Here is a 115,343-nt window from a genome sequence, read left to right as displayed (position 1 = left end):
GGCAAGATGGGCTCCCTCGCGCTCAAGCGCATGCCGGACTTCCAATGTCTGCATTGTGTCGGAGCGCATGATTCGTTTATGTAGCACAGCTCCCAGCACGCTCGAAGAGCAGACATACGTCCCGTCCCCTTGCTTCGTCTTCAAGAGTCCTGCGTGGACCAACGCCCGAATGGCTTCCCTCAATGTATTACGACTAACATTCAACTCGACCATCAATTCTGGTTCAGCAGGAATACGAGTCCCGACAGCCCACTTGCCAGATTCGATCTGTCTTTCCATTTGCAATGCGACTTGCTCGACCAGCGTCAGCCGATTTGTTTTCTGAAGCATACGTAAGCCCTCATTTCATCTATTTTTCAAACGTAGGATGTTTGGTTAATAGGTACTTTAACACATTTATATCCTCTAGACAACTACTTATCTAAAAACTGTCTATGGATAATCCGTGCGAGGATGTAGTTCCATAAAACAAAAAGAACCGCTAAAATAGCGGCTTCTTAATGGTTATCGTATAAGATCTATGCACTTGCCCTACGTTTTTGACAAGATAGATCGAGCTCTCTCTCAGCTTGTCTCTTCTCGCAAATCATGCTCCATGAATAGAATATCTCGTTTCATTTCCTTCACGCCTTGTCTTGAAATCCTTCCTGTCTCGAACATGGACTGGATGTTGTCTCTCTCCAGCTGAATTCCGACTCGGGCCAGCTCCTGCATCGATATACCAAACTCTTTTCGGGTGCCGGTGTCCTTTTCATTTCTGGTCAGACCCAACAGCATTCGTTCATACTGCAGAATTAGCGAGCTGACCATCTCCATATCCTGCTCGCCTTCTGCGAGTAGAACATTTAGCTGCTTAATGACATAAGCAATATTTTGAATTCTGAGACTATTCAATTCAGCCCGTCTTTCTCGGAAGCTTAACCGGACTTGCTGCAGCATCCCGAACACTTCGTCCCAATGCTTAACGGGGAAAAACTCTTTTTTATAACGGGCATCTCTTGTGTGCATAAACAACAGTTTGTTAATTCGGTTAAGATAACGGTACGCTGTGTATGGATTCACTTCTTTCTTTTCAAGCGCATGCAGCGTATTCTCTCTTTCCCATTTCAATACGGACAAACCCAAGGATCGCTGTGCCTTATCCTTCTTCTCATCTTTCTTGAGTGTTCGTATTCTGGAAGTATACGTATTGATGATTTGGGCGGTCGCAAGACGATTCTGGTCCGTGGTCAGTTCATTTAATCCGGTAACCACATTCCTCAGAATCTCAATTTTTGCCTGAATTTCGTCCTCTTCCTGTTCCGTTTGTGTTTCTTTACCCAATAAAAGCGGCAACAGATAGTTGGATGCCAGAAGAGTCCACAAGATAACTCCAGCCGCGAGGAAAATGATCAGATCTCTGGCTGGAAATGCAGTGCCATCATTAAGTAAAAACGGCAGTGACAAGGTACTCGCAAGTGTAATCGTTCCCCGAACTCCCGAAAGACTGAGGATAAGCGCCTTCTTCAACCTCAGCGCCCAAGGATCACGCGGTTTGGTCCCTTCGGAAATATCCATCAGCATGGCCCAGATGAGACGCAGTCCGAGTACAGCCAAAGTCAATAATAGTGTGTACATAATGATTTTAAAATTACCTATTTCGGGGTTACTCCAAATTGTCTGGATAATCTCAGGAAGCTGTGTTCCAAGCAAGAGGAAAACGAGTCCGTTTAATACAAAGATAATAACTGACCAGGTGCTTTTGGATACAACACTTAACTTGGCTACCTCAGGGTTCATTTTCTTGTAACCGAAAGAATGGGCAATTCCTGCGGCGACAACGGCCAGGATACCATTGACCCCTAATTCTTCTGCAGCCATGAAAATCAAAAATGGAGTCAGAATCTCAATCAGCATATGAAGCGTGACATTCTCCATTCCCAGTTTGCGCAACCACTTCACCACACCATATTTTACCAAGGTGAGCAGCAGGCCCAACACCACACCGCCAAGTGAAATCGCAATAAAGCTGATACTGGCCGTTTTGAAAGAGAATACACCTGTGACCATTGCGGCTACGGCAAACTGAAAGGAGACCAGCCCTGATGCGTCGTTTATCAAAGACTCTCCCTCAAGAATTTGCATTGTCTGATGGGGGATCTTCACTTTCTGCTCCAGTGCGCCTACGGCCACAGCATCGGTAGGCGCCAGTGCTGCTGCCAATGCGAAGGCTGCCGCCAGCGGAATGACCGGAAGTAACCAATTCAGGAAATATCCCATCACACCTACCGTTACAAAGACCAATCCTAGCGCTAGCAAAAGGATCGGTTTCTTTAGCTTCCACAGCGCTTCTTTATCCGCATGCCTACCATCATTGAACAGCAACGGGGCAATGAATAGAAGTAAAAACAGCTCCGGATTTAATTTCAGTTCATAGTGCAAGGGCAGCAAAGTAATCAACATCCCCAGCACGATTTGAATAATAGGCACGGAGATCGAAGGTATAAACCGGTTTACTAAATTGGATAAAGAGACCGCCACCAGCATCAATAAAATAAATTCAAACAATTCCAAACGAATCTTACCTCCATATTTATCTGTAATAAGCAGCTTTTCGTAAAACAGGTTTCGGTTACTAACAACAATTTATCTTATTGTAAATTGCATTTATGAACTGTATATGAATCGCTTGCCCCTAGGCTGCCCAGAGCACTCTTCCATAATCCCCCCAGCTATTTTTATCGGAATTGCCGATAATTTCATTAACATCCTCTACTCGAAATTTCTTTTCAGGAGGTACCTCGTGCTCTTGAAAAAACAAAAGCAGCCGCTGAGCGGCTGCTTCTGCATAACTAATTACTCGTATATTTAACCCAATCGTATTCAACGTACAATGGATTGGCACCGTTATAAACACCTAACCAACTATCAACCCCGGTCCCATTCCATATGTTCATCATAATTTTACCGGGAGTTATGGGGATATTGCTGGTTGCCAGTCGAAAGCATAGGTATGGAATCCCTGTGATGCATCAAAGCCAAGGTTAATAACCTTCTCATGACCACCGACCCCATTCGTAAAATAATTAAACTGCACTTTGGTCGTGTCTTTTCCTAAGAATTCAATATCAATCTCATCCCATTGCGTGCCATGAGCAGGTCCTGTGTAGGTGAAAAAGGAGGATACGATGCCTGTATTTTTGGCAGGCTTCATGCTGACTTCATACAACCCATATCCATAATTATTAGTGGAGCGATACTCCCCACAATCAAACTTGGCTTTTCTTGAGGAAAATATCAACGCCTGGCTCTGCACGAGCCATTCATATTCAGTTCACAAAGCTATTTTATTCTATACAACATCATTAGAAATATTATGGATCATAGGAGGAACGAATATGAAAAAAAATATTCTAGTTAGCGGGGCGAGTTTCGCCGGAATTTCAACAGCCTACTGGATGAAGCAGTTTGGCTACAACGTGACCGTTGTTGAGATCGCCGAAGGTCTTAAAAAAGGCGGAACACCTGTAAATATCCGCGAAAATACCGCCGACATCGCGAAACGTATGGGGCTTCTAGACCAAATCCAGTCGAATAAAATAGACATGGAATTAATGGAATTCAAAAATTCCGATGATGTCACTGAAAGAGTCGAAATCCGTGAGCAGCTTGCAGAAGATGAATATGAAATTGAGCGAAATGTATTGCTGGATATCATGTTCGAGGCTGTCCAAGATGACGTTGAGTTTATTTTCGGGGATAGCATTACGTCTTTAAAGGAAGAAGCTAATGGCGTTGAGGTAGCTTTCAAAGGAGGACAAAAACGCTCTTATGACCTGGTGTTCGGCTGTGATGGTATTCATTCGGTCGTCAGAAAATTATGGTTCGGCGAGGAAGCGGAATTTTCGCATTTTCTTCAAACGTATTTCTCTATCACGATCGTGGATAAGTTGTTGATCCGGGAGAATACGACACAGATGTACAACGAGCCGGGCAAGGCGGTCATGCTAAACTCTTATAACAATAAAACCGATATCGTGCTCTGCTTTTCTTCGGAGAAGGAGCTCCCCTACGACTACCGAAACGAGGAACAGCAGCGGGATATCATTTTGAATCAATTTTCCGGACTAGGCTGGCGAACGCCAGAATTGCTGGAAGAAGTGAAGAACTCAATAACTTTTTACTTTGACAAACTGTGCCAAATGAAAATGCCCTCGTGGACAAAAGGCAGGGTAGCGCTGGTCGGTGATGCTGGATACTGCGCCTCTCCGGCTGCTGGCATGGGTGGATCACTCGCAATCGATGGGGCGGCAGCCTTGGCCGATGCTTTCCATAAAAACCATGGGAACTATGAACTTGCGTTCCAAGAATATAATCAGAGTTTCCGTCCTCTCATCGAGGAAGTGCAAGCAAACGCGGAATTGATGGTAGATTTTCTTGTCCCAAGAACTGAAGAAGACATTCGCGAAATGATTTCGCAAACAGCATCCATCAAGGACATCTAGGGACCGCTCTGTAGGATATTGAGAGGATATCATTTGATGGTATTTTTTCAGTGTGTATTGGTTGAGTTTAATGATTAGGTCAAGTTCTTGTCCTCAGTTTGGAGCAAGAACTTGGTCCTTTAATTAAAAAAGCCGCTATTATAGCGACTTGGGTTGGAGCTATGTTCTTGTTTGATCCTTCGTACATTTTAAACACGCCTTTGAAGCTTGATATCACATTCTGACATTGTCCCCGTGACGTATTCGATATAATTCACAGAACCGTTAAAGTTCAAATAAGCTTCATAACGCATGCGGATGGCGGGTAATGTGATCCAATCCAGAACATTTTCCTTGGGAACCCACCTACATTCGCTCGTTTCATCAGAAGTCGCTAACTCTCCACCTACAGCCTTGCACACAAAATCAAACATCACTTTCGTAGGAACATCAGTTACACCGTCATACCACTTATGTACCGCTGTATTCGAAACAACATTAATTAAATGGTTAACCTCGGCATCTATTCCACTTTCCTCTTTAATTTCACGAATCACGCCATCAATCAGATTTTCTCCAACTTCAGTTATACCACCAGGATACACCCAACCATCGTCATGGGCTTTTACTAATAGGATATTTCCTTTTCCATCTTCTACAATTCCACCTGATGAGACAATATGTGTCGGAAACGCCATTTCACAACCTCCAAATTCGGTAAAGTTGTATACTTATTCCACATGATTCCTGAATTATCCTGCTTTTGTGATTATGCTCGAAAGTCGTATAAATTCCCTGGTCATCACATCCCCCCCCCCTTGTCAACATATACTTTCTTAAATTAAATATGAACCCCGTTCTGACTGCTCGTGACTGGTGTGGACTGCATCCAATTCGTCGTCCCGAATTTGAGTAAACACACGAAAAAAAAGTCGCTAAAATTAGCGACTTTAATGTGAAAATTTTTGTATCCCTCGACATGAACCGTCCTTTTGGAACAGCCCTATTTCGAGTCAAATTGTATTCAAAAGAAAATGATTCAACTAAAATATAATTCCGATAATTATGGCGGATAAAACGCTTACAAGTGTTGCGCCATATAAAAGTTTCAATCCAAAGCGAGCAACAATATTCCCTTGTTTTTCATTCAATCCTTTTACTGCACCCACGATAGTACCAATGGACCCAAAGTTAGCAAATGAGATTAGAAAAACGGAAACAATGGCTGTAGTACGCCCACTTAAACCGTCTTGAATCTTAACAAAGTCAAGCATGGCAACAAATTCATTCGCAACCAGCTTCGTGGCCATGATACTCCCCGCATGAACAGCCTCATGCCATGGCACTCCGATCATAAAGGCAATTGGTGCAAAGACATACCCTAGAATTCCTTGAAACGAGATACCAAATATGCCGCTGAAGACCCCGTTAATTAAAGCAATGATTCCAACAAAACCAACTAACATTACCCCAACTACAATGGCTACCTTAAAGCCATCCATAATATATTCGCCCAGCATTTCAAAAAACGTTTGTTTGCCCTCTTCCTGAACTTCAACAATATCTTCTTCGGCTGTAACTTCATACGGATTAATGATGGATGTAATGATAAAGCCGCCAAATAGGTTTAATATTAATGCAGCTACTACATATCTAGGTTCCAGCATCGTCATATATGAACCAACAATGGACATGGATACCGTTGACATTGCAGATGCACATAATGTATACAAGCGATGTTTTGGTAATAATCCAAGCTGATTTTTCACAGAAATAAATACTTCATTTTGTCCTACAATTGCGGCTGCAACCGCATTATAAGATTCCAATTTTCCCATGCCATTTACTTTACTTAGCACCAGACCAATATACTTGATAATGAACGGCAGTATTTTGTAATGTTGCAGGATTCCTATTAATGCTGACATGAAAACAATTGGCATCAACACAAACAGGAAAAAGGTATGAGCTCCTTCATTGGCAATCCCACCAAAAACAAAGTTCGTTCCTTCGTTGGCATATCCAAGTAATTTCGAAAAACTATCGGCAAACCCTTTAATTAAGAATTCGCCTATACTCGTTTTTAGTATAATTAATCCCAAACCTAACTGAATAACAATCATTATGATGATTGGACGATATTTGATTTTCCGCTTATTATTACTCGCAAGCCAGGCCAATAATAGAACAATAACCAGACCAACAACAGAAATTAGATAGTGCATAATTAACCCTCCAAATTATCGATACTTTTTTTGGAATCCTCATATCGATTTGCATCTTTCCACATTAACGCTTGTTCCAAAATAATCGCCAATAGACTGCCGCAAATTAACCCATTATTCAAAATGGCTATTACAATCGGAGATAAATGGCTCGTAGCGGATGTAGGAATAAACATTAAACCCACACCTACTAAAAGAGAAACTCCGCTAACAACAAATATTCGTTCTTCATGCAGAACCTTCTTCAATTCCTTCAGCGATAATCCAACCATCTTCACAAAGATGACGAATGTAACGGCATAACCTATAGGCGCTGGGATAGCGGAAATTACGTTCATTATTGGCGGAAACAAGGATACAGAGATGACTAAGATGCATCCAATTAAAAACGATTTCCGTTCCCTCATCCCTGTTTGTTCAACATATCCCGCCGCTCCCGAAATAGGCACTGAGCCAATCGCTCCGAAACTGCCACCAATAAAATGGGTAAAGCCAGAAGCAAATCCGGCTCGCAAATAACGGTTATGATCCAATATCTTTTGTTTCATAACGGTCTCCATCAACCGAATAGACGCAAGCGCATTGGTTATTAATAATAGTGTTAATAGAAAGGCAGTTGTGATTGTCCCGCTATCAAATCTTGGACTGCCAAAAGGAAATATTTTGGGCAATTTAAATAGCGTATCCGCCGGTGAAATCACCGGCATCTTGTCGCATATGATAAACAATAAGCAGCCTATCGATATACTGATTATTACTGAAAATTGGCGCAGCAAAACAAAGCGACTGTTCCCTAACCCAAAGGTAATGCAAATCACAATCACACTCAGCACGAACACTTTAACATCTAACAAGGTGTGGCTTGACGTGATCCCCATCATACCTTTCATAAAAGAACCGCTTAATTGAAAGATCAATAAGAGCAAATATATAAAAGTGACCGTTGGCGTAAATAGACGAGCGATTTTATCCATTAACTTAAATGCTGAGATTAGGATAAATAAAACTCCACTACAGATCATTCCCCCACTTAAAGCTTGCAGGGCAGCAATATTCGAAGAATACAATACTCCCACTAAACTTGCGTAAATGGTGAAAATGCTCCACCATAACCCTGCTGGACCTTCATGAATAGGGAATTTATGGCCAATGACGCCTTGTAAAAATCCAGCTATTCCTAAAGTTATTAGTGTGCTCTGGATGAGTCCAGAAGCCTCCATAGGAGTTAGGTTATATAAATCTGCGATAGCAATTGGCGCAGCAATTGCACCTGCGATCATAAACATCATCCACTGCAATCCAGATAGTATTCCCTTCATAAGATTAGCTCTCAATGGCTGTGTTAAGAGCGATTTCGACCATTTCATAAAATGATTGTTCACTTTCTTGATGAGTTAAGTGCTCCTGTGTTAACAGTTGACTGCCTACTGTCAAAATGGATAAAGCTTTCACACCGTATTTAGCGGCTAACGTATATAAGGCTGTGCTTTCCATTTCAACCCCTAATACACCAAAATCCATAAACTTGTGAAGTCGATCTATGCTCTCACGGTAGAACTCATCGGAGTTATAGATGTTGCCGACAAAGACACTAACTTGTTTAGCTTTTGCTTGTTGATACGCTTTCATTAACAATGAGAAATCTGCTGTAGGTGCATAATTACAGCCATGGAAGATCTTATCCGTCATATTACTATCTGAAGACACGGATTGGGCTATTACAATATCGCGGATATTAATGTCTTTCTGCATCGCGCCACATGTACCAATACGAATCAATTTCTTCACTTCATAATCGACGATCAATTCCGTTGCATAGATGCTCATCGATGGATTCCCCATCCCTGTCCCTTGAACCGATACACGTATCCCCTTGTATAATCCGGTGTACCCGTACATGCCTCTTACTTCGTTATAACAATTGGCCTCATCTAAAAAGTGTTCTGCTACAAATTTTGCACGCAAAGGATCTCCCGGAAGCAAAACGATGTCCGCTATGTCTCCTTTTTTTGCGCCTAAATGCCTGCTCATATTTCTGCCTCCTACTCACAATGTTGAACCCAGGCTTTCCGAAATCTCTTCCACTTGCCTTCAGAAAATCAGTTCGGAAAGTACATTGAGCATAAGATTTTTAAGCATAACAAACTAGACCAAAATCTTACGGAGGGTAAGGGAAATAATTGATCAAATTATAAAAGCAGTTCTTTACGAATATTGTCCAGATCTCTTTTAGACGGGATCGTAGAGATAATAACAACAGGCACGGTCTGCAATGTTACCGGGATATTACTAATGACAAAATCAATCTGATGTTGCTGCATCATTTCGTCGGAGAGCCCTTTCATTATGGAAGTATTGATGATCAACTGATCCCCAATTTCCTTCTTGATCAAATCCGCTATGTAATGACGAATTGAAAATTCTTCTCCAATCACCAAGAAGGCCCTTTTCCTTTTATAACGTAAACTGGAACGAACAATTAAGGTTAGCTTGGTTAAATGAAAATGATTATACAAAACGGAGGGGTAAGCTTTACTCCACGTTTGCATGCAGGTTTGCAATTCTTGATAAAGCTGCTGGCATTCCTTTTGAACGTACGCCGTTAAATTACTTTGTGAAATCATCATCCATTCAGGAATTGCATTATCGATTAATAACTTGTCAAAGAACGCGTATATCTCCAATAGAAATCGTTCTTCCGTCTCCAAGTTGGGGTATACGTTGGCCAGTAGTTTTAGAAGCAGATTACCCATTTGATATTCTTCTTTGTCCTTATGCAATTCAACTTCTTTCATCGGTGTTATTTCTGATCCTTCATAATAATGATATTGGCTGAGACTAACCTGGGATTGAATAAAGCAGATTTCACTATTGGGAAAATTGATGGAAAACTTCTCTTCAAGACTCTTTACAAGGGTCTTCACGGGCATATAAAACATCCCCTTTCCCCAGGGGTAACCACTTTCGTCGATTTTTACGAATTTCCCTTGGGCGACTCTTCCCACAACAATGGCCAACAAAAAGGATAATCTCCTTTTGGAATTGATAAAATACACAATATTTTTCTCATTCTCTGTATTTGTGATTAACTGATTAATATATGCAAAATCGACATTCGCAAAGGGCCATCCTGTGAACTCATACGCATCACAATATAACTTCCAATAGAAATATCGAATATTCATTTCATTCCCTTTGATCATCGGGGTTGAATATGTAATGCGTAACTTATACGCTTTTAGATCATTATTATTTAATTGCACGATCAGTTTCTTCAATGACGAGGTACTCATAAACATGACTCCGGCAAGCTCCTCCACGGACAGTCGATCCACATTCATGAACAATACATTCATCAGTCGATAAAAGATGGTTTGTCTGAACATTGAAGAAATCACTTCACTCATTGTCTCACTTCGTCCATCACGCCGAAGAACGATTCCCTTTCCTCTAGAAACTTCTATGGTTACCGTAGGGGGTAATTGCTTACTGATTTCCTCAACCATCTTACGTATGGTTTTATCGGAGATACCTAAACTTTTTTCAACTTCAGCTAAGGTAAACCATCTATGTTCCGTATCAAGCAGCGTTAATAGTTGACTAGCTAATGTAAATCCCTTATCCATTTCCCCACCCTATTTCAATATAAATTAAATGTCATCGTGTTTTTGGCTAAAGAAAAATCGATTCCCTCATAAGGAAAGAATCGGCTTTTTAATGTGTTTAAATACGGTCTATGATAAACCAATGTGAATAAGCTTAAACTATCCCACGCGTTAGTTCAATCTATATACATGCTGACCCTTTTGGTCACACCATGGATAAGATCTTCCTTTTTTAACCATGAAAAAACCCCTCCGCTCGGCAAGATTAAGTCCATCTTAACAGATGTCTTTTTTCTCTTGTCTACGAAAAGGGGATAAAAGCAATTTATTCTATAGTTCTTATACTTTATTATTCAATTTGTGTTATCTTCATAAAGATTCAGATTTTTTTCAAATTGTTCTTCTAGATGCTCTGCGTAACTGACAACTCGCGGGGATTCCAACAACCTACCTACTACACAATATAATCCAATCAAAATACATACTGATAAAATGATTTCAACTATGAGTGGCATCATTCTTCCATATTCTCTCCTTGCCGGGTAACGTCTAGTCTGCCCAAGTTAGATTTGATTATTTGCTTGGTTATCCATTACCATTCGACTTGGTCGAAACGCATGTTTTTGTAGTAATACTCTCTGTCATGATCAGTGATTTCACGAAGAACCCTGCAGGGGTTACCCACAGCGATAACATTGCTAGGAATATCCTTGGTTACCACGCTTCCTGCACCGATCACACTACCCGCACCGATGGTAACACCTGGTACAATCACAGCGCAGCTACCGATCCAAGCACCATCCTCGATGACTACCGGTAGGGCGAACATTCCACCTTCTTTGCGCTTTTCTGGGTGTACTGGATGATTGGTTACAGCAATCGTGACATTCGGACCAAACATAACATCGTTTCCAATGGTTACTTTATAGTCATCAACAACAGTTAAATTAAAGTTGATATAGACATTGTTGCCTACTGTAGTGTTTGATCCATAAGACATCCGAATAGGAGGTTCCATCCAAACATTTTCACCAATACTACCGAAAAGTTGTTCCATTAGAGCCTTGCGCATTTCAATATCATCGGGATGTAAGCGATTGATCTCATAACATAGTGCCTTTCCTCGTTGACGCGCCCGAGCCAGATCAGAAGCTTCCTGTGGATAATTCGCATCGTGATCAGTAAACAGTTGTTGGCTTGCCATTCGTTCTGTAATATTCATGCCTTAGTCTCCTCTGCATATAATCTAATCTATTTATTTTAGTTGACCTTACATTCTTTGACCGTCTATTTCTTAACCTACTGGTGAAAAAGTCCTGGTAATATTATTTAGCCATTTGTATTGGCGGTAACGAATAAATGCCAATGGCAACTTAATGATCTCATCCAAACTAATGACGATATATAATACAAGGGGTGATACGTGCCAGACAAAAGCACAGAGATAACCAAGCGGCAAAATAATACCCCACATTACAATCGAATCACACCAAAAGCCAAATTTAGAGTCACCTCCTGCAGTGAATATTCCTGAGATATTAGTTGCATTAATGGATTTAGCAATACAATAAAATGCACTGATATATAACATTCCATCCAAGTAGTTTTGAGATATGGCATTTAGATTTACTACAGAGAAAACAAGCGGTTTTATCAGAATAATGGTGCACCCTGCTATTAATCCAAATAGTAAAGCATAAAGATTCATCCTGCTTCCCACCTGTTTTGCTTTGTCGATCTCGCCTCTACCTAGATATTTCCCAACCAATATAGATCCTCCACTAGCAATACCTCCACACAGGACAATGGTTAAATTCTTAACCACGGATGCAACAGAATTCGCTGCAACCATATCAGCACTTACATGTCCAATAATTGCGGCAGTCGCAGTTAGTGCCCCTCCCCAAACAATATAATTGCCTTGTACAGGCATGGTGTATTTCAGAAAATCCTTTAGGAGATTGCGCTGAATACCATCCCATATGGGAAAACGAAAACGAATCGATCCTCTCGTCACAGAATAAATAACACAGCAGCCCAACTCAATAAACCGAGCCAGAACTGTAGCGAGAGCTACCGCCATGATTGCCATTTCAGGTCTGTCTGGGAAAAGGACAAAGATGCATAACGCATTAAACAAAATGTTTAAACTTAAACATAACGAACTAATCCAGGCGCTTAGTTTTGCATTTTCCATACTTCTAATCACGCTGAGATACATTTGAGAAATACCCATTGCAAGATAAGAAAACGAATTCATCTTTAGAAATGTTGAACCATAACGAATTAATTCACTATCATTTGTAAAAAAACGCATTAACGTTTCAGGATATAAAAAAGATACTAAAAAAAACAAAATAGAGATACTAAATGAGAACAAGCAGGCAGTGCTGAGAATACGTTGTATGGTTTGTACATCTTTCTTCCCCCAATATTGTGCAGTCAAAATCCCTGCTCCCGTAGCCATGCCCATGTAAAACAATGTTAATGCAAAGGTGATTTGTCCCGCTAACGATACGGCCGACATTGTAGATTGGCTAATCATTCCCAACATAACTACATCAGCTGATATAACTGTTGCTGAGATTAGATTTTGTAATGCAATGGGAATGACAAGCGTGATTAATTCCTTATTAAAATCTCGCGTCATAGGAGTAGTTAACTGTATGCGCTTTTTCTTTTTAACGTATATCCACTCCTCTCTGTTGCTTTCCATATTATCAAGATAGGATAAATTCATTGTCCTTTCCATAAATATTGGCTATACTTTTGTCAAAATCGTATATTTATTGGAGGCACTTTGTTGGATGGAAAATTTAGAGGTATTTTCTGATTTATCGGAACGATTGAATTATAATCTACCTGACCTACCCTTGTATGTCCGGAGAGGAAGCTTGAATCAATTTGATAATTTTGCAGCTGCCGCCCATTGGCATTCGGATATAGAGTTTATATACATTCTGGAAGGCTCCATGGAGTACTCTGTTAACGGACAGACCGTTAGTATAGAACAAGGAAATGGGATTTTTGTGAATAGCCATCGTTTGCATTTTGGTTATTCTCACACTCATTGTAATTGTTCATTTATTGTTGTAGTGATCCATTCCTCACTCATTGGGGAAGGTTCGTTGATACGAGCATACTGGGAAGAGAAGTTTGGCCCAAACATGGATGATCTTGTATTACTAGCTGAACAGATATCCTGGCAGCAAGAGATATTGTTATCCATTCAAGCGATCTATGCTGAAATGCACAATAACTTTGCTCCAAATCCGTTCCGCTTAACATCACAGGCTTTATCTCTATGTGCTGGTATTGGAGATCACTTGCAGCCTAAGGTGGGGGATACCCTTGATGTGCAATTATGGACGAATATTCAGAAAATGACTCGATTCATTCATCAAAACTACGAACAAAAAATAACTCTTGAAGACATTGCGTCCTCAGGAGCCGTTTGTCGAAGCCGCTGCTGTACTTTATTTAATAAATACGTGGGTCAAACTCCCAACAATTACTTAACTCGATACCGCCTTCATAAAAGTTGTGAGATGTTGAGGGAAACCCAAAGATCAGTGAGTGAAATTGCACTTGCCTGCGGCTTTCAAAGTGTGAGCTACTTCTCATCCCTTTTTCGCAAACACATAGGATTAGTTCCGCTAGCATATCGGAAAAGCGGCATAAATAGTTTAATTAAAACACAGAATTAAACCGATTTATGCCCCATTCTCATTCTCTAGTTTTTCCTTCATAATTGGATGCCGAATCGTAATTCGGGTGCCTATGCCCTCCTTGGATTCGATTTGTAATTTATACTCTAAACCGAAATAAATCTTTAACCGCTCATTGACATTGCGCAGGCCGACACCAGATCGCCCATTCATCTTCTGATCGTCATTTTCCTCCTCCAATGCCTGTATAACTGAATCGGGTATTCCCTTCCCGTTGTCTGTAATGTCAATGACCAGATCCTGTTCTTCTATTCGTCCGGAGAGTATAACTTTGCCATGCTCGAAATTCCCACGTATGCTGTGTTGTATCGCATTCTCAACCAGAGGCTGTAGTAAAAGGCGCATGAACGTTATATTCAGCATATCCTCATCAAAAAAGTACACCACTCGCAGTGGCATCCCGATTCTGGCCTGTTCGATTTGCACGTAAGCCTTCACCTGTTCGATTTCACGACCAACTGTCGTAATATCCTTGCCCTGATTGAGACTGAGTCGTAATAAATTGCCCAATGCGGACACCATTTCACCAATATCATTTCGTCCATGATTCTCCGCTTTCCAGCGGATCGATTCCAGCGTGTTATATAGAAAATGCGGATTGATTTGATGACTGAGCACTTGAAATTCAAGTTCTTTCTTGCTCCGTTCGGCTCGGGTGGATTGTGCAATCAAATCCTCGATTTTACGTACGATGCTGCCGAATCCACGAAACAGCCACCCGATCTCATCCTTGCGTTCTTGATGCGGGATGTACATTCCAAAATCGCCTTCTTCAAGCTTTTTCATCAGACGCACCAATCGAAGGACAGGCTGCGTGAAATTTCGGGTAAGATAAATAACGACGCCAATGGATACAAGTAAATAAACAATAATAATGACAAGGAGCAGCCGATTCATCTCCATAACGGGCTCCACTAGAGCATCCATCGGAGTCAGACTGATAATCGTCCAGGGGAGGCTGTCCATCCGGACGAAAGTGATCAAATGCTCTTGATCATAAATCGACAATTTCTCCACGCCTTCGTTATACAGATTGCGCTTGGCCAGCAGTTGTGGAGAAGGTAAAACATCACCTGTCCATTCGTTCCCGGCCGAATCAAAAAGAATGGCCCCTTTTTCATCAATGATCAGAAATTTTTGCCTTTGCAGTCGTTTGGTAGGTGAAAAGAATCGGCTTAGGTGATTGTCAGCCAGATCCGTTATCACAATGCCGCGGGGCGTCCTGCTATGCAGACTTGTGAACGTCTTGATATAAGACAACAGCGGACCTCGATTCGGACCATCACTTACTGACAATTGCCAATATGGCACGTTACTGTCCGCTGCTTGCCGAAACCATTCTTCTTCACCAACCGAGGCAATTTCCTCCAAAGCTCTCATATAGGTTGGATAATCTGCTGGAATTAGTGGATATAATCGAATCTGCAGCGCATCCATCTGTTTTTTCTTTTCATATACGATACTCAGCATATCAACGGAGTTCGTCTCTTCTTCCTTTTGACTTAACGGCGGCCTCTCCAATAAATACTGCAATGTTTTGTCACCGATCAAGCTATTGATACCTTCGTTTAACTGAGCTAAATAAGTTTCCACGTTTATCTTGGCTTGCTCCAGATAACTCATCGAGAATGTAATATTGGCTTGCTGAATGCCTTCTATTGATTTGGTATGGGCATATGCAGAGAATAGGATGAAGGGGATGATCGTTATCGAGAGAAAGATCAAAATCATACGGTTACGAAAGGAAGATGCCAGGCGCAGAAAAGCATTAATCATCCGAAATCCCCCGTAATCTACGGAATTCTTTCGGTGTCACCCCGACATGCTTTTTGAACAATTTTGAAAAGTGAACCGGATCCTTATAGCCAACTTCATATGAAACATGATAAATCTTATATTTTATATCCCCCAGCAATTCTTTGGCTCGTATCATCCGGATACTTGTTAAATCCTCCAGAAAGGTATGACCCCGTTCTTTTTTGTAAAGCTTGCTGAGCCATATCGGAGTAACATGAACCATCGATGCGACGTATTGCAACGATAGATTCTCGTTGTAACGGGTTCGGATCAATTTTGCAGCTTCCTGCACAATTCTGCTGGATGAGTTATCCATTTTATGAAAATCAATTGCTAACAGATGCAAGTTTTTTTCTACATGCTTCTTTAGGGATTCCAGAGTGTCATATTGTTCCAAGCGTTCCCACAACCCAATAGGATCGCGTTCCCATGAACGGTCTGGCCAACCAGCGGATGCGGCGATTCGATAGATGCCCATTAACCACTGGAATATTTGCTGTTGAATGTCTTTCAGACTTAAGAGCTCCCAAGATTTAACCATGTCTTCGAAGCCTTTCATGGATTCAGTAATATCCTTTTCTGTACCATACCTGACCAGATCCAGCACTGCCGCCGGTTCGCTAATGGACATCTTCTCATTCTCAGTATCCATCCCATCAACGGATTCAGTGAACAACCGATTGCCCCCATAAATGACTTTCTGCCCTAACGATTCGACGCATTCAACGTACAAGGCATTAAGATGCTTTAGCTCCTTCGGGAAGGCACTTACTGCAATACTGGCCTTCACTTTTACGAATTGATTGATCCGTTGCAAGCAGATCTCAGCCACTGATTTGCATAACTCCAGTATTTTGGGATCAGGACAACTAATCACAGCCACCCAACGGTCCGTGGTATCCTTGAATAATGCTGCGGGTACATTCAATTCTTCAGCCAGTGTCTGGCTGACCACATTGCCAATCCCGAAGAGTACAAGATCCTTCTCAGCCGTCAGCATTTGCATATTGACCAGCGCCTTCAGATCATCTCCTTCAACGACCATCAGCAGCAAGGGAGATTCTTTCATCCAGTCCAAATGCAAGGACTTCAGCCGATGAGTGATGCGGGTTTCTCGATACGGATTGTATTCGTTTTCCACCACTTCGCGCAGAAGTTCTTCTTGCAATATGGGAACAGCAAATTGAACCTGGTACGCAATATTCGTTTTATTTTGCTCCTCTAGCCTCTCCCGCCTGATGTGATCCGTTGCCTTGCGCACAATCCGTTCCATTTCATCCATGTTGATGGGTTTCAATATGTAGTCGATAGCACCCAGATGAATCGCCTGCTTTACCAGGGAAAAATCATCATAACCGCTAATCAAAATTGCTTTCCAATCCTTAGGTTCCCTCATCTGCAATTCACTGAGCAGTTCAAGTCCCGACATCCGGTTCATCTTGATATCCGTAATGATCAAATCGGGTTTGTACTCCTGTGCAATCTGTAGTGCTTCGTCGCCATCGGAGGCAGAACGGACTGTTCCAACCCCATATTCATGCCAAGGAAAGCGCTTACGAAGACCTTCACGAATTTCATACTCGTCATCAACAATTAACACATTAATCATGAAGTAAGCCTCCCGGAAGTTAGTCAGGGTGATTCGACGCCAGATTCAGATCGACTTGCCGCTGCACCTCGCCAATGATTTTATCAAGACCGATGTTCTGTTGTTTTATTCGGTAATCCGATACTGCCTCCTTAACATCAGATACCAATCCGAATTCAATGGACCGACCCATATCTTCATACAACTGAACCCGCTCTTCAACTTCCTTGCTGATCGCATATTCACTAAGCAGCAAGCCTTCTAACGGCGAATCCAAATTGACTGGTATTTTGGCAAACCGTGCTTCCTCTCCCCAGAAATCCCCTGGGTATGTCTCCGTGGACCTGATGAATCGCGAATTCCAAAGCGCCCATTGTCCGCCCCAGCCCATATAGTTGCTTGTCGAATCACTTAAGTTGTGCGGATAAACCACCTGTTCCCCGTCCATCTGATACGTCTTGCCTTCAATGCCGTAGATCACTAAGTCATACAGTTTTCGATCGATCTCCATCATATCGAGAAATTGCAGCACCAACTCTGCGTGCTCCGAATTACGGTTAATGGCAACAACGTTCGAAATTGGACTGCGGTTGACTTGCTTCTTATCCGGGTACAGAAGAGACATTTGCTGACGATAGTTTGAATCAACAAAACCCTGATCAGCAGCATGTGCCCATTCATGCGAGGTAAGTGTAAATAACACTTTACCATTGCGCCATTGATCGGAACTGTCTGCTCGGTCAATCAGTGATTCTGGACTCAAAATCTTGTCCTCATACCATTTCTTGCTCATCGCTGCGGCTTCCACATAGAAGGGTTGCTGCTCAATGGCCTGCACTTTATGATCAGGGTCATTCAGATTAATACCTAGTCCATGAAACCCCAAATCCAGCCACTCCTCTCGCACGAGATAGAATGGAAGTGCTGTAATACGAGTCACTTTACTATTCGGATAAGCATGCTTTAGTTCATGTAAGAGTACGTCTACATCTTGAACCGTCTGTACCGAATCCGGTTCCCGGTAAATTCCCGCTTTCTCTGCGAGATCTACACGCCATCCGGCATATGGACGCTGATTCATTTTGATAGACCATGGCAGTCCGACAATATCTCCGTTCATCATAGTAGATCGCAGGTTACCATCCATCTGATATTTTTTATAGAGGTTTGGCGCATACTCGGGTAAAAGCTTATCCAAGGCCATATAAGAACCCCGCGAAGCCATCTCTCTGAAGGAAGAATCCGAATCAAAATTAAGGTCCCACCGATCACCGGCGGCAGCCATAACCAGAAGTTTCTCCGGATATTCAGGCCAGGAAATGAAATGAATAGAAAACTTCACATTCAGTCCTTTGTCTTTTACGTATTCACTGACTGCCGTCCATACTTCATCGGTCGCTGCTTTTTTCTCCCCGCCAAAATAAAACTTGAGTGTCACTTCCGGCTCACTGGGATGATTAGATGATGTAAAAAAATCATTGATATCTGCCCCCGGGCTGCCCATGCATCCAGACAATGCCAAAGCCATACATAGTAGATAGGGTGCCAACCACCTCTGGAATCTGAAAATGGAACTCTTCATTTAATCCCCTTCCATTTCTGAAATACGGATATCGCCATCCATTCAAGATTTCTATATCAAAAAAAAAAGCATTCACCCGTGTTCACTGTTTAAATATACCCAGTTCTTTTTAGTAAAACAATGGAAAGTATATATCTCATCCAGTTTAAACGATGTACTTCTTCAGCCAAATAAAAGGAGGGGTTATTCTCCCCTCCATCTGCATTTACGAACGATCAGATTTATTTCTCCATCTATTTCATGTACCAAAACTTCCTGTTGTATCAAATAGTACCGATTCCCCTATCTTTCGTTTGGATGTCGAGATCCGCTTCTTCAACTCGGATAAATACAAATCCTCGTCAATTGGAAATTCAACGGTTTCGCCAGTCCAACTGGACAAATGCATGGCGTTCGACAACATTAAGCTATGGATGCCTTCCTCACCGTCCGCAATGAGCGGTGTTCCGTCCAGGATCGCGTTCGCAAATGAAGCGACGATCCCCATATGCTGGCTATTATCCCCCTCCGCTGGAATGACGGATACTTCAACGGACGGTGTTGTGAAGCCTTCCTTCGATTCGAAACAATATTCACGTTCGTTCTGGCTGAGCTTATGCAGCGTCAGTTTACCGTGTTCACAGACAAGCTTACCCATCTCCAGCGTAATCTCAAGACGGTTCGTTCCTGGTAGATCCGCGGTTGTGGTTACAAATACGCCAGTGGAACCATTCGGAAATTCCAAATACGCCGTCACATCATCTTCAACCTCAATATCGTGCCACTTGCCTTCATGGCAAAAAGCACGTACTTTCGAAGGCATGCCGCAGATCCATTGGAGCAAGTCGATGTTATGAGGGCATTGGTTGATGAGCACACCACCGCCTTCGCCAGCCCAAGTTGCGCGCCAGCTCCCGGAATCATAATAAGCCTGAGTTCTGTACCAGTCAGTAATGATCCAGTTCACCCGTTTGATGGCCCCAAGCTCGCCGCCTTGCACCAACTCGCGCATTTTCCGGTACATTGGATTTGTTCGCTGATTAAACATCATACAGAAAACGACGCCACTTTCCTGCGCCTTCTCGTTCATCTCTCTTACCTGCTTTGTGTAGACCCCGGCCGGCTTCTCGCACAAGACATGTAATCCTTTGCTGAAAGCTTGTATCGCAAGTCTTGGATGATCGTAATGCGGTGTAGCGATAATAACAGCATCACAAAGACCACTGTCTATCAGTTCTTCCGGGCTATTAAAATAACCTAATGTATCCGGCAAATACATCTTGGAAGCCTTAATCCGCTTTTCATCCATGTCTGATACGGCGGTAAGCTCCACCTCCATTACGGTGCCATTAATCAATTTTTTCGCATGGTCCGACCCCATATTTCCCATTCCGATAATACCGACACGTAATTTATTCATGATCGATCTCCTTTTCCTCTAGCGGTAACCTAGAGTAGCCAAATTATTGTAGCTCGTCTGCAAACAATCGAATGGACTCGTCTGACATACGTCCTGCTCTACGAGCAAATATTTCGTATTCGCATTTTCAAGCGCTTTCAAAATTCCTGTGAAATTCATGTTACCTTCCATCACCGGTTCCATTTGCTTATCCGAACCCATGTCCTTCAAATGCACGCAATGAAGGCGGTCCTTTAATTTGTCGATCCATTCGCATACGTCAGCTCCGGCAGCATGTACCCAATACGTATCCAGTGTAATTCCCAGTTCTTCGGGTGAAAAATCTTCGATAAGACGTTCGATCATACGCTTGCCATCCATTTTCTCAAACTCGAAGTGATGGTTGTGATACATGAATAGCTTTCCGGATCTGGCGATCCGCTCAGCCGCTTCCCGGAAGTCACTCGCGAAATATCCGTACCAATCCAGTGACCGATATTTATCCGGCATAGCTCCAATACCGATATAATCGCAGCCAAGAATGTTATGCTCCTCAATCACTTGATCGGTTTCATACAATATCCGCTCAGGACTCGTATGCGTCAGAACAATTTGGAGCGATAACTCGTCACACATGGCTCTAAGTGTTTCCGGCTTGATTTTACCGATTGCAGAAACCTGGATCGATGTATAACCCATCTCTGCAATTTTTTGCAATGTACGTTTGATGTCTTTTTCAGTTTGAAGAAAAGAACGTACTGTGTACAACTGTGCACCTAAAATCACGTGAAACAGCTCCCTCTCTACGTTTGGAATGTGTCTACATTAATTAATTATAGTTCTGACATGTAGATATTCCATTGTAAATCGGAGTAATTACATTGCAAATATAGCGTCGATCTATTAGACTAACTTTACACCGATTGGAAGAGGTGACTGGATGAATACTGTCAATATCCATACCGACTCGTTAATTCTTCACCATGCTGTAGACCATAAGAAGACTGAACAATATGCACTTCACTGTCACAATTACTACGAGGTGTTCTATTTCGTTGCGGGTGATGTGAGTTATCTTGTAGAAGGCAAACATTATGTTCCCAATCCCCACAGCCTCCTGCTAATTGCTCCCCACGTTTTTCATGGGGTCAAAATCGAAAGCGACATTCCCTATGAGAGAATATCGCTCCATTTTGTACCTGGCTTTCTACCTCTTGAAAACCAGTCGGTCTTATTATCTCCGTTCCATCCTGATGACAGTTCAGCTGACATCTATTACATGGATAATGGGAATCAAGTTATGTTTCCTTTTTTTAAACAATTGATCGACGCCAGACATGCTGACGAAGCTATTCGTGAATTGTCGCTTCGCGTGCGTCTTGAAGCTCTTCTATCACAAATATTGATAAGCAGCTATTCACTCAAAGGGACATCTGAATCTTCATCATCCACTAGATCCGTATCAAAAATCATTGCTTATCTAAACGATCATATTACCGAATCTATTAAGCTGGACGATTTGTCTGCTGCATTCTACATCAGCAAACATCACCTGAACAAAATGTTCCGGAGAGCAACAGGCACAACGGTTGGCAATTACGTCATTCATAAACGGATCATTATGGCGCAAAACTTGATATCGCAGGGTCAAACAGCCAATTCCGCAGCATCAGCCGTAGGTTTTCACGATTATTCATCTTTCTTCCGCGCTTATAAAAAGGTTCTCGGCTATGCACCTTCTGTCAAACAAAATACAATGCTTCTCAAGTGATGGATTTATCGTTCTGTAATTCTATTTAACATTCAACCATTACTGTTTTATTTTAATAACTCACCTTAATGGTCTTGATTTCAAACGGTTTGAAAACAAGGTTCATTAGGCAAATTACAGTCACTTTCGATCCATACCCCACCATTGGGTTCATACCTGCCGTTTATAACCTGTTCTTTGATCCCTTCAAATACTTCAGGGTAATGCCGCTGAACCATTGCCGTATGGTATGCGGAACTTTGTACAAATTTATATTCATCGTACTGTTTCATAAGATCTGGCATCATATGAGTACCCTCCATAACATGATTTGGTAGGCTAGCATTCATTCTTACATAAGCTGAGAAATTCCTGTCCATTCAACGATCTCGTTCTCTCTTTTATCTTATATAACATCAAGTAGAATAACCGCTGATCATAGGACCAACGGTTATTATATCCACTTCGGGTTACTTCAGACTTTCGCGTAACTCTAGCGTTTTTTTGTTCCAGGCTTCGGTTTCCGGAATGATATCGTTAATATCTCGATCTCCGAAAATAATATCGTTCAAGAGGTTATTGTAGTTGTATTCTCTCCATCCGACGACAGTCAATCCTGACTGGATTCTAGCATTTTGTTGTGCAATTTTTACCGCTTCAATGTTCTTACCCTCCCATATTGGAGCTTCATCGTAATAAGCGGTGATTTCCGGATCGTTAACCGACGCATTTGCCCCTTGGTCAATCTTCCATTTCTGCGCTTCTGGCGTGAATTGGAAGCTTAGCCACAGGAACGCCGCCTCCTTTTGTTTGGAGCCTGCAAGCATGGCGAGTGGTCCATAAATGGAATAACCCGGCTGGCTCACTTTCCCTTTGGGGAACGGAAGCACATCCCATTGAAATGGCGCCTTCTCCTTCAATGTCGGAAGTACCCAGTCGCCACCAATTGCAAAACCTGTTTTACCGTTTATGAAATCCTTAGTCACATTTCCGTCTGCTTCTGCGGCTGCGTTGCTTTGCATGGAACCATCCTTGGTAACCAGCTCCTGAAACCACTTCACTTCGTTCATGATCTCCGGTGTACTCAGCAAACTTTGTGTCATATCTTCGTTCATGTATTGGTGGTTCGCAGCATAACCATCCGCGATCGCTTTACTGGAGAGCATGCGCATTTGAATTTCTGGTTGGCTAGTCACTCCATACTCGCCTGCATTCGAATCGGTAATCTGCTTAGCAATATTCCGGAAATCATCGTAGGTCCAATCATTAGAAGGCATATCGACGCCATGCTTGGCAAGTAAATCTTTGTTCACCAAGATCCACATTGGTACATCAACCATCGGTATCGCCAGCCTTTTGCTGTTGAACGTCATAGTGTCCAAGAAACCCTCAGGAAATTTCGCATTCTGGAATATTTCGCTTTCCTCAATGTAAGGTGTTAAATCTTCAATGAGACCCCCCTGCTCAAAAGCCACCAAATCGGTATCGATCTCGGTCACATCGGCAGGCGTGCCGGCGGCTTCAAGTGATGCAATAATTTCCATGATCGGTTGCTTATTGACCGGAATTTGCTCAATGGTTATCCAAGGATATTTCTGATGGAAGAGTTCATATAACTCGTCATACGTGCCCTCTTTCCAGGAAATGAACTTCAGCGTAACCGGCTCCCTATCCCCATCCTGACCCGGTTCCGTTACAACAGTGTCATTCCCCGCTGGAGGTGAACTCTCCTTATTCCCGCTAGTCCCTGAATTTCCACTGCATCCCGCCAACATAAAAGTCAGAGACAAGACTGCAGACAATATTGATGTTCCTAACCGCTTCTTTTTCAAGCTTTTTCCTCCCCATTGTGATCTTATTTGCGTTCTTTTCTTCAGAGATACAGACCGTCCACAGCCACTAGCGGCCAGCATTCCCCCTTTCCAGTGTAGTCAAAGTTATAATCACTTTATCTACCCAATAATTATCTACTCTACAATTCCAGTTCGTTCAATTCCGGTGATGAACCAGCGCTGGAGGAACATGAAAATCAACATCGGCGGGAAAATAATGAGGAATGCCGCTGCCATTTTGGTTCCTTCCGTAACCGGGTTATTAACCGACTCCTGGCTGCTGAGCAGAGAGGGATTCAACACTTCTTCCAGATTGTCCAGACGTATCGACAACGGTGTGAATCCCTTGGCCAAAAACATGGATGGTTCATAATACATGTTCCAATACCAGATGAAGGAGAACAGAAAGACGACCAGACAGGCGGACTGAGCCAGTGGCAGCATAATTCGGAAGTAAAGTCGGGCTGCAGATGCACCGTCAAGCTTTGCCGCTTCTTCAAGGCTAGGGGGCTGGGATTTGAAGAATTGGCGGAATATGAGAATAAACAGCGCTCCCTTTAAACCCTGGCCGAAGATCGCTGGTACCAGGAATACAAACAACGAATTTAGCAGTCCTAACTTGCTGAAAATAACATACAGCGGAATAATGATGACCTGTGGAGGTATAAGAAAGGTCAACAATACTAGTGCTGTAATTAATCCTTTGAAGGGAATAGCCAGCCGTGCAAGTGCATATCCGGTCATAGAACAGATCAGCACCTGTACAAGTGAACAAGTAAGAGCAATCACCGCCGTATTCCGCAGAGCTTCCGGGTATTGCAAGCCCTCGTAAGCCTTTGTCAAGTTCTCCCATGTAACGACGCGGGGAATCCATTTCACAGACGGGTCCAACAGGTCACTAACCGTCTTTAACATCGTGGTGATCATGTAGAGAAGTGGCTGTAGATACAAATACGCCACAATAGACAGCAGCACATAAATGATCAGTTTAGCTAGCAATCCGTCTGACAAATTCCTGCCCATAAGCAGAGCTTTAAGCTTTTGCGACTCTCTCCGCCACAGCAGGTCTCTTACATTATTTTTGGCCCGATCAAACCATAGCTCTTCTTTCATGATCTTCTCCCCCTCTGGCGCATGCTACGGCTGAACATTCCGAGTACTATCGCGATCAGGACAAAGATGAATCCGAAATAGATCCAAGCCAACGCACTTGCATATCCGTATCCGGTATCCACTTTGAACATATTGTCGCGAATATGCTTCAGCACCGGATTGAGAGGGAAGGTGAAGAGATCTATGATGGTATAGAGTACATTAAGGCTTATAAACGGAATGCTGGCAGGTAGCGTTATTTTCCAGAAGCTGTCCCAAGGCGATGCCCCGTCAATCCGTACTGCTTCATAAATGGATGGCGATATCGTCTGAAATCCCGCGATAAAGATCAAGATCTGTACCCCCGAATACCAGAGAATTAGGACAACGCGACCCAGCACTTCCATGATCATCTTCGCCATTTCGCCTCCGACATATTGCTTCACTAACGGTTCCAGATTGTATTGATCCAGAAAGGGGATATCGCCTGCCCCCTGCGTAAACAGCTCCGACAACACCTGACCAGTGGCGAAGATGACAGGTAAAAAGAATAAAGCACGATAGATGAACCTTCCGGGAAACTTCTGATTCAGCAGCAGCGAAATAAGCAGAGCGAAGATGACGATAATCGGAACCATCAACAACATTTGCTGAAAATAGGTGATCATCTCGATCGGGAACACATTGTCCTTTAGGAAAGCATCCCGGTAATTTTGAATGCCGATCCAATCATATTTAAATCCGCCTGGCACCACCGCCACCTTGTGTAATGACATGAACATTGACCAACCGATGGGTATAGCTACGAACACACTGAATCCGATCATCCAGGGCAGCATGAAAAGCAAACCAACGCCATAGCGCTTGAATTGGTATTGAAGCGCCTTCTTCTTGTGTTCTTGCAACTGGATCATCGGGCAGCCCCTTTCTCCACCTTGAAGCTCTTGGCTGCATAATCCACAATGACGCGAGTTCCATTCTCATACGTGGTCATATAACGTTCATCACTTATTTGCTCGTGATCAACAATCCTAAGCGAATAAAGATCGCTTAAGCTATCAAATCGTCCGTATTCCTCCACAATGCGGCTTTCCCACTTGTCAAACCTGCTACTGTATAGCCCATATACAGGTGTGTTTTTCAACTTACGGGAATCATCATGAGTGACGAAAAAGGATGGCAGCGCTCCATATTCTATCGCCTTCAAAAATTCGGTATCCTCATCATCGCGCAGATTTCCTGCTTCAAATGTGTAAGGTACGTTGCCGTGCAGTGCGATTGGGTAAAATGGAACGGTCTCATCGATCATGAAATCGTAACTAGAGGAGGATGCCATTCCGTCAATGAAATTAGTGCTGCCAAGCACATAAGCATTGCCGCGTTCAATGCTAGCCGATCCCAACTCCTTACGGGTGTAATCAAGTAAACCATTGTATACGGTCTTCGTATATTCTCTTGTACGGATGCCGGACAACTCATAGTCATGCACAAGAATCTCGCCCAATCCGCTGTAATGGATCCCGTTTACTCCAATATCTTTTAACTTGTCAATGGTTTTTGCTGCACTTACTGCCGTATATACTGGTTTAGCAAGATACCACCCATCAATGTTATAAGCCGTACCATCAATACCGCGAATGGCATCTGTTTTGCCAGAGAATGATGACTCGCTGTCCACCCATAGAAAGTCCTCTTGGAAAGTAACATCAATATCTGATTTCTTCATCGAGGCGACAAAGGATTTAGCACCAGTCTCACCTCCGAGCGAACTCTCAATTGGGAAACGCTTCTCCATGTTGTAATCGCCCTCGTTCTGCCAGCCATAAAATATGGTCTTAAGCGAAGCGACACCCTGCTGTTGCAGCCGCTCTACAATTTCAGTCGCTTGATCAAACGTAGTGGTAGCAACATACTGCACTCTTCCAAAAGCCTTTTCATAATTTCCGCCCATCAATTTCAGGTAGAGGGGAACATGCTCTACCGGTTGCAAAGTTTCTCCTAACTGGCCGGATTCTTGTAAATAATCTCGGTATGCACTCGCCATTCCGATATAAGAAGCTTGCTCCCCATTCAGAAAGCGGTACTCTACCTCACGGTCCAGGTCCAATTTTTGCTTCTGAATAGCCTTGCTTGGAGTAGCCAACCTACTCATTCTGTATAAATACTCTTCTCGGTAGATTTGACTCGAGTACACATTGTAGAAGGATGAGCGTTGTCCAGGTGCCATTGCGACTACATTAGCAGAATCCTCGCCTTTCCTCATGACAGCGACATAAGCATGATCTCCACGTTTCAACCCAAATACCGGATAAGCGATATTCTCTCTGTTCTGAACCATTAAATTGATATTCCCTGCATTGGTCAGTTCCTGGCCATACACCTGATGGATGTACCCTTTGGACAGGCTTGCCTTTGCCGTATCATAGCGGATCAGTCCGCCTGGACCATCAGGCACAAATAAATATCCATCTTCATTAGCCATAGCAGCGCCGAAATGAGGCAGGACATCCATTGAAAACAACACGTGATCTCCTTCTTCGCGGATACCTGCTGCCGGTACTTTGACCTTTAATCCGGATTCCGTTAATTCGTATTGAATAGCAAAACCGATGCGTTTGTCAGGAAACCAGTATTGAATTTGAAGTCCTTTCATATCACGGATCATCGTCGTCTCTAAACCGGGCGCTTTATTGTTCAATGTTTCCCTAACCGTTTGGTCAGCCCCTTGGGTACGTACATGGGTTAATACAAACGGGGACTGCAAATTATCCAACAGTTGCCCCTTGACGCTCTCATCCGCGAGCTCAACTTCAGTCGGATTGCTGGTCCAACGGTATCCACTTCTTTTGTCCAGAACGTAGATTTGCGTATTGAGCGGATTCACATACAGGGCGTACTGATCGTTATCTACCGCAATTGCATAACCATCTGCTTGTGCAGTAGGCTTCCATCTTTTACCTTGATAGAGGGAATCTTTCTCTGGTATCAGCACTTGTATTCCAGTAGCGGCAAAAATCTCCGTTGTACTCTGCTGCCATGGTTTTATCACCAACACGATCAGCATCAGACCAAGCACCAGCACAATAACGACGGTCCACCCTGCCCTATTCCATTTTCGTTTGAGTGTGTTATAGATTGATGTTCACCTCTTTGTAAAGCTCATAGAAAAAGTCATACAGATTAAAGGACAGTCCGAATATAATGAAGCCAAACATCCAGATCGTCAGAATCGCAAACACAGTAACGGCCGAGTTTTTGATCGTTTCCACAAATTCAAAATTGTGAATTACTTGCGTCATCACAAAGAACATGGAGAGAAGCCACAGTACCATCACCATATTCATGGCATGAATGATGATCGCTTCATCTAGTGAGACGATGTTGGATAATAACAGAAGTGGAATTGAGAAGAATACGTATGGTGAGAGCGCATACACACTTCCTTGAATTACTTCCCGGAATTTACCCTCACCGTCTTTGACACTGCAAACTAAGTAATTGGCAACAATCCAGGTGATCCAAGGTAAGATGAAGAACCCCATCTCTTTTAGTAAATTAACTTCTGAGAGTTCTACTGGATGAAAGAGAAACCCAGTCCAGTAGATTGTGCATAATTTGATGGCCAGGACGAGAAACAGCAGTGCTATCGTAATCCATGGTGCAATTCTCGCTTCCTTGATCCGGTAGAATCCTTCATATGGATGAAACATCACATAACTGAAATTTTTCAAATCAGCGAAAGGCTGCTGTAAGCGCGCAGAAAGCGGCCGCTTCCGCAGGTATAAACGTATTCCGCGTATACCAAAATGGAGGAAGAGTCCACCCCCTACTAGGCTATATACCAGGATCATAAAGTGGTTCTGCAACCAGTCTAACCTCAGCTTCCAAAAAGCTTTGGAGTAGCCTTCTGTATCAAAGGCTGCCTTCATAAACATCAACGCATCCTCGTTGCGTCCTTCATGTAGAAGCACTTTTCCTAAACCTTGAAAGGTGCCGTTATACATATCGTTACGGGCATAGACAGCTTCCCAGTAAGGCTTGCTTTGCTCGTATTTCCCTTCTGCATACAAAGCTAGCGCCTTCAGAACATCTCTTCCCAAATCAGTACGCACATATTTGTGGACGGTATTCGTACCGCTGTCCGAGATCCAGATCGCATGGTTGCTGTCCACCCCGATGCCTGTCGGATAACCCAATATGCCATACTGCTGCGTATCTTTACTGACAAGACCAAATTCAAACATCGCCTCCCCATCACGGTCGTACATATTGATGTGCATAGAGTCAAGGTCAATATTGTAGAGAAATGCATCAGCATCAATTGCAGCATCAACAATACCGTGACCGTTCTCTAACGTCTTATTCTTGAATATATCCACGCCGCCTGCATTCAGTTTACGGATGGCTCCCTTCCCCTCACCGCCAGCAGTCGAAGTATAGATAAAGCCGTCTTTGTCTAGCGAGACATTTGTAATCGGTTTAGGAAGCGCAGCCTTTTCCTTTGCCAATTGATCTTTATTGAGAACCAGTTTCTTCAACCAGTTGAGCATGGATTGATCAGCTTTGTTAGCACCGAAGTAACCCATGAATTCACCTTGGGGATTTAACCGAACAAGCCCTTGATAAGATGAATTCAGTTGTATGTACATGACACCACGACGATCAACGATCAACTTGACGGGCACAAAGTGCTCGGATCCCATTAATGGTGTATTCGGTTTTTTGAAATCACGCTGAAACACCCCGTTTTGATCAAATACCGCGATCCTCTGATTACCTGAATCCGCAACATACACTGCATGCTCCGGTGTGACAAACACACCTTCCGGTGAAGACAACTGTCCTGATCCTTCTTCTTCACCGATTGTACGCAGCAGACTACCATCCGGATCTAGTACTACGATTCGGTTCTGCTTCTTATCTGCAATGTAGACCTTGTCGTCTGAGGCTACGTCAAGGTCTACCGGTTCCCCAAAGTCGGCAGAATAGGCACCTGCTGGTCTGTAAATCGGCTGAATTTGGAACCAGTTAGACTGGTTACTGTCATAATAAGCCGTCCAGTACGGAAGACTTGCCGAAGCTGCCTTCGGCAGAACGGTCAACGCAATCAAGCCTATGAGTGCCATTGATAACCATTTTTTCATCGCGACTCTACTTCCTTTACTGATGACTTTACTTAATACCGGAATGGACCATCGTCTCCAATACCTTGCGTTGGAAGAGCAGGAAGATGATCAAATTCGGGATAAAGATGAGCAGTCCGGCTGCTGCTGCCATATTCTGTCCTGCGACATTGTTCTGCAGCCCGCTAAGCAGGCTATTCACATAGAACGGTAAAGTACGCATCGCCTCTTTTTGCATGAACAAAGTTGAGGTCTCGACATCACCCCATACATTTTGAAAAGTAAGAATGGATATCGTTGCAATGGCTGGAACGGATAAAGGCAGAATAATTCGTCTGAATATGCCGAAATGACTGGCTCCGTCAATCTTTGCAGCCTCCATTAGATCATTTGGAATCTGAGAAATAAATCCGACCAGCATGAACACCGCTACCGGTGATGCAAGCGAAGGTAAGATGTGTCCGAAATACGTATTGTTCAGTCCAAGAGCGCTGATGACCAGATAACGTGGAATGGAAACAGTTTCGGGTGCGAACATAAGGGAAAGTGTGATCATCCCCATAATGAGTTTCTTGAAATGGAACTGATATTTTGCCAATACATAACCTGCCATTGTACTGACCATGATTACACTGATCAGTGTAAATGACACAACAACCATACTGTTAAACAGGTAACGGGTGAACGGTACCAAGGCATTGGTAGCGTGAAGAAACAACGTTTCAAAGTTATTTAGTGTTGGCTGTTGTACAAAGAATTGAGGTGGAAACAAAAACAATTCATTTTGTGGTTTAAAGGCATGATTGAAAATAAATACAATGGGCAGAGACATAAATACTGCCAGGCAAGTAAACAACAAAATCAGAATAACATCGAAGGATGATACTGAACGGAGCTTTCGTAATTTGGCTATCATACTTATAGCTCCTCCTTCGAGTTGAACAGCCGATATGCAAACCTCATCACAAAATAGCTGAACAACAGCAGCATGACCGACACTGCAGAAGCATAACCAAGTTCGAACCGGATGAATGCATAATCATCGACATGATTAATGATCAGATGACCGGCATACTGAGGAGTCACCGCCATTCCCGTAAGCTGGGTCGAAATACTGCCTGCCTTCAATGTAGACACGATGGTCATGACGGCACTGAACAACATCTGTGGCTTCATCGATGGGATGGTGATATAGAATACTTCCTGAAGCCGATTGGATAGGCCATCGATGCGGCCGGCTTCATACAGCTCGCGATTGACCGTTTGTAATCCGGCAAGCATCGCCAGAAAACCTACGCTGAAACTCATCCATAAGGAGACCATAATCATAATAGGAAGCAAATACTTGGGATCTTGCAGCCAAGTGATTTGAGAGTCAATCCAGCCCATTCGCAGTAAAAAATTATTAAGATACCCGACCCTGTCTCCGCTGAACGCTGCGATCCAAACGACCGACAATGCTACCCCACCGGCCATAGAGGGTGCATAGAACACTAATGTATAGTAATCTCTGACCCGCAGAGGCAGCTGATGTATCAGCCAGGCGAAGAAGAACGATAGAATATAGCCACCCGGCCCAACAATTAATGCAAACAGAAATGTATTCGGAAGTGCTTTGGTCAAGAAAATAATATCTTGCGTAAATAATGCGATAAAATTGTCAAAACCGATAAAATTCAGACTTCCAAACCCATCATAAGATGTAAAACTAAGCGTGGCAGCCATCACGACAGGAATGACGATAAATACGAGAAAGCAGATCAGAAACGGTGCCAGAAAAAGATAACAGAAAGCATCTCTTCTAAGCTCTCTTAGAAAACGCATCCACTTTGATACCAAAGGTGAAGGTGGCTTAGTCGGGTGTAACACGGGAACAATCTCTGTTTTCACGATTCTGTGTCCTCCCATACGTAGGGCTCTGTAATCATTGGAATATTTAAACTTCTGCCCATGATGCCGAAGTTCCGCTGTCTGCGGTCCATCTCCCGTTGCAGGGACGAATGCGCTTCTTCCAATGATTCATCCGCTGGTATGCCGTCAAATACGGTTCGATTCCATGCAAAATCCATCTCCCTGCCCAAGAAATAGTATCCCGGTACATTCGGCATGTTCAATGCCCAACTGGCTTGTTCCCGAATAGCTTTCAAATCATCAGCAGGCCAGTTTAGCGATTCCATCGCATTTACATTTGCTGTATTCCAGCGATATTCAATACCATAAAATGATTCCATATCCGCAGCATACCGAGATTGTACTTCTCCTGAAGTCCACCACTTCAGAAATTCCCAGGCTTTATCTTTCTGCTCGCTTTTTTTCATAATCATGGCGCCAGTTAGGCCTTGAGGAGACCAGCGCACAACCTCATCATTTTCCTGCTTAATTCCGGGTAACGGAGCGACCTTCCAATGTCCTGTAATTTCCGGCGCAGCTACTTGTAACTGGACATAGGTGTTAAAATCAGATATCCCAATCGGAATATCCCCATCCCGAAAGTGTTGAAAGAAAGCCGGGATGTCAATGGGCAAATTGTATTTGGTAAACATCTCGGTCCATAATTTAAATGCTTGTTGTCCAGTGTCGCTGAATATATTAGAATTCAGACCGTCTTGTGTATAAGGGTCGGTACCATGTTCCAGAAACAATGTGGAATAGTCAGCTTTTGGTACGTTCATGGTCATCCCATTCTCTTGCAGAGTGGGTAGGATATCAAACACATCGTCCCAGGTATCAGGCACTTCTAAATCCAGTCTTTCAAGTATGTCCGAGCGGTAGAACAACAATTGAAAATTCTGTACTTCTGGCAATCCATAAGTTCCACCATCATACATCAGAGCTCTGGTAACACCCGGTATGAACTGATTCATCACGTCATCAAAACCTGGATACTGTGATAAATCCTCGACAGCATTTCGCATGGCATAATCTGCAGGTATCGATTCTCCTACTCCAAGTGCAATATCAGGAACCTCTCCTGCTGCATTGCCAAGGATTAACATGTTCGGATTTGGCATAAGATTGATATTGACTTCAATGCCTGTCTTTGGCGTGAAATCCTGGCTAACCAGTTCGCGCAATAAATCAACATAATCCCGCCCTCGTCCGACCCAGATCGTCAATGCACCTTCTTCTTCTTGCCCTCCGAGATCATAATCCACATAGAAGGAACGTGAGAAGTCCGCTAAGGAATAAGGTATCCGCGAGAGTGCAGTAGGCTCTTTGAGGCCTGTCTTAGCATCCGGTGTCCGCACAACTAGATAATCGAGAAGCAGCGGTTGCTTGGTCAGAGTGGACATCCATGTCCCAATATTGGCTTGGATCGTGGAGAATTCTTTGATTTTGCTAGGAATTTCGTTCACATCGCCCAGCATATCCTCCAGGATGGTGACCGAAGCTTTAATGGCCTGTGATAGATCTGAATCCCTCTCATTGACCGAATTCGTATAAAGGAGAATCATATTCAACCGATCTGTAATGGCTTGAAGTTTGTTCTCAACTTCCGGATCGTACTTTTTCATCTCCCATGTCCGGGTTGAGTCAATATTGGAATCGGACGCGCTCTTGCTGTAGTTTCCGGTAATCAACCTCATCTCACGGTCAAAAGAGGCGATCTGTAACAAAGTATCTTTAAGGGCAAACAATATTGGCTGCATACTTGATGAATCCGCGGTCATGCGTATAGAGTGCTTTCCTTGTTCAAGATAGAATTTGAAGGGTTCCCCGGAAACATTAGATAGGGTCGTAATTTCAAATTCCTTATGATAATCAATTGCATAGTTCAGCATCTCCTTGAAAGGAACCTTACCGTCAATAGAGATGGTACGATAAGCTTTAAATCCTGGACGATAGTTCTGGAAGTTCTTGAGATCAATCTCGTACCAGCCGTTTGTTGGCACTTCAATATCCCATTCTACCCATTCACCTGGTAAGTTCCAGTGGTTTCCACCAAGCACATTATAGGTGATCCGTCCCTTGGGATCTGGTGATATGTAGGGCTCTGCCCAATGATCAGTCTGAATCGATAGATGTGATTTGCGTTCAAATTGCTCTGTTTCCCTCACCATGTACCAGTCGGAAGCATCAGATGATACTGAAGGATATGCCCCCTTATATTCCTCGTACGGTATGACATGCTCCTGACTTTGGAATGACATTTGTTGCAATGCAACTCCACCCCGTTCGCCCACTAATCTTAGCGTGTGTTCCCCTCGCTCCAGTCGAAACAACAGCGGACGGGAGGAAACCGAATAATCTGTTACTGCTTTACTTATCCATTCGTTCAGTTCCGTCTGTTGCGGTCTTACCTGCATACCTAGTTCGTTGCGATCATACGGATACTTAGCATCCTTCCACATCCGTTCCAACTCAACACGTTCCGACTCCTCAAAGGGATAACTGCCATCAATCATTACTCCCCGAATCACGGAACTGTTACTGCCCGCTAAGGGCTTGTAATCCAAATGAAGTTCATACCAGCCAGCTTTCGCTACATGAAACGTCCAATCTACTGATCCTGCTTCGTTATGCCAGTTGAGCACGGTTTTTCCGTCTTCCTTCGATTGACTGAGTTTGGTTATCGGTGCTGCTGTGTCATATTGACTAGGATTGATCCGTATTTCATTCCCGTTTTCTCCAGAACGTTCTTGTTCGCTTACTCCCTGCATCAGGATGGCATAAGGGATTTTATCGCCTGCTGGCTGGAATTGAAGTAGCTGATCAGCTGTTACACTACCAGAGTAAACAACCTGTTCATCGGAGGTTATCCACCGGATAACGCCAACAACCAAGGCAGCAACAATCAATATTTGTATCGGAAAGCGAAGATAGCGGGGCAATGAACGCTTCTTCATGTTTCATCTCTCCCAAATACAAGTTCCGTAGTCTCATCAAAAAAATGTATCTTGTTCATTTGAAGTCCAACCGATACGATCTCATCCGTTTCATATCGTGTGACTGGTTCTGTTCTAACAATTAACCTGATATGTCCAAGCTGGATGTAGACATAAGAATCGGCTCCAGTCTCCTCAGTCATTTGTACAATACCTGGTAGGAATGAAGGATCATCGATACGTCCACGGCGAAGAGAGATGTGTTCTGGCCTCACGCCCAGAATAACGTTTCTAACCGCTCCAAATTTTCGTTCTAATCGAGAGACACAGTTTTCTGGAAGCAGCAGCCTCATCCGTTTGTTGGAAAAGTAATAGAACCCATCACTCACTTCGATCGTGCCCTTAATGAAATTCATTTGCGGAGAACCAATGAAGCCTGCTACGAAAACATTCGCAGGTTCATCATAGAGCTTTCTTGGGGGGGCGACTTGTTGAATAACACCATCTTTCATCACAACAATACGTGATCCCATCGTCATTGCTTCCACCTGATCATGCGTGACATAAACGGTTGTCCGTCTTAGTTCCTGCTGCAGCTTGATCAGCTCTGCACGTGTCTGTGCTCTAAGCTTGGCGTCCAGATTGGAAAGAGGTTCATCCATCAAAAATACTTGTGGTTCCCTTGCAATGGCTCTACCAAGGGCAACCCGCTGCTTTTGACCTCCAGATAACTGACTTGGTTTGCGGTCCAATAGGTGCGAGATTTCAAGTATCGATGCTACTCGTTTAACACGGGTATCAATCTCATGTTTCGCAGTCTTGCGCAATTTCAGACCAAGTGCAATGTTCTCGAGCACAGACAGATTCGGATAGAGGGCATAATTCTGAAAGACCATGGCTATATCCCTGTCTTTTGGTGAGACATAATTAATGAATTTCCCATCCAGGTATAACTCTCCGCTGCTGATTTCCTCTAACCCGGCCAGCATCCGCAGCGTTGTTGACTTTCCGCATCCAGATGGTCCTACCAAGACAAGGAATTCCCCTTCATCAATCGTTAAATGAAAGTCGTTGACGGCAGGGCGGGATTCGCCTTTATACCGTTTAAATACATGATCAAAAGTAATACCTCCCACCTATTCTCACCTCTCCCTTACTCAACTTCCGTTTGTATTCTCAATGGTAGCGCAAACATTTCCAGTAAAAAATGAGATAAAATTAATCTTTGTAGTTCATTCTTAATCTGTATTTCAAAACAGCAACTAAAGATAACAAAAACCCCGTGTATGGAACCACTGATCATTGGCTCCATACACGGGCTTAGTTAAAAGATTGAGACTAGTCTTCTAAATATTTAGCTATCTAGACAATAACGCCACTGTCTGCATGATGAGAATATATAGGACTTCAACGCTCACACGTTATTTCATCGAGATCTTCCTTAGGCATTTCGTTAAAGAAAGCTACATCATCGACTGCCAGCCGTACCGTCGGATGACCGGGCTTCGCCGCCTTGCCGATGGCGATCAGCATAATCGGAACGTAGCGTTCGGATATACGGAAAGCTTCCATGAACTTTTGTTTATCGTAGCCGCCCATCGATACCGTGTCGTAGCCTTTAGCCCGGGCGACAAGCATGAGTTGCATCGATACTAGCCCGCCGTCGGTATACACTTTTTCGCGGATGGCCTCGGGCGGCATGCTCGAATACATCCCGGTATAACGTTCCACGAACGATTTAGCCGTCTCTGCAGGCATGTAACCCTCATCGACCGTCATTCCGTATATTTTTTCGGCCAATTTATAACATTCTAAATCTCCAAGTACCGCAATGACAGCCGAAGCCTCGACCACTTGCTGTTGATTAAATGCAATCGGAAGCAGCTTCTGCTTCAGCTCCGGCGAGTCGATTATGAGAAAACGCGACGGTTGCAGGTTAGCGGCTGAAGGAGCCAGCGTAGCTTGCCGTAATATTTCGTTCAATTCCTCCCGCGAAATCTTAATCTCGGGATCATAACTACGAACCGACCGGCGTTCTCCAATAACATCAAAAAAAAGTTGTTGCTCCATCGTTAGTGACGGTTGTGAAGCTGACATGGTTCTCTCCTCCTTTTGGAAAAGCAGCGTTCTGCTTTGGTTTCAATACAACATGAGTAATTTGAACAACACTTGTTGTATTTGTATGTTATAATACCAACCGAATGGTACGCAATCATCAATAACCGTAAACCGTTGGATAGACAACATCACTTCTATAATGTCGTTTTATGAGGGGAGATTTTAACGATGACAAATAAAAAGAATGAAGCTGATCCTCGTGTGATACGTACACGGCGACTCCTTCAAGACGCTTTTGCTTCATTAATTCAAGAAAAAGATTTTGAATCGATCACCGTCAGGGATATAGCAGAGCGGGCTACTGTTAACAGAGCGACTTTTTATGCGCACTTTGTTGATAAGTTTGAAATTCTTGAGACCAAACTAATGGAATCATTTATGACAATCATAAATCGTAGAATAGACGGTCACGAAGTGTTAAATGAAGAAACAATTCAGAGTATTTTTCTAGGTGTGTGCGATTTTCATGAGGGTCTAAGCACGATGTGTAAAAGAAGGTATACATCGCTTGGATCTGTATTCGAAATTCAAATAAAGGAAAAAATCCAATCGATACTTCTTTCCTTTATAGACAAAGACAAGATGCCATCGAGTCCAAACGCACACTTACTAATAAATACAGCTTCTATCATGTTAAGTTGGGGGATGTATGGGGCGGCTTACGTTTGGAACAATGAGGGGCGTCCATCAAGTGCGGAATCGTTCGTTAAACAGACAATGCCCTTAATAATGAACGGAGCCAAGGAACTAAAATCGCTAATTTAGCGGCTTTCAAGAGAACCCTATTTTTGCCTCATGACATAACGGATATTAACAGTATAAAAATTCTTTTAATTTCATTGTTCCACTCATCTTTTATCTTTTTTCCATTATGATCGTATCTGTTCTAGGGTTACCGAAACCTTCTCATCACCTTTTTTATTAATCAAAGCAACTTCAAAATCAGATAACCATTTAAGTTCACCCAGATGTCTAGCATAGGCAAATTCATCTGGTAGTTCTGATATGACCTTCTTTAAAAGTATTTGCGTACCATCGGAATGCATTATAGATATAAATATATCCAAACTTTCTACTTTATGGTGACATATGACTTTAGCATTGTACATCTTATTAGGGCTCTTTATGGTTTTTTTCCAGGTCCATTCATTTACATAACCTAACTGCTCTATTTGCAAAGCAATCTCTCTAAATGGCTTAACATCCCAATTATTATATATAGTAAGTTTCTCTATCCCGTCCATAAGTAGTCTGAGCGTTGTCCTTTTTTTCTCCAACTCACTTTTTACACCAAATTCATTTAAACTAAATTGGATTGGCACTGAACACACACCTGAAATATTAACAATCCTTTCGTCCGAAATGTGATCTACACATTCTATAAGGACTTTCCAACAATCTTTCGTTTTATATTTCCCAAACAAGCGTTCATACATCGCTGTAATACAGCGAGTTTCCAATCTAAATGAACGTCTTTTCCATTTCCAATTCAACTCATAATCTAATTTTATTGCTTCGTTATACTCACATTTTTGATTTTTTATTATTGAATTAACATTTTCTTGATCTACAATATATGGTAAATCTAAATCAAACTCTTTTAGTAGCATATGACCCTCTCCTTAGATTCCTTTCATGGGCGTTTCCTTTGTTGTTCACCCTCTGATGAACCAGATATTTCTTTCGTTTTTAACTCACACTTTGCGATATCGATGAAGGCAGCCATTGATGGAGAAATCCATTTCTCACGATGCCAGAGCATCTGTGCGGAAAAGGATACATCCGATAAATCCCATGGTAAAGCAACTAGTCTACCCTCTCTTAATTCTTCCTTCAAAGCCATCTCAGGTAAAAGGGCGATCCCCAGACCAGCCACAGCACATTGTTTAATTGCTTCGACACTATGAAACTCCAGTTCTGTCAAAGCATCGGCGCCTTTTTTCAATAAAGACTGGTTAAAAGGAGTGCGATAAGAACAGTTTTTTTCAGTCAACAAAAAATGCTGTTTGTGAAAGTCATCAATGATCAATGAAGAGCGAATTGCTAACATATGATCTGGAGAAACCACCATTTTAAAATACTCCTCTTTCAAAAATTCTGAATGCAAGTCTCTGCCTCCAACGAATTCATCCAATACAAATATCACATCTGTATGTCCTTCTCTTAGGCTATTTTTAAGCTCTTGTCCGGACAAGGGACGAAACAAAAGACGAACGTCTGGAAAGTCTTTACGGAAACGTTTAAACAACGCAGGAAGAAAGTATGCACAAAGAACTTCGTCTGCCCCGATAGTAACCGTTCCTGTCGTTTCCCCGTGCTGACTTGATACACTTTTGGCCTCTTCTACATCGTTCAAAATTTTAGTAGCATAAGGCAAGAATTGTTGACCGGCATCCGTTAACATGACATTCTTGCCTAATCGATCCAGCAATTTCACGCCTAATTCTTCTTCCAAGGATTTGATTTGCATGGTTATCGTAGATGGTACATAGCTCAATAGTTCAGCAGTCCGACCAAAGCTGCGTGTAGAAGCCAGAGTCCAAAAGGTTTTTAGTTGACGTATTTCCATAATCGAGCACCTACTTTGTTCAAAAAAATTGAATGTTACCTTCAAAAACGTTTCGTTGAATTGATGATAAGCGTATTGTAGAGTGAAAATCAAGTTATTACTAATTTGGTTATGAAGGAGCATCCATTAATGAATGATTATGAAACGTATCCCCTTGGAGATATATTGCTTCAATCTGGACAGCAACTCCCTCAAGCATTTATTGCTTACAAGACCTACGGTACCTTAAATGCCGCAAAAAATAATGTCATTGTGTATCCGACTTGGTTTGCTGGGCTTCACACCGATAATGAATGGTTAATTGGAGAGAACAAGGCACTAGATCCCAATCGATATTTTATCATTGTGCCCAATATGTTGGGTAACGGATTATCGTCCTCTCCCAGTAACACTCCTGCTCCTTTCGATAAGTCTAATTTCCCTCTCATCTCTATGTATGACAATGTACGTGTTCAACACCAACTACTCACTCAAAAATATGGTATCAGCAAAATCAAGCTAGTTGTGGGTTGGTCTCTCGGTGCAATGCAAGTTTTTCAATGGGGCACAAGTTATCCTGAAATGGTCGAACGTATTGCACCATTTGGCGGAACGGCGAAAACGAGACCACTTGCACAACTGGTATTCCAGAGTATGATCGCAGCATTACAAGCGGATTCAAAATGGGAAAGAGGACTTTACAAGCAACCGCCTGTTGACGGTCTCGCAGCGATGGGGAGAGTTTATGCCCCTTGGGGATTTTCAAATTCATACTATCTGGAGAAATTGTATCAATCTGAGGGATACAGTTCATTGAAACATTATGTAGAAGAATACTGGGATCAAGTGTTTTTATCCTTTGATGCTAATGATTTGATTGCCATGTTACGTACAGGAATAAGTGGGGACATCAGCGCTAATCCGGTGGACCGCTACAACATCGAACAGGCATTACGTAAAATCTCCTCTCCTGCACTCGTTATGCCGGGGTCAAGTGATTTGTTTTTCACTCCAGAGGATAGTAGATATGACGTTCAACATATGCCGAATGCTGTTTTTCAAGCTATAGAATCCAAGTGGGGACACTGTTTTGGAATCGGTGCAAACGAAGCAGATTCACTCGTTATAGATAATCATCTAAAACGATTTTTGGAGTTAGGTTAATTAAATAGGGCTATCGAAGTTTCATTGTTATCTTTCACGAATCTATTTAGATGGTCATCTAATATATAATCAGTACAAGTTCTTGTCCTTGGCTCGGACGAGAACTTATACATTTAAACAAAAAAACGCTAAAATAGCCACTTTCAGTGGGACTAAAGCTTTTTAATCAGCCATCATTTCATAGGGAAGTGTCTTCTTTATATAGTCTCATTGATTTTGATCAACAATTTCTTTAATACTTGCTTCTCCTCGTCGGTAAGGACTTGAACGATTTCTTCCTCCACCTTATGGAAAGACTCTTGGAAGTCTTCAATCAGTTCAACCGCCTTTGGCAATACGTATATGTTTTTTTGCCGTTCATTATTGGCCGGGATTTTACGCTCGATGAAGCCTTTTTGCTCTAGAGCTTGAAGCATACTTGTAATGCTGGCCCGACTTAGATGAAATCGATCTGCAAGATCCATTTGAATAATATGACTATTTGGGTTTTCGTAAATATAATCGATTACTTTTCCTTGTTGAGCGTTTAACCCCAGCTCTTTTATACTTTCGTCCGCTCTTTTCTTTAACTTAAGACCGATAATCTGAAATAAATCCAGATAGGGTGTTTCCTTTCGGGATTTCATAATCTTCCCTCCTGTGATTGTTAGGAATCTAATTGTAAGTATATAAACTATACTGCGATCCTTTTGGCTTGTCAAAAAAAACATTAGTTAGTTGACAGTTAGAAAACTAACAGTTATTATTCGAATTGTTCACAAACAAACACTTGGGAGGATTTCAAATGGAGAAGGTAACTCAAAATGCTGCGTTAGAACAAGTTACGGCGATTACAAATGTACGTGTCTTTGATGGGGAGCAAATCATTTCATCAAGACATGTTGTCATTAAAGGGGAGTCTATTGTTTCAGTCGGTGGAGACATTCCGGCCGATGCAACGATTATCGATGGAGATAATGCGACTCTAATGCCTGGTCTGATTGATGCACATGTCCACACTTCCATCGGCGGATTACGAGATGCCCTAAAATTCGGCGTTACCACTGAACTCGAAATGAACGGTGATTTTACTAAACGAGGGCGCGAAATTCAGTTAAAAAATGTGAATGACATCGCAGATGTCCGTTCTGCTGGCACAGCAATCACCGCTCCGGGTGGCCATCCGGATGAATTACTGCCAGATGGAGATGAAATACCTGAATTCGTTTTAAAGGAACTAGAGAAGTTATCGGAGGCAGACCGGGAAGCAATGTTAGCCGCATACGCTCACGATCACGATGAAATACCGCAAGTGACAACCGTCGAAGAAGCGATTAAACATGTGCATACCCAAGTCGAGAATGGGGCCGACTATATTAAGATCATGATTGAAGAAGGTACGGTCATGGGTGCACCTGGCCTGCCTGTATTAAGCGACGAGATTCTAAAAACAGCCGTGACAGAAGCCCACAAGTCCGGTAAGCTGGTCATCGCCCACGTCTTGACGGCTCTTTCATCGCAACAAGCCATCGATTTTGGAGTCGACGGTTTGGGGCACTTGTTTATCGACAGACCCGAGTACACCTCCGAGTTAGTGAAATCTATAGCAAGTTCAGGCGCATTTGTTACTCCGTGCTTGGTGTTGAATTCATCGATTATTGGAATTACGGCATCCGAATTGGCGAATGATCCGCGTGTTCATTCCAAATTAAGTTCAGACTGGATTGATATTTTGAACTCAAGCTTCAATACGTTCCCTCAAGGCAATATGGAGAACAGCTTTAAAAATGTGATGGACCTTCACCGTGCTGGAGTTGATATCCTGGTAGGGACAGATGTCGCACCGGTTCCCGTTCCGAACCTAGGCGGCCTTGCTCATGGGGCAAGTGTCCACCACGAAATGCAGTTGCTGGTGAAAGCCGGGTTCACTCCGATCGAAGCTCTTCAGTCGGCTACTTCGAAACCGGCCCGTTGCTTTGGTCTTCACGATCGCGGCCGTATTACCGAAGGTGCGCGTGCTGACCTCATTCTCGTAGACGGTGATCCAACAACTAACATTTCGGATACCTTGTCGATCAAATCCGTGTGGTTTAATGGTTCGCAGCAACTAGGTTAATCCCATTCGTTCTGCCCGTATATTGGAAAACTCCGTGCTTCGGCACGGAGTTTTAAGCATTTTCCTCTTGGAAAACCTTACCTTTGCACTGAATTGCGTATTCACCTAGGGCTCTTCGGGATCTACGGTTACAGGTAAAAGGATACGGGTTACTGTCCTATTCACATCCATTTCACTTCTCTGGATACGGATCAATCATGCGAATCGTGCCATCCGGATTGTACGTTAACTCAGCAAACTTGACGCAGCGCTTGTAATCGACGCCGCCGGAAAGGGAACAATCGTGATAGAACAAATACCACTTTTCCCGGAATTGTACAATCGAATGATGCGTTGTCCAGCCCATGACTGGCGGCAAAATGGTACCTTGGAACGTAAACGGACCCATCGGATTGTCGCCAATGGCGTACACCAGCTTGTGCGTTGTTCCTGTGGAGTAGGACAAATAATATTTCCCGTTATATTTGTGCATCCAAGGGCCTTCAAAATATCTGCAATCCTCATCCCCAGCGGTCAGCGGATTCCCTTCCTGATCCACGATGGATATCTCCAGCGGTTCCGAAGCCATTGAGAGCATATCTTCACTCAGATTTGCAACTTTTGGTCCGATCGCCGGAGCATCCGGAGCAGGTCCTTCCGCATGTTCCACGTAGCTTCCAGTCTGCCATTTCTCCAACTGTCCCCCCCACAACCCGCCAAAGAACATATAAGCCTGCTCATCATCGTCCACGAACACAGCGGGATCAATGCTGAAGCTGCCCTGAATATATTGCTCCTCCGGTTTGAACGGGCCTGTCGGTGAAAACGATGTAGCCACGCCGATGCGGAAAATCCCATCATAATCCCTAGCCGGGAAAAACAAATAATAGGTGCCTTTTCTGTATGCGACATCCGGAGCCCACATTTGACTGGACGCCCAAGGGACATCCTTCACATGCAGCGCTTCGCCATGGTCCGTCACGGGTGAATTCATGTCCGCCATAGACAGCACATGATAATCCTCCATCTTGTACTGATCTCCATTGTCATTCACCGGACCGTCGTGATCCAGATCATGGGAGCGATAAATATAAATGCGATCCTCGAATACATGCGCTGACGGATCAGCAGTAAATATATGGGTAACTATAGGTTGATGCGGTTTAGGTAATTCGGACATACAAATGGCTCCTTCCAAATAGATATGCACTCCCGAGTATTTCTTCGGGACTGCTATGGGGTAAACGAAACGATATTGATCCGTTTCATGTCACTTGGGTACAGTAATTCGCGCAACACGCTGATACGCTTCCTTTGGACGATGCAACTCATCGAACAGGAATGGCCAGTTTTTCCGCCCTCGGACAGGGAAATTGTCAAGCCAGGTATAGTTGTCGGCAGCCCCCCAGAATGTCACAGCGCTAATATGCTCCTTATATTCGTGAAGCAGGCGGAAGATGGATTCGTATCGCTCGGCTTGCAATTCCAGCATCTCTTGCGATGGCTGAACGAGATCTGTACGTCTGTCTTCAAAGCGAAATACCGATACATCCAGTTCGGTGAGCTGAAGCTGCAGTCCAAGCTGCGCATACCGCTCAATTGCTGCGCGCATATCATCCAGGGACGGATCATACAGATTCCAGTGTGCCTGCAGACCAACGCCATGAATCGGCACGCCTTGATCGAGTAATGAACGGACGAGCCGATAGATGCGTTCCCGCTTATGTCGATCAGATTCGTTATAATCGTTGTAGAACAACAACGCTTGCGGATCTGCTTCATGCGCGAATTCAAACGCTTTGGCAATAAAATCCTCTCCGGCGATATCCAGCCATTTGGATTGGCGCAGGAATGCGTTAGCATCATCCGCATCATCGGAAATAACCTCGTTTACAACGTCCCAAGCGTAGATAACGTCCTTATATCTGCCAACAACGGTCTCAATGTGTGCCTTCAATCGCTCCAGCAATACATCGCGCTCCACCAGTCCGCCAGTTTCATTCTCGAACAACCAATCCGGAGTCTGGTTGTGCCAGACCAGCGTATGACCACGCAGCGCCATGCCTTGCTCTCTGGCAAATGAAGCGATGGTATCTGCATCCTCAAACGTATACAGTTCCTTCTGTGGATGCACACTGGAGAATTTCATTTCATTTTCTGCCGTCAGGCTGTTGAAGTGATATGCAAGCAATGAACGCTGGCTGTCAATCGTCTTCGAACTCACTGCTGCTCCAATGTGGAATGCATCCTTGTACAATTCCTTCAGTGAAGCCTCTTTTCGAAACGAACCCATAATTTCCCTCCTTTAAATTTCCTTCTTCGCATTGATTTATTAGCAACTGAATCAGACCGAGTACTCGAACCAATCAAAATGGGCAGGTGTGCTACTTGCCTTACCATTGCCGGTAGCGTATAGTCCGACCACCGCTCCGGTAAAGCACATTTTGTGCACAAAGTCCTCCGGTGATATGGCACGTGCTGAGCCTGAACCCAAGGCTGTCCAGTTCTGTCCGTCCTCGGAACAAGTCAGCCTATATTCCTTCTCTGTCGATTCGATTCGGAGCGACAACCGCTCCATTACAGTCTCGCTCTCGTGAACCAAGATCGACTCTCCGCGCATCGTCAAACGAGCAAAGAGTATGTTTCGTCCGTTCAACCGTCTTATGCCAATCTCATAGTGTGCATCCTCATCCCGGCGTACACACAACCCCGCTTCTTCTCCATCGACAACTGGCTTGAATGTCAGGCAGGTTGTAAAGCTGGCATGAATATGCTGCTGCCTGCGCCCTACAAACGTAATCTGACTTACGTCCCCAAGACCTCCCGCTTGACCATACAACGTTAAGAAACCTGGTTTTTCTGTAAGCAAGCATGCTCCTTCTGTTGGGTTCCGCACAAACATCCATTGCGGTCCAAGTTCTCCTTCGAATTCTTCCCGGCCCACAACGATAGCTGTATGGCTCTCAGGCAAAGATTGCAATACTATGGGCAAACGCTGGACCTTCATATCTAGACTTACTATTCCTTCATTGTTGTCAATGTGGGGCCACCCCTTGTTCCAAACGACCGGTGCGAGGAAAGTTTCCCGTCCAAGCACACTATATCCGTCCTCTGTCAAACGAACGCCAAGGAAAACGGCCCACCAGTCTCCGTGGTGATCCTCCACCAGATCGGCATGACCCAAATACTGGATTGGATGATCTAAATGTCGATGGGTCAGGATCGGCTCAGGATAGCGTTCAAACGGACCATAAGGTCGATCGCTTCGGCCGATGATCTCACGATGCTCCTTGGCCGTCCCGCCAGAAGCAGACATCATGTAATACAAACCATTGATTTTATACAGATGCGGTCCTTCGGTCCATGGCCCCCCATCCCCATGCCAGACGACTTGCGGTTCGGAGAGCGCCTCACCTGTAACGATGTCGATCTCGTACTGGATAGCATGAGAATCGTAATCGGCGCCTTGTTGAGCGGTCACGTATACTTTGCCATCGTCGTCAAAAAACAGAGATGGGTCGATTCCACCGTATGGAATGCGAATTGGATCGGACCATGGTCCGGCAGGGTTGGTTGCCGTAACATAGAAGTTCCCGATGCCCCTTACATCTGTCGTAATCATATAAAACGTGCCTTCATGGTATCGCAGCGCTGGAGCATAAATGCCGTCCGAGCTCTTCTGCCCGGTCAAATCAAGCTGGCTGACCCGATCCAATACATTGCCAATCTGCTCCCAGTGAATCAGATCCCGGCTCCGAAAGATCGGCACTCCGGGAAAGTACTCAAATGAACTGCAAATGAGGTAAAAATATTCTTCCGCCTTCACGATGCTGGGATCCGGATAGAATCCGGGAAGGATCGGGTTGGCATAACAGATCGTATTAGCTTGGAGTTGCTTCATCTATTCCTTCACACTCCCTACATTTAGTCCAACGACAAAGTATTTTTGCATAAACGGATACACCAGCAAGATCGGAACAGAAGCGACAATTGTAACTGCAGCACGAATGGAAATTGGAGTTACCTGTGTTGAATGCTCCACCCCCACGCCGTTGGCAACGGAAGGATTGCTGTTGGCGTTCATACTGGAAGACAACAGCTTCATCAGTTCGTATTGCAGTGTGCTGAGCTCCTGACGTGATGACGTGTACAGAAAAGCATCGAACCAGGAATTCCACGCGCCGACTGCGACAAAGAGCGCAATGGTCGCCAGCACAGGTTTGCACAGTGGAAAAATAATTCTCCAGAAAATTCTGAAATCTCCTGCTCCGTCAATTTTGGCTGATTCAATAAGGCTTTCGGGGATCGTGTATATATAAGTACGAATGACGATCAGGTTAAACGCACTAATCAGTGAAGGCAGGACATACACCCAGAAGGAATTAATCAAATGCAAATCCTTCATCAGGAAGTACCCCGGAATTAGCCCTGCATTGAAATACATCGTCAGCACAAAAATGGTCGTAATCAGCTTGCGGAAAATATAATCGCGCCGACTCAGCGTATAAGCGAGCATGGTGGTCAAGAAAATGTTCAGAACGGTGGATAGTACTGTACGTGCAACGGAAATCAAAAATGCGTTATAAATTGTGCCTGATGCAAATACGGCTTTGTAATTCTGCATGGTGAAATCGCGGGGCCATAAATATAAGCCTCCTCGAATGGTGTCATTCCCTGCATTAAACGAAACCACAATTGTGTTCAAAAATGGATACAACGTCACAATCACCAACAGAACCATGAAGATGGTGTTAAAGGTATTGAACAGAAACGGTTCCATACCTCTGCCACCCGGGCGGCGAACGGAAAGCGCCGCTGTATTTCCTAAACCAGACAATGGTTTTTTTTTCGTCATTATAACAGCCTCTCTTCCCCAAGCCGCTTGGCGGTCCAATTCGCTACAAGTAACATCGTAATGCTGACCACGGTCTTGAATATTCCGCCTGCAGTTGCGAGCGAATAGTTGCCCTGTGCAATCCCGTATTTGAGCACAAAGATATCAATCGTTTCCGCCCAGTCAACAACCAACCCATTACCCAGCAAATACTGAACCTCGAAGCCGGCTTCCAGAATATGTCCAATCGACATAATCAGCAGGATGACAATGGTAGGCTTGATTCCCGGCAAGGTGACATTCCACATTTTTTGATATCGATTGGCTCCATCAATATCGGCAGCTTCATACTGTGCCGGGTCAATAGAGGCCATGGCCGCCAAATAAATAATGGTGCTCCATCCGACTTCTTTCCAAATATGAGAACTTGCAACAACGCCCCAGAAATACTTCCCTTCCGTCAGCCACAAGATCGGCTCGTTGATTAAGTGCAGTTTCATGAGGATATCGTTGATAATGCCGTCAGAAGCAAGTGATGTCGCTACGATGCCGGTAACGATAATCCATGATAAGAAGTGAGGAAGATAAGAGATGGTTTGTACCGTCCGCTTCCACATGATCTTCTTGATCTCATTGAGTAACAATGCCAAAACAATAGCGGTAACGAAACCCAAAATCATGTTGATGATACTCATGGCAAGCGTATTGCGAAGCACGCGCAAGAAATTGTCATCAGTGAACAAAAATTGAAAATGCTTGAACCCTACCCACGTTTGCTGCGAGAAACTTCTGGCCGGTTTGTAATCCTGAAATGCCATCGTCCAGCCCCAGACAGGCACATAAGCAAAGATGATAATGTACGCAAGCAGAGGAACAGACATCCATATGAGCTGTCTCTGTGCTTTGATATTTTGCCAAGTAATCCGCCTAATTTTCGGTTTTTTCTTCGGGCGGAGCGGCTTGGTACCCACTACAATTTCCTCCATAATATCAGGCTCCTATCCATCTTTATATTGAAAGGAATAACGTCCAGCGATATGTTCATCAAAAAAATCAGGAAGGAAGGTAGCCTTCCTTCCTGACAACAATTTCTTATTTCACAGACCAGTTATCGATTCTCCACTGCAATACTTCATTGATACGATCTTCATACGCTTTGATATCCAGCTTTTGAATTTCGGAAACGTATTCGCTCCATACACTGCTGAATTCAGACGTGTTAGCCAAAATCGCTTTCGGCAAATATTTGGTTGACAACTCGTTCAACTTCGTATTGGCAATCTTAGCTGGAGATCCCTCTACCACATCGACAGACCAAGCAGGGTAAGTCACCGGATTCTCTGGTGGAGCACTGAAGAAATCGACATAGCTTTTGAAACCGTAGGCGTCCAAAACTTCCTTATCAAACGGTCTCAAGCTGGCTTGATATTCTTCCGGCTGATTGCTTGCTGAAGTGGCGTTGCCATCGCTAAAGTAACCTTCCATCTTCGGTGCAGTTCCATAGAAAGCATCTGCTTTATTGGCCAGTTTCCAGGCCGCATCTGCGGCATTGTCGCGCTGCTCTTGGGTTTTCATGAAACGGCCTTCGTCATTCACGTAATAGTCTTCATCCTGAATGCCCCAAGTGAGTGTCTTTTGCCAATCTTCTTCCATAAGCTTGTCGAGCGCTTTAATAATTTTCACAGGGTCCTTGGCACTTACAGTAATGCCGAAACCATTGTTCAGGTTAAGCGCCGCTCGGTCGCGATAGTAGTCCTTCGTGCTGCTGTCATATACCAGCGGGAAGCCGACGTACGTGCGTTCAATTTTGTCCTGCGTTATGAGTGAATCTTCCGCGCTGCCGAAATTCCAGTGTTGGTCGAACATGCCGAGTACTGCCCCACTGGACAATTTGGCCATATATTGGTCGTAGTTTTGTGCAAACGCTTCCTTATCCAGCAAGCCTTGTGCATTGATTTCATTTAGTTTCTGATAGTACGTCTTGGCATAATCCTTGTCTGCAAAAATCTCCGCCATGCCGTCGTTGACGACCACACCACCATCATTCGGATGACCGATCAAATGCTGCGGCGGGTTCAGCAAACCCCAGTTTTTCCAATCATAGTTCAATACCTCGAAACCGACTGTCGGTTTGCCGTCAATGGTTGGATACTTTTCCTTGTATTTCGCGATCAAGTCAAAGTATTCGTCAAGTGTCTTCGGTGTCGGATAACCGAACTCTTTCAACACGGCTTTTTGAATCCAAAAGGCAGGTCCGCTGTAGTAAGTATCAGCCACTTCACCGTTGTATGCACCGTAGTTTGGCAGGTAGTAAATGTGTCCATCATTCGGGTCCTTCATTTGATTCCAATACTTCTCGTAATGCTTCTTCAAATTAGGCGCGTGTTCTTCAATCAGATCTTCAAGCGGTATGACTGAACCGGCTGCCGTAAGTTTGGTATCGGCTGAGATGAGATCCGGATAGTCCCCACCGGCGATCATGACGCCAAGCTTTTGGTTCTTGTCACCAGCCAAAAATTCGAATTTGAATGTAACGCCGAGCTCATCCTTGATTTTTTTGTAAATTTTGTTGTCAGCAGTTGGTTGTTGTCCGGCCTCGTTCAGGAATACCGAGATTTCTAACGGATTGTCAACCCCCACCTCACTACCTTTACTGCTCTCCTCTCCGCTGCCTGAATTGCCACCTGAGCAACCTGCTAGCACAACGCTCAACGACAATAACAACGTTGCCCCCATACGGAAGAATGATTTTTTGTTGTCCCCCATAAAGCACCTCCAAAATTTGATCTCACTATATGAAAGCCCTTTCATTTGAATTTAATTATAAATTTACATCTCTATGGAAACTATATTCGAATTATAGCTCTTTCCGAGAAAAGCTCAGGTTTTCTTGTATTCGTTAGGAGACATGCCCATACGTTTCTCAAATTGCTTTAAAAAATGATGGTAACTGGCGTATCCAACCTTTTCCGAGACCTCGCTATTTTTGTATTGATTCATCTGTAGCAACCGACATGCCTCCTCAACCCGCAGGTTATGAAGCAGTTCATTGAAGCCGATCCCATTTTTGCGTATCAACAGTTGTCCCAAATAGGCCGGATGCAGGAAGAAACGTTCCGACAGCAACTTAATAGTCAATCCCTCCCGGAAATGCGTATGAATATAATCGTTGATATCCTGCACAATACCCTGCGCTTCGAAGACGCTCTCTTTAAGTAAAAACTCAAAGCATACTCTTCCACATGAATGCAGCATGCCGATCAAATCGTCAAAGGTTAACAGCGCTTCATCCAAATCCGGGATTTCAAACATACGGTAATTCTCTGAATCTTCAGCCATCTGCGCCCTCATGTAAGCCCGAATTTCATGAAGAAGGTAAATCACAAATTTTCGAGCCTCATCCGGATGGACCCGTATCTGTCGAAAGGATTGCTCAATAAACTCCACAGCGGACTGGTAGTTGGCGTAATCAATGAGCTGAAGCGCTCCCAGTACTCGCTCGATCAGTTCAACCTGTTTGTTGTACCTTTGAAAATCGTGGTTCTGGAGATCGGCATAATCCATTATGCAATTCTCTTCCGTTTCATAAAAAGCGTGCAGCAACGCCTTCTCTGCTGTTATCCGGGAGTTGCTGATGTGATGAAGAGAGGATTCGGTTGAGCCAATCGCCATATATGTACGAAAGCCCGCCAGACGGCGAGCCAGTGTTTCTAATTGTTTTCTAAAATTTCCGCTCGTTCTATGAAGTCCGGGGGAAACATCGCCAAACACAATGCATACAAGATCATTTCGCATACGAATGATATAAATGACATCCCGTCCGTTCAGAACCTCTGAAGCAAGACTGCTCCACCGACCAAACTCTTGCTCGGATACTTGAACCAGGCATACATTCCAGGATCCAGCTGACTGGGACAGGGACTGCATTAGTTTAGTATCCTCTGCAGATCGCACTTTGCCTAACAAAGCCTGCTTCATTATCAAAATCTCCTGCTCTCTCAATGCAATCTGCCCAATATACAGCTGCTCTTGCTCTTTTAGCAGTTCCATGCCCATCGTGCGGATCTCGGACTCCGCCTGTTCCTCATCCAATGGTTTTAACAGATAACCGGAAACTTTGAATTTAAGCGCTTTTCGCGCAAACTCAAAATCGCTGTACCCTGTAAGAATAATGAACTTGGTCGACCAGTTTCCTCTACGTCGCCATTCTTCAATCATTTCCAGTCCATTCATAATGGGCATATTAATATCCACCACGACAAGATCCGGCTGTAGCTCTTCCATTCGTTTTAGTCCTTCCGCACCGTTGCTGCACAAAGCGCATACCTCAAAGCCAAGGCCTTCCCATGGGATCCACAGCTGCAAGCCCTCTAGCGCCCATGGCTCATCATCAATTAGCAGCACTCTAAATGCCATTGTCCTTACCTCCTTTTTCACCCTGGTGCTCTAGCAGTTGCAATGGAATTTCGAAGGAGACCTCTGTCCCTTCTCCTATTCTGCTCACCAAGTTAAAATCCACTTTATCGTCATAATACAATTCAAGACGGCGATATACGTTACGTATGCCAATATTACTTCCTCCGCTCTCCTCCTTGCTTCGCATATGATACAGAACCTCTTGCAGCCGTTCCTTATCCATGCCCTTACCATTATCGGATACAATGACACGCAGGCGTTCGCTCACAACTTCTGCTTTAATCTTTACATAGCCGAGCCCCTCAATAGCCTGAATTCCATGTTTGCAAGCATTCTCGGCCAATTGTTGGATACTCATTTTTGGAATTCTATACTGCCTCGCCTCTTCGCTAATATCAATGTAATATTCAAACTTGTCTCGAAAACGGAATTTCTCAATCCCCAGATACATGACCGTAAAACTCATTTCCTCTTCCAGCGTGACCACATCGTCCTTCCAATTCAACAAACGGCGAAGCAACTTGGATAGGTCCTTGATAATGTCTTTGACATCTATATAATTGTTTTTGGTGCTGACCACCAGCAGCGCATTGAGCGTATTAAATAAAAAATGAGGATTCATCTGGCTTTGAAGCAAATTCAGCTCAGCGCGAATGCGCTCAGCCTCCTGGCTCCGTTGCTGAATTTCAAGCTTGTACACATTATTGATCAAGGAATGGATCTGAGCCGTCATCATATTGAAATTACGAATCAGATGACCTATCTCATCCTGTCCCCCATCAATGTTGATCAGATCAAATTTCTCATTCCCCACTTTTTGCATATGTCTGGATAGACGTTTCACTCGATAATTGTATGAACGCAGCATGACATAGATGAAGATGGAGGTAACCAAAGTAATGATACCAGCGAGCATACCGAAATAAAGCTTCATGGAGAGCATCGCTTGTTTGACACGTGTTTCTTGAGGCACGCCAATGAGCTTCCAACCTTTCACATAGCTGGCCTTGCCAATCGGAACGATATGTAGGTCCTTGTCCACCGCTTTGCTTGTATCGAATAATGCATAATCACTATCTACCTCACCCTGATACTTGTCATCTGTGGACACGATAATCTGATTTTTGGCGTTGACCAAATACAGATCCAGCGAACTCTTCTCTCTCGCAATAACGTCATAGAATCGATTAAGGTAAAAATCAATGCGCACCAGCTTCTTGTAAGAGTTGTCTGCGTTGTAATAGTCCATTTTTTCAATCACGCTAAAATACGACGAGGTCGCCGCGCGATCATTCGCAGCCTGATCGCGATAAGCGAGTACACTTAGTGTTTCCCCTGCCGCTTCCCATTGTCTGAACCACGCGCTGGCGTTCATTGAGCTGTTCAGATAATAATAATCCCCTCCAGACACAATCGTTGGGTTATCTGTGTAGATGCCGATTCGCTGGATCTGATTGTTCACGGGAATATAGGAAGTCACCCGATGGCGAAGCTGTTCATCGAATGTATTGTAGAAATCCAATTGGCCTTTGTATACACGATCCATGGATTCGGACAACAGCTTGTCCGTGATTAAGGCGTGACTGACAGCGATCCCCCCGTCAATCATGGTGTGAATGTCCTTTCTCGCCCGCTCCAAGGATATTTGCAGATTCTGCTCTTCCCGCTCCTTGATTAGCCCCGACATACGATCCATGAACAAATAATTGCTTGCTATGATCGGAAGCAAAATACCGATAACATAGATCAGCATAAACTTGTAGTTCAAAGGAATATCGTTCACGATGCCGCGAAATCGCAATTTCTTAAACATGTCTTCCATCGCCATCCTTCATTCGTTACTTGTCGAATCAGACCTATGGTTGTTTTCGGTATGTAGAAGGAGCCATACCCGTCATTCGCTTGAACTGACTTACAAAATAGTCGGCATTGGGGTACCCTGAATTAACCGCAACTTCGGCTATGCTGGAACAGCTCTGACGCAATAGTCTCTTGGCCTCCTCGATCCGTTTATCATTCAGATATTCCCGAAAAGACTTGCCAGTCTGCTGTCTGAAGGCTTGCCCCAGATAGTTGGCATTCATATGAAATTTCTGGGCAATTTCCTGGAGCTGCAGCTTCTCCCGAAACTCATGGTTAACATACTGCACTACACGAAAAATCGTGCTGCATTCTTTTTCTTTCCGCAGCTCCTGCAGAGCTCTTAAAGCGTTGAGACTTAATATCAGTGCATATTCCCGAAATGCAGGATAGGAAACAATGTCGGTTAAGCCGCCCAACATATGTTGTAGCTGCAACTCGAAACTATCTACATCCCCTTCCAGCTCCTTCAGTTGCTTGAGAACTCCCATTTCAAGAGCAAGCAATTGTACCCGAACATATTCTATATCCGACACAGACAGCCCTGAATCTGGACTCGCAAGCAGCTCATTTACCTCTCTCTCCAACCCATCCTCTTCACCCGTTAAAATGGTTTTAAACAGGTTAGTCAACGCTTTTTGATTTACAATCGCCATGTTACCATGCATTGGCAAATCTTGATCACGAATAATGCCACTCCCTTTTTGATAACGCTTCCATTTCAAAGCAGCAAATGCTTTTTCATATGCCGACCGCATAGCAACTACTCCACCTGAGTGATATCCAAATGCCACAATAATCGATCCATGATCGGAGTACATCTCGAACAGGGTTCTTCCTAACCTCTCAAGCCAATTCAGAGAATCTTCAATTTCAGCAGCAAACACACCCATTCTTCCGTCAGCATCCATAAAAAACTCGTAGTGATTAGAACTAGCCAAACGCTCTACCTGGGACTGTATATCCTCATTACAAGTATCCGTCTCAATTAAAAGACAGGCCATGTTCTCATGACCCTCCATTTGTAATATACTTTCCACTTCGGCTTGCAGCTCGCTGCTGTCCTCACCCTGAAACAGACGGTTGAACAAGCAATTTACATATAAAGTACGCTCTTGTTGATGCAGTTTCTCTGAGACAAGCTCGTTCTGAATTTTACGACTCATCTGTTCTAATACGTTTTCAATCTCAAGCTCATCAATAGGTTTGAGCAAATAATCCTCCACACGCTGTTCCAGCGCTGTTTTCGCATAATCAAAGCTATCGTATCCGCTTAATATGACAAAACGTGGCGGTTTGTCTAGTCTTTGTAACGAACGGTCAATCAGTTCAAGTCCGTTCACTGAAGGCATATGAATATCTGTAAACACCAGATCTGGCCGAAGGTTCTCAATAATGGACCAAGCAGCGTTCCCGTTCTCAGCCTCTCCACAAATTTGAAAACCGTATTTGTTCCAATTTACCATTGTTCGCAGACCTTCAAGTACCCATGGCTCATCATCCACCAACAAAACATTCATCATTCTTGTTTCCCCCCGTTAATAGTGATGAATTTTGTCATTGTACACTTTGAATTTGCGACTTTTAGTTAATCATAACATCCGAGAAAAGAATGCCAATACTTCAAACCAATATACAATAATTTTTAAAGAAAGTACTTTAATTTGAACAGTACCTCTGCTTGTATACCTCTCTGACAACTGATTTAATGTCTATGAGCAAGGATATTGATTAACTTACCAAATGGATCACGTACATAGAATCGACGAACTCCCCAGGGCTCATCCGTAAGATCATATTCTATTGTATAACCAGCACTTTTCATGCGTTCGTACACTACATCGACATCATCGACTTCAATTGAAAGGTCAGGTGTAGGTGTATTGGAGCCACCTTGTGTAGCGATACTTATTTGAACGTTCTCCTCCCCAAGTAATCCGTATGTTTCAATCCAACCGTGATTCATCAATAAATCAAGTTCAAGCACATCCTGGTAAAAGTTTTTTGCTACTGGAACGTTTTGTGTATTAATATTGGTGACAATTCGTTTTACCCTCATTTTCAAAACCTCGATTCAAATAATATATTTCCCAATGAGGAAGCCTCGCCCTTATTTCACATTATCATCTAGTACCACGTTATTCAATCGACAAAAAGGCCAACCAGAAGATTCTGGCTAGCCTGTTAATACAAAAGTAGGATGCACCCCTTATGAAATTTAAAATTTAGTTAATAATAAGAAATTATTCAGATGAAACCTATGGGAGTGATTCGATGCTGGGGAATGTCATCTTTGGTTTGGTTATCCCCATCTTAATTGGTGGGTGGATTCTGCGCAGAAACGTTAACATCCTCTTAGCTTATTATCCGCTGGGAGTAGCCACCTCTTCTTGTCTAAACGGTGTGGGCTTTAACTTCTTTTGGAATATCCTCCCAAACACTCACAACCAATCATATGCAGGCCTCCCTTTCGACTTAGGTATATACCCTATTGCCGGGTGCCTCATGATATACATGATTCTTGAAAAAAAACGAAGTCGTGGCTAGCAATCCTAATAACCTCTTTTATATTAACGCTGATCGAATGGTTGGCTAAAGAAATGGGTAGAGTTCTGTATTTTAATGGCTGGAATATCTATTGGACTTTCTTTTCTTATTTTCTTCCTTTAGTCGTAGTGTATGGATATAGTAAAATATTCGCTATGATGTACGACGTTTCTAAAAAGAAGAGAACATAAAGTTTGATTCTTGCCAACATAACAATTATTGCGATGCAAGAATATATTGATTCCATTTCTGCTGCCAGGCGACATCGTCCCAGAAAGGATGATGCGGTGCACAGTTAGAGCATAGAGTCATCCCCCAGAAGCCAAGAGCCATTCCTTTACGCAGCGCGTACTCTGCAATAAATTTCCCAACAGGCCCCTCTTCGAATTCCGCTAACAGCGGCGTATAACCAACATATCCTTCCCCAATAACGACCGGCAAGCCAGAATGAGCCGCCCATTCGTGAGCTTCCTCGAAGCGCATATCTGCCTTTTGCAGCATAGCCAGCTTATGTTTACTATAATTTTCGTATAAAAAAAGATCCCATTTATCTGGCTCCACCCAGTCATGCAAATAGAGCAGTCTTAACCCTACCGGATTTCCATCCATCCTCCATTCTTGGTCACACGGGAGCGCATACTCTTCAAATGGAGGCGCATCCTCCCGTAGGAGCGATTGGACGAATGAGCCGGGAAAAGGTGCCTGCTCATCATCAATTCCAGCCGCTTCGGTTAATTCATTCAATACCCCTTTGATATAGAGATGGAAATGTGCCACCTGTAAATTTCCCGCTACATAGGATTTGGGATAGGCTTCATTTAGTGTATAACTTGCTGTCATCAGGATATCCGGGTGGACACTTCTAAGATAACCTACGGCCTCTTCAATATAAGGCTGCATGGCTTCCACCAGTGCCGGTACATTGGACGGGGCAATGCCTTGAGCGGTTCCAATCTCGGTCAGTTGCCCGAACTCCACCTCATTATGCAGCTCTGTGTAGACGATCTGTTCGTCATATCCTTCGGCTTTTATATATCGGATAAGCTGATCCATGGATCTGGCAATAGCCATAAATCGCTTCTCCGGAGCGATGGCAGCCAGTTCATCGCGCAACCCGGGAAAGGCCAGAAAGCTGGGGCTCTGCTGATATTCCCAAGAAGACAAGATGATATAACAGCCATGGGCCTTGGCCTGTCTGAACAACTCCAGTAAATGCGCATGTCCATCCAGCTCGGCGCCGCCCCGGCAGTTATACCAGCGTGTCCGCTGCCCGATCTCTCCAAGGCTGCCGAAGTGTAACGGACCCGGCCGCTTTCCTTCCGCCGTGAACAATAAAAAGGGCATCGCACAGATTCGGATCGTATTGTAGCCCCTCTCCACCGCTTCCTTAAATCTTGCCTCAAGGTCGCTATAAGGTTCCCCCGGTAAGGTCATGGTGTACCAGGAAAAATCCCACATCGTGATGGTCAGTTTGCGCGGCAACTCCCTATGCCCTACATCCATTATCATTACACCCTCCTTTTTGTTTGTAGCAATACAGGTATATTCTCTGTAATACGGTCAATGGACAATATCTCTCCATCTCTTTGATGATGGAGCATTAAGGTTGAAATCCTTCGCGCAGTTGCCGAGGATACCGTCTATGAACCATCGCCCCTTGATGATTAGGCTCCATTTCCAGAGCCAACTCAAGTTCGGTTTTGGCTTCTTCGTCATGGCCAAGCCCCAGAAGCCCCAAGCCTCTCATGTACCGGCAATGGATTACATTGCGCCGGTTCAGATCATCCTCAAATACCAGGAAATCCGGCAGGGATACCGCAAAATAATCCATTTTGATGTCGTCAAAAATATGCTTTTCAGCATAATCAATCAGTTTATTAAAACGGCGCTTAGCTTCTTTCACGTTACGGAGCTTCAACCAGGCCAACCCTTGGTAAAAAATCATTTCTGGCGGCTGATCGTTATAGAATAACGCACTTGTCGGCTCGGCTAGACCCTGTGAAGCTATGGTGTAACTAGCGCTGGCTTCTGATTCCCGCTGCAGACCTTCGTAGGCCATGCCGAGATAATAATAAATATTATTCTCCTGAGTTCCTTCTAACTTACCTTCTCCCAGATTCAATGGATAGACTAATGCTTGTTGTAAATGCTGAACTGCTGCTTCATAATGACCGTTTTGCAGCGCTTGTTTACCAAGCTCGGTATGAGCCAACTTATATTGCCCGGTCACTTTCCCCTCTCCACCCTCCCACGGATGGAAATTGCGCAGAGACAAGGCAGCGATTGCCTCTTGATAACGTTCAAAATTGTTTAACAGGGTTACGTATTCCACATACAGATCATCTCGCTTCTCAACCAGATCTCGCCTCTCTTCAAGGATATGGAGGCGTTTGTCTGTTGACCACGCAAGCTTCTTACGCAGCTGATCCAGTTCAAAGAAAATACGACCATCTTCCGGTGCACAAGCAAAGGCCTGTTCAAGCGAAGCTAGGGCCGCTTGCGGATTGTTCTGTTTGTTATAATAGGCCAACCCCAAGTTTCGGTGTACCGTCGGAAAATCATCCCGCAGTTCACGGGACTTCTCCCAGCTCGCAATCGCCTCGATAGGCCGTTTTTTGTCGTAATAAAAGTTTCCGAGATAGTAATGAGCCTTGTCGTCCTGCGGATTAGCATGAACTGCACTTACCAGTAGCTGAAGTTCATACAAGGTGTTCGGGAAACAATAGGTTGGGTTGGCCAATTGTCCCTTACGGCGAGCTTCTTGAGCATGTTCATGTTGTCCGGTACGTTCATATAATTCAGCTAGTGCATAATGCAGCATCGGATAGACTGAATTCTCCAGGTCCACTATGCTTTTCCCTACTGCAATGGCTTCTTCATAGAAACCACTGTCCATATAGTCTGCGATGACATTCAGATAGTTATGGGCGTCATTTCTCATCAATTGCTGCAATTCAATCAGAATACCTTGTGCAGCATCCTTGTCTCCCATAGCTGTATGAGCCAAAGCCAACTCATTATAAGCTCCAAAATCCGCAACATCCAATTCAAGGGTTTCAAGCGCACAGGCCTTTGCATTATCAATCAGCCCAAGTTTGCGCAGCAATGCAGCTTTCAGATTACGTGCTTTATAGTTTCGTGAATTGCGGATGAGTGAACGATCAACTTGCTCCAGAGCCTCCGTGTACTGGCCTTTCAAGCTGGAAATCTGAGCAAGTGAGAAGTACCCTGCATCCTGCCACGCTGCCGACCATACCGATTTGTGAAAAGCAGTAAAAGCCTCATCCAAACGGCCTTGACCACGAAGTGCTACTCCCAGCTGATAGTAGGCCTCGCTGTCATATGGGTTCGGATTGCGCCAGGTCAACCGCTCAATCGCTTTGCGGAAATACTGTTCGCTGTCTATATATAATCCACGACGAAGCAGTAAAGTTCCATATGCTACATTCAATCGGATATCACCGTTATCCCGCTTCAATCCTTCCAGATAGTACGCTTCAGGCTCAAACGTAGCATGCCGATATTGCTCCAGATGCTGGCCTGCCAGATACAGTTCTTCGGTCGAACGCAGTTCTTCTGGTGCTGTCAGTGGTTTAGCAGCATCAGGGATCTGTTCAATATCCGGACGTTTCGGTTGATAGGAAATCAGCACTCTGCCTTCCCTATTTCGAACCAAAAGCTTCAGATCATGCTCCTGCTCCCCGCTCTCCAGCGGAATAACCTTCTGATATACATCTATAGGGGACAATTCAATGGTTTCCTGCAAATACCGGGTTGCTGCCCCACTCAACTCCACAACGGCATGTTCGAGTTTAGATGTTGCATATACCTTGATCACTGCCTCTCCCGCTTCAGCATCAACTTCCAGATTGATGGCTGCTTCGATGGAGGCGTTTTTTACGACACCGATGTTTTTGTAAGGCATGAAATACTGGGTGAAGGTCTTCTCCTCATAGGGCTGTAGCCAAGTGAAGTCGGGCTGATTATCTGTGTACACCCCAGTCATAAGTTCAATGTATGGACCATCTTCATCCGTCAATTGACGGTCCCACGCCTGACCGAACTCTCCATTTCCCCAGGTCCATTGTTTCTTGCCGGGAGAAATATGATGATTCGCCACATGCAGCAATCCGGCCTCTACGCCGTGATCATATGCTCCGACGAAATTATAATCGGATTTATAAGCCATGTACGAAGTCGGAACCGGGATGTTCTTATACCGGGAAATATCAATGCCTTCCGAGTAATCCTGTTTGTAATAAGTTCCGGTAGCGATAGGAAAACGCGAAACATCCCTTTTGCCATGATCAAATACAGCCGTTACGTCTGGCGGAAACACGGATTGCGTATATTCATTAACCGCTACGGCCGGATTTGCCCACCACAGGAAGGTCTGCGGCTCAGGTGTCCGGTTGTATAATTGAGCATGGATCTCCAAATAGGCCTTATCCGGATAGAGTTTGAAGGATGCAGTGACTTTTGTGCCGTACATCCGGTCAATCTCACTAACCCATACTGTAGCACTGCCATTGTCAGTTACTTCGTATTTGTATTCAACCGGACCAAATGTATTAGGACGGTGATGCTGGGGCCAGTTAAATTCAATTCCTCCAGAGATCCAAGGACCGGCAAGGCCCACCAGTGCAGGCTTAATGACGCGGTTATAATAGACAAAATCATAATTGTTCGTTTTATCAAGCGCACGATAGATTCTACCGCCGATTTCCGGCATGATCTCAATACGGATATACTGATTCTCCAGAATAACCAATTTGTAATTTTTATCATGCTTCACATCCGAGATACTCTCGATCACTGGATGCGGATACACACGGCCGGTGCTTCCCTGATAGACTCTTTTCTCCAGAAACATAGGATTTGGGTCAGCTTCACCCGCCTCATATGTAGGTATCAACACGCTTGTCTCCCACACTTGTACCTGATTGGATCCGATTGGATCCGCCTTCAGCTTGTGATCCACAGCCTCATGCTTCATGTTAGAACTGCCTCCCTTGTCTTGATAGTTATACTGTATATTCTGTCAAGGAAGGTTCCAATTGACGAAATGCGGGAAGTGATGGATTATATTCTTATTCGGATTATGAATTACGGGGGTAACTGGAATGAGTCCTGACCACATACGCAAGCGTGAAGGATTTCTAGAGGAGAAGCTATACGTACTTCCAGAATACTGGATGAAAGAACTGGAACAAGAAGAACTAACCTCTACCTTATTTATTACGGACATCGGCTATTTCTCTAACGCTCAATATCATTTCAGGGAGCGCCTGGAAGGCAGCCCCTCGCATATTTTCATCTTTTGCGAAGCGGGAGAAGGCTGGGTTGAGCTGAATCATGGAGAACGAATACTCATGCAGCAAGGAGATATGATAATAATCCCACCCGAAACTGCACATCGTTACGGGGCAATGCAGGAGAATCCATGGAGTATCTTCTGGTTTCATTTCAAAGGCAGCCATGCGAATAGATTGGTGAATATGTTTGGTTTGTCTAACGCATCACTCGCTTTATCCCCAAGCGGCAAGGCCCGTTTAATGGAATGGTTCGCACCCACCTATGAAATGCTGGCCGAGCGGACATATGCCCTGACTACCCATGTACATGTGGCCCAAACTACAAGACAGTTGCTCTCCGGAATTGGCTTAAATGCCGTCAAATCGGCACAAGAGAAGAAACGTGAAACTTATCTGGAACAGGCGATTCAATACATGAATGTTCATATGAGTGGCTCTATTTCTCTTACGGAGTTGGCTAATCATGTCGGGGTGTCGAAACAGCATCTGATCTTTCTGTTTAATTCTGAAACGGGCGTCGCTCCGATCGAATATTTCCTTCGGCTCAAAATTCAGCGGGCAGGTCATCTTCTGGATCTTACCGAAATGAGCATCAAGGAAGTCAGCTCTACAGTGGGCATCAGTGATCCCTATTATTTCTCCCGACTCTTTAAGAAGATTTCGGGATTCTCCCCTTCCAGCTACCGGAAGATCCCGAAAGGCTAGACTTTCGAAAGTTCATTGCCGTCTTTCCTTCATTACCACAATATAAAAAACCGTTGAGTCTTTAAATTAAAGTTCAACGGTTTTTTTATATCTAATAGAATCAATCCCTCATATTCTCAATTAAAAGTTAGAATCAGGCTGAGCATGTTGAGGTGTGTGATGCGATATTTTTTTAACGAGTAGGAAGTACGTAAGAATCGCAACGAGACTGGTCATTAATAAAGTGAGTCCAAGTGGGACGGCAGTGTCTTCACCTGCGATACCAACCAGAGGAGCAACCAGGGCGCCTAAAAGAAAAGGAACCACGCCGAGCAGTGCTGCTGCACTTCCAGCCATCTTGGCTTGGCTCTCCATCGCAAGCGGAAATGCCGCAGTAGACGTAATACCGATGGAGCAAACAAAGAAGAACAATGGAATGACCAATGCGAACAGCGGGCCATGAACTAAGGTTACCACCAAAGCTGCAACACTTGCCGCTAAAGCAAGCCAAAGTCCAGATAATAGAAGAGTCTGCTCAGGTATACGTTGTGCTAACCGACCCACAATTTGGGAACCGATAATCAAGCTGATCCCGTTCGAAGCAAACAATATAGCAAATACAGTTGGTGTGACTCCATAAATATTTTGGTATATAAATGGTGTTCCTGCTACATATGCAAAGACCCCAGCCGTCATGATTCCCTGTGCAAGCATATAGCCAACAAACTTGCGGTCACGTAGTAGCGTTCTGTAATTGCCCAACTGTTGTTTGAAGTTGGGAGCCATACGTCGTTCAGGCGGGTTGGACTCCTTCAAACCCCATTTGGTCATTATTAATAAGAAAATGCCCAAAAATGAGAGTGAGATAAACACACCAATCCATGTCGTGAATGAAAGAATGCCACTTCCAGCGATCGGTGCTGCCAAAGGCCCCAAATTCCCTACAAGCAACAACAAAGAGAAGAATTTAGTGAGTTCATGTCCACTATAAAGGTCCCTAGCTATCGCACGAGAAATGACAATTCCTGCTGAAGCCGCAAATCCTTGAGTGAAACGAAACAAAATCAATAGTCCGATATTAGGAGCAAAAGCGCACGCCAAGGAGCAAATAATATAGGCTGCCATGGAGATTAACAACGGTTTACGTCTACCGTGAGCATCACTCAAAGGACCCATAACGAGCTGCCCCACACCTAGACCTAATAAACAAGCAGTAAGACTAAACTGAACAAGTGAAGCGCTTGTATTGAAATTCTTTGCAATCTCAGGAAATGCCGGTAAATACATATCAATCGTAAATGGACCTAACGTTGAAAATAAACCCAGCAACAAAGCCAGGCCAAATACATTCCAATTTTTACTCTTTATCATTGTTGATTAAATCTCCAATTCATTACGTAATTTAGTTTATTTGAATCGTCATTACAATCCATTATGCATTACCTATCCCCCGTCCACACCCCACATCTATTGATCCTAACAAATTGTAACTGCCCTACTCCAGAAAAGCCACTTATTTTTCTTTCCTATTCGGAGTATAAGACATAGAGTTAACTGTAAGTCAAATCATTTATCTTAAAAAAGAGTTTGGGCTTAACCACTGGATTCGCTTATTCGCTTCATGTTGGAAACCAAAGTTCGCTTAAAAAACAATAATAAAACCCCCTACAAGAGCAAATTATAGTTTTGCTTTAGGTAGGAGGTTAATATTTTATGTGCAGGGTATCCCATAAGATGAGCTAATTCCTAGTTGATCCCCGCAGGGCCGTCATCTATGAGAATCATATAGTCGAATTTCGTACACTTCTGCCCGATCACCACCGTGCGTTTCCTTGATAATGACCCTAATCCGTTTTGAATGTATCCGATTCTCAAGGCGATGAATCTTTTTGCGAGTAAGGTTATGGCTATCACCAGCAAAACGTTCCCATTCCCCGTTAATATATGCCTGCACCTCATAGCTCTTAACCAACTCTGGAATGATCAGAAACGGTGTCTCGTGATGATGCAAATTGATCAAATCCTCATTAACATCGTCATTAAAGGTAAGGTGAATTTCCCGAATATCCACTGGTTCTGGAAGGTTGACTTCAATCCACTCTTCACGGCCATTAGCGATGGGTTCCGATATCCACAGCTGTGGACCGCCAAACGGGCGGACATAGCCGTTGATGACTTTATCAGGTGAATACGCGCCAGTCTCAACTGCAAAACAGAATGGCTTGCGGACAAGGCGCTTCATCGACCATTCAATAATGGGCTGATTCGGCTGATGATCCTCCAGATCGGAGCTGACTATTGGCTTGACTCCTCGCTCAAAGGCAAGGACACCGCTGATCGGGACAGCTGATGTGTAGAGACTAACTGCTTCATTCGCCCGAACAATGACAAATACATTACAAGGATCGCCTCCAAACATTGCACTGTCTGCAGGCACATCCAACCATTGTTTTTCACCTGCATCGACTTGGATGTCTACAGCTTGCTTGAAGTTTGCCGGTACATAATTCTCATGGCGACCTGTATCCCACAGTTCTATAGTCAGACTTGTCGCTTCACGGGCAGAAACCAACAGAGTAAATCCTTCAATTCCCCCCTCAGTCGGGAACAGCCATCCAACGTCAGCGACCAGCCGGTACTCCTCGGAAGGTTCGTTGATCAAAATTCGACTCATCGTGCTTGATGCCGTAATGGTCCCCTTTCTCGCGAGGTCAGCAGAATCCATATTTCTCAGTCCTATAATTGAGGCATCGGTCCGCAACATCGTTTGTTGCAATTCGGTCAAATGCCGCTCACGCAGCTCACGAGGCGTGATGCCTTTGATTACCGACAAGGCAGCCCCTACACCTGCCGCTTCTCCCATTACTGCACAAGTTGCCATGACGCGGGTTGTTCCGAATGCTACATGCGATGCACTGATATTACGTCCCGCAAACAGCAGATTGCTGACATTTCGGGAGTACAGGCACCCAAACGGTATATGATAAATGCCATCTGCATGCAGATGCTTGGAGCCGCTCTCAGCTGCATACATCCCTTGTGGGGGATGCAGGTCGATGGACCAACCGCCAAAGGCGACCCGGTCTTGGAATGGACGCTGAGAGATAACATCATTTTGCGTCAGAATCGTATCACCAAGGAAGCGGCGGTATTCGCGTTTGCCTGGAATCGAGCCTACCCATTCCAGCGTCATCTCCTCGGCCTGAAACTTGCCGGAGTTCTTAATATAATCCCAGATGCCATAAATAACAGACCATAACTCATCCCGAATCTGCTCATTCTCAAGTACTGTATCCAGCTCGCCGCCCCATTCAATCCACCAGTAATGACAGCCGGAATCTCCACTGCGGATCACACGCTTTAGCGGAATTGGGGTTGTAGTAATGTCTTTAGCAAACGATGGGGCTACAAACCGTACCGGTTTTCCGGTATCTTTCGTATAGAACAGCAGTGTGCTGCCAAGCGTAATATCATCAGCAACTTCCGGTGCCCATTCTTCCCCAAACTCATGACGGGCTTCACGGCCAATCCGGTATGCTGCTCCAGCGAGAAATCCAACGAGTCCGTCCCCTGTACAGTCAAGGAAGATCTCACTTTCAAACGTAATCTCACGCTCGGAGCCCATCATCCAGCCTTTCACGCTACGAATTATCCTTGCATCCTTCTCACCGTCTGCTTCTACTTCTCTAACATCCGTATTCATAAATAGAGTCAGATTGGGTTCGGCTCTTACCGCCTCCAGCAAAGTAACGTCCCACAAATAGGGGTTACCTTCCGGATTCCGTTGTTGATTCTGAATGAACAATTCACCCATAATGCCGGTCTCCCGTGCATAACGATTCACGCCATGCCCCGTTGCACCGCATACCCATACACGTACCTCGGAGCTGGAATTGCCGCCAAGTACAGGACGATTATGCACGAGTGCAACCTTTTGACCTAATCTTGCTGCTGCAATAGCGGCACAAATCCCGGAAAGTCCTCCGCCAACGACCGTAACATCGAATAATAGTGTTTCGCGTCTCATTATATAAGCCTCCTTTGAATTAGCCTTTTACAGCTGAACTGGATACACCCTGAATAATATATTTCTGACCAACCAAAAAGATTAGAATCATGGGGATAATCGCTGCGGAAGAAGCTGCCATCATGCCGTTATAGTCAACGTTGTTTTCCAGAACGAAATTTTGTAGACCAAGCGGAATTGTATAAAGCTTTGGACTCTGCAGGAAAACTAGAGCATTCTCATAATCATTCCACTGCCAGGAAAAATCGATAATCGCAAACGTTGCAAGCGCTGGTTTGGCTAACGGTAACACCAGCTTGAAGAAAATTCGAAAATGACCCGCTCCATCGAGTAATGCAGATTCTGTAATCTCGTTCGGAATACTGAGGAAGAATTGACGGAGCATAAATACGCCAAATATCGAGAACATGGCTGGCAGAATTAATGCCCAATGCGTGTTATAAATATGAAGCCAGTTAAACAGGATAAACTTCGGAACAAAAACGACTTGAGGAGGTATCATCATCATGGATAGATACACGATGAAGAGGGTATTACGTCCTTTAAATTCCGTACGGGCGAAGCCATAAGCAGCAAAGGCCGACAAAAAAACGGCACCAGCTGTACCAATCACGGCAATCTTAATTGAGTTCAAATAATAAGGGAGAAAATTATAGTTTCCCGTCCAGATTCGCTTATGGCTGGTCCAGTCCAGCTTCGAAGGAAGCCATTGGCGGAATACTTCACTCGGGGTCTGGAAGGAAGTACTGAGCATCCATAAAAAAGGAACAATCATAAACAACCCTGCAATTAACATAAGGATCGTTACAGAAAGCTTAACCGAGCGTGTCTTCGTTATTCTAAACATAGGGCCAGCTCCTCTCTAGTAATGGACCCAGCGTTTTTGGCCGACCCATTGGATGATGGTAATGACAAGAATAACCGCAAACAGGAACCAGGAAATGGTTGATGCATAGCCCATCTCATAATAGCTAAATGCCGTTTTGTAGACGAACAACGACAGAATCGTGGTGCTTCCGCTTGGGCCGCCGCCCGTAATCGCTTGGATGAGAGAGAAGGATTTGACCGTCATAATCAGCCCCGTAATCAATAGCATAAATGTCGTTGGACTAACAAGCGGCCATACAATCCTCCATGTAATAGTTGCTTTCCCTGCACCGTCAATACGTGCCGCTTCAAGTTGCTCAGTCGAAATCTCCTGCAGGGCTGCCAGATAGATAATCATGTTGTAGCCTAACATAAACCATATTTGCACGACGTCAATGGCATACATCGCCGAATTCGAATCAGCGAACCAGCCTGGAGGCGATACAATGCCGATAAAGCGAAGCACTTCATTAATCGGCCCCTGGGACGGCTGGAACAGCAGCATCCATACAAAAGCAACAGCAACACCGCTAGAGATATATGGCAGGAAGAACATGCCTCTAAGCAATCCTTTCAAATACACGCTCCGGTTAAGCACAAGAGCAACGAGAAATGCAATTGCCAATGAGACCGGAACGGACATCAGGAATATGATCGTATATTTGATTGAAGCATAGAACTGATCATCACCAAAAAGGCGTTTGATATTATCTAATCCGGTGAACGTCCAATTCGGATTGGCGAATTGATAGTCCGTGAACATCATAAAGAAGGAGTACAAGGCAGGCAGAATAAAAAATGCGAGGATACCGAGCATATTAGGCAAAATAAATACGTAGCCCACCCAGCCTTGTTTCCGAATCCAGCTGTTCCTTTTCACAGAAAACGCCGCCTTTCTTCTCGTATGGAACTTTTTAAATACAGCAAAGAGAGAAGACGGAAGCGAAGAATCCTTCTTCTCTCTTAAGGATATTGTCAATATTCGATTATTTGATTATTTGATATATTCCTGATGGCGTTTGGCCATATTCTTAAGCGTTGTATCGATATCCTGCTCATTCAGGAAGTATTTCTCGTATTCTTCCTTGCGGGCATCCAGCGCCTGCTGCGGTACATTTAGCTGGAATGATGGGAACTCTCCAAACACAACGCTATTCATCGACTCTGTATCGTATTTGTCTTCAACACCCTTGAGCAGCAGGTCCATTGCCTGCTTGTTATCAACGCTCTTCGAGGATGGAAGGCGTCCTCCGCTTGCCATCGGCAACATTCCGCCGTCCGCATACCACTTTGCGAATTTCCATGCCGCATCCTGATGCTTGGATTTCGCATTAACGGAGAGCATATCACCTAAACCGCCAGCATATTTATAATCCTTCTGATCGGCAGATACTTTCGGAATTGTAGCGAATGCGATTTTGAAGTCATGCGGAAATTCCTTCAGGTTATTGGCGTTGCGGAAAATAAATTCTCCTGCGGCTAACATAGCTGCTTCCCCTTTGAGGAACATTGTGTCTACCGGCATCTTGCTTGTTACTTGTTCTCCATATTCGGGTGTCGATTTGTCCACAAACATCATGTCATGCACGATTTGAAGCTGCTTTTTCCAAAGTTCATTATTGAAGTTAGATGTTCCTTCCGGCGTGGTTACATCAAGGCCCGCAATGGTACCGTCAATTGCGGCGGTAAAGGCAGCATCATGTTGCATAAGGCCGTACACATTTGATTTTGTTAGCGCTTTCGAATATTCCCTCAAGTCATCCCATGTCCAATCAACGGGAGGAATCGGAAGACTGGCTTCATCCAGCATGCTTTTGTTAAGCCAAATGAATAACATATTTTTCTTTGTCGGAATGCCATAATACTTATCCCCGATTTTCCATTGAGCGGCGTCTACCCCCATTTGCTCGTCGATGTTGTAATCTGTTCTGCTGCTCAGATCCAAAGCGACTCCTGCATCAACACGTTTCTGTAAACGGTTAATCGTGTAGTTGACGAACAAGTCTGCGTCCTGACCCGTCATGAGCGCCGTATCCAGCTTCAGGTTGCCGGGGTCATCATTTACATAACGGAAGTACTCGACCTGAATGTCAGGATTTTCTTTGTTCCAGCTGTCAATCACTTCTTGAGGTCCAGCCTCGGCAGGAACAGCTCCCCAAAGCGTGAGATTAATGGTCTCACCAGCATTTTGATTCGTCGATCCTGCACTCGATCCCTCGTTGTTAGCCCCTCCACATGCGCTGAGCATCGAAGCTGTCAAAGTCGTAATCAAAGCTACCTTTAACCAATTTCTATATTTCATTTACAGTCCCCCTTATCGAGTTGATAAGCTGCTTGCTACGTCTTTAACTTTATCACCAGCCTGACATTGGGGGTATGAACGGTGTTTGGATATTCATAGAACGATTTTTTGTTCTTTCCGGTATTCGTTCGGGGTCAACCCGCACCACCGCTTGAATATTTTAATGAAATAATTGTCGTTCTCGAAGCCTACCAACCTGCCAATTTCACTCACCGTTTTCTCCGTCTCTGTCAGCAGCATTTTCGCTGCTTGAACGCGGCGGTTCTGAATAAAATGCGTCATCGTGATCCCCATCTTTTTCTTAAATAAGTCACTGACATAACTGGCATCCATGCGAACATATTCAGCCAATCTCTTTAATGTCACATCCTCGGCGAAATGCTCTTCAATGTAGGTAATCATTCGGTTCAGCTCTGGATGATCTGTTGGTTCTTGGGCAGTCTTATCCGGGAACCATTTATCTGCCAAGCGAAGTTTATCCATTCTTGTCAGCTCTCCGGCTACTTTGTCCATGGTTTGCTTCAGTTCCTTCAAATCCAGAGAAAGTTTCATCAAATAACCAGAAGCTCCGTATTCCAATGCTTGCCTTGCATACTCGAATTCACTTACTGCCGTCAACATAACGAATCGGCATTCATGTCCTTCCTTTCTCGTAAGCTGAAGTAAACGGATGCCATCCATTAGCGGCATGAAAATGTCGGAAATGACAACATCGGGCTGTAATTCCCGGATCAACTGCAAACCTTCCTCGCCATTTACCGCCTCACCGACAATTTCAAACGGGATATTCGCCTTTGTAAACAATTTGCGCAAGCTTGCTCTTGCGTACTGTTCATCTTCAACGATCAATGTGCGCCACAATGGTGCTCCCCTCCTTCAAATATGGTTTGGATAACAATAATGGGAAATGCATGATGACCTTCGTCCCTTCGTCCGTCGACTCTATCCGAAGTCCTGTTGGCTGGTTCTTAAACATAAGCTCCAAGCTCTCGCGAAGGTTTTGCACGCCAATGCTTTTTCGTTTCCGGTAGGACTGATTCGCCTGGGATTTTTTGATTCCAATGCCATTGTCCGCAACCTCCAAAATAAGCAGCGAATGGTGGATTGATGCACGAATGTCGATCCGCCCCTCAAGCTGTGTTTGTCCAAACCCGTGAATCAACGAATTTTCTACCAGCGGCTGCAGACAAAACTTCGGAATCAGTGCATACTCCAGATCCCTGGAAACTTCATAGTGGAGCTCGATGCCATGTCCAAACCGTTTCCGTTGGATATCCATGTAGGATTCAATTAGCACAATCTCCTCCTTCAGAAGAATAAGATCAACCTCCAAGTTCAGCGTAGTTTCTAATATTTTTCCTAGCGATACACAAATCTCGTAAATCTCATCATCATCCTTATCCAGTGCAATGCTCTTAATTGTATTCAGCGTATTCAGCAAAAAATGAGGATTCATCTGACCAAGCAACACCTGAAATCGGACAAACTGCTTTTGCCGCTCCTCAAGCTTTAACTGTTCCAACAGATTATTGATGTCTGCGATCATGAAATTGAAGCTTCGGGTTAGCGCCAGCAATTCACCTCTGCCTTGTTCCGGCAGCTTTGTCTTCAAATTCAATTTTACGGTTGTCTCCATCTTTCGTTGAAGGTGTTTTAAAGGACCGGTAACGGTTGAAGAAATGAAGTAAGTCAGCAGCACAAACAGCAGTAGGATAGCTCCATATACGGTATAGAACCTCAGCTTCTGTTTGTTCACTTCTTCAAATAGCAAGGACAGAGGTATCTTTTTCACAAGATAACCGTCAAGCTCTTGAATCTTGCTATAGGTATACATCATATGATTGTTCACAATGGATTGGGAGGAGGTATCCTGTCCCTGACTCTGACTTGCTGCTGTAATGGCAGATGACACAGTAGAGGGTACGTTCTCCCCCGACTTGGATTGAAGCATAATATTCCCATATCCATCCATTAGAAAATAGGCTCCTTCCCTATCGCTGCCGAATGTATTTTCCTCCGTTTTTTCCTGAAACCATGCTTCATAATCGATACTAAAACGTCCATATGCGAATGGTTTTAGTCCGTCGTCACGCAGCACTTCGTAAAGGCTCAGCATCCGATTTCCTTTTCTCTCCCGAACGCCGGTCGTCAAATCATTGGATTTCCATACATACCGTTGTCCCTCAGTCCTCTTCAGCTCCTGTACCCAGGGCTCGGAACTGATGTGGGCATAATTCAGAGAATTTTCTGGCGTATACGAAGTGTAAGCGTTTCCTTTTAAATCGATTAATGTGTAGAATACGGTAGCTCCCGTAAGGAAAAAACTGTTTTCAATACTAGCAAATTTATTTTCCACAATTCGCTTTCGATGGATGGCATCATATAATTCCGGCTTCTGCATCACTTCGCGGAGGACAGAATCCTGATCCAGCAGCATCCCAGTCTTCATCACAAGACTCATCAAATCAATAAGATCGGCTTTGATGCCTTCGAGTTGCTTGACGTTAATGTCCGAAGCATCCCGCTGGAGCATAACTTCCGTTTCTCGGAAGTTGTAGAGAACCAATATGGCTATAGGCGTCAGGAGGAATAACAGAAACGAAAATAGTATTCGGTGTTTAAACGTGCCTGGCGTTATTCGTCTCAGCCATCTGGTCAACATGATTATTGCTCAGTCCTCCCATCGGTGTATACCTCCCAATTTACTGAACATTATGGCTGATCGCAACAGTAAAATGTAAGCGCTCATATGAGGAGTTGGGAGTTTCCTCTTTCCTATGGATAAAAAAACGACAGCCAAATAATTGACTGTCGTTAGGTTGATGTTATTTCCGAATCGACTTGAAGGACTCCGTCTGCTGTGTAATGCCTTTCTCTGCCGCGAAGCGCTCGATGCTGGATGCGCCGAAGAATCCATCGATGCCCTTCGTTCTCTCAATGACATAGGCCGCATCCTCCGGCTCTGCAATGGGTCCACCGTGGCAAATAATCATGATCTCCGGGTTCACAGCCCGCCCTGCTTCAATAATAGCCTCAATTCGTTGTACACAGTCGTCCAGGGTCAGTGCTGTTTTTGCACCAATGGAGCCTTTGGTCGTCAACCCCATGTGCGCAACCAAAATGTCAGCCCCCGCCTCCGCCATGGCTTTTGCCTGAGCAGGATCAAAAACATACGGCGTAGTCAGCAAATCCAATTCATGGGCGATACGGATCATTTCAACCTCCAGGTCGTACCCCATACCGGTTTCCTCCAGGTTTTGTCTGAACACCCCATCAATCAAACCAACGGTTGGGAAGTTTTGAACTCCGCTGAAGCCCTGCTCCTTCAACTGCTTCAGGTATACCTCCATTATTCGGAAAGGATCGGTGCCGCACACCCCTGCCAGAACAGGCGTATGTTTGACGACGGGCAGCACCTCGGCTCCCATCTCAACGACGATTTGATTGGCATCTCCATAGGAGAGCAAGCCGGCCAGCGAGCCGCGGCCCGCCATTCTGTACCGACCGGAATTGTATACGATTAACATATCTGCTCCGCCCGCTTCACTGCTCTTGGCCGTAATCCCTGTGCCTGCCCCGACACCTAGTAGAATTTCACCCTGCTTTACCTCTTCCCTAAATTTGTCCATAATTTCTGATCTGTTCAGCTTATTCATTTCGTTATCCTCCTTATTGGATTGATTAGGAATTTGATGTCATGAGAGCGATCAGCTTTTGTGCTGCGGCCTCTGCAAAGGCTGGATCGTTGATGGCGCAATCCATTTCAATCACTTCAACAATTGTGCGATCGACATGCTGGTGCAGGGTATCAAACAACATCCGGTCCTCCTCCGGTCCGTAGAAAGGCTCCCCCTCCACATCAATTGCGGATACGCCTCTAAGCGGTAGCATTAGCACGGTGCGTTCCTTTGCCATGTTCAGCTTCTCCGCAAGCTTCCTGCCGATCTGCTCATTCTCTTCCACTGTGGTTCTCATCAGGGTTACCGTCGGATTATGCTGATAAAACTTATGATCCTTGAATTTCTCGGGCACAGTATCGCTCGGCCCAAAATTGCACATATCTAAAGCGCCCACCGAGACTACCTGCGGAATGCGATTGTGGCCTGCAGCCTCTAAGCGATTTGGCCCCGCATTTAAGACACCGCCGATGATTTCATCCGCCCACTCCGTCGTCGTCAAGTCCAATACCCCTTCAATAAAGCCTGCTTCAATCAACGCCTCCATCGACTGCCCTCCGATGCCCGTCGCGTGGAACACAAGAACCTCGTAGCCCCGCTCCTCCAAATATTTTCTTGCCGCTGTCACACATGGTGTTGTCACTCCGAACATCGTAGCTGCAACCAGCGGTTTCTTATCCGGTTTGTGTGTATGCTCAAACTTGAGCATGCCCGCTATCGCAAATAATGCATTTGTAAATATTTTCGTAGAAATTGAGTTCAATCCTGCTACATCCACCACAGACGGAATCATGACAATATCACTCGTGCCTACGTATGGAGCTGTGTTTCCAGAAGCAACGGTTGATACCATCACCTTAGGGACACCAATCGGCAGAGCTCTCATGGCAGGTGTGACCAGTGAGGTCCCACCAGTGCCACCAAAGGAAATAATTCCGTCAAATTTACCTTGTTTGTACAACAGCGGCACCAGCTTCTTCAATCCTATGGACAAAACCTCTGTAGCCAAAGCCCGATCCTTCTTTGCCGCAAGTTCTTCTATGACCATGCCTGCGGCGTGGGCGACTTCCTGATTGGACACATCCGGAACAAAGGAAGATTCGAATACACCTGTATGAATCATCAATGTCCCCAACCCAAGCTCCTCTGCAATGCTCTTGATGTAAAGGTATTCATCACCCTTTGTATCAAATGTTCCAATGATTGCGACGGTCTTCATTCCACGGCCTCCTCGTATGACTCTTTAGAAACCAAGCTCGATCGCAGGTAGCATGCTGATTTTTTTCGCTAACAGAAAAACCAGTACGATCGCTATAACTTCATCATACTGGTCCTGTTTATTTATGAAAACGCTTTTATGTTCTATGTTTTTGTGTTTAGGTTAGATCTGTACTTTTTGGGAGAGCAGCCCTTAAGCTTTTTAAACATTTTGCTGAATTGTGCGTAATTGGGATACCCAACCATCCTAGCCACTTCGGATAATTGAAGCTGCGGCGCATGAAGAAGCGTGACGGCTTTATTGATGCGGAAGCTCACCAGATAGGTCTGAAAGCTGCAGCCAACCTCCTTTTTAAACAAACTGCTCAAATAGCTGCGGGAAACATGAGCAACCTTGGCTAGATCCGAAAAAACAATTTCACTACTATAGTTTTGCGCCACATACTCTTTGACAAACTCAACGTAATCATAATGCTGGGTGATGCCTTTCAGCATTTTGACCATAAAATCGTCCTCATCCAGTTTACCCAGGCGTTTAAAATCGCGAGTAATTGCCGTAATCGACTTCTCGGAAGGAATTCGTTCAAAAGCAGACCCGCCAATATACCCCATAATGTCTGTATTGTCGCTATACATGTACTGGACATCGACCGGCGTCTTTACCGGACCGCCATAAATCATCTTGATCAAATCCGGCTTAAGCTGATTGCAGGTATCAAAAATACGCAGTGCCTTTGATTTGGCGGCCTCCAAGGATACAACCTTCCGTGCACCCAATAACCCGCCTTCGGTCAGACCGAGGTGAGCACAGATTACATCTGCTCCCGCTTCAATCATCTGGGCCGCCTGAAGCTCATCAAATACAAACGCCACCGTAAACAAATCCTGTCGATGGGCCAGGCGTATGGCCTCAACCTCGATGTCATAACTAATCCCGTCTTCCTCCAGAGCCTCTCTGAACAATCCGTCGATCAAGCCGACCGTAGGATAGTTGTTGACTCCCGAAAAACCTCTCCTCTTGATTTCCTCAATATAATCAGCCATTTCTATGGTTGGATCATTCGCATTCAGTCCAAAAAGTACAGGAGAATGCCTCACCAACGGCACAATTTCTCTGGATGCAAAATCCATCACCATATCATTACTGTTGCAAAACGGCAAAAAGCCGGCTAGAGAGCTCCTCCCCATCTGGCGAAATTTTCCAGAGTTCAGCATTAATATAAAATCCGCTCCACTCTGAGCTGCATACTTCGCTGTTATCCCCGTGCCTGTTGAGACACCGATGATGTGATTCCCCTCGTACAGCTGTGATTGAAGACGCTCCAGTATGACTGTTCTGTTCAAACTCATCCGCTCCTCAACACAATTTAACAATTTGTAGTTTTTGTTCCTCAATATTATTATTGTACATCATTCCATATAGCTCATTCCCTCCTTCCTCGAACCGTTTTGTTAAGAGGCATCAAAAAAAGCCGATTTCCCTGTTGGGAAATCGACCTTAGACAACGCTCTTGATATTATTGTGTGACAATGATCGGACCATTTTTAGTAAGGATAATCGTATGTTCCACTTGAGCTACATAGCTTTTTTCTGTAGCAAAGGTCCATTCGTCTTCTTTTTGATACACTTGTTCTTCTAAAGTTGAGATAAATGGTTCGAATGCAATAACCATGCCTTCTTTTAATAACTCATCATCCGATGTATCGTTATAATTATAAATATGGTCAGGTGCTTCGTGTATGTTACGTCCAACACCATGTCCTGTAAGGTTTTTAATAACGGTTAATCCATGCTGTTTTGCTGTTAAGAATACCGCTTTCCCGATGCCGCTTTTTTTGGAACCAGGTTTTGCTTTCTTAAGACCTGCTTCAAATGCTAGTTTAGCAACGTCGCATATTTTCGTTAACACTTCTTCTCCTTCGCCTACTACAAACGAGATTCCTGTATCAGCGAAATAGCCGTTCTTCGAGCCAGAGACATCTATATTGACTAGATCTCCTTCTTGAATAACCCGTTGCCCCGGAATACCATGTGCCACTTCTTCATTAACACTAATGCAAGTATAGCCAGGGAAATTATATGCACTTTTTGGAGCTGAGACTGCGCCTTCTTTCTCAAAAAGCTCTCCAGCTATATCATCAAGTTCCTTCGTCGTTATGCCAGGAACTGTTCTTTGTACCAATTCATCTCTAATAAAGGCAACAATTCTGCCAATTTCCTTCAAACCATTAAAGTCTTCTTCTGTTTTTGCAATCATTGTTTTCTGACCTCACTATCTTTTATCATCAATTAAATGTATAAGCTGAAACAACCAATTAAATAATCATATCCAAATGGTCAAAACTTCGCAACTTTTTTTAAAACGTCGGCAGGTTAATGAAATGCTCTGTATCCCCCTCTACTTTTTAGTTAAGAAAGACGTTTCTCATGTTGTTCCTATACGTATGCTTTGTGAAACATGAGGTGACTACATCGCCGGGGGTAAAGCGTCGAGAAAAAAACTTCTCTTTAGCGGGTTGTTTGCTCCCAAAGAGGGGCCAAATTGATGGATAAAACCTCAATGACTTGTTCAAACATCGTTTCGAATGAGCGATCTTGGGGGTTCCGGCTCCACTGCAATGCCGATCCGAATATGCCCCAACTGACAACGAGTGCCAGGGCTTCTAAATTTTCTTGCGAAAAGCCCTGTGTGTGCACTTCATTGATCCGTTTAAGCAGGAGTTGATGAAGATCCTGATGCATAGCATTTTCAAACATGGCTTCAAACTGCTTGTCTCCTGGTGTACTACATTGTTGAAACTGCAAAAGAAAATCATATATGCTCTGCATAAGGATTCGCAGATTTTCCGCATTGCATCTTGCTTCTTCCGGGAGTCTATCCCTTATCGTCATTTGAAACTTTTCCGTCATCCAATATTCTAGAAAGTCATATTTATCCTGAAAGTGCGCATAAAATGTTGTCCGATTTACGGTTGCTTGATTTGTGATATCATGCACAGAAATGGAATATACGTTTCTCTTTTTCCCAATCAAATCGTTAAAAGCCTGTACGAACAATTGACGGGTTCTTTTAACACGCGGATCCTGCGGATTAACCGACATTTCATTCCCTCTTTCTCTTGTAATCCACTAACAGACAAAAGGACAAAAATGTTGGGAACACAACAAAAACAGCCTTTTGCATGTTGTTCGCACAACTCAATCCTTATATCCTTTGCTTATGCGACTTTTTCAACACGCATGTATACGATTATGATGGCACAAAAAAAATCGTATAACAAGAAACTCTTTATTGGATTTGCAAACGAAAGGATGAGTGTAGAAATGATTGTTGTTACAGGAGCGAATGGAAAATTAGGTCGCAAGGTCGTAGAGGAACTTCTCAAGCGTGTTCCTGCCGCGGACGTTGGTGTGAGTGTCCGTGATGTGAACACCGCACAGGATCTAAAAGAACGCGGGGTTCGTGTTCGGCAAGGACATTTCGATAATTCCGCGAGTCTTCTTCATGCCTTTGAAGGAGCATCTCAAGTTCTCATTATCTCGTCCCATTCCTTGGGAGAAGTTGCTATTCGTCAACATCAAACCGCAATTGACTCGGCAAAGAAAGCCGGTGTTAGTCGACTTCTGTACACGAGCCAAATGTTTTCATCTTCAACATCGCACTTTCCTCCCATGGACGTTCATGCGGCTACAGAAGAGATGCTAAAAGCTTCAGGAGTACCTTTCACTTCGCTCCGAAATGGTTTCTATGCTGCATCGGCGATGATGTGGATGGGTGATGCCTTGAACACAGGGGAATTGATTGCTCCGGAAGACGGTCCTGTTGCCTGGACCACCCATTCCGACTTGGCTGAAGCCACAGCGGTTATCCTGACAGAACAGAGATATGACGGTATAACTCCTCACCTTACGGCTTCCGAAGCGATCGACATGGATAAAATCGCATCGATTGCTTCCAAAGTCTTGGATCGACCGATTCGGCGAATTGTCGTGTCCGATGATGAATATCGGAATCACTTGACGTCCCGTGGCCTACCAGAAGCGATGATCAGCATGCTTACAGGTATGTTTCAGGCAAGTCGACTGGGCATATTTTCGCAAACCCACACCGCTTTGGAAAACCTGATTGGCAGATCTCCAGTGAATTTTACGAATTTTTTAAAAGACTCGATTTATTAATAACAGCTTGACACTAAAAAAGAAAAGCCCCTTAAGTCAAAGGGGCTGAATATCAGATTATACCTCTTCTTCTTCGGCCTGACTAGGTGGAGCCATCAGACCTTTGACGGCACCCATAAACGGATGGATGGATTTGATCATGCCGTAGCCCATTTTCATGACCGGCATGAATTGCTGGATCATGCCAAATAGCCGCATGCCGCCGCCAAGTATGCCTCCAGCCGAAGCCGCACCACCAAGCCCGCCAAACAGCGAGCCCATCATGGGCAGAAAGGACGAAACCTGCGCACGTGACGCTGTGCGCGAGCCGGTAGATGGCTTGCGTGTACCATTTACCCGTTTCCGGTTCTGAGGACGACCGTTTTTGCTGCGTGAAGCGACCTTTCTATTGGAACGCTGGGAACTGTCCCCTGTGGTCGCCGTGCGCGATATTTTTCCTCCCCCGGTAAGCACCACGCCACCGTTATTCACGTCAGAAATGTAACCGATGTACGTTTCACCACTATGAAGAGTCACGCAGACGGGCCGGGCCTTATACCGCTTTGCCTTTAGGCGTATTTCGTTGGTTTTAGCCATGGATTTTCACCTCGCTCTACTGAATCTACTTCAGTTTACGCGAGAAGTGGACTACTTGCCTGTGCGAATGAGACATACGTGCGGTATTCGCTATAGGTCAATTCATCAATTTAAATGATCCAAATGGAAATATAACTACATATCTCACGGAGCCTACCACCAACAAAAGCAAAGAGCTAAGCAGGACATATGCCGCTTAGCTCCTTGGTCTCTTTAAATTATAACTCTACTTATTCAGCAAGGCATTGGCCTTCTTCGCCGCTTCAGCTACAGCGGCCTCTGCCGAAACGGAAGAATCAACAACCGCACGAAGAATCTCATTCTTGATCATCTCACCAATCTCTGGATAAACCTTCTGCATTGGACGTGGACCCGCATATTCCAGTTGGTCTACCGCCACCTTGAACAGCGGCTTTTCCTCATAAAGCTTCTTCATTTCATCGCTCTCCACTGCACTGATTCGGCTAGGCAGATAGCCCGTGAAGGAGCTTGCATAAATCGTTTGTTCTTTGGAGGTCATCCACTTGATAAACTTCCACGCCGCTTCCTGCTTTTCTGGCGACAGGCCAGAAGTCATAACCAAGTTGGCACCGCCTGTCGGCACTCCATACGTATCATTTGCAGGCATAAAAGTCGTTCCGAGTTCAAAGCCCTGCTCTTCTGCAACCTTCATATTATTGGTCAGATCCGCAGTTGAGGAGAACAGCATCGCTGAACGTTGATTGTGGAAATCCGTTTTGGCTTGCGTACCTGCATCATCGGTCGTGCCGATGCTCATAATGCCTTCATCCTTCATCTTGAGCCACAGCTTCACAGGTTCAATACCGGTTTCATTATCGAATGCCGCACTTTTTCCGTCCTCGCTGATCATCGTCCCTCCACTCTGTCTCACAAAAGCTTCATAAAGCCAAATATCAACAGGCATCGAGATACCGTAGCGCTGATCCTTAATCGTTAGCTTGCGTGCATAATCTTCAAATTCTGCCCAATTCTTAGGTCCAGCAGGATCAAGGCCAGCCTCCTTCAGCATCGTACGATTAAAGTACAGGATCGGGGTACTGCGTAAATAAGGAAGAGCATACAGTTTATCATTCACATAGGAATTCCCCATTAGCCCTTGAATGAAATCTTCCATATCCAGCTGATCCTTCTCAACAAAAGAAGTCAACTCCTGCGTCATGCCTGATTCCGCAAACACACCCACTGAAGCAATTTCATTTTGCCATACTTCGGGGGCATTGCCCGCTGCAAAAGCAGCTTGTGCCTTAGAATGCTGATCTGCATACGTCCCTTGATATTCCGCCTTCACGATCACTTCATCTTGGGATTCATTAAACATCTTTACCAAGTTCTCATTGTTCTCGGCGATCTTGTCTCCCCAAGAGTACCAATATGTAATCTCTATTGGTTTGTTGGCCGTATCATTGGTATTGCTCCCGGAAGCAGATCCGGTTGAACCATCAGAGTTGGAAGCTCCACAAGCAGTCATCGTAAGCGCAAGCGTTGCCGCTAACAAAACAGATCCAAATTTTTTCATGAATAAACCCTCCTGTTAATCTGATTATTTAACACCCGAATAGACAAATGCTTTAATAATTTGACGTTGTCCAAATAAGAAAACAATAAGAATCGGAACGACCAAAATCATGTTTCCAGCCATCAAAATATGCCAGGCAGCTCCTCCGTCAACCTCGCGCAGCTTAGAGATCCCGATCGGAAGCGTTCTTGCTGCATCGGAGGTTGTCATCACGAGCGGCCAGAAATAATCATTCCAGTGTGCAATGAAGCTGAACAATGCAAATGTTACTAACGTAGGACGCGCCATTGGCACCATAATCTTAAGAATGATTTTCCATTCTGGCGCCTGGTCAAGTCGCGCCGCTTCAATAAGCTCTTCCTGTACTTGCTTGAAGGACTGCCTGAGCATAAATATGCCAAAGGCGCTGGAAGAGAAGGGCAAAATGAGTGCCAGCAAATTGTTAATGAGTCCCCACTTGCTCATCAACAAATACACAGGTAGGAAGATGAGCTGACCAGGAATCATCAAGGTCACCATCGTTATTCCGAATAACAGCTTGTCTCCTTTGAAGGAGTATCTTGCAAAAGCATAGGCTGCCAATATTATCGTCGTGAATTGAAGAACGAGTATGCTGACCGATACAACAACGCTGTTCATTAGATATTTCAAAAAAGGCCCCGATTCCCACGCCGCTTGGAAATTGCTCCACATCACCTTGGAGGGAATCCACTTGGGTGGAAAAATCACCGTCTCCGGGTAAGACTTCAAAGATGTTGAAATCATCCATAGAAAAGGGATAGCAAAAATCGCAACCAATGCTATTGTGGCAGTAATATTGAGCGTACGCAGCAATGACTTCCTTGCCATAAAATTCCCCCTCTCCTCTCTATTGGTAGTGAACCTTGCGGCTCAGCAATTTGAAGTAGACTAGCGTAAGCAGACCAACGACAACGAGCAGTATAACTCCTGCTGCCGATGCATAACCGATCTTGAAGTAGCGGAATCCATACTCGTAGATGTAAAAGACGAGCGTATTGGTTGAATTGATCGGACCCCCGTTGGTCATAATGGCAATGGTCTCAAACACCTGGAACGAACTGATCAGATTGATGATTATTAAGAAAAATAGTGTCGGCGAAAGCATGGGAAGCGTAATTTTGTAGAATTTGCGCCACCAATTGGCCTCGTCCAGGGCTGAAGCTTCATAAACATCCCTGGGAATGCTTTGGAGGCCCGCGATGAAGATGAGGGCGTTGTAGCCTACGCCTTTCCAGACCGATACAAGCACAAGCGACAGTAATGAACTGTCTGGACTACTCAGCCATGCCAGCTTAGGCAAACCAACCATATCAAGCAAACCGTTAAGCAAACCGAATTTGGGATCCATCAGCCACATCCACACCAGGGATACCGATACAAGTGAAACAATATGCGGACTGAAAAGCGCCCCCTGAACAAATCCGTACCATGCCCCTTCCCGATTCAGCCAGATCGCAAGCAAAAGCGAGATCACAATGGATAAGGAAACGGAAAGAAGCGTATAGTTCAAGGAATTGCTTAACACCTGAAGAAATGCACTATCCTTAAATAGTTCAACAAAGTTGTTGAATCCCACGAACTCCTTGACCGGATTAATAAAATCCCAGTTGTAAAAGCTTAAGAAGATCATATAGAAGATCGGATAAAGAAAAAAAATGGAGAATATTGTGATGGAGGGTGCCACCAACACATAGGGACGGAGCTTGGACCAGACGGTCATGAATATCCTCCTCCCAGGACAATCAGCTCTCCCGCTTCGGCCAGCTCGTGCTGTCGAGCACGTTCACCCTTCCGATCAAAATAGTACAGGTCCTGCATAGACACGTTGATGTTTACCTCAAAGGCTGACTCCAACGGTTCCAAGAAGCTCTTCACGGCGATAAGCCCAAGCGCGGAATCCAGTTGATAGATGATCTCTGCTCCCAGTGTCTCGCGTGTCATGATATGAGCCGAGAACTGAATATGCCCGGTCTGTGGTCTGTTCTCAAGCGTCATCGTCGCTTTCTCTGGTCGAAAGCCAATATGGCCAATATCATCATGAAGCTGCCCATTCAAAAAAGGCAGGATACGTTCACGATCAATCACATTCATCGGCGGTGTACCGATAAACTGTGCTGTGAAAACATTATCCGGATCATTGTAGATTTTCATTGGACTGTCTGCTTGTTGAATACGCCCTTTATTCATGATGACGATGCGATCTCCCATCGACATGGCCTCAACCTGATCATGAGTTACAAAAACAAAGGTTGCGCCCAGCCGTTTGTGAAGCTGAATCAGTTCCGTGCGCATCTGATGGCGTAGCTTGGCATCCAGATTCGACAATGGCTCGTCCATCAGAAAGACTGCGGGACTTTTAACCATGGCCCGAGCCAAGGCAACCCGCTGACGTTGACCTCCGGACAGAGCCTGCGGCTTCTTATGCAAATACTCTGCCAGGCCGACGACCTCAGTAATCTCCTTTATAAGACGCTCACGTTCGGGCCGAGGAACCTTGCGATTTACTAATCCGAATTCAATATTCTCCTTGACTGTCATCATTGGATACAATGCATAGTTTTGAAATACCATCGCCACATTACGCTTGCCTGGCTCTACTCCATTGACACGATGGTCCCCAATCCAAATTTCACCTCCTGTTTCTTTCTCAAGTCCAGCAATCATCCGGAGTGTCGTCGATTTTCCACAGCCAGACGGGCCGACCAATACCGTAAAGGAACCATCCTCAATGGTCAGATCGAGACCTTCGATGACTTTATCCTGCTTGAAGCTTTTTTCGATCTGCTTTAATACAATTTGAGCCACGACATTCCCTCCTTTTTCTTCACATTATTGTGCGGCCGATGTTATTCGAACGGATAAGATAAGGTCGCTTTCTTCACCCACTGCATTAGCGACAGGTCCAAAACCCGGCGTATCATGGCAAAAGCTCTGAATATCATTCATGAGATCAGCATCCAGCATTCGTTGGTGAGTTATGACTACTTCGCCCTCATGAACTTCAATAACGCGGTATGCCGGTACATCGAGACAAGCTGCGGTCTGTACATAATGCCATTCTTCTTGCTTAACGATGGAGTTCATGTGGTTATGCCCGCAAAAATAGATGCCTCCACCTGGCAGACTATTAAATACACCCCTCAGTTCATCCTGCGGACGGATGTAAAGCTTATCTAGTGTCGAGCGCGCAGTTGTATCGAATACCGGATGATGCCCGAAGACGAGCACTTGCTTTTCATGTGAATCGGCAAGTTGGCCTTTAATCCATGTCAGCTGCTCTTCGTCCAGCTCTCCTCCCCAATCCTCTCGATTCATTTCCTGGGTAGTATCCAGAAAAATCAGCCTGACGTGAGGTGTATCAATAGCCCGGTAGCGTTCCTGTCCTGTTAGCGTGGAAATTTCATGCTTTGGCAGTGAATACGTATCATGATTACCCAGCACATGAATGAATTTCCGTTCACTTTTTGCAAGCATGGAGAACATGGATTGAAGTTCCTGAGCCGTTCCTTCATGCGTTAAATCACCAATTGAGATATGGTAGTCCGCATCCTCTTTCAGAAAAACCTTGAGCATATGCTCGTATGCCCGGACTCTTGCAGCCCTCATTTCTTCCGTCCCGTGACTCATGCTTGAATAGTGAAGATCACCAAGTAATGCCAGACGCATAAACGCCACCTCCATCTTATTTTGGATACCTTGCGGTTCAAGCCTTCTCCACCTGCAACACATTTGAAGGCTTGGGATAGGCCTGCTGCTCCATGATGAATTCGTTGAATGAAGGCCATATATAATCTGGAACGATATCTGTCTTTCCGATATCCTCTCTTGAAGAGATCCCCGTAAGCACGAGCGCAGTCTTCATTCCATTTTGCTGTCCAAATAAAATATCTGTTTCCAGCCGGTCACCTATCATGAGGCATCTGCTGCGATCCACATCCAATAACTGAAGCGCCTTCTCTGCATAATAGCGGGAAGGCTTGCCAATCACGACCGATGCTTTCTGCTGACTGGCCGCTTCAATCGAGCTTAGAATGGCTCCGGTATCCGGAATGATATCCCCTTGAACGGGACAACTGTTGTCCGGATTAGTTGCGAGAAGAGCCGCTCCGCGGCGCACTGCTTTTGCCGCCAGATGGAGCTTATCGTAGTTAAATTTCCGATCCATTCCGACTAATACATGTGTTGATTGATATGGATCCTCGGTAATGGCTATCCCGAGTGCCCGAAGTTCCCTCCGCAAAGCTTCCTCGCCTACCACCAGTACTTTGGCGTCCGGCGCATGCTCTGCAAAATACATTCCCGAAAGGTAACCTGCAGTCAGAATTTCATCAGGCTGGCACGAAATGCCCAAACTCAGCAGCCGTTGGTAGCAATCTTCCTTGGTATGAACGGGAGTATTGGTAAGGAACAGCAGGCGCTTGCCTCGTGAACGCAAGTTGTTTATAAAGTTATTCACGCCAGGGAGTCTCATCTGGCCAATATAGATGGTCCCGTCCAAATCAAAGCAATAAGCATCGTAAGCATATACATCTTCCATGACATTACTTCTGCCCGCTCACAATGAGCTGGACAACTCCAATACATCTATGAAGCATTCCAGTTCGTCAGTGCAGACCCATACGGACGGATACTCCTGAAATTTTTTCATGACGGAAGTCTCGTTGATTGTCCACGCCATCAATTGGATTCCTAATTCTTTGCATTGATGAATGTAATGCTCGGTCACAAAAGCATGGTGTATGGACAAGAACGTCGCACCCATTTCTAATGACCAGTCCAGAATAGCTTTCGAACAGCCGAAAGTAATGAGACCAATGCGTACATCGCCAGATCGTTCACTGATCTTCTCCAGGGCATCGAAATCAAATGACGTAATTACCACCTGATCCAGCATGCTCAATTCCTCGATAACTTCAAGTACCCTTTCCTCCAGATGAGGGTAATAGCTTCCCATCTGCTTGAGCTCAATGTTAAGTTGAATCTTACCCTTCAAAGCACGCAGTACCTCTTCAAGGGTTGGAATATGTTCATCTTGCCTGATTTCTAAAGATTGCAGCTCCGAAGCAGTATAATCAGCCACTCTGCCTGTTCCATTTGTCATGCGGTCAAGCGTATGGTCATGAATCACCACTGGAATTCCATCCTTGCTGAGATGAACATCCAGTTCGAGATGTGTGAACCCAAGCTCTACCGCCTTTAAAAAGGAAGACATCGTATTTTCAGGATACTTACTTGGATAGCCGCGATGAGCAACTGCTTGAATGATCATGCTCTGTTACCTCCTGTTATATATTTTTGGACAACACAAAAAACCCAGCAGCAAATCACCCTCCTTCAACATCAAGGTTGTATTGATTTACTTACCACCGGGTTTTCTCGTCGTCTCCACCCAAGGATAAATGTATGAAATTAATTAATTCCAGAACTTCTCATGGCCTACTGAAACAAAATCTGCCCCGCTCTTTAATGCTTGTTGTATTTCTTCCTCATACCGGATAAGGCCACCCACAATCAAAGGCTGCGAGATGCGTTCTTTCAGTTCTTGAATGACTCGAGGCATTAACCCCGGCATCAGTTCAACCTCATCAGGCTTATAGCTCATAATCATACGAACCGCAGTCGTTATTGCTGCTGTATCAATGGCGAATATGCGCTGAATGCTTAATATGCCCGCTTGCTTGGCCGCAGAAACTGCGTTGCTCTTTGTCGTTACGATCCCGTCGATGTTGAACACATCTGCAAGATATTGAATTGCTGAGGCATCTCGTCCAATCCCGGATACCATCTCGGTATGCACATAAGCTTGTTTGCCACTTTGATGCAGACTCTCTATGATTGAACCCAGATTGGTAATGTTGCCTGTCATCAGAATAACTCGCTGCACATCGCTTGCTATCGCTTGTGAAATTTGTTCATCTGTCGTGATGGAGGCTATGATCGGATAATTCTTCATGTGTGAGTCCTCGTTCCTTTGTTTGTCATCTTAAATGTTAAAGCTAAAGTATTCGTTATGTATCATTGTGATGTAAACGGGTTGTTAATTTTCACCTTTGCCAAATAGAGAAAGTGCTGATCCTTTTTTCCATCAAAAAAAAGAAAAGCGCTCCCTATAAAGGAGCACTTCAGCTTTTTGGAACTCGTCTAAATCTTCGCCTTTTCCTCTTCCGCCATCGACCGGATGTAGAAAGCACCCAGCACCGAGCAGAGCAGGAATGAGAAGAAAGCAATCGCTGCGGCTTGTTCACGCTCCTGAAAAACGCTGAATACCTGCTGCATGGAGACACCAAGCATCTGCGGAGAGTTGGCTCCGATCAGATAGGGCGCAGTGAACGAGCCGATGACCCCCATGAAGACAAAGGTCAGGGCAACAAGAAATGTCTTATACGACAGAGGGAAAATAAACCGGGTAAACAGCGTCAGCCTGCCTACACCCACGTCCTTTGCACTCTCTATGATCGATGAAGGAATACCCGACAGCGCGGAACTGAGCAGCATCGTCGTAAATGGAATGTTGAACCACAGATTGGCGATGATGATTCCTTTCTCGTCAAAGATGATGCGTGGCAGCGTAATCCCGACCACCTCAAGCATACGGGCGAGCCAGCCATGGTTGCCAAGCAAGTTGATCAGACCGTAAGTTGCAATGACTCCAGGGATGAACAGTGGGATCATGTACGTTTTACGAATCAGATTGACGATCGGCCCCTGGTTGAAGCGCATATAGATCGCCAGGGTGTAGCTGACCAAGATCACGGCAACGCACGTAATGGCAGTCACCCGAAGGGTAAATACGATATTGCTGCGCATCCCCTTATCAGTGAACAGATACGTATAGCGGCTTAGATCGTATCCGCCCGAACCGTTGCTCAGGCTCATGATAAAGGATTGAACAATCGGGATAATGACGACGATCAACAGGATGGCGAAGGAGGGGAGCACCATCGCCAGGCCTGTGATCGACTGTCTGGCTTCCTTACTCATTTCGCGGCAACGTCGCTCTGCCAGCGTTTGTTAATTTCCGTGCCCAGATCCCCGATGTTGAACGTGCGGAAGCCTTCGGCCACACCGTCGAATTTATTCTGCATTTCCTGTGACATGTTGGAGAGCTCAATGCCCGGGAAACCATTCATTTTGTCAACGATCACTTCCTGCGCTTCAGGGGACAGTACAAAGTTCAGGAATTCATTGATCGCTTCCTTCTTGTCCGACTCCTGGTTGACCATCAGGTACGTTGGTCCGCCGTTGAAGCCCGGCGTGATCTGCTGCATCTTAATTGTATCCGGCAACAAACCTTCGTTCAGCTGCTGCAACACCATGTCGGACCAGGCCGGAATTAAAGACACTTCGCCATTCATCAACAGATCCAGCGTGCCCTGGTTTTTCTTCGGATAGATGCCCTGCCCGTAGACATAAGGTCCGATTTCTTTGAGCGTGTCGAAACCGCCATCCCACTTCTCCATGATCGCCGGATCAGAGTTGTGGATGTCCTCTTCTGGCAGGTCCTTGTAGACAAGCGTCTGCACGAACGAGCTGCCGGAACCACCCGTTGACGGATCATTGTAGGCGAACTGCTCAGGATTGGCTTTGATCCACTGCAACAGCTCGTCCAGCGTAGTTGGCGGATTGGAGATTTTGCTACTGTCATAGGCCAGAACCACGGCGGACGAGCGATACGGAACAGCGAAGTTGTCCACATCCTTCATCGTGTCTGTGTTGACTTTGCTCAGGTTAGGAATGTCCTTCTCATTCAGTTGCTCCCAGATACCATCCTTTGTCCCCTGCGCGACGGAGGTGATTCCGTCCTCATACAAGTCGATGTCTCCGGAGCCCTTACCGGCTTTCTTGGCGGCCACGATCCGGTCGTAGGTCGGCTCAGCGCCAGTACCGGACGGGATATAGACCAGATTCACGTCGATATCCGGATGCTGTTTCTCAAACATTGGCTCCAGCGAATCCCACAGATCCTTGACGTTCTGAGAGCCCGTAAAGTAGAAGTTAAATTTCACCTGATCGCTCGATGCAGCAGCGTTCCCCCCGGTGGTGGCGGTGGTGCTTTTAATTTCGCTTCCGTTTCCACACCCGGCTAGCAATGACACTGATAATCCCACAACAGTCAACAATGATAAAAATGGCTTTTTCATACGCATATCATTCACCCTCCTCAGTTCGATTCATCGACCGGGAATCCGGTCATTTTCGAGATCGAGACGCCGACGTCTTTTCCTACCTGCAGTTGTTCAACGAATTCCTTGTTCAGAAAAGCACGTATAATGCCGAATTCCACCAGTTCCACGGTAACTTCGGCGTAATGTCCAAGAATCATTACTTGCTTGACCTTGCCCGCCAAAGTACCTTCACCCATCGTAGTACTGCTCACCTGTACGTCTTCTGGTCGGACCGCAGCCGTCACCTGTCCGCTTAACCCCTTCTCGTTCGGCAGGCGAAGATGTCCAATCCGGATGCTCTCCCCTTCCGCCACCCCCTTAAGGAAATTCATTTTGCCTATAAAACCGGCGACATATAATGAAGCTGGCTCATCGTAAATCTGCTGCGGATGAGCAATTTGCTCGATGCGCCCGTGATTCATGACGATAATGCGGTCGGACAACGACAGTGCTTCTTCCTGATCATGCGTGACAAAGACCATTGTCAGCCCGGTCTTCATTTGGATCTCACGCAGCTCCTCACGCATTTCGTGCCGCAACTTGGCGTCCAGCGCCGAGAATGGCTCGTCCAATAGCAGTACCGCCGGATTCAGCAGCAGAGATCGAGCCAGCGCAACCCGCTGCTGCTGTCCACCCGAAAGCTCGGCCGGATATTTCTTCTCGAAACCCGACAGTCGGACCAACTTGAGCGCATCCTCGACCGCTGTGCGGATCTCTTCCTTCGGCATTTTGCGGATCTTCAGGCCGAAGGCCAGATTGTCGTATACCGACATATGCGACCACAAGTTATAGCTCTGGAACACCATCGAGGTCGGCCGTTTCTCCGGTGGCAGTTGAATGACACTCTTGCCCTCAATCAGGATGTCACCGGAGTCCGGTTCGAGAAATCCCCCGATGCTCCGTAATACGGTAGTTTTCCCGCACCCGGAGGGACCAAGAAGGGTGACCAGCTCGCCTTTTTCGATATCGATGTTGATGCCGCTGACCCCGTCACCCGTTTTGTAGCGTTTGGCTAACTCTCGTACAGACAACTGCATACTTCTGCCTCCCTTTGCTTCGGTATATCGACCGAAACATTTTTATTTCATTTGAAAACCGCTCGCCAGCACGTCCGCACTCACCAGCCGCTGGGCTGCCACTAGCAAAATAATGGTCGGCAGTGTCAGGATGATCGAGAATACGGCTCCGGCGCTGCTCGGAAAGTCGGAAATAATGGAGTACATGACGATTGGCATTGTTTTGTAATCGGGAATACCGACCAGGAACGTGCCCTGTGCTTCGTCTAGTGAATTGAGGAACGTGAAGATCGAAGCGACCATGATGCCGGGCATCGCCATTGGCAGGGTGATACTGCGGAACACTTTGAACGGGCTTGCCCCAACGTCCCGCGCCGATTCTTCCTGCGCCCGGTGTACATTACGAAAGGCGGAGGTCGGAATCCAGGTCATGAACATCAACACGTTGATCATATGGATCAGCACAACGCCGAGCAGCGTATTCATCAGTCCAATCCGGTAGAAAAGAACCGCGATAGAAACATACAACCCCATTTTCGGAAAAGCGTGCGTCAGCAGGAACGAGAACAGGAACATCCGCTTCAGCGGAAACTGGAGTCTTGCGAAGGCATACGCTGCTGGGATGCAGACGACGATGGACAGCAGGGTCACCAGAGTAGCAATAAGGAACGACAGTGAGATCGACGAGACAATATCGTCCTTTGCCAGTACGAACTCCCACCATTTGAAGCCCCATACCTGGGGCAGAATATCCGGATAATTCCACTTTTCACTGAAGGCAAGCACAAGCAGGTTGACCAGCGGACCCGCGAAAAAAATGGCGAACACGGTCAGCAACACAAATTCGATTATTCTTCTCGGACCTACGTGTTTCCAGTACCAAGACATGTTCCGTCCTCCCTTCCATTCGTCGATTGACGAACAATCACTTCGCTTTCGTATTCAATCAGGCGCGGCACGCTCCCCTCGCCGCTAATCAGGCGATCCAGAATCGATACCGCGTCTCGGCCAATACCAGATGCATCCACGCTGACGGTAGTCAGCGATGGGTGGTACATGCCGGCCACTTCGGTATTGTCGTAGCCCATAACGGATACTTCCTCCGGAACGCGGACTCCGCGCTCCATCAGCACCTTCATCGCACCCAGTGCAAGCATGTCATTTGTACTGAACAGAGCGCTGTATCGTCCCTCCCGGAACGCCACATAATGCTCCTCCATCAACTTCCGACCGGAATCGAAGCTCGATTCCGATGACTCGACAACGGTATATCCGTCCTGTTCAGAACTAACGCCGAGGGACTCCAGCCGTTTTCGGAAGCCTTCCAATCGTAGCGAGTGGCTCCGATGTTCGCCCGGTCCGGCGATGATAAAGAATTTGCGGTGTCCGCAGTCATATAAATGCTGTGCCGCCCGTTCTCCACCAGCTTCATCGTTGCTCACGAGATGCACGACGTCCGGATCTTCCGTCGATCCGTTCACCATCAGATAAGGGATATTGAAGTTTTTGACGTAATCGATGACGTTCTTCTGCAGGCGGCTGACCAGGATGAGTCCATCCACCCGCTGTTCCAGCATATAATCGGTGGAACGCAGCGACATTTCCCTATCGGTCTTCAGAAAAATCGAGTAGCCCATCTCTTCAGCGGACATCAGTATCTCGTCAATGATTCTTCCATACAGCGTGTGGGATACGATCGGCAGCCTGTCACGGAAAACGATGACTCCGATGTTGTACGTGCGCTTGGCAACCATCGCTCGGGCGACGGCGCTCGGCTTGTAGCGAAGCTGCTCGACCGCCTTGAGAACGCGATCCCGGACTTCAGGACTTGCGTATCCGTTTCCGGAGATAACCCGAGATGCGGTCGATTTCGATACACCGGCCAGTTGGGCCAGCTCCCGCAAACTATGATTCAGCTTATTGTCCAATCCCTATTCTCCTTTGCAAAATCCGTCTCTTCCCGGACGGCAATCAGCTTCGCCGGATCACGGGTTGTTATCGAGTCGACGCCCAACTGTGCAAGTCGCCGCATGTCGTCCGCCTCCGCAACCGTCCAGACGTAGATAGCCAGACCGCTCCGCTGCACAGCTTCCATTAGTTCTGGCTGAACGACCTGATACGGCACGTTAATCCCAAAGCAGCCGGCTTCGCGAGCATTTGCACACGCCTGCAACACTGCCTCGCCATAGCTCAGACTCCCGAAGCTTTGCTTGTTGACATTAAGAAGCCTGCGTATGCTTGGAGCGTAACGACTAGCTTTAACCGCTGACCCGTAATCGCAGCCACTGAGAAACACCATCTCCGCCATTCCCATCCGATTCACCAGGACGGAGACCGGCTCCAGAGCGCTATCTGTTTTGATATCAAGATTCATCATTTTGCCGGCTGCGCGTATCTGCTCAAGCACATCCTGAAGCGTCGGAATGGGCGATAGTCTAGCGGTGTTCAACTCCTTCAGTGTAATTTCTGCAAGACTGCCGCAGCTTCCATCTGCCAAAGTGATGTCGTCATCGTGGGCGAGCACCGGCACGCCGTCCTGAGTCGAACGGATATCGTCTTCGTAAATATCTACGCCAAGTGTTAGGGCTGCCTGAAGTGACTCGAAAGAATGATCGGGATGGCCCATGCAGCCAGTATGGGCAGTGATCAGCGGGAACTTGTTCATTGTGGGTATCCTCCTTCTTCGAAATAGATCGCGTTGGTAAAGGCGATCAGTACATGGACTCCTCGTACAGTTCCCCACAGCTCGGCGCGAATCCACCTGCGGGGGATATCTGGAGTGGACTCCCTCAGTTGGGCTTCAAATTGCATTATCTGTTCGTCCGATGAAGATGGAACTTCAAGATTAAGCTCCTCGCCCAGATTGGAACACAACTTCAATCTGCAGACCTGCTTCTGTAGCGACCACAGTCCGGTGCGTACCGAGAAGTCCAGCGTCAAGTTTACCCGGATCGGCTCCTCTGCAGCTTCCCGTCTCTCGACTACCGTTGGAACCGTAGAGCCGATTGCATAGAGTGCACCTCCAGCTTCCAGCGTCAGGGTCAGAAGAGGACCTATCGTTACGGACGCGCGCCCTTCCCGCAGCGCTTGGATAAGCGTTTCTTCATGGAGCGAAAGGACTGTCGAGTCTCCTTTCCCCGCCACTGCGTCGTCCTCGATGCCGAGGTAAGTAACCGAGATCGGATCGTCTGTCTCGCCCTGCGCATGCCAGTCCCTGCCTGAAGTGGCTGCAATCCGATATCCTTCATTCAGCTTGTGAGTCCACAGATCAAAAGCTCGCCGATTGTTCGTCTGAATGGAAGGGAACGTGCCGGACCAGACTTCGATGTAATCGACAGCGGACCAGTTCCCAATCTCGTATTCCCAGAAGCAACCGGTACAGGCCGGACTGCCGATTCGGAAGGGATGAGCAAGCCCAGCGATGCCACCGAGGCGATGCACGTTCTCGATCCCCTCATCGATCCCATCCCGATCCGCTTGACGCCAGTCGGCAAAAGCGCTCAGTCCTATCGTCACCATATGGCCGTAAAAAGTTGTCCACTCCATACCGGGGATGATTCGTAGTCCGTATTTCTGCTCGATTTCCGCTTTGCCACTCAAGCCGGACATCGTGTTGTGATCGGTCAGTGCGATGGCGTCGAAGCCCAGAGTGGCTGCTCCCGCTGCCAGTTCTCCCAGCGTCTGACTGCCATCGCTGTGCAGCGTATGTGTATGCAGTTCACAGGCGAACCACTTCATATCGAGTCCTCCTCTGTCGTCCAGACTTCTAGCCGATAAGCGCATGTATCCGTCACGATGCAGTGCAGGCTTAATGTGACGCTCCAGGGCCCCGGAACCAGCTCGCCCGCCATCAGGCCGGGAGAAGCTTCTCGATCCGATACGTATAGATCCTGCACCTCGTCTTGGCGGTGGCACGCCCCTCGGTATCCCCGCGCATCGTCCAGCGAGAGTGTGATTAGATTTTTCAGGGGGAGATGCCGGTCAGCATTGGCAATCGCGTATTCCCGATGTTCCGACAAAATGTATAGATTGCAACTGTCCTTGAGCAGCCGTAGCGCCTTCTCCCGATTCTCGAGCGTCTTCGGCGTATATTGTAATCGCAGGTTCAGCTTCCCACAGCCCTCGTCCAATTCAAAAGGAATGTGGATATGTGTTTTGGAATCCTGCGGAGATGCATATCCCTGTAGATCCAGCAGCTTCATTGCGCCGCACCACCTCTCATTAATCCGTTATCTTCATGACTTACGTTATGAACGTTTTGCTGAATGTGGGACCGTTCCCATATCTAATACTTATGTTACGCGGAAAAAATCAGATCCGTATCTGCATCGTGTTAATATTCTGTAAATGCAAAAAAGACCGAACTTCTATTAAAAGAAGACCGGTCTTTTTATCTTTTTATCGCTAGATTGTTTTCGCACTGCATACGAGTGGCAGCAGATGCAAAAAACGAGCTGCGCGGAATCATGCCGTAATTGGGGCCCGAAAGCAAAAAAAGGTGGAGAATCAATGCGATTCCTCCCCCTTTCTGTTATTTAATTAGCTTATTTACGGTGGTCATCAGTTCATCCAAAACTTCGCGGTCGCCTTCTTGAATCCGTTCAATGACACAACTCTTTAAATGGTGTTCAAACAGCTGTTTACCTAACCCATTAAGAGCGGATTGTATTGAAGCGATTTGATGCAACACATCATCACAGTACGTGTCTTTTTCGATCAGTCCCTTTACCCCGCGTACTTGCCCTTCGATACGATTCAGCCGATGAATCAAACTGAGCTTTGTTTTTTCGGAATGATGACTTTTCCGCTCTGTAGAAGATGTATGGTCAACTGAGGTGGCCTCGTGTGTTGTTTTATCCATTTGAATCAACTCCTTTTATTCAGATTAACATCCCCCACCCCCCTATGTAAAGTGAGGCTCCTTTTATTAAGTTTCCTTTGACCGAAAAAGCAGCTCAACTTGAGCGTGAGCTGCTTTTTCCGTGAACTACATATAAACAGACAGTCACTTTACTCTTTATTCAACAATTCCCTTATTTCACTGAGATTCTCCGCGAAGCCGATAAACACCTTATCGCCAATCACAATCGTCGGTACAATCTGTTTTCCAGTCAAGTTCCACACTTCTTCTGGATACTTTGGATTTTCAGTGCAATCTAAATCTGTATAGGGAAGCTCATTATCTTTAAAATATCGTTTAGCATAACTGCAGTCACTACAAGTAGGAATCGTATAGATTTTAATTATTTTTTCCATGCTCGATACACCCCTTATCGAATCATTTGATGTCAACTACGAAAGATACAGTAAAAACTTCTCCTTGGTGCTGAAATTGGCCCCATATTTTATAAGTCCCACTTTTCGGAAAGGAAGTCATAAACTCTGCTTTCGGACCGGTCGCTTTTTCGTCCATTGGATGAACATGGAGATACTGCTCCGCATCATCTGATAATATAACGACATGTCCTACAGCACCCAGATATTGCTCCAGGTTGCTAATCCCTTTCTTGGTTTGTGCGTCAACCATATTAAACGTAAGTGTGATGTCATCTTTCGCCGTTGTGCTGCTTATGGTAAGTTCAATTTCTTTATCCTCAACAACTTTCAAAAGCTTTGTATCAGCTTCTATAAGCTCCAATGCTTTTTCTTCTCCCTCCACTGTCACCCTTTCACTGAGCGTAGTGCTCGATCCGCCTTTTGGAAGGATATCTGCAAAGAATTTGTATCCCCCACCATTCATAAACGTTGTATTAATTTTGAAATTGCCGTTTCCATCGTACTCTGGGTGAATGTGGCTAAAGTAGGAGAGGTCTTTATTTACAACGATGAGATGGAGCAATTTCTCATGACTTCGTTCAAAATCTTTAACCAAGTTGCCCTCATTGTCTTTAATTTGAATATTCAATTCCAAATTCGTGTTCGTTTTTGCTACTCCAGATGCAAACGTAAATGAAGCTTTAAGATTACTTGCAAACTGTACGCTACTATCGTGATCACCATGACCGATATGACTATGACTGGTGCCACCATGGCCGTCTGAATGATTACTTTCCTTTGGATTTCCATAGTGCGGCAGTACGCCGAAGGCAAGAATATTTCTTATCATAAAAATATCGCTCCAATCTGATCCTATTTAGTTTCGTATTTTCACACGTTGCAAACGAAGCGCGTTAAGAACAACGGAAACCGAACTCATTGCCATCGCTGCACCGGCAACCCACGGTGCTAACAAACCAATCGCAGCAATTGGAATCCCTAGTGTGTTATAACCAAGCGCCCAAAACAGGTTTTGCTTAATATTTCTCATGGTCTTACGGCTCATGTAAATCGCATCAGGAATGCTGGACAGGTCTCCGCGCATAAGAGTAACATCTGCAGCTTCCATGGCTACATCTGTCCCTGTGCCAATTGCCATACCAATGTCTGCCGTCGCAAGGGCCGGCGCATCATTGATACCGTCTCCGACCATCGCCACTTTTTTGCCATGAGCTTGTAGTTTTTTCACTTCTTCTGCTTTTCCTTCAGGCAAAACCTCAGCCCGGACATGGTCAATACCCACTTGAGCCGCGATGGCCTTAGCTGTCCGTTCATTGTCACCAGTAATCATGATGACCTGAATTCCCATCTCTTTTAGACGACTCACTGCAGCTTTGGACGTTTCCTTAATTGTATCCGCCACAGCAACCATACCTGCATATCGATCATCAATCGCAACCAGCATGGCTGTCTTGCCTGACTCCTCTAAACGAGACATCGGTTCGTAAGCTGCTTTCGCGTTAACTTTATATTTTTCCATCAATCGGCGTGTACCAATCAGTAATTGTTTCCCTTCTACAACGGCCTTGATTCCGAATCCTGGAATGGCTTCGAACGATTCTGTTCTCGGCAGCTCAATATTTCTTTCCTGGATGCCTACCACGATCGCTTCCGCAAGCGGATGCTCCGAATTTTTCTCCGCCGCGCCGACCAGTCTTAGGAATTCTGACTCGTTGCCTTCAGCTAATACATCTGTCAATTCCGGCTTGCCTTTTGTTACCGTACCGGTTTTGTCGAGAATGATCGCATCGATTTTATGGGTCTGCTCCAGATGTTCTCCACCCTTAAACAAAATACCAAGTTCAGCCGCGCGTCCCGATCCCGCCATGATCGACGTCGGAGTCGCCAATCCAAGCGCACACGGGCAAGCAATAACGAGTATGGCAATTGCTTTTTCCAAAGCTCCTGCGAAATCGTTGGGTGTCACGAGGAAATACCACAACAGGAAAGCAACGACCGCGATGCCAACAACAATTGGAACAAATATACCCGAGATTAAATCCGCTACCCGTTGAATTGGTGCTTTGGAGCCTTGTGCTTCTTCCACAACTTTGATAATTTGCGCAAGCGCCGTTTCTTTGCCGACTTTCGTTGCTTTGATTCGAAGAATACCGTTTTTATTAATCGTGGCCCCTATGACCGCATCTCCGGCTTTCTTCTCCACAGGGAGACTTTCGCCCGTAAGCATGGATTCGTCTACCGACGACACACCCTCAAGCACTTCTCCATCCACCGGCAGTTTATCCCCTGGACGGACAAGAACGACATCCCCTACGATGACTTCATCAACCGGAATCGTCAGCTCTTTGCCATCACGAATGACCAAAGCCGTTTTCGCTTGTAGTCCCATCAAGGATTTAATTGCTTCGGAGGTCCGGCCTTTCGCGTTTGCTTCGAAAAGTTTCCCCATAATGACCAACGTAATCAGAACTGCACTTGTCTCGTAGTACAAGGACGGTCCATGATGCATACTGTCACCCATCGCATACCAATCGAGGGTCAAGTACAGGCTGTAGAAATAAGCAGCGGAGGTTCCAAGTGAAACCAGAACGTCCATATTCGCACTGCGATTGCGTAGCGCCTTATATGCGCCTACATAAAACTGTTTACCAATATAAAATTGCACCGGAGTGGCCAAAATAAGTTGAACCCAAGGATTCATCAGAAAATCTGGCATGTACATCCATGAGGTAAACGAAAAGTGAGCAACCATCGTCCATAACAGCGGGAAGGAGAAAATCGCCGAAATTAACAATTTCCGTTTCTGCTGACGTATTTCATTAAGACGGTGGTCATCCGCATTTTGATTCTCCTGCTTGATCATGGCTTTATAGCCAAGCTTTTTGACTTTGTTTTGCATATTCTCAATCGTGACATCGCCCGATGAATACTCCACGCGAGCCGTTTCCATCGCGAAGTTTACAGTCGCATTTGTAACGCCTGGCAACTTGCTTAGTCCTTTTTCGATTTTGTTAGCACAAGCAGCACACGTCATGCCTTCGAGATTAAACTGCGCAACTTCCGTAACAGTGCCGTATCCAAGCTTTTTAATGGTTTCCTCTAGAGTATTCCTATCCACTTTTACCGGATCGTACGTTACATTTGCTTTTTCCAACGCAAAGTTTACGTTAGCTGAAGAGACTCCTTCCATTTTATTGAGGCCTTTCTCAATTCGGTTTGCGCAAGCGGCGCAAGTCATACCTGTAATGTGCAAAGTTGATTGCTTATTCTGAGCGGCTGTTGATTCCACAAAGATTCACTCCCTCGTTGTCAATTGACTTACACCACGTCGTATCCCTGATCTTCTACGGTCTCCTTAATTCGATCGATTGTTATTTGATTTTCATCAAACGACACATCCACTGTGTTCTTCTTAAGATCAACCTTCCCTTTAGCCCCAATTTCTTTAAGTGCGCCTTCAATGGAGTTGACGCAATGTTGGCAGCTCATACCTTCAACTTGAAGTGTAATGTTTTTCATTTTTCCTCATCCCTTCGTTCTGATAATTTATTACCGCTCTTCTTAAACATAGTATACCCCCCTACCCTATAATAGTCAACATACTTTCTCTTTTATTTCATCGTCACTCTCTCTTGAACTCGCTCCATAATGAGCTTTTGAGATACTGCTCATATAAAAGCGTACCCTTTCCATTCACAGCGGATCACAGCGGAATGATTTAATTCAGTGAAATTTAGTATAATTGAGCAAACCCGGTCGAGCTTCGACCGGGTTTGCTCATTACACCACAAATTTCAGTTAGATCCTCAAAATTAATGAAACCCAGATAAACTGTACTTTATAATGGCGTTTAGCAAAATTATAGTCATAGCAGCACAGGTTTGGATGCTCACTGTTACACCAGGACGTTATAACCCTTTTTCCGAATGGCTTCCTCAATTTCGTAAATCTGAATTTTTTCTTCGTCAAACCGAACATCTATCGTGCCCTGCTCAAAATTCACGTGCCCTTCAGCTCCGATTTCATTGATCGCATTTTCAATTCTAGGAACACAAGAACGGCAAGTCATGCCTTGTACTTGAAGGCTTGCCTCTTTCATAGTTTTCACCTCCTTTCAATGGATTTCTCTGCAATCTGTTGCAACTGCTCAAGCGAAATCCGTTTTACGAATTTGCTGAACTTTTCCTTGCCTTTTGCCTGTTCTTTATAAAAATCAATGATGCCTGTAACAGCGCAAATAAGCTGATCTTCCGTGATTTCTGAACAAAGCAATTTGGCGAAGGACGTTTTAAGTCCCTTCGATTCACCGCCAACGTAAATATCAAACTTATCGCGCATTTTGACAACGCCGATATCCTTAATCAGCGGTTCGCTGGTACCTAATGCGCAACCCGCATAGCCGATTTTTAGCGGTGCAGGTGTCTCGATGCCAGCTATTGCTTTATTCAAGGTTTTGGCTGTTTCAAGCCCAGCTTCTTCGGCACCTTTACAGAAATTGCAGGCAATTAGACTTTTGGTTACAAACCCCGCAGGATTCACTTCAAGGCCAATACGCTCAAGTTCTTCCTTGATTGCTTCTCTTTGCTCGATCGGCACTTCTGCATAGAGCTGTTTGAAAGTGGTCATTTCCACTTTAGCATCTGTTCCTACGCTATTTCCGATTTTTACAAGTTGGTTTGGCGTGAACAAGCTACCGCCAAGTTGAATCACTGGGCTTATGGCAATTTTGATTTTTTCAACCACAATTCTTCCTCTCCTCAGTTCAAACTTAACGAATCACTCGATATCGACTACGAAAGGTACAGTAAAAACTTGCCCTTGATGCTGAAATTGACCCCATATTTTATAGATTCCACTTTTCGGAAAGGAAGTCATAAACTCTGCTTTCGGACCAGTCGCTTTTTCGTCCACTGGATGAACATGGAGATATTGCTCCGCATCATCTGATAATATAACTACATGTCCTACAGCACCCAAATATTGCTCTAGATCACTAATGTCTTTCTTCGTTTGCGCGTCAACCATATTAAACGTAAGTGTGACTTCGTCTTTCGCCGTTGTGCTGCTTAAAGTAAGTTCAACTTCTTTGCCATCAGCAAATTTCACAAGCTTTGTATCAGCTTCTATAGGCTCCTGCTCTTTTTCTTCTCCCTCTACTTCCACCCACTCACTGAGTGTGGTGCTCGCTCCACCTTTTGGCACAAAATCTGAAAAGACTTTGTACTCACCTCCATTTGGAAACGATGTTTCAACCACAAAATTTCCATTTGTATTATAATCAGGATGAGTATGGTTAAAGTAAGAAAGGTCTTTACTAACCACAATAAGGTGCATCAATTTTTCATGACTCCATTCGAACTCATTTATTGAATTGCCATCGGAATCCGTAATTTGAATATTCAAATCTGAATTTTCGGTTGCTATCACTGTTCCAGATGCAAATGAAAATGACGCTTTAAGGCTATTTGCTGGTTGTTCCTTAGTATCATGGTCACCGTGCTCTCCATGGCCAGTACTTGGAGTTGCTGAATTTTCATTTTTTTTGGAGGTACCGCATGCAGACAGCACACCGAGGACCAAAACAACTGTTAAAATAAGCATCATTTTTCTTTGCATTTTGAATATTATCTCCTGTTCAATAGTAATTTTTAATATTTTGAAGTGTTTTTTTTATTTTTCCTCTTCCTTACGACTTACTAAAATAGACATTGTTTTTAGCATTTCTTGTACGATGGAATCGCTATGCTTTGAGTCGGCGCTTGCCGCGTATGACTTCAAATGATTCGATATGAGCAATATACCGACTGCGCTCAAAGCGGAATGGATAGCCTCGACCTGGTTTAAGATCTGATCACAATAATCATCTCGTTCCATTTGCCTCTGTACTCCGCGAACCTGTCCCTCAATTCGATTCAATCTCATATGGATGGACAGTCGATCCTTCAGAGTCAGGTAATTTGATTCTTGATTTTTAGGAAATGAATATATTGATTCATTCGTATCCAATATCATCCACCAACTCTTCTTAAGCATTTTTAGCATACCCACCCACCCTATATAGAGTTAGTATATTTTTACCATACCCCTCTACCCTATGTTAACAAAAAAGAAAAAGGTATGAGTAGAGTATCCCATGTTTATTTTATTTACTTATTCATGGTTACCATAAGCTCTATTAACACCTCGGAGTCCCCTTTATTTATACCCATTCCCCCTATACAAGGGTATAACTATACGCCCGTTTGTTTACCCGGCTTGGGAGAGCTGATAAACAGAATTGCCAGGATAGCACCTGCGATAGCGATAATTCCTGACCATAGGAACGCTTGCTGAAACCCTTCGTTCAACGCAATTAACTGATCAGCACCAGCTTGGGAAGCTGTTCTTGATGCAGCAATCGCAACCATGATGGCCAGACTTATCGCTGAGCCGATCTGATAGCTTGTATTAGCAAGGCCGGATGCGAGCCCTGACTCTTCCGGCTTGGCTCCCGACATGGCAGACATGGTAGCCGGAATATAAGCAAGCGACATACCAAGCGCGCCTAGTAGTGAGGCTGGAAGTACATTTGTTGCGAAATTACCATCAACCGGTGTGTTTGTTGCAAAGAGTAATAACGATCCTCCAAGAGCAATCAATCCGATAACCACATTGGATTTCACGCCAATTTTTCCGATCAATTTACCGGAAACAAAAATCATACATATGGCAATAAGTACGGTCATAGGTAGCAAACCAAGTCCACCTGCGAAAGCAGAAAACTTCAATACTTGCTGCAAATAGAGATTAAGGAAAAACCATAACGGAATCCAAGCGGCGGACAGCATAATGAGTGCGATATTACCTGCAGCCAAGTTTGGCGCCTTAAAGATCCTGAGAGGAATAAGGGGTTCTTTTTTTACAGCCTGAATGATTAAGAACAGAATAAATAATACGGCCCCCAAAACTAGTGTCCATACGGTAGTCGGTGCGCTCCATCCATTGTGTTCAGCAGTAACAATGCCGTACACCACCAGTACCAATGAGGCTGTTACGGAGATAGAGCCGATAACATCGATGCTTCCTTTTCTTCGAACCCCTTTTGATAAAATTCTAGGGGCTACAAGCATGGCAACGATGCCGATCGGTACGTTAATCAGAAATGTCCATTCCCAGCTTAACCACTCGGTTATAACACCTCCTAGAAATACACCAGCCGATCCGCCGGCAGCAGCAGAAGCACCCCAAAACCCTAATGCTTTACCTAACTCTTTGGGGTTACCACTAAACAACATCATGACTATGGTTAATGCTGAGGGGGCAATTAATGCGGAACCAAATCCTTGCAATGCACGCCCGATGTTAAGCGACTCCTCGTTCCAAGCCACACCTGCAAGCAAAGAAGCTAACGTTAGGATCGAAAATCCCCACATGAACATGCGTCGCTGCCCAAACAGATCGGATAAACGCCCACCGAGTAACAGCAAACCGCCAAAGAAAATGACATATGCATTAAATACCCATTGCAAATTAGCCTGTGTATATCCGAGCGCTTCTTTGATTGCCGGCAGCGCAACCCCAATAATTGAGGTATCCATAATAACCATAAAATTTGCAATGCATAACAAAGCCAGTGCTTTCCAACGCCTTGGATCCGGCAGAGAAAGAGCTTGATTCATCATAAGTATACTCTCCTTGTATATATCTTTTTTTGCTCTGACGGCCGTCAAAAGCGAGATCAAAATTATTACAAAAATTTCCCTTGCCGACAACTATATAGTATAGCCCCCTACCCTATATTGTCAATTCAAATTTTAATATGCCGGACTTCAATCAGATAGTTGATGATGAAAAGAGTAATGCTCACAAATGAAGTTTCTCTTTAATGGGTTCTTATTAGAGGTTTTGGAGGATCCTGCCCGATAACTAACAAGGCTGCCGATTTATGTCGGCAGCCTTGTTAGTTATCGTAATTGTTAAGCCATAGTTACTTGATAGTTTAACAATTTTTATTAAAATCGATTGATTGAAAATGGAGAAATATTATGTTCCGTTTTCCCTGAAATAATCAAATCACTTAAAATCTGTCCAACTACGCTACTAAATTTAAAGCCATGTCCTGAGAAACCTGCTGCAATGGCGACGTTAGGATAGTTAGGATGTGTATCGATAATGAAATCTTCATCAGGAGTCATTGTATACATACACGTTTTACCGAACTTCAATTCTTGTGCAGAGGGCATATAGTGTTGTAAAAATTGTTTTAAATCTGTCGTATCTTCCTCTAGTTCACCAAATCCCAGGATAGCTTCATCTGGATCGATTGTATCTCCTCCATCATGTCGGCCTAATTTTAATCCGGAACCATCAATGCTTGGGAAACCATAATAATGTCCGTGAGATGTTTCAAACGAAAAGGCTGGGAACTCCGTATGATTATATAAATCATCTTTAGTATCAAACCAGGCAAATGTTTTTCTTATAGGATTAAGAGGAAGATTTAGATCCAACATGGAAAGGAGACTTCCTGACCAGGCCCCTGCTGAAACTACTAACGCATTAGCACTAAAAATATGATCTTCGGTCTTGATGGTAACTCTTTTATCATCATGAACCATGATTTCTATTACTTTAGTATTGGTTATGATGGTAGCTCCGTTTTGCTCTGCGAGTTCTCGATATGCTTCAATGCATTCCTCACATTTCAGCACTCCTGAGGTTGGTTCGTAGCAACCAATGTAATTGTTCGGTAAATTGATGCCAGGCCAGCGCTTATTTACTTCAATGGAATCTAAAATCTCAAGTGGCAATGAATAGGTTTTTGAGCTTGAAATGATATTTTGGATAAAATCTGTTTTCTCGTAACCCACGTTTATAACCCCAGTAGGGAGAAATAATTGTTTTCCCGACACTTTCTCTAAGTCATTCCATAATTCTTGAGCCTTGAGCGCCAACGGAACATAATTTTCCCCTTCACCATACGCGTGCCGAATGATTCTTGTCTCTCCGTGATGACTGCCTTTGTTATGAGGCGGGTTAAAGGAATCGATTAATAATGTACTCTTCCCACTCTTGGATAAAAAATAACCCGCCGCCATCCCCATTGAACCTGCTCCTATTACAATTACGTCATAATGCATTGCAAGTTGCCTCCTTGTAAGAAATCCCCATGTAACTTAAGTATTAAGTATGGCTAGTATTCTTCTATATTACTAATGATATTAACACTTAACAATTGCGTACTCCTGGACATGATACCCAAGTCATAATAAAAAAACCGCATAACAACGCGGTTTTCTTAGATTCGTAAATTTACTATTACTGAGCCGTTAAAATCAGCGGTCCATCCGAGGTGATTGCGATCGTATGCTCATATTGTGCCGACAACTTGCCGTCGGCCGTTCTCGCCGTCCACTGATCGTCATCGATCGTGATACGGAACGTTCCTTCGTTGATCATCGGTTCAATCGTAAACACCATGCCTTCTTTTAATCGAATGCCTTTGCCGGCTACGCCGATATGCTCATAGGTCGGTTCCTCATGCAGGCTTCGCCCGATCCCGTGTGCCAACAGATCACGTACCACCGAGTACCCATGCGATTCCGCATGCTTTTGAATCGCTGACGTTATGTCCCCGAGCCGGCCTCCGGGTATAGCCCGGGCAATTCCCAGATCCAAGCATTCCTTTGTCACCTTCATTAATTTTTGCACTTCCGGCCGAATATTGCCCACCGCATAGCTCACACACGAATCGCCGAACCATCCCCCGTATTCCACGACGATGTCGAGTTTCAGCAAGTCTCCATCCATGATTACCTGGTTCGAAGGAATACCGTGGGCCACCACATCGTTGATCGAAATGCAGGTTTCGGCGGGGAAACCATTATACCCTTTCGTAAACTGCTTGCCACCTAGCTTGGTGATGTGTCTGGCAACAAAATCATTGATTTCTAGCGTGGTAATGCCGGGCTCGATTAGTTTGGTCACCTCGCGGTAGCAGTCCGCAACGATTTGGCTCGCCGGCTTCATTTCTTCAATTTCCCTAGGTGATTTTATAATGATCATCTTTTGTTTATTCACTCCTTAGGCATCCTATAATTTTAAAAACCGGACGATATCCCTTGCCTCTTCGTGAAGCTTTTCGCGACGCATCGATAGCGAGGCGCAGCCAACCAAGGCTGCCAGCAGCATTTCCGCGTACTGCAGCCGATCGGGCTGCTCCGCCACATTTCCGCCGGAAGCGGCATCCCCGTCCGTCGCATGGCCGGTGTCCATAAGCGCAGCAAATGGCGCAATCACTTCATGCTGAAAAGCAGCCAAGAGTGTGGCTGATCGAGCTTCAGGTAGCGAGGCAAAACCCTCAACAGCCAGCTTATGCAGTAAGTATATGGCGTGGTCCTCCGCCCAAAGATGCAGCAACTGGACGCTGGCTGCCGCGACGGGGCCAATTTCTGGGGAAGCGGTCGTTTCGTGGCTTTCCCGGCTGGAATTCATGGCAATCGCGTTCCTAGTGTGCACCGCAGTACCCAAGGCGAAGGGCCCACTCGCTGGCTCCTCGCCCAAAGCGGAATCACCCGGTGCATATGGCCATCCCTCGGCCCGCTCCAACGCATCCCACAGCAGATCGTGGAGCAAATCGCCCTTATTGCTGTAATAATGATATACCGTGCCATACCCAAGTCCAGCCTGAGCGGCCACATCTCGGATTTCCAGTAAAGGGCCTTTATTCAAAAACACATCGGCAGCGGCTTTACGGATTTGCGCCAGACGCCTCAGCCGGATCTCTTCGTTTTGTTCTTTCGTGCGTGGAGTCATCTCGTCCGCTCACCTCTTTTATTTTTGACCTACTCTTATGTCAATATAAAACATTAGCTTGCAAATAACAAGAATTAGCTGGAGGATTACGGAAAAACAGACATACTAAGCGGATGCCCCGGCTTAATATGTCTGTTACTTAACGAGTATATAGCTTTACCACAACATAATGACAAAGCGTTCTAACACTTCGTTCTTGTCCTTCCAAATTACTCGCGCCATTTTACCCCTTTGATTAGCTTTTGAATGTTACTCTAACCAAAATACATTTGGATACATTTTTTTACAAATATGGATTACCAGGCGTAAACGCCATGCTCATTCAAGAATTCGCCGTTATGATGTTTGCCATCTGTAGCATAACCCACGATAATCGCAGCAGCTGCTTCTTTTGATTTACCGCCTTCAGCATTACCATTAAGGTCTGTTGATGTGAATCCAGGCGTAACCGCAAATACTTGAGCCCTGCTGCTTTTGAGTTCATAAGCCATCGAAACTGTCATAGCATTGTTGGCCGTTTTGGATGAGTTATAATCGAATGCGTTTAAAGCAAATCCCGCATTTTGCATATGATCCAGTGAAGCCATGTCGGTCGATACATTAATGATTGTGCCTTCGTTGTCTTTGATTAACGGGAACAAACGCTGGTTCAGACGAAAGTTTCCAAAAAAGTTGACTTCAAAAGCGTTCCTCAGATCCTCCTCTTTGGTATCCGTAAATGAACGCGAGAAAGCACCCGGCATACCCGCATTATTGATCAAAAGTGTTAAGTCCGGATAATCCTTAGTAATTGTAGTAGCTGCCCGTTCGATACTTTTCAAGTCACTCATGTCGATTTGCACAAATTCTATGTCTAACCCCTCGGAAGTTAACTCGGAAACAGCCGCTTCGCCCCGTTCAGCGCTACGTGAACCAAGGAGAACTTTCCAGCCGGCTTGTCCTAACTGCTTAACGATTTCGAATCCGATTCCTTTATTTGCTCCAGTTACAAAAGCGCTCTTCTTCATATGAATCCTCTTTTCTCTAATTTGATTTCATTAACAATACATAAGTTACTATGCTACACTTAGTGTAGGTCAACTATAAATTTTGATAAAAGAGGGTTAACATGTTAACGATTGGAGAAGTAGCGAAGAAAGTCGATATCGCTATCGGAGCGATACGCTTTTATGAAAGAAAGGGACTGTTGACGCCTGCTGCGCGAAGTGAGCAGAATAACCGTCTTTACTCCGAAGATGATCTGAACTGGCTGGTTTTTATCAAATGTCTTCGCGAAACCGGTATGAGTGTGGAGGACATCAAAACGTATTATGACAAAGTAAATGAAGGAACCTCGACCCTGCCGGAAAGAACCAAACTAATTCAAGATCAAAGGCAAAAGTTGCTGGAAGATATCGAGAAGAAAAAAGCGCAGCTCGTTCATTTGGATCAAAAACTGGAGCGCTATTATCGCGGAGAAAATTATTAATACAAGCCGTGTCCTAAAGACAAAACTTTTGAATTCCATGTAATTAGAACGTTGAAACCAAAAAAGGCAGACAATCACGTTTGATCGTCTGCCTTCTTCATTTTATTTAGCTATAGTTCGCATAAGCTAAATGCATTTTCGATGAAGTTATTCTATCCTTAGCTTAATCAAACTATTTTTTAATTAGATTGACAATGAGAATTGTTATCAATAATGTGGAGTGAGTTACTATCGAAATGAGGTACACAACGTGAAAATAGACGTGAATCAGTTAGCACAACATTTTGCACATATTCCTTTCCAAGTAGAAGGAATATATCGATATGCTACAAATCCAGGAGTGACTCACGCTGATTATACTGATTCCTTTCCTGGATTTGTATTTCCCCTTACAGGAAAGATACAATTTCAATTTAATGACACGCCTTATATCCTTTCGCCAGGAAAAGTGGTGCATGGTGGTGCAAAAATGAAATTGGATGAAAAAACGTTTGATAACTCCAATTGGGAATATATCCTTGTTTTATACCGGATATGCAGCTCAGAACTAGAAGAGTCAAGCTTTTCCCATCAGCATTTTGAATTATCAACGGGACAATCCCCTCGTCTATTAGAATTAATTATGCAGCTTTGGCATGTGTACAATCAGGGTGGCGGCATTTCAATGTTTCAGACTGAAATGCTGTTTCGCGATGTGCTGAACGAAGCCTTAATAAGTGTGGCAAATAGACAAATGAGTAGTGAATCACAGACTTTATTCGAACGGGTATCTAATTATATTCATGAATACTACTATCATGGCCTTACCATAACATCGCTCGCAGAACAATATAACGTTAATCGAAATCGACTTACTTACATATTCAGAAAACATGCAGGCATGGGACCGGCAGAATATCTATTAAAACACCGTCTCAACATGGCGCAAAATATGCTATTTACAAGTGATGTGCCCGTACAGCAAATTGCACAAACGGTTGGAATTGCTGACCCCTTTTATTTCAGTAAAGTGTTCAAGAAACAATTTGGCTTTTCTCCTACTGAATATCGACAGAAGTTCATCAATAATCCATGCTAACTTCAACAGGCATCCATTTTAAAGCCAAAATTAAATCAGTATACTTATGGCAGGCCAAGGAAACAACATCATATCTTGAATTACCGTATGCACCATTTTATTGTAGGTGAAAAATAAGGAGGGCTTACTATCCATTATCAAGCGATTAAACTAAGCGAGGAACTATCTAAAATAAACGATAATTGGTCCCCCCAATTAATAGGTGAAATGAATGACTATGAATTTAAGATCGTTAAAATTGCTGGCGATTATGAATGGCATGTTCATCCCGAAACCGATAAGTTATTTTTCGTGATTGAAGGCGAGATGATCATTGATTTTCGTGATGGTCAGGTGAGAATTTCCAAGGATGAGATGTTTATTGTCCCGAGGGGACTAGAGATCAAACCCTCCGCCGAAAAGGAATGTCATATCATGTTGATGGAACCTAAAAGTGAAGGAAACACTGGCGGGACTAAGTCCGCATAAATACCCTACTACGTTTCATCGAACGGACATTGTAATAAATGAAACTAAGCCCCTTCAGCAATGAAGGGACTTTTGCTTTTTAAGATAACACATGTGACTGAACAGTTGAATGGTTTACTAACAAACCGATTTATATAAACAGATTATGATTTGCATGAGCTGCCTGCCCCAGATAGTAACCCACTCCACCGATGTTAACCGAATCCATTAATTCTTCACGCTGAATCCCCATTAAATCCATGGACATCTGGCAAGCGACAAACTCAACTCCCTGCTCAGTTGCGGTCTGCATCAGTTCTTCCAAAGAAGCAACATTGTTATTCTTCATAACGCCGCGGATAATCTTTGGTCCAACTCCGAGCATATTCATTTTGGACATGCCAAGCTTGTGGCTGCCGCGCGGTAACATCATGTCAAACATGCGGCCAATCATTGTTTTGGATACAGGCTGCGGCTGATGCTTACGGATAATATTCAATCCCCAGAAAGTGAAGAACATGGTTACTTTACGTCCACTTGCTGCTGCCCCATTTGCAATAATAAGAGAAGCAATCGCTTTATCTAGATCGCCACTGAAGACAACCATCGTGCTCGCAGGCTCCTCTTTAGGAGTTTCCATAGCTGAAGATGCGGTCTGCGCGGTATTTTTGGCAATTACAGCTTCAATAGTACCGCTTTTGGATCGTTCCAAGTGTAGAAGTGAGGAACCAGACATCGTAGCCCATGCTTTCACATCTTCATAAAATCCTGGATCGGAAGCTTTCACCCGCAGGGTCTCTCCATTCGATAATTGATCCATTTTCTGCTTGAGTTGTATCAGCGGACCGGGACAACTTAAACCGCACACGTTCAACTCATTATCGATACGTTGTGGCTCTGCAGAGATTGGATTGGAGCGCTCTGTTTCCTTTACAGCATGTATCGGATTGGTGTTCTGATCCTGCCCGTCATTATTTTCATCGTTTCTGATAGGAATTGGAGCGGGCCGAAATTGTGCTTGGCGGTATGTCTTATAACCTCCACTCAAATTTTTTACATTAAAGCCATGCTGACGCAAAATCTGCGAAGCCGTATATCCACGTAGACCAACCTGGCAGTATACCCAAATATCTTTGATTGGGTCTAATTCATCTAACCGCTGACGAAGCTCATCCACTGAAATATTTATGGAGTCCGGAATATTTCCATTGCGATGCTCCAGCTCACTGCGTACATCCAGCAATATCGACTGCTCCGGCTTGCGTTCAGATAGCTGATCATAGGTGAACGTTTCAACACGTCCAGCTATAATATTTTCAGCTGCATAACCAGCCATATTAACTGGATCTTTCGCAGAGGAATACGGTGGCGCGTAACTTAACTCGAGCTCTGTCAAATCACTGATGTGACCTCCAAAATGGATAGCTACAGCAATGTCATCAATTCGTTTATCCACACCGTCATAACCAACTGCTTGTGCACCTAAAATTTTTCCTGTCGGTGTAAACAGCAGTTTAAGAGTAATCGCGCTGGAACCCGGATAATACGATGCATGAGATGCAGGATGCACGATTACAGTTCGATACTCGATGCCGAGACGTTTTAGTGTTTTCTCATTACTGCCTGTAGTTGCTCCGGTCATTCCAAACACTTTAATAATGGCTGTCCCTTGTGTTCCTTTGTAGATGGAACTTAGTCCGGCAATTCGATCTGCAACAATGCGCCCCTGTTTGTTAGCAGGTCCAGCAAGCGGAATAGCTGTCTTTGTGCCATGAATGGTTTCAGTTACTTCGATTGCATCGCCAACAGCATAAATATGCGGCACACTGCTTTCAAGTGTTTCGCTGACCATAATATGTCCACGTGTTCCTAGGGAAACTCCACTATTTCTCAGAAAAGCTGTATCTGGAGTTACTCCTATCGCAAGAATAACCAGGTCAGCTGTCAGAACACGACCATCTGCAAGCTCAACACCAATTCCCTGCTCAAGTGCCTGAAAGCCCTGTACACGTTGGGAAAACAGCAGCTTTACACCATTTTGCTCCATTTCCTGTGCCAATGCTGCTGCCAGTTCAGCATCAAATGGAGTGAGCAGCTGACCATTACCCTCTACTAACGTTACATCCAATCCAGCTTCCTTCAAATTTTCTGCCATTTCAACACCAATAAACCCTCCACCAATAACAATTGATGATTCGTTGTTAGATGAATTTATTTGCTTCTTGATCCGATCAATATCTGGAATGCTGCGCACTGTATAAATTAGTGGATTATCCTTACCCGGCAGATCTGGAATGATTGGCTTGGCACCTGGTGACAAAATTAATTCGTCATAGCTTTCTTCATATTGACCGCGCTCCTGGCTTTGTACCTGAACTGTACGAGTATGCGGATCAATAGCGATGATCTCACTTCGAGTACGTACATCAATATTAAAGCGATCAGCCATACCTTTAGGCGTTTGTACTAGCAAACGCTCTCGATCCTCGATCGAGCCACCAATATAATAAGGTAAGCCGCAATTGGCAAATGATATATAGGGTCCTTTTTCAAATATGATAATTTCGGCATGTTCATCCAAACGGCGCAGACGGGCAGCTGCTGATGCACCACCCGCTACTCCGCCCACAATCAGTACTTTTTTACTCATGATTCACAATCTTCCTCTCCAAACAAAATAGGTATCATCTGTTCAATCCGTTGGTCGGCAAGCACGTAATTTACTTCAAGGCCATTGCGCTCAGTCGCTACAATACCTGCACTACGCAACTTCTGCAAATGCTGAGACACTGTTGATTGGGGAAGGCCCAGACACTCCTGCATATATGAAACATTACATTTCTTTTTTCGCATCAACCCGCGCACAATGCACAGACGAATCGGATGAGATAGAGCTTTCAGTAAATTAGCAGGTTCATCGAACTGTTTTAAATTCGTGCTATCAAAAGCTTCAGTATTCAAAATTATCCCTCCTGAATCGTTATATCGTAATAATACGATATAGTAACTGAAATGTCAAAATATTTTCATTCCCCTATCTAACTTCCACTTAGACTCTGTAGAATTTCTCATCAAATACTATTAGATACAGTAGTACCAGGACCTTTACAAAAAGCCGATAAACACACAGTAGATGTGGTGTTTATCGGCTTTTTTAGCTCCCCTTATATCATGAATGAATAATTCCCGTTCTGCGGAATCAATATAAAATTAAAGACCTGATAAGAAAGAACGTGCACAGAACACCCAGCAATAGAAACATCATTGCGGACTGACGTTCATTCTTCCACAATCGAATTGTATTAGCAATGTTCAGAATTACCAATGCAAGCATATTAATTCTAGTATTCATTTCAAAAAAATTAATACACAGTAGAATAAATACCACTATCCCGACAAAAAGAAACCATATCGGTATATTCTTAGTAAGCCGTTTACTCATTTCATTCCCCTTTAAAATTTATATTCTATCTCTAATAGGGTATTCTTCAACTTTATTGAAATACCTTTATAATTTTAAAAAAGTAGGAATTGTAGGCATCCACGTTCATCTCGGAAACGCGGGCTTTAACCCCCACCCGTAGCCGTTAACTCATACTCCTACCTTAATGTGGGAATAGCCGATTATTGCGGTGTTGCCAGTTCCAAGGTTGAATTTTTATACGAAACGTTGGATTCCGATCCCATGTATTATGAGGTGTTTTCCCCACATATGACACGGTGTCATTTTTATTGTTGACGTATGACATTGGTGTCATATATAATTCATTAATCAGCAATTGTGACACGGTGTCACTTATTAAGATTGGAGGATCATATTTGCCAAAAAAAACTTTTTTTCACTTATCGAAAGATAAACAGGACACGTTAATTCAATGTGCCAAAAGGGAATTTTCACGAGTTCCATTACACGAAGCGTCCATCGCCAATATTATCAAAGACGCGGGGATCTCTAGAGGAAGTTTTTATCAATATTTCGAGGAAAAAGAGGATCTGTATTATTATCTGTTGAACCAATCCTCGCAGAGAAATAGTGACCGATTTATCACAGCTTTAAAGGAGAACAATGGAGATATATTCGAAGCTTTTATCGATTCATTTCAATTTATGATTCAGAATCACACCAATCAAGAACACAAAAACTTTTTTAGAAATGCCTTCTTAAATATGAATTATAAAACGGAGAAAACATTTACAAATAATATTTATGAAGAAAATCGGGATAACCATCTTTTACCTATCATTGGGTTAATGAATACGGAAACTTTGAATATACAAGGTGAACGAGAATTGCAGCATATTCTAAAAATTATTATAGCTGTCACTTTTGATAACCTGATTCAAGTGTTCGTAAAGGACTTAACCTATGAAGAAGCTTTAAAAAATTATGGTGAGCAAATGGAACTGCTAAAAAGAGGATTTAAAAAAAATTAATAGATAGATATATTTATACACATATATTTAAACGAGCTAAGGGATTAAATGAAGTATCAAAAAAGGAGAAAAGACATATATGGATTCAGCTTTACACGAAAAAAAACCACCCTATTTAATGATTGCGATTCTTTTTATCGGTGCATTTGTTTCATTTCTAAATAACTCGCTCTTAAATGTAGCGCTGCCATCCATCATGGTGGATTTGAACATTAAAGATTATTCCACGATCCAGTGGTTGTCTACGGGCTATATGCTGGTCAGTGGTATATTAGTTCCGGCGTCAGCATTTTTATTAACACGTTTCTCCAATAGAAGTTTGTTCATTACTTCCATGACCATTTTCACTTTAGGTACAGCCATAGCAGCCGTTGCACCAAACTTTGGTTTATTGCTTACAGGAAGAATGGTTCAAGCAGCAGGCTCTTCAGTAATGGGACCACTGTTAATGAATATTATGCTGGTAAGTTTCCCACGAGAAAAACGCGGAACAGCAATGGGTATTTTCGGGTTAGTTATGATTACCGCCCCGGCAATCGGGCCAACATTATCAGGTTTCATTGTAGAATATTATGACTGGCGTTTACTTTTCGAAATGATTTTACCGTTAGCCGTTATTAGTTTACTGTTAGGGATTTGGAAATCCAAAAATGTAATGCAGCAAAACAAAAATGCAACACTGGACTATTTCTCGATCATATTATCTTCCATCGGTTTTGGTGGTTTGTTATATGGGTTCAGCTCTGCAAGTTCAGATGGCTGGACAGATCAAGTTGTCTTAATCACTTTAATCGTCGGAGCTATTGCCCTGATCACCTTCGTTGTCCGTCAATTGAAAATGGAAACACCATTATTGGATTTACGAGTTTACAAGTATCCGATGTTTGCCCTTGGCTCTGTTATTGCGATTGTAAACGCAGTAGCGATGTTTTCCGGAATGATTTTAACACCGGCGTACGTACAAAACGTAAGAGGTATTACACCACTTGATTCAGGTTTAATGATGTTGCCTGGTGCGATAATCATGGGAATTATGTCACCTATTACAGGTAAACTGTTTGATAAATACGGCCCACGTGTTCTTGGCATAATCGGGCTTACGATTACAGCGATCTCAACGTACATGTTGGCAAACCTGCAAATCGACTCGACTCACACTTATATTATCCTTGTGTACACTCTGCGTATGTTTGGTATGGCAATGGTGATGATGCCTATTATGACTAACGGCCTGAATCAATTGCCAACACGCTTAAATCCACATGGTACAGCTGTCAACAATACAGCTCAGCAAGTGTCCGGTTCAATTGGTACGGCTATTCTGATTACGATTATGAATTCGGTGACAAAAACAAAAGCTGAAGATTTAATGACTGGTGTTGATCCAACAACTTTGACAGCAGCCAACAAAGCTTTATTAACCCAAGAAGCGTTATTAGCCGGAATCCAATATTCATTCTATATCGCTCTTGGCATTAATATTGTCGCATTAATATTAGTTTTCTTCATTAAACGAGCGGAAGTCAAAGATGAACCTGTCGAGGCTTTAAAAAATCAGCAGGGTAAATCTAAAACAAAACCCGCAGTAAATTAATTAAAAGCAATTGATCAAAACAGAACGCAGCCAAAATAAGAAACGAAATTAAAGAATATATAATAAAAATGGAGCCTGCTATCGGGGCTGAACCCCTTTTGTGAGACAGGGATCAA

At 44.5% G+C, this 115,343-nt stretch carries 99 protein-coding genes and 1 pseudogene (1 of these 100 running past the window's edge); 13 read left to right on the top strand and 87 right to left on the bottom strand.

The annotated features are described in order from the left end of the window. The 4 genes and pseudogenes from G3352_RS12640 to G3352_RS12625 all read right to left on the bottom strand — a co-directional run. Positions 1 to 330: the beginning of a FadR/GntR family transcriptional regulator gene (locus tag G3352_RS12640; protein ID WP_163756991.1), read on the bottom strand. The gene continues 363 nt to the left of window position 1, outside the view; the window shows 330 of its 693 coding nt (coding positions 1–330); it begins with the start codon at positions 328 to 330; its stop codon lies beyond the left edge, outside the window. A gap of 234 nt (positions 331 to 564) precedes the next feature. Then, positions 565 to 2,553: a Na+/H+ antiporter gene (locus G3352_RS12635; RefSeq protein ID WP_163756989.1), complete on the bottom strand. Its 1,989-nt coding sequence runs from the start codon at positions 2,551 to 2,553 to the stop codon at positions 565 to 567. Between the two features lie 121 nt (positions 2,554 to 2,674). Beyond that, entirely contained in the window at positions 2,675 to 2,884 is a 210-nt protein-coding gene (locus G3352_RS12630) for a hypothetical protein (RefSeq protein WP_205524852.1), read from the bottom strand. Continuing rightward, positions 2,832 to 3,256, bottom strand: a pseudogene (locus G3352_RS12625) (family 16 glycosylhydrolase); the annotation flags it as partial. The gene G3352_RS12630 and the pseudogene G3352_RS12625, both read right to left, overlap by 53 nt. A gap of 121 nt (positions 3,257 to 3,377) precedes the next feature. On the opposite strand from G3352_RS12625, the gene G3352_RS12620 reads away from it, so the two are divergent. Beyond that, on the top strand, positions 3,378 to 4,484 hold the full coding sequence (locus G3352_RS12620) for an FAD-dependent monooxygenase (protein ID WP_163756986.1): 1,107 nt from the start codon (positions 3,378 to 3,380) through the stop codon (positions 4,482 to 4,484). A 188-nt stretch (positions 4,485 to 4,672) separates the two neighbouring features. Here the strand turns inward: G3352_RS12620 and G3352_RS12615 are convergent, their stop codons facing one another. From G3352_RS12615 to G3352_RS12585, 7 genes are all read right to left on the bottom strand, one after another. Then, on the bottom strand, positions 4,673 to 5,161 hold the full coding sequence (locus G3352_RS12615) for an NUDIX hydrolase (RefSeq protein ID WP_099858902.1): 489 nt from the start codon (positions 5,159 to 5,161) through the stop codon (positions 4,673 to 4,675). Positions 5,162 to 5,506: 345 nt separating this feature from the next. After that, positions 5,507 to 6,688, bottom strand: a complete 1,182-nt coding sequence (locus G3352_RS12610; protein ID WP_163756984.1) for a NupC/NupG family nucleoside CNT transporter — start codon at positions 6,686 to 6,688, stop codon at positions 5,507 to 5,509. 2 nt (positions 6,689 to 6,690) lie between these two features. Beyond that, positions 6,691 to 8,007 carry a purine/pyrimidine permease gene (locus G3352_RS12605; protein WP_163757023.1) on the bottom strand — a complete coding sequence of 439 codons (1,317 nt, stop codon included), beginning with the start codon at positions 8,005 to 8,007 and terminating at the stop codon, positions 6,691 to 6,693. 4 nt (positions 8,008 to 8,011) lie between these two features. Further along, positions 8,012 to 8,719 carry a purine-nucleoside phosphorylase gene (gene deoD / locus G3352_RS12600; protein WP_163756982.1) on the bottom strand — a complete coding sequence of 236 codons (708 nt, stop codon included), beginning with the start codon at positions 8,717 to 8,719 and terminating at the stop codon, positions 8,012 to 8,014. 158 nt (positions 8,720 to 8,877) lie between these two features. Next, a complete protein-coding gene (locus tag G3352_RS12595) occupies positions 8,878 to 10,314 on the bottom strand; it encodes an AcpB/EbpR/MafR family transcriptional regulator (RefSeq protein ID WP_163756980.1) in 1,437 nt (478 codons plus the stop codon). 571 nt (positions 10,315 to 10,885) lie between these two features. Continuing rightward, positions 10,886 to 11,515 carry a DapH/DapD/GlmU-related protein gene (locus G3352_RS12590; protein ID WP_163756978.1) on the bottom strand — a complete coding sequence of 210 codons (630 nt, stop codon included), beginning with the start codon at positions 11,513 to 11,515 and terminating at the stop codon, positions 10,886 to 10,888. Between the two features lie 72 nt (positions 11,516 to 11,587). Further along, the gene (locus G3352_RS12585; RefSeq protein ID WP_240343052.1) at positions 11,588 to 13,009 is read right to left on the bottom strand and encodes an MATE family efflux transporter; all 1,422 of its coding nucleotides are present in this window, start codon (positions 13,007 to 13,009) and stop codon (positions 11,588 to 11,590) included. Positions 13,010 to 13,100: 91 nt separating this feature from the next. Between G3352_RS12585 and G3352_RS12580 the strand changes: the two genes are divergently transcribed. Next, positions 13,101 to 14,000 carry an AraC family transcriptional regulator gene (locus tag G3352_RS12580; protein ID WP_163756976.1) on the top strand — a complete coding sequence of 300 codons (900 nt, stop codon included), beginning with the start codon at positions 13,101 to 13,103 and terminating at the stop codon, positions 13,998 to 14,000. A 6-nt stretch (positions 14,001 to 14,006) separates the two neighbouring features. Here G3352_RS12580 and G3352_RS12575 read toward each other — a convergent pair whose 3' ends face one another. The 5 genes from G3352_RS12575 to G3352_RS12555 all read right to left on the bottom strand — a co-directional run bounded on the left by G3352_RS12575 (position 14,007) and on the right by G3352_RS12555 (position 21,152). Continuing rightward, entirely contained in the window at positions 14,007 to 15,797 is a 1,791-nt protein-coding gene (locus G3352_RS12575) for a sensor histidine kinase (protein ID WP_163756974.1), read from the bottom strand. Then, entirely contained in the window at positions 15,790 to 17,427 is a 1,638-nt protein-coding gene (locus G3352_RS12570) for a response regulator transcription factor (RefSeq protein ID WP_163756972.1), read from the bottom strand. Before G3352_RS12570 ends, G3352_RS12575 begins: the two co-directional genes overlap by 8 nt. Positions 17,428 to 17,446: 19 nt before the next feature. Continuing rightward, positions 17,447 to 18,988, bottom strand: coding sequence for an extracellular solute-binding protein (locus tag G3352_RS12565; protein WP_163756970.1), 1,542 nt, complete (start codon positions 18,986 to 18,988; stop codon positions 17,447 to 17,449). A 238-nt stretch (positions 18,989 to 19,226) separates the two neighbouring features. After that, positions 19,227 to 20,387, bottom strand: a complete 1,161-nt coding sequence (locus G3352_RS12560; protein WP_163756968.1) for a Gfo/Idh/MocA family protein — start codon at positions 20,385 to 20,387, stop codon at positions 19,227 to 19,229. A gap of 18 nt (positions 20,388 to 20,405) precedes the next feature. Further along, complete coding sequence (locus G3352_RS12555) at positions 20,406 to 21,152, bottom strand: TIM barrel protein (RefSeq protein ID WP_163756966.1); 747 nt, start codon at positions 21,150 to 21,152, stop codon at positions 20,406 to 20,408. 154 nt (positions 21,153 to 21,306) lie between these two features. Here G3352_RS12555 and G3352_RS12550 point away from each other — a divergent pair, with 154 nt between their 5' ends. Beyond that, positions 21,307 to 22,137: a helix-turn-helix transcriptional regulator gene (locus G3352_RS12550; protein ID WP_163756964.1), complete on the top strand. Its 831-nt coding sequence runs from the start codon at positions 21,307 to 21,309 to the stop codon at positions 22,135 to 22,137. Positions 22,138 to 22,217: 80 nt separating this feature from the next. Here the strand turns inward: G3352_RS12550 and G3352_RS12545 are convergent, their stop codons facing one another. The 11 genes from G3352_RS12545 to G3352_RS12495 all read right to left on the bottom strand — a co-directional run bounded on the left by G3352_RS12545 (position 22,218) and on the right by G3352_RS12495 (position 37,086). Further along, positions 22,218 to 22,424 carry a glycoside hydrolase family 38 N-terminal domain-containing protein gene (locus G3352_RS12545; RefSeq protein WP_205524846.1) on the bottom strand — a complete coding sequence of 69 codons (207 nt, stop codon included), beginning with the start codon at positions 22,422 to 22,424 and terminating at the stop codon, positions 22,218 to 22,220. 162 nt (positions 22,425 to 22,586) lie between these two features. Then, on the bottom strand, positions 22,587 to 23,948 hold the full coding sequence (locus tag G3352_RS12540) for an ABC transporter substrate-binding protein (protein ID WP_163756961.1): 1,362 nt from the start codon (positions 23,946 to 23,948) through the stop codon (positions 22,587 to 22,589). A gap of 135 nt (positions 23,949 to 24,083) precedes the next feature. Further along, positions 24,084 to 25,061: a carbohydrate ABC transporter permease gene (locus G3352_RS12535; RefSeq protein ID WP_064637608.1), complete on the bottom strand. Its 978-nt coding sequence runs from the start codon at positions 25,059 to 25,061 to the stop codon at positions 24,084 to 24,086. Then, positions 25,058 to 25,954: a carbohydrate ABC transporter permease gene (locus tag G3352_RS12530; RefSeq protein ID WP_240343051.1), complete on the bottom strand. Its 897-nt coding sequence runs from the start codon at positions 25,952 to 25,954 to the stop codon at positions 25,058 to 25,060. The genes G3352_RS12535 and G3352_RS12530 overlap by 4 nt, the downstream gene beginning before the upstream one ends. Beyond that, positions 25,951 to 28,089, bottom strand: a complete 2,139-nt coding sequence (locus G3352_RS12525; protein ID WP_205524845.1) for a DUF5696 domain-containing protein — start codon at positions 28,087 to 28,089, stop codon at positions 25,951 to 25,953. The genes G3352_RS12530 and G3352_RS12525 overlap by 4 nt, the downstream gene beginning before the upstream one ends. A 79-nt stretch (positions 28,090 to 28,168) precedes the next feature. Next, a complete protein-coding gene (locus G3352_RS12520; protein WP_163756957.1) occupies positions 28,169 to 30,184 on the bottom strand; it encodes a YIP1 family protein in 2,016 nt (671 codons plus the stop codon). Between the two features lie 28 nt (positions 30,185 to 30,212). Continuing rightward, positions 30,213 to 31,079: a carbohydrate ABC transporter permease gene (locus G3352_RS12515; RefSeq protein ID WP_076291413.1), complete on the bottom strand. Its 867-nt coding sequence runs from the start codon at positions 31,077 to 31,079 to the stop codon at positions 30,213 to 30,215. A gap of 2 nt (positions 31,080 to 31,081) precedes the next feature. After that, complete coding sequence (locus tag G3352_RS12510) at positions 31,082 to 32,053, bottom strand: carbohydrate ABC transporter permease (RefSeq protein ID WP_345940755.1); 972 nt, start codon at positions 32,051 to 32,053, stop codon at positions 31,082 to 31,084. Next, on the bottom strand, positions 32,050 to 35,010 hold the full coding sequence (locus G3352_RS12505; RefSeq protein WP_163756953.1) for an extracellular solute-binding protein: 2,961 nt from the start codon (positions 35,008 to 35,010) through the stop codon (positions 32,050 to 32,052). The genes G3352_RS12510 and G3352_RS12505 overlap by 4 nt, the downstream gene beginning before the upstream one ends. Then, positions 35,007 to 36,125, bottom strand: coding sequence for a sn-glycerol-3-phosphate ABC transporter ATP-binding protein UgpC (locus G3352_RS12500; protein WP_163756951.1), 1,119 nt, complete (start codon positions 36,123 to 36,125; stop codon positions 35,007 to 35,009). Before G3352_RS12500 ends, G3352_RS12505 begins: the two co-directional genes overlap by 4 nt. A gap of 271 nt (positions 36,126 to 36,396) precedes the next feature. Next, a complete protein-coding gene (locus G3352_RS12495; protein WP_163756949.1) occupies positions 36,397 to 37,086 on the bottom strand; it encodes a nitroreductase family protein in 690 nt (229 codons plus the stop codon). A 189-nt stretch (positions 37,087 to 37,275) separates the two neighbouring features. On the opposite strand from G3352_RS12495, the gene G3352_RS12490 reads away from it, so the two are divergent. After that, positions 37,276 to 37,872 carry a TetR/AcrR family transcriptional regulator gene (locus tag G3352_RS12490; protein ID WP_163756947.1) on the top strand — a complete coding sequence of 199 codons (597 nt, stop codon included), beginning with the start codon at positions 37,276 to 37,278 and terminating at the stop codon, positions 37,870 to 37,872. Positions 37,873 to 37,976: 104 nt separating this feature from the next. Here G3352_RS12490 and G3352_RS12485 read toward each other — a convergent pair whose 3' ends face one another. Beyond that, the gene (locus tag G3352_RS12485; protein WP_163756945.1) at positions 37,977 to 38,717 is read right to left on the bottom strand and encodes a hypothetical protein; all 741 of its coding nucleotides are present in this window, start codon (positions 38,715 to 38,717) and stop codon (positions 37,977 to 37,979) included. 23 nt (positions 38,718 to 38,740) lie between these two features. Further along, positions 38,741 to 39,676: a LysR family transcriptional regulator gene (locus G3352_RS12480; protein WP_163756943.1), complete on the bottom strand. Its 936-nt coding sequence runs from the start codon at positions 39,674 to 39,676 to the stop codon at positions 38,741 to 38,743. A 129-nt stretch (positions 39,677 to 39,805) separates the two neighbouring features. Here G3352_RS12480 and G3352_RS12475 point away from each other — a divergent pair, with 129 nt between their 5' ends. Continuing rightward, on the top strand, positions 39,806 to 40,819 hold the full coding sequence (locus tag G3352_RS12475) for an alpha/beta fold hydrolase (protein ID WP_163756941.1): 1,014 nt from the start codon (positions 39,806 to 39,808) through the stop codon (positions 40,817 to 40,819). A gap of 197 nt (positions 40,820 to 41,016) precedes the next feature. On the opposite strand, the gene G3352_RS12470 is transcribed toward G3352_RS12475, so the two are convergent. Then, complete coding sequence (locus tag G3352_RS12470) at positions 41,017 to 41,445, bottom strand: MarR family winged helix-turn-helix transcriptional regulator (protein ID WP_163756939.1); 429 nt, start codon at positions 41,443 to 41,445, stop codon at positions 41,017 to 41,019. A gap of 158 nt (positions 41,446 to 41,603) precedes the next feature. Here G3352_RS12470 and G3352_RS12465 point away from each other — a divergent pair, with 158 nt between their 5' ends. Next, positions 41,604 to 42,914: an amidohydrolase family protein gene (locus tag G3352_RS12465; protein WP_163756937.1), complete on the top strand. Its 1,311-nt coding sequence runs from the start codon at positions 41,604 to 41,606 to the stop codon at positions 42,912 to 42,914. Positions 42,915 to 43,086: 172 nt separating this feature from the next. On the opposite strand, the gene G3352_RS12460 is transcribed toward G3352_RS12465, so the two are convergent. The 12 genes from G3352_RS12460 to G3352_RS12405 all read right to left on the bottom strand — a co-directional run bounded on the left by G3352_RS12460 (position 43,087) and on the right by G3352_RS12405 (position 61,546). Further along, on the bottom strand, positions 43,087 to 44,073 hold the full coding sequence (locus tag G3352_RS12460) for a glycoside hydrolase family 43 protein (RefSeq protein WP_163756935.1): 987 nt from the start codon (positions 44,071 to 44,073) through the stop codon (positions 43,087 to 43,089). Between the two features lie 90 nt (positions 44,074 to 44,163). Next, positions 44,164 to 45,186, bottom strand: a complete 1,023-nt coding sequence (locus tag G3352_RS12455) for an endo-1,4-beta-xylanase (RefSeq protein WP_163756933.1) — start codon at positions 45,184 to 45,186, stop codon at positions 44,164 to 44,166. 51 nt (positions 45,187 to 45,237) lie between these two features. Next, a complete protein-coding gene (locus G3352_RS12450) occupies positions 45,238 to 46,794 on the bottom strand; it encodes a glycoside hydrolase family 43 protein (RefSeq protein WP_163756930.1) in 1,557 nt (518 codons plus the stop codon). Continuing rightward, positions 46,795 to 47,673 (bottom strand): carbohydrate ABC transporter permease, encoded by an 879-nt coding sequence (locus G3352_RS12445; protein ID WP_240343058.1) that lies wholly within the window; start codon positions 47,671 to 47,673, stop codon positions 46,795 to 46,797. It lies immediately after the preceding gene. Between the two features lie 74 nt (positions 47,674 to 47,747). Further along, positions 47,748 to 48,713, bottom strand: a complete 966-nt coding sequence (locus G3352_RS12440) for an ABC transporter permease (RefSeq protein WP_090899167.1) — start codon at positions 48,711 to 48,713, stop codon at positions 47,748 to 47,750. A 106-nt stretch (positions 48,714 to 48,819) separates the two neighbouring features. Further along, entirely contained in the window at positions 48,820 to 50,493 is a 1,674-nt protein-coding gene (locus G3352_RS12435; RefSeq protein ID WP_163756926.1) for a type 2 periplasmic-binding domain-containing protein, read from the bottom strand. A 114-nt stretch (positions 50,494 to 50,607) separates the two neighbouring features. Continuing rightward, positions 50,608 to 52,143: a response regulator transcription factor gene (locus G3352_RS12430; RefSeq protein WP_163756925.1), complete on the bottom strand. Its 1,536-nt coding sequence runs from the start codon at positions 52,141 to 52,143 to the stop codon at positions 50,608 to 50,610. After that, positions 52,133 to 53,956, bottom strand: a complete 1,824-nt coding sequence (locus G3352_RS12425) for a sensor histidine kinase (protein ID WP_240343050.1) — start codon at positions 53,954 to 53,956, stop codon at positions 52,133 to 52,135. The genes G3352_RS12430 and G3352_RS12425 overlap by 11 nt, the downstream gene beginning before the upstream one ends. A 43-nt stretch (positions 53,957 to 53,999) precedes the next feature. Next, positions 54,000 to 55,526 (bottom strand): response regulator transcription factor, encoded by a 1,527-nt coding sequence (locus tag G3352_RS12420; RefSeq protein WP_163756921.1) that lies wholly within the window; start codon positions 55,524 to 55,526, stop codon positions 54,000 to 54,002. 182 nt (positions 55,527 to 55,708) lie between these two features. Then, entirely contained in the window at positions 55,709 to 56,062 is a 354-nt protein-coding gene (locus G3352_RS12415) for a VOC family protein (protein ID WP_163756919.1), read from the bottom strand. Between the two features lie 704 nt (positions 56,063 to 56,766). After that, positions 56,767 to 58,053, bottom strand: a complete 1,287-nt coding sequence (locus G3352_RS12410; RefSeq protein ID WP_163756917.1) for a cellulase-like family protein — start codon at positions 58,051 to 58,053, stop codon at positions 56,767 to 56,769. 97 nt (positions 58,054 to 58,150) lie between these two features. Continuing rightward, complete coding sequence (locus G3352_RS12405) at positions 58,151 to 61,546, bottom strand: tetratricopeptide repeat protein (RefSeq protein ID WP_163756915.1); 3,396 nt, start codon at positions 61,544 to 61,546, stop codon at positions 58,151 to 58,153. A 127-nt stretch (positions 61,547 to 61,673) separates the two neighbouring features. On the opposite strand from G3352_RS12405, the gene G3352_RS12400 reads away from it, so the two are divergent. Continuing rightward, entirely contained in the window at positions 61,674 to 62,570 is an 897-nt protein-coding gene (locus tag G3352_RS12400; protein ID WP_163756914.1) for an AraC family transcriptional regulator, read from the top strand. A gap of 120 nt (positions 62,571 to 62,690) precedes the next feature. On the opposite strand, the gene G3352_RS12395 is transcribed toward G3352_RS12400, so the two are convergent. The 12 genes from G3352_RS12395 to G3352_RS12340 all read right to left on the bottom strand — a co-directional run bounded on the left by G3352_RS12395 (position 62,691) and on the right by G3352_RS12340 (position 77,638). Further along, entirely contained in the window at positions 62,691 to 63,920 is a 1,230-nt protein-coding gene (locus G3352_RS12395) for a multidrug effflux MFS transporter (RefSeq protein WP_163756911.1), read from the bottom strand. Positions 63,921 to 64,317: 397 nt separating this feature from the next. Beyond that, on the bottom strand, positions 64,318 to 66,576 hold the full coding sequence (locus G3352_RS12390; protein WP_163756909.1) for an FAD-dependent oxidoreductase: 2,259 nt from the start codon (positions 66,574 to 66,576) through the stop codon (positions 64,318 to 64,320). 19 nt (positions 66,577 to 66,595) lie between these two features. Next, the gene (locus tag G3352_RS12385) at positions 66,596 to 67,423 is read right to left on the bottom strand and encodes a carbohydrate ABC transporter permease (RefSeq protein ID WP_163756907.1); all 828 of its coding nucleotides are present in this window, start codon (positions 67,421 to 67,423) and stop codon (positions 66,596 to 66,598) included. Between the two features lie 15 nt (positions 67,424 to 67,438). Beyond that, positions 67,439 to 68,323: an ABC transporter permease subunit gene (locus G3352_RS12380; RefSeq protein ID WP_163756905.1), complete on the bottom strand. Its 885-nt coding sequence runs from the start codon at positions 68,321 to 68,323 to the stop codon at positions 67,439 to 67,441. A 114-nt stretch (positions 68,324 to 68,437) separates the two neighbouring features. After that, positions 68,438 to 69,745 (bottom strand): ABC transporter substrate-binding protein, encoded by a 1,308-nt coding sequence (locus tag G3352_RS12375; RefSeq protein WP_163756903.1) that lies wholly within the window; start codon positions 69,743 to 69,745, stop codon positions 68,438 to 68,440. A 93-nt stretch (positions 69,746 to 69,838) separates the two neighbouring features. Then, on the bottom strand, positions 69,839 to 70,606 hold the full coding sequence (locus tag G3352_RS12370) for a response regulator transcription factor (RefSeq protein ID WP_163756902.1): 768 nt from the start codon (positions 70,604 to 70,606) through the stop codon (positions 69,839 to 69,841). Further along, entirely contained in the window at positions 70,584 to 72,407 is a 1,824-nt protein-coding gene (locus G3352_RS12365) for a cache domain-containing sensor histidine kinase (RefSeq protein WP_163756901.1), read from the bottom strand. Before G3352_RS12365 ends, G3352_RS12370 begins: the two co-directional genes overlap by 23 nt. Before the next feature lie 163 nt (positions 72,408 to 72,570). Beyond that, entirely contained in the window at positions 72,571 to 73,401 is an 831-nt protein-coding gene (locus G3352_RS12360; RefSeq protein WP_163756900.1) for a phosphoenolpyruvate hydrolase family protein, read from the bottom strand. A 25-nt stretch (positions 73,402 to 73,426) separates the two neighbouring features. After that, positions 73,427 to 74,641: a Tm-1-like ATP-binding domain-containing protein gene (locus G3352_RS12355; protein WP_163756899.1), complete on the bottom strand. Its 1,215-nt coding sequence runs from the start codon at positions 74,639 to 74,641 to the stop codon at positions 73,427 to 73,429. Between the two features lie 143 nt (positions 74,642 to 74,784). After that, on the bottom strand, positions 74,785 to 75,990 hold the full coding sequence (locus G3352_RS12350; protein WP_163756898.1) for a phosphoenolpyruvate hydrolase family protein: 1,206 nt from the start codon (positions 75,988 to 75,990) through the stop codon (positions 74,785 to 74,787). 167 nt (positions 75,991 to 76,157) lie between these two features. Next, positions 76,158 to 76,898 (bottom strand): type I methionyl aminopeptidase, encoded by a 741-nt coding sequence (map, locus tag G3352_RS12345; RefSeq protein WP_099855997.1) that lies wholly within the window; start codon positions 76,896 to 76,898, stop codon positions 76,158 to 76,160. A gap of 251 nt (positions 76,899 to 77,149) precedes the next feature. Continuing rightward, positions 77,150 to 77,638, bottom strand: a complete 489-nt coding sequence (locus tag G3352_RS12340) for a TetR/AcrR family transcriptional regulator (protein WP_345940754.1) — start codon at positions 77,636 to 77,638, stop codon at positions 77,150 to 77,152. Between the two features lie 327 nt (positions 77,639 to 77,965). On the opposite strand from G3352_RS12340, the gene G3352_RS12335 reads away from it, so the two are divergent. Beyond that, on the top strand, positions 77,966 to 78,820 hold the full coding sequence (locus G3352_RS12335; protein ID WP_163756894.1) for an SDR family oxidoreductase: 855 nt from the start codon (positions 77,966 to 77,968) through the stop codon (positions 78,818 to 78,820). A gap of 57 nt (positions 78,821 to 78,877) precedes the next feature. Here G3352_RS12335 and G3352_RS12330 read toward each other — a convergent pair whose 3' ends face one another. The 31 genes from G3352_RS12330 to G3352_RS12180 all read right to left on the bottom strand — a co-directional run bounded on the left by G3352_RS12330 (position 78,878) and on the right by G3352_RS12180 (position 107,213). Beyond that, positions 78,878 to 79,396, bottom strand: a complete 519-nt coding sequence (locus tag G3352_RS12330) for a hypothetical protein (RefSeq protein WP_163756892.1) — start codon at positions 79,394 to 79,396, stop codon at positions 78,878 to 78,880. A gap of 226 nt (positions 79,397 to 79,622) precedes the next feature. Further along, positions 79,623 to 80,933 (bottom strand): ABC transporter substrate-binding protein, encoded by a 1,311-nt coding sequence (locus G3352_RS12325; protein WP_163756890.1) that lies wholly within the window; start codon positions 80,931 to 80,933, stop codon positions 79,623 to 79,625. Positions 80,934 to 80,957: 24 nt separating this feature from the next. Beyond that, on the bottom strand, positions 80,958 to 81,782 hold the full coding sequence (locus tag G3352_RS12320; RefSeq protein WP_064637538.1) for a carbohydrate ABC transporter permease: 825 nt from the start codon (positions 81,780 to 81,782) through the stop codon (positions 80,958 to 80,960). Between the two features lie 19 nt (positions 81,783 to 81,801). Next, on the bottom strand, positions 81,802 to 82,674 hold the full coding sequence (locus G3352_RS12315; protein ID WP_076289313.1) for a carbohydrate ABC transporter permease: 873 nt from the start codon (positions 82,672 to 82,674) through the stop codon (positions 81,802 to 81,804). Further along, positions 82,671 to 83,759 (bottom strand): ATP-binding cassette domain-containing protein, encoded by a 1,089-nt coding sequence (locus G3352_RS12310; protein ID WP_163756888.1) that lies wholly within the window; start codon positions 83,757 to 83,759, stop codon positions 82,671 to 82,673. The genes G3352_RS12315 and G3352_RS12310 overlap by 4 nt, the downstream gene beginning before the upstream one ends. Positions 83,760 to 83,783: 24 nt before the next feature. Further along, a complete protein-coding gene (locus tag G3352_RS12305) occupies positions 83,784 to 84,620 on the bottom strand; it encodes a metallophosphoesterase family protein (protein WP_163756886.1) in 837 nt (278 codons plus the stop codon). A gap of 37 nt (positions 84,621 to 84,657) precedes the next feature. Continuing rightward, complete coding sequence (locus G3352_RS12300; RefSeq protein ID WP_163756884.1) at positions 84,658 to 85,491, bottom strand: HAD-IIA family hydrolase; 834 nt, start codon at positions 85,489 to 85,491, stop codon at positions 84,658 to 84,660. A gap of 18 nt (positions 85,492 to 85,509) precedes the next feature. Further along, on the bottom strand, positions 85,510 to 86,223 hold the full coding sequence (locus G3352_RS12295; RefSeq protein ID WP_163756882.1) for a glycerophosphodiester phosphodiesterase: 714 nt from the start codon (positions 86,221 to 86,223) through the stop codon (positions 85,510 to 85,512). A gap of 144 nt (positions 86,224 to 86,367) precedes the next feature. Then, entirely contained in the window at positions 86,368 to 86,907 is a 540-nt protein-coding gene (locus tag G3352_RS12290) for a glycerol-3-phosphate responsive antiterminator (RefSeq protein WP_163756880.1), read from the bottom strand. Positions 86,908 to 87,095: 188 nt separating this feature from the next. Further along, entirely contained in the window at positions 87,096 to 87,935 is an 840-nt protein-coding gene (locus G3352_RS12285) for an ABC transporter permease (RefSeq protein ID WP_076289307.1), read from the bottom strand. Continuing rightward, complete coding sequence (locus G3352_RS12280; RefSeq protein WP_163756878.1) at positions 87,932 to 89,101, bottom strand: extracellular solute-binding protein; 1,170 nt, start codon at positions 89,099 to 89,101, stop codon at positions 87,932 to 87,934. The genes G3352_RS12285 and G3352_RS12280 overlap by 4 nt, the downstream gene beginning before the upstream one ends. A gap of 14 nt (positions 89,102 to 89,115) precedes the next feature. Further along, positions 89,116 to 90,156: an ABC transporter ATP-binding protein gene (locus G3352_RS12275; protein WP_163756876.1), complete on the bottom strand. Its 1,041-nt coding sequence runs from the start codon at positions 90,154 to 90,156 to the stop codon at positions 89,116 to 89,118. A gap of 42 nt (positions 90,157 to 90,198) precedes the next feature. Then, the gene (locus G3352_RS12270; RefSeq protein WP_076289304.1) at positions 90,199 to 91,023 is read right to left on the bottom strand and encodes an ABC transporter permease; all 825 of its coding nucleotides are present in this window, start codon (positions 91,021 to 91,023) and stop codon (positions 90,199 to 90,201) included. Continuing rightward, positions 90,999 to 92,063: a LacI family DNA-binding transcriptional regulator gene (locus G3352_RS12265; RefSeq protein WP_163756875.1), complete on the bottom strand. Its 1,065-nt coding sequence runs from the start codon at positions 92,061 to 92,063 to the stop codon at positions 90,999 to 91,001. The genes G3352_RS12270 and G3352_RS12265 overlap by 25 nt, the downstream gene beginning before the upstream one ends. Beyond that, positions 92,048 to 92,761 carry a glycerophosphodiester phosphodiesterase gene (locus G3352_RS12260; protein WP_240343056.1) on the bottom strand — a complete coding sequence of 238 codons (714 nt, stop codon included), beginning with the start codon at positions 92,759 to 92,761 and terminating at the stop codon, positions 92,048 to 92,050. Before G3352_RS12260 ends, G3352_RS12265 begins: the two co-directional genes overlap by 16 nt. Before the next feature lie 35 nt (positions 92,762 to 92,796). Further along, positions 92,797 to 93,873 carry a CehA/McbA family metallohydrolase gene (locus G3352_RS12255; RefSeq protein ID WP_163756871.1) on the bottom strand — a complete coding sequence of 359 codons (1,077 nt, stop codon included), beginning with the start codon at positions 93,871 to 93,873 and terminating at the stop codon, positions 92,797 to 92,799. Next, entirely contained in the window at positions 93,870 to 94,337 is a 468-nt protein-coding gene (locus G3352_RS12250; RefSeq protein ID WP_163756869.1) for a hypothetical protein, read from the bottom strand. The genes G3352_RS12255 and G3352_RS12250 overlap by 4 nt, the downstream gene beginning before the upstream one ends. A gap of 329 nt (positions 94,338 to 94,666) precedes the next feature. Beyond that, positions 94,667 to 94,996 (bottom strand): metal-sensitive transcriptional regulator, encoded by a 330-nt coding sequence (locus G3352_RS12245; protein WP_163756867.1) that lies wholly within the window; start codon positions 94,994 to 94,996, stop codon positions 94,667 to 94,669. A gap of 149 nt (positions 94,997 to 95,145) precedes the next feature. Then, positions 95,146 to 95,391 (bottom strand): glutaredoxin family protein, encoded by a 246-nt coding sequence (locus G3352_RS12240; RefSeq protein WP_163756860.1) that lies wholly within the window; start codon positions 95,389 to 95,391, stop codon positions 95,146 to 95,148. 22 nt (positions 95,392 to 95,413) lie between these two features. Next, complete coding sequence (locus tag G3352_RS12235) at positions 95,414 to 96,241, bottom strand: hypothetical protein (protein WP_163756858.1); 828 nt, start codon at positions 96,239 to 96,241, stop codon at positions 95,414 to 95,416. A gap of 27 nt (positions 96,242 to 96,268) precedes the next feature. Then, a complete protein-coding gene (locus G3352_RS12230; protein ID WP_345940753.1) occupies positions 96,269 to 98,701 on the bottom strand; it encodes a heavy metal translocating P-type ATPase in 2,433 nt (810 codons plus the stop codon). A 29-nt stretch (positions 98,702 to 98,730) separates the two neighbouring features. Further along, complete coding sequence (gene copZ / locus G3352_RS12225) at positions 98,731 to 98,931, bottom strand: copper chaperone CopZ (RefSeq protein WP_163756856.1); 201 nt, start codon at positions 98,929 to 98,931, stop codon at positions 98,731 to 98,733. Positions 98,932 to 99,307: 376 nt separating this feature from the next. After that, on the bottom strand, positions 99,308 to 99,511 hold the full coding sequence (locus G3352_RS12220) for a heavy-metal-associated domain-containing protein (protein WP_163756855.1): 204 nt from the start codon (positions 99,509 to 99,511) through the stop codon (positions 99,308 to 99,310). 5 nt (positions 99,512 to 99,516) lie between these two features. Continuing rightward, positions 99,517 to 100,155, bottom strand: a complete 639-nt coding sequence (locus G3352_RS12215) for a nitrite reductase (RefSeq protein WP_163756853.1) — start codon at positions 100,153 to 100,155, stop codon at positions 99,517 to 99,519. A 33-nt stretch (positions 100,156 to 100,188) separates the two neighbouring features. After that, a complete protein-coding gene (locus G3352_RS12210; protein WP_205524844.1) occupies positions 100,189 to 101,028 on the bottom strand; it encodes a hypothetical protein in 840 nt (279 codons plus the stop codon). A gap of 54 nt (positions 101,029 to 101,082) precedes the next feature. Beyond that, positions 101,083 to 101,334 (bottom strand): metal-sensitive transcriptional regulator, encoded by a 252-nt coding sequence (locus tag G3352_RS31155; RefSeq protein ID WP_275898424.1) that lies wholly within the window; start codon positions 101,332 to 101,334, stop codon positions 101,083 to 101,085. A 308-nt stretch (positions 101,335 to 101,642) separates the two neighbouring features. Beyond that, the gene (locus tag G3352_RS12200) at positions 101,643 to 103,073 is read right to left on the bottom strand and encodes an MFS transporter (RefSeq protein ID WP_205524843.1); all 1,431 of its coding nucleotides are present in this window, start codon (positions 103,071 to 103,073) and stop codon (positions 101,643 to 101,645) included. Positions 103,074 to 103,403: 330 nt separating this feature from the next. Next, positions 103,404 to 104,531 carry an N-methyl-L-tryptophan oxidase gene (gene solA, locus G3352_RS12195; RefSeq protein WP_163756849.1) on the bottom strand — a complete coding sequence of 376 codons (1,128 nt, stop codon included), beginning with the start codon at positions 104,529 to 104,531 and terminating at the stop codon, positions 103,404 to 103,406. A gap of 178 nt (positions 104,532 to 104,709) precedes the next feature. Next, entirely contained in the window at positions 104,710 to 105,456 is a 747-nt protein-coding gene (gene map, locus G3352_RS12190) for a type I methionyl aminopeptidase (protein ID WP_163757013.1), read from the bottom strand. 27 nt (positions 105,457 to 105,483) lie between these two features. Next, positions 105,484 to 106,206, bottom strand: coding sequence for a TetR/AcrR family transcriptional regulator (locus G3352_RS12185; protein WP_163756847.1), 723 nt, complete (start codon positions 106,204 to 106,206; stop codon positions 105,484 to 105,486). A 296-nt stretch (positions 106,207 to 106,502) separates the two neighbouring features. Further along, a complete protein-coding gene (locus G3352_RS12180) occupies positions 106,503 to 107,213 on the bottom strand; it encodes an SDR family NAD(P)-dependent oxidoreductase (RefSeq protein WP_163756845.1) in 711 nt (236 codons plus the stop codon). A gap of 101 nt (positions 107,214 to 107,314) precedes the next feature. Here G3352_RS12180 and G3352_RS12175 point away from each other — a divergent pair, with 101 nt between their 5' ends. The 3 genes from G3352_RS12175 (at position 107,315) to G3352_RS12165 (ending at position 109,220) form a co-directional block, all read left to right on the top strand. Beyond that, entirely contained in the window at positions 107,315 to 107,674 is a 360-nt protein-coding gene (locus tag G3352_RS12175) for a MerR family transcriptional regulator (protein WP_163756843.1), read from the top strand. Between the two features lie 250 nt (positions 107,675 to 107,924). Continuing rightward, a complete protein-coding gene (locus G3352_RS12170; protein WP_163756841.1) occupies positions 107,925 to 108,752 on the top strand; it encodes a helix-turn-helix domain-containing protein in 828 nt (275 codons plus the stop codon). A gap of 129 nt (positions 108,753 to 108,881) precedes the next feature. Then, the gene (locus G3352_RS12165; protein ID WP_163757011.1) at positions 108,882 to 109,220 is read left to right on the top strand and encodes a cupin domain-containing protein; all 339 of its coding nucleotides are present in this window, start codon (positions 108,882 to 108,884) and stop codon (positions 109,218 to 109,220) included. 130 nt (positions 109,221 to 109,350) lie between these two features. Here the strand turns inward: G3352_RS12165 and G3352_RS12160 are convergent, their stop codons facing one another. Both G3352_RS12160 and G3352_RS12155 read right to left on the bottom strand, forming a co-directional pair. Next, the gene (locus G3352_RS12160) at positions 109,351 to 111,849 is read right to left on the bottom strand and encodes an FAD-dependent oxidoreductase (RefSeq protein WP_163756839.1); all 2,499 of its coding nucleotides are present in this window, start codon (positions 111,847 to 111,849) and stop codon (positions 109,351 to 109,353) included. Beyond that, positions 111,846 to 112,160 carry an ArsR/SmtB family transcription factor gene (locus G3352_RS12155; RefSeq protein ID WP_163756837.1) on the bottom strand — a complete coding sequence of 105 codons (315 nt, stop codon included), beginning with the start codon at positions 112,158 to 112,160 and terminating at the stop codon, positions 111,846 to 111,848. The genes G3352_RS12160 and G3352_RS12155 overlap by 4 nt, the downstream gene beginning before the upstream one ends. Before the next feature lie 858 nt (positions 112,161 to 113,018). Here G3352_RS12155 and G3352_RS12150 point away from each other — a divergent pair. Then, positions 113,019 to 113,633, top strand: a complete 615-nt coding sequence (locus G3352_RS12150; RefSeq protein ID WP_163756835.1) for a TetR/AcrR family transcriptional regulator — start codon at positions 113,019 to 113,021, stop codon at positions 113,631 to 113,633. A gap of 79 nt (positions 113,634 to 113,712) precedes the next feature. After that, positions 113,713 to 115,227: a DHA2 family efflux MFS transporter permease subunit gene (locus tag G3352_RS12145; RefSeq protein WP_163756833.1), complete on the top strand. Its 1,515-nt coding sequence runs from the start codon at positions 113,713 to 113,715 to the stop codon at positions 115,225 to 115,227. Positions 115,228 to 115,343 lie beyond the last annotated feature (116 nt).

The organism is Paenibacillus sp. ALJ109b (assembly GCF_010747435.1).
GTDB lineage: Bacteria > Bacillota > Bacilli > Paenibacillales > Paenibacillaceae > Paenibacillus > Paenibacillus taichungensis.
This window is presented reverse-complemented; position numbering and strand designations above follow the sequence as displayed.

Bases quoted from the DNA above. Each gene is read 5' to 3' on its own strand.
- G3352_RS12620 (WP_163756986.1), top strand. From the start codon at position 3,378: ATGAAAAAAAATATTCTAGTTAGCGGGGCGAGTTTCGCCGGAATTTCA.
- G3352_RS12615 (WP_099858902.1), bottom strand. From the start codon at position 5,161: ATGGCGTTTCCGACACATATTGTCTCATCAGGTGGAATTGTAGAAGAT.
- G3352_RS12610 (WP_163756984.1), bottom strand. From the start codon at position 6,688: ATGCACTATCTAATTTCTGTTGTTGGTCTGGTTATTGTTCTATTATTG.
- G3352_RS12605 (WP_163757023.1), bottom strand. From the start codon at position 8,007: ATGAAGGGAATACTATCTGGATTGCAGTGGATGATGTTTATGATCGCA.
- deoD (WP_163756982.1), bottom strand. From the start codon at position 8,719: ATGAGCAGGCATTTAGGCGCAAAAAAAGGAGACATAGCGGACATCGTT.
- G3352_RS12595 (WP_163756980.1), bottom strand. From the start codon at position 10,314: ATGGATAAGGGATTTACATTAGCTAGTCAACTATTAACGCTGCTTGAT.
- G3352_RS12590 (WP_163756978.1), bottom strand. From the start codon at position 11,515: ATGAATATTACAGAACGAATGGCAAGCCAACAACTGTTTACTGATCAC.
- G3352_RS12585 (WP_240343052.1), bottom strand. From the start codon at position 13,009: ATGGAAAGCAACAGAGAGGAGTGGATATACGTTAAAAAGAAAAAGCGC.
- G3352_RS12580 (WP_163756976.1), top strand. From the start codon at position 13,101: ATGGAAAATTTAGAGGTATTTTCTGATTTATCGGAACGATTGAATTAT.
- G3352_RS12575 (WP_163756974.1), bottom strand. From the start codon at position 15,797: ATGATTAATGCTTTTCTGCGCCTGGCATCTTCCTTTCGTAACCGTATG.
- G3352_RS12570 (WP_163756972.1), bottom strand. From the start codon at position 17,427: ATGATTAATGTGTTAATTGTTGATGACGAGTATGAAATTCGTGAAGGT.
- G3352_RS12565 (WP_163756970.1), bottom strand. From the start codon at position 18,988: ATGAAGAGTTCCATTTTCAGATTCCAGAGGTGGTTGGCACCCTATCTA.
- G3352_RS12560 (WP_163756968.1), bottom strand. From the start codon at position 20,387: ATGAATAAATTACGTGTCGGTATTATCGGAATGGGAAATATGGGGTCG.
- G3352_RS12550 (WP_163756964.1), top strand. From the start codon at position 21,307: ATGAATACTGTCAATATCCATACCGACTCGTTAATTCTTCACCATGCT.
- G3352_RS12545 (WP_205524846.1), bottom strand. From the start codon at position 22,424: ATGATGCCAGATCTTATGAAACAGTACGATGAATATAAATTTGTACAA.
- G3352_RS12535 (WP_064637608.1), bottom strand. From the start codon at position 25,061: ATGAAAGAAGAGCTATGGTTTGATCGGGCCAAAAATAATGTAAGAGAC.
- G3352_RS12530 (WP_240343051.1), bottom strand. From the start codon at position 25,954: ATGATCCAGTTGCAAGAACACAAGAAGAAGGCGCTTCAATACCAATTC.
- G3352_RS12520 (WP_163756957.1), bottom strand. From the start codon at position 30,184: ATGAAAAAATGGTTATCAATGGCACTCATAGGCTTGATTGCGTTGACC.
- G3352_RS12515 (WP_076291413.1), bottom strand. From the start codon at position 31,079: ATGATAGCCAAATTACGAAAGCTCCGTTCAGTATCATCCTTCGATGTT.
- G3352_RS12505 (WP_163756953.1), bottom strand. From the start codon at position 35,010: ATGAAGAAGCGTTCATTGCCCCGCTATCTTCGCTTTCCGATACAAATA.
- G3352_RS12495 (WP_163756949.1), bottom strand. From the start codon at position 37,086: ATGTCAGCTTCACAACCGTCACTAACGATGGAGCAACAACTTTTTTTT.
- G3352_RS12490 (WP_163756947.1), top strand. From the start codon at position 37,276: ATGACAAATAAAAAGAATGAAGCTGATCCTCGTGTGATACGTACACGG.
- G3352_RS12485 (WP_163756945.1), bottom strand. From the start codon at position 38,717: ATGCTACTAAAAGAGTTTGATTTAGATTTACCATATATTGTAGATCAA.
- G3352_RS12480 (WP_163756943.1), bottom strand. From the start codon at position 39,676: ATGGAAATACGTCAACTAAAAACCTTTTGGACTCTGGCTTCTACACGC.
- G3352_RS12475 (WP_163756941.1), top strand. From the start codon at position 39,806: ATGAATGATTATGAAACGTATCCCCTTGGAGATATATTGCTTCAATCT.
- G3352_RS12470 (WP_163756939.1), bottom strand. From the start codon at position 41,445: ATGAAATCCCGAAAGGAAACACCCTATCTGGATTTATTTCAGATTATC.
- G3352_RS12465 (WP_163756937.1), top strand. From the start codon at position 41,604: ATGGAGAAGGTAACTCAAAATGCTGCGTTAGAACAAGTTACGGCGATT.
- G3352_RS12460 (WP_163756935.1), bottom strand. From the start codon at position 44,073: ATGTCCGAATTACCTAAACCGCATCAACCTATAGTTACCCATATATTT.
- G3352_RS12455 (WP_163756933.1), bottom strand. From the start codon at position 45,186: ATGGGTTCGTTTCGAAAAGAGGCTTCACTGAAGGAATTGTACAAGGAT.
- G3352_RS12450 (WP_163756930.1), bottom strand. From the start codon at position 46,794: ATGAAGCAACTCCAAGCTAATACGATCTGTTATGCCAACCCGATCCTT.
- G3352_RS12445 (WP_240343058.1), bottom strand. From the start codon at position 47,673: ATGGAACCGTTTCTGTTCAATACCTTTAACACCATCTTCATGGTTCTG.
- G3352_RS12440 (WP_090899167.1), bottom strand. From the start codon at position 48,713: ATGGAGGAAATTGTAGTGGGTACCAAGCCGCTCCGCCCGAAGAAAAAA.
- G3352_RS12435 (WP_163756926.1), bottom strand. From the start codon at position 50,493: ATGGGGGACAACAAAAAATCATTCTTCCGTATGGGGGCAACGTTGTTA.
- G3352_RS12430 (WP_163756925.1), bottom strand. From the start codon at position 52,143: ATGGCATTTAGAGTGCTGCTAATTGATGATGAGCCATGGGCGCTAGAG.
- G3352_RS12425 (WP_240343050.1), bottom strand. From the start codon at position 53,956: ATGTTTAAGAAATTGCGATTTCGCGGCATCGTGAACGATATTCCTTTG.
- G3352_RS12420 (WP_163756921.1), bottom strand. From the start codon at position 55,526: ATGATGAATGTTTTGTTGGTGGATGATGAGCCATGGGTACTTGAAGGT.
- G3352_RS12415 (WP_163756919.1), bottom strand. From the start codon at position 56,062: ATGAGGGTAAAACGAATTGTCACCAATATTAATACACAAAACGTTCCA.
- G3352_RS12410 (WP_163756917.1), bottom strand. From the start codon at position 58,053: ATGGATGTAGGGCATAGGGAGTTGCCGCGCAAACTGACCATCACGATG.
- G3352_RS12405 (WP_163756915.1), bottom strand. From the start codon at position 61,546: ATGAAGCATGAGGCTGTGGATCACAAGCTGAAGGCGGATCCAATCGGA.
- G3352_RS12400 (WP_163756914.1), top strand. From the start codon at position 61,674: ATGAGTCCTGACCACATACGCAAGCGTGAAGGATTTCTAGAGGAGAAG.
- G3352_RS12395 (WP_163756911.1), bottom strand. From the start codon at position 63,920: ATGATAAAGAGTAAAAATTGGAATGTATTTGGCCTGGCTTTGTTGCTG.
- G3352_RS12390 (WP_163756909.1), bottom strand. From the start codon at position 66,576: ATGAGACGCGAAACACTATTATTCGATGTTACGGTCGTTGGCGGAGGA.
- G3352_RS12385 (WP_163756907.1), bottom strand. From the start codon at position 67,423: ATGTTTAGAATAACGAAGACACGCTCGGTTAAGCTTTCTGTAACGATC.
- G3352_RS12375 (WP_163756903.1), bottom strand. From the start codon at position 69,745: ATGAAATATAGAAATTGGTTAAAGGTAGCTTTGATTACGACTTTGACA.
- G3352_RS12365 (WP_163756901.1), bottom strand. From the start codon at position 72,407: ATGTTGACCAGATGGCTGAGACGAATAACGCCAGGCACGTTTAAACAC.
- G3352_RS12360 (WP_163756900.1), bottom strand. From the start codon at position 73,401: ATGAATAAGCTGAACAGATCAGAAATTATGGACAAATTTAGGGAAGAG.
- G3352_RS12355 (WP_163756899.1), bottom strand. From the start codon at position 74,641: ATGAAGACCGTCGCAATCATTGGAACATTTGATACAAAGGGTGATGAA.
- G3352_RS12350 (WP_163756898.1), bottom strand. From the start codon at position 75,990: ATGAGTTTGAACAGAACAGTCATACTGGAGCGTCTTCAATCACAGCTG.
- map (WP_099855997.1), bottom strand. From the start codon at position 76,898: ATGATTGCAAAAACAGAAGAAGACTTTAATGGTTTGAAGGAAATTGGC.
- G3352_RS12335 (WP_163756894.1), top strand. From the start codon at position 77,966: ATGATTGTTGTTACAGGAGCGAATGGAAAATTAGGTCGCAAGGTCGTA.
- G3352_RS12330 (WP_163756892.1), bottom strand. From the start codon at position 79,396: ATGGCTAAAACCAACGAAATACGCCTAAAGGCAAAGCGGTATAAGGCC.
- G3352_RS12325 (WP_163756890.1), bottom strand. From the start codon at position 80,933: ATGAAAAAATTTGGATCTGTTTTGTTAGCGGCAACGCTTGCGCTTACG.
- G3352_RS12320 (WP_064637538.1), bottom strand. From the start codon at position 81,782: ATGGCAAGGAAGTCATTGCTGCGTACGCTCAATATTACTGCCACAATA.
- G3352_RS12315 (WP_076289313.1), bottom strand. From the start codon at position 82,674: ATGACCGTCTGGTCCAAGCTCCGTCCCTATGTGTTGGTGGCACCCTCC.
- G3352_RS12305 (WP_163756886.1), bottom strand. From the start codon at position 84,620: ATGCGTCTGGCATTACTTGGTGATCTTCACTATTCAAGCATGAGTCAC.
- G3352_RS12300 (WP_163756884.1), bottom strand. From the start codon at position 85,491: ATGGAAGATGTATATGCTTACGATGCTTATTGCTTTGATTTGGACGGG.
- G3352_RS12295 (WP_163756882.1), bottom strand. From the start codon at position 86,223: ATGATCATTCAAGCAGTTGCTCATCGCGGCTATCCAAGTAAGTATCCT.
- G3352_RS12290 (WP_163756880.1), bottom strand. From the start codon at position 86,907: ATGAAGAATTATCCGATCATAGCCTCCATCACGACAGATGAACAAATT.
- G3352_RS12285 (WP_076289307.1), bottom strand. From the start codon at position 87,935: ATGAGTAAGGAAGCCAGACAGTCGATCACAGGCCTGGCGATGGTGCTC.
- G3352_RS12280 (WP_163756878.1), bottom strand. From the start codon at position 89,101: ATGCGTATGAAAAAGCCATTTTTATCATTGTTGACTGTTGTGGGATTA.
- G3352_RS12275 (WP_163756876.1), bottom strand. From the start codon at position 90,156: ATGCAGTTGTCTGTACGAGAGTTAGCCAAACGCTACAAAACGGGTGAC.
- G3352_RS12270 (WP_076289304.1), bottom strand. From the start codon at position 91,023: ATGTCTTGGTACTGGAAACACGTAGGTCCGAGAAGAATAATCGAATTT.
- G3352_RS12260 (WP_240343056.1), bottom strand. From the start codon at position 92,761: ATGGGCCATCCCGATCATTCTTTCGAGTCACTTCAGGCAGCCCTAACA.
- G3352_RS12255 (WP_163756871.1), bottom strand. From the start codon at position 93,873: ATGAAGTGGTTCGCCTGTGAACTGCATACACATACGCTGCACAGCGAT.
- G3352_RS12250 (WP_163756869.1), bottom strand. From the start codon at position 94,337: ATGAAGCTGCTGGATCTACAGGGATATGCATCTCCGCAGGATTCCAAA.
- G3352_RS12245 (WP_163756867.1), bottom strand. From the start codon at position 94,996: ATGGATAAAACAACACACGAGGCCACCTCAGTTGACCATACATCTTCT.
- G3352_RS12240 (WP_163756860.1), bottom strand. From the start codon at position 95,391: ATGGAAAAAATAATTAAAATCTATACGATTCCTACTTGTAGTGACTGC.
- G3352_RS12235 (WP_163756858.1), bottom strand. From the start codon at position 96,241: ATGATAAGAAATATTCTTGCCTTCGGCGTACTGCCGCACTATGGAAAT.
- copZ (WP_163756856.1), bottom strand. From the start codon at position 98,931: ATGAAAAACATTACACTTCAAGTTGAAGGTATGAGCTGCCAACATTGC.
- G3352_RS12220 (WP_163756855.1), bottom strand. From the start codon at position 99,511: ATGAAAGAGGCAAGCCTTCAAGTACAAGGCATGACTTGCCGTTCTTGT.
- G3352_RS12210 (WP_205524844.1), bottom strand. From the start codon at position 101,028: ATGCAAAGAAAAATGATGCTTATTTTAACAGTTGTTTTGGTCCTCGGT.
- G3352_RS31155 (WP_275898424.1), bottom strand. From the start codon at position 101,334: ATGAGATTGAATCGAATTGAGGGACAGGTTCGCGGAGTACAGAGGCAA.
- G3352_RS12200 (WP_205524843.1), bottom strand. From the start codon at position 103,073: ATGATGAATCAAGCTCTTTCTCTGCCGGATCCAAGGCGTTGGAAAGCA.
- solA (WP_163756849.1), bottom strand. From the start codon at position 104,531: ATGCATTATGACGTAATTGTAATAGGAGCAGGTTCAATGGGGATGGCG.
- map (WP_163757013.1), bottom strand. From the start codon at position 105,456: ATGATCATTATAAAATCACCTAGGGAAATTGAAGAAATGAAGCCGGCG.
- G3352_RS12185 (WP_163756847.1), bottom strand. From the start codon at position 106,206: ATGACTCCACGCACGAAAGAACAAAACGAAGAGATCCGGCTGAGGCGT.
- G3352_RS12180 (WP_163756845.1), bottom strand. From the start codon at position 107,213: ATGAAGAAGAGCGCTTTTGTAACTGGAGCAAATAAAGGAATCGGATTC.
- G3352_RS12175 (WP_163756843.1), top strand. From the start codon at position 107,315: ATGTTAACGATTGGAGAAGTAGCGAAGAAAGTCGATATCGCTATCGGA.
- G3352_RS12160 (WP_163756839.1), bottom strand. From the start codon at position 111,849: ATGAGTAAAAAAGTACTGATTGTGGGCGGAGTAGCGGGTGGTGCATCA.
- G3352_RS12145 (WP_163756833.1), top strand. From the start codon at position 113,713: ATGGATTCAGCTTTACACGAAAAAAAACCACCCTATTTAATGATTGCG.